At 64.2% G+C, this 113,693-nt stretch carries 104 protein-coding genes, 2 tRNA genes and 1 pseudogene (2 of these 107 running past the window's edge); 66 read left to right on the forward strand and 41 right to left on the reverse strand.

Translation table 11 applies throughout. The features are described 5' to 3' along the window. Positions 1–564, reverse strand: the 5' portion of a protein-coding gene (locus ACYVF5_RS04990; protein WP_460943956.1) for an alpha/beta fold hydrolase. It extends 453 nt beyond the left edge of the window; the window shows 564 of its 1,017 coding nt (coding positions 1–564); its start codon is at positions 562–564; its stop codon lies off the left edge, out of view. Positions 565–721: 157 nt separating this feature from the next. Here ACYVF5_RS04990 and ACYVF5_RS04995 point away from each other — a divergent pair, with 157 nt between their 5' ends. Further along, positions 722–2,101 (forward strand): NAD(P)/FAD-dependent oxidoreductase, encoded by a 1,380-nt coding sequence (locus ACYVF5_RS04995; protein ID WP_460943958.1) that lies wholly within the window; start codon positions 722–724, stop codon positions 2,099–2,101. A 122-nt stretch (positions 2,102–2,223) separates the two neighbouring features. Then, positions 2,224–2,643 carry a DUF1801 domain-containing protein gene (locus ACYVF5_RS05000; protein WP_460943960.1) on the forward strand — a complete coding sequence of 140 codons (420 nt, stop codon included), beginning with the start codon at positions 2,224–2,226 and terminating at the stop codon, positions 2,641–2,643. Position 2,644: 1 nt separating this feature from the next. Here the strand turns inward: ACYVF5_RS05000 and ACYVF5_RS05005 are convergent, their stop codons facing one another. After that, positions 2,645–3,148 (reverse strand): cupin domain-containing protein, encoded by a 504-nt coding sequence (locus ACYVF5_RS05005; protein ID WP_460943962.1) that lies wholly within the window; start codon positions 3,146–3,148, stop codon positions 2,645–2,647. A gap of 241 nt (positions 3,149–3,389) precedes the next feature. Between ACYVF5_RS05005 and ACYVF5_RS05010 the strand changes: the two genes are divergently transcribed. Beyond that, complete coding sequence (locus ACYVF5_RS05010) at positions 3,390–4,199, forward strand: SDR family oxidoreductase (protein ID WP_460943964.1); 810 nt, start codon at positions 3,390–3,392, stop codon at positions 4,197–4,199. 75 nt (positions 4,200–4,274) lie between these two features. After that, complete coding sequence (locus ACYVF5_RS05015) at positions 4,275–4,484, forward strand: hypothetical protein (protein WP_460943966.1); 210 nt, start codon at positions 4,275–4,277, stop codon at positions 4,482–4,484. A gap of 65 nt (positions 4,485–4,549) precedes the next feature. Here the strand turns inward: ACYVF5_RS05015 and ACYVF5_RS05020 are convergent, their stop codons facing one another. Next, positions 4,550–4,831 (reverse strand): hypothetical protein, encoded by a 282-nt coding sequence (locus ACYVF5_RS05020; RefSeq protein ID WP_460943968.1) that lies wholly within the window; start codon positions 4,829–4,831, stop codon positions 4,550–4,552. A 90-nt stretch (positions 4,832–4,921) separates the two neighbouring features. On the opposite strand from ACYVF5_RS05020, the gene ACYVF5_RS05025 reads away from it, so the two are divergent. Then, positions 4,922–5,344, forward strand: a complete 423-nt coding sequence (locus ACYVF5_RS05025) for a pilus assembly protein CpaE (RefSeq protein ID WP_460943970.1) — start codon at positions 4,922–4,924, stop codon at positions 5,342–5,344. A gap of 46 nt (positions 5,345–5,390) precedes the next feature. Here ACYVF5_RS05025 and ACYVF5_RS05030 read toward each other — a convergent pair whose 3' ends face one another. Beyond that, entirely contained in the window at positions 5,391–6,047 is a 657-nt protein-coding gene (locus ACYVF5_RS05030; RefSeq protein WP_460943972.1) for a DedA family protein, read from the reverse strand. A 10-nt stretch (positions 6,048–6,057) separates the two neighbouring features. Next, a complete protein-coding gene (locus tag ACYVF5_RS05035; RefSeq protein ID WP_460943974.1) occupies positions 6,058–7,260 on the reverse strand; it encodes a glycosyltransferase family 4 protein in 1,203 nt (400 codons plus the stop codon). A 108-nt stretch (positions 7,261–7,368) separates the two neighbouring features. On the opposite strand from ACYVF5_RS05035, the gene ACYVF5_RS05040 reads away from it, so the two are divergent. Further along, positions 7,369–7,647, forward strand: a complete 279-nt coding sequence (locus ACYVF5_RS05040) for a metal-sensitive transcriptional regulator (protein WP_460943976.1) — start codon at positions 7,369–7,371, stop codon at positions 7,645–7,647. Positions 7,648–7,696: 49 nt separating this feature from the next. Here ACYVF5_RS05040 and ACYVF5_RS05045 read toward each other — a convergent pair whose 3' ends face one another. Genes ACYVF5_RS05045 through ACYVF5_RS05055 form a run of 3 tightly spaced genes read right to left on the reverse strand, consistent with a single transcriptional unit; the run spans position 7,697 to position 11,142 of the window. Next, complete coding sequence (locus tag ACYVF5_RS05045; RefSeq protein WP_460943978.1) at positions 7,697–8,851, reverse strand: acyl-CoA dehydrogenase family protein; 1,155 nt, start codon at positions 8,849–8,851, stop codon at positions 7,697–7,699. After that, a complete protein-coding gene (locus ACYVF5_RS05050; protein WP_460943980.1) occupies positions 8,848–9,834 on the reverse strand; it encodes a DUF4349 domain-containing protein in 987 nt (328 codons plus the stop codon). The genes ACYVF5_RS05045 and ACYVF5_RS05050 overlap by 4 nt, the downstream gene beginning before the upstream one ends. A 57-nt stretch (positions 9,835–9,891) precedes the next feature. Further along, the gene (locus ACYVF5_RS05055; RefSeq protein WP_460943982.1) at positions 9,892–11,142 is read right to left on the reverse strand and encodes an MFS transporter; all 1,251 of its coding nucleotides are present in this window, start codon (positions 11,140–11,142) and stop codon (positions 9,892–9,894) included. 391 nt (positions 11,143–11,533) lie between these two features. Between ACYVF5_RS05055 and nrdH the strand changes: the two genes are divergently transcribed. From nrdH to nrdF, 4 genes are all read left to right on the forward strand, one after another. Further along, entirely contained in the window at positions 11,534–11,764 is a 231-nt protein-coding gene (gene nrdH / locus ACYVF5_RS05060; protein ID WP_460943984.1) for a glutaredoxin-like protein NrdH, read from the forward strand. A 150-nt stretch (positions 11,765–11,914) separates the two neighbouring features. Beyond that, positions 11,915–12,316, forward strand: a complete 402-nt coding sequence (gene nrdI / locus ACYVF5_RS05065; protein WP_460943986.1) for a class Ib ribonucleoside-diphosphate reductase assembly flavoprotein NrdI — start codon at positions 11,915–11,917, stop codon at positions 12,314–12,316. Next, a complete protein-coding gene (gene nrdE / locus ACYVF5_RS05070; RefSeq protein ID WP_460943988.1) occupies positions 12,301–14,445 on the forward strand; it encodes a class 1b ribonucleoside-diphosphate reductase subunit alpha in 2,145 nt (714 codons plus the stop codon). The genes nrdI and nrdE overlap by 16 nt, the downstream gene beginning before the upstream one ends. A 65-nt stretch (positions 14,446–14,510) precedes the next feature. Continuing rightward, a complete protein-coding gene (gene nrdF, locus ACYVF5_RS05075) occupies positions 14,511–15,485 on the forward strand; it encodes a class 1b ribonucleoside-diphosphate reductase subunit beta (RefSeq protein ID WP_460943990.1) in 975 nt (324 codons plus the stop codon). Between the two features lie 123 nt (positions 15,486–15,608). Here nrdF and ACYVF5_RS05080 read toward each other — a convergent pair whose 3' ends face one another. Both ACYVF5_RS05080 and ACYVF5_RS05085 read right to left on the reverse strand, forming a co-directional pair. Then, complete coding sequence (locus tag ACYVF5_RS05080; RefSeq protein ID WP_460943992.1) at positions 15,609–16,151, reverse strand: MarR family winged helix-turn-helix transcriptional regulator; 543 nt, start codon at positions 16,149–16,151, stop codon at positions 15,609–15,611. 149 nt (positions 16,152–16,300) lie between these two features. Then, the gene (locus ACYVF5_RS05085) at positions 16,301–16,837 is read right to left on the reverse strand and encodes a flavin reductase family protein (protein WP_460943994.1); all 537 of its coding nucleotides are present in this window, start codon (positions 16,835–16,837) and stop codon (positions 16,301–16,303) included. 265 nt (positions 16,838–17,102) lie between these two features. Between ACYVF5_RS05085 and ACYVF5_RS05090 the strand changes: the two genes are divergently transcribed. The 7 genes from ACYVF5_RS05090 (at position 17,103) to ACYVF5_RS05120 (ending at position 28,005) form a co-directional block, all read left to right on the forward strand. After that, entirely contained in the window at positions 17,103–17,636 is a 534-nt protein-coding gene (locus ACYVF5_RS05090) for a nuclear transport factor 2 family protein (RefSeq protein ID WP_460943996.1), read from the forward strand. Positions 17,637–17,694: 58 nt separating this feature from the next. Beyond that, a complete protein-coding gene (locus ACYVF5_RS05095) occupies positions 17,695–19,014 on the forward strand; it encodes an NtaA/DmoA family FMN-dependent monooxygenase (RefSeq protein ID WP_460943998.1) in 1,320 nt (439 codons plus the stop codon). A gap of 38 nt (positions 19,015–19,052) precedes the next feature. Beyond that, positions 19,053–20,732 carry a CocE/NonD family hydrolase gene (locus ACYVF5_RS05100; RefSeq protein WP_460944000.1) on the forward strand — a complete coding sequence of 560 codons (1,680 nt, stop codon included), beginning with the start codon at positions 19,053–19,055 and terminating at the stop codon, positions 20,730–20,732. A 311-nt stretch (positions 20,733–21,043) separates the two neighbouring features. Further along, a complete protein-coding gene (locus ACYVF5_RS05105; protein ID WP_460944002.1) occupies positions 21,044–22,681 on the forward strand; it encodes an ABC transporter substrate-binding protein in 1,638 nt (545 codons plus the stop codon). Positions 22,682–22,734: 53 nt separating this feature from the next. Continuing rightward, the gene (locus ACYVF5_RS05110) at positions 22,735–24,159 is read left to right on the forward strand and encodes an amidase (RefSeq protein WP_460944004.1); all 1,425 of its coding nucleotides are present in this window, start codon (positions 22,735–22,737) and stop codon (positions 24,157–24,159) included. Between the two features lie 38 nt (positions 24,160–24,197). After that, positions 24,198–25,847, forward strand: coding sequence for a CocE/NonD family hydrolase (locus tag ACYVF5_RS05115; RefSeq protein WP_460945277.1), 1,650 nt, complete (start codon positions 24,198–24,200; stop codon positions 25,845–25,847). Positions 25,848–25,911: 64 nt separating this feature from the next. Next, on the forward strand, positions 25,912–28,005 hold the full coding sequence (locus ACYVF5_RS05120) for an oxidoreductase (protein WP_460944006.1): 2,094 nt from the start codon (positions 25,912–25,914) through the stop codon (positions 28,003–28,005). Between the two features lie 278 nt (positions 28,006–28,283). On the opposite strand, the gene ACYVF5_RS05125 is transcribed toward ACYVF5_RS05120, so the two are convergent. Next, positions 28,284–28,673 (reverse strand): MerR family transcriptional regulator, encoded by a 390-nt coding sequence (locus ACYVF5_RS05125; protein WP_460944007.1) that lies wholly within the window; start codon positions 28,671–28,673, stop codon positions 28,284–28,286. A 182-nt stretch (positions 28,674–28,855) separates the two neighbouring features. On the opposite strand from ACYVF5_RS05125, the gene ACYVF5_RS05130 reads away from it, so the two are divergent. After that, positions 28,856–30,376, forward strand: coding sequence for a SulP family inorganic anion transporter (locus ACYVF5_RS05130; RefSeq protein ID WP_460944009.1), 1,521 nt, complete (start codon positions 28,856–28,858; stop codon positions 30,374–30,376). A 129-nt stretch (positions 30,377–30,505) separates the two neighbouring features. Here ACYVF5_RS05130 and ACYVF5_RS05135 read toward each other — a convergent pair whose 3' ends face one another. Together ACYVF5_RS05135 and hrpA are read right to left on the reverse strand one after the other, a co-directional pair. Continuing rightward, positions 30,506–31,291, reverse strand: a complete 786-nt coding sequence (locus ACYVF5_RS05135; protein ID WP_460944011.1) for an MBL fold metallo-hydrolase — start codon at positions 31,289–31,291, stop codon at positions 30,506–30,508. Between the two features lie 137 nt (positions 31,292–31,428). Continuing rightward, the gene (gene hrpA / locus ACYVF5_RS05140; protein WP_460944013.1) at positions 31,429–35,307 is read right to left on the reverse strand and encodes an ATP-dependent RNA helicase HrpA; all 3,879 of its coding nucleotides are present in this window, start codon (positions 35,305–35,307) and stop codon (positions 31,429–31,431) included. Between the two features lie 263 nt (positions 35,308–35,570). Between hrpA and ACYVF5_RS05145 the strand changes: the two genes are divergently transcribed. The 7 genes from ACYVF5_RS05145 (at position 35,571) to ACYVF5_RS05175 (ending at position 41,917) form a co-directional block, all read left to right on the forward strand. Beyond that, a complete protein-coding gene (locus ACYVF5_RS05145; protein ID WP_460944015.1) occupies positions 35,571–36,251 on the forward strand; it encodes a hypothetical protein in 681 nt (226 codons plus the stop codon). After that, positions 36,244–36,543 carry a transcriptional regulator gene (locus ACYVF5_RS05150; RefSeq protein WP_460944017.1) on the forward strand — a complete coding sequence of 100 codons (300 nt, stop codon included), beginning with the start codon at positions 36,244–36,246 and terminating at the stop codon, positions 36,541–36,543. The genes ACYVF5_RS05145 and ACYVF5_RS05150 overlap by 8 nt, the downstream gene beginning before the upstream one ends. Further along, positions 36,540–37,448 (forward strand): ABC transporter ATP-binding protein, encoded by a 909-nt coding sequence (locus ACYVF5_RS05155; protein WP_460944019.1) that lies wholly within the window; start codon positions 36,540–36,542, stop codon positions 37,446–37,448. Before ACYVF5_RS05150 ends, ACYVF5_RS05155 begins: the two co-directional genes overlap by 4 nt. Before the next feature lie 2 nt (positions 37,449–37,450). After that, positions 37,451–38,203 (forward strand): ABC transporter permease, encoded by a 753-nt coding sequence (locus ACYVF5_RS05160; protein ID WP_460944021.1) that lies wholly within the window; start codon positions 37,451–37,453, stop codon positions 38,201–38,203. A 35-nt stretch (positions 38,204–38,238) separates the two neighbouring features. After that, positions 38,239–39,069 (forward strand): aldo/keto reductase, encoded by an 831-nt coding sequence (locus ACYVF5_RS05165; protein ID WP_460944023.1) that lies wholly within the window; start codon positions 38,239–38,241, stop codon positions 39,067–39,069. A gap of 147 nt (positions 39,070–39,216) precedes the next feature. Then, positions 39,217–39,816 (forward strand): FMN reductase, encoded by a 600-nt coding sequence (gene msuE, locus ACYVF5_RS05170; protein WP_460944025.1) that lies wholly within the window; start codon positions 39,217–39,219, stop codon positions 39,814–39,816. 133 nt (positions 39,817–39,949) lie between these two features. Next, positions 39,950–41,917, forward strand: a complete 1,968-nt coding sequence (locus ACYVF5_RS05175; RefSeq protein WP_460944027.1) for a thioredoxin domain-containing protein — start codon at positions 39,950–39,952, stop codon at positions 41,915–41,917. Here the strand turns inward: ACYVF5_RS05175 and ACYVF5_RS05180 are convergent. Both ACYVF5_RS05180 and ACYVF5_RS05185 read right to left on the reverse strand, forming a co-directional pair. Further along, positions 41,914–42,498, reverse strand: coding sequence for a CoA-binding protein (locus ACYVF5_RS05180; RefSeq protein WP_460944029.1), 585 nt, complete (start codon positions 42,496–42,498; stop codon positions 41,914–41,916). The two genes, ACYVF5_RS05175 and ACYVF5_RS05180, sit on opposite strands and share 4 nt — an antisense overlap. Continuing rightward, positions 42,495–43,790 (reverse strand): O-acetylhomoserine aminocarboxypropyltransferase/cysteine synthase family protein, encoded by a 1,296-nt coding sequence (locus tag ACYVF5_RS05185; protein ID WP_460944031.1) that lies wholly within the window; start codon positions 43,788–43,790, stop codon positions 42,495–42,497. The genes ACYVF5_RS05180 and ACYVF5_RS05185 overlap by 4 nt, the downstream gene beginning before the upstream one ends. Before the next feature lie 256 nt (positions 43,791–44,046). Between ACYVF5_RS05185 and ACYVF5_RS05190 the strand changes: the two genes are divergently transcribed. Continuing rightward, entirely contained in the window at positions 44,047–45,612 is a 1,566-nt protein-coding gene (locus ACYVF5_RS05190; RefSeq protein WP_460944033.1) for an HNH endonuclease signature motif containing protein, read from the forward strand. A 202-nt stretch (positions 45,613–45,814) separates the two neighbouring features. Here the strand turns inward: ACYVF5_RS05190 and ACYVF5_RS05195 are convergent, their stop codons facing one another. Beyond that, the gene (locus ACYVF5_RS05195) at positions 45,815–46,813 is read right to left on the reverse strand and encodes a Gfo/Idh/MocA family protein (RefSeq protein ID WP_460944035.1); all 999 of its coding nucleotides are present in this window, start codon (positions 46,811–46,813) and stop codon (positions 45,815–45,817) included. Positions 46,814–46,889: 76 nt separating this feature from the next. Continuing rightward, positions 46,890–48,554, reverse strand: coding sequence for a dolichyl-phosphate-mannose--protein mannosyltransferase (locus ACYVF5_RS05200; protein ID WP_460944037.1), 1,665 nt, complete (start codon positions 48,552–48,554; stop codon positions 46,890–46,892). A gap of 123 nt (positions 48,555–48,677) precedes the next feature. Here ACYVF5_RS05200 and rsmI point away from each other — a divergent pair, with 123 nt between their 5' ends. After that, the gene (rsmI, locus tag ACYVF5_RS05205; protein ID WP_460944039.1) at positions 48,678–49,493 is read left to right on the forward strand and encodes a 16S rRNA (cytidine(1402)-2'-O)-methyltransferase; all 816 of its coding nucleotides are present in this window, start codon (positions 48,678–48,680) and stop codon (positions 49,491–49,493) included. Between the two features lie 8 nt (positions 49,494–49,501). On the opposite strand, the gene ACYVF5_RS05210 is transcribed toward rsmI, so the two are convergent. Both ACYVF5_RS05210 and ACYVF5_RS05215 read right to left on the reverse strand, forming a co-directional pair. Further along, positions 49,502–51,073, reverse strand: coding sequence for a phenylacetate--CoA ligase family protein (locus tag ACYVF5_RS05210; protein ID WP_460944041.1), 1,572 nt, complete (start codon positions 51,071–51,073; stop codon positions 49,502–49,504). Continuing rightward, a complete protein-coding gene (locus tag ACYVF5_RS05215) occupies positions 51,070–52,101 on the reverse strand; it encodes a nitroreductase family protein (protein ID WP_460944043.1) in 1,032 nt (343 codons plus the stop codon). Before ACYVF5_RS05215 ends, ACYVF5_RS05210 begins: the two co-directional genes overlap by 4 nt. Before the next feature lie 101 nt (positions 52,102–52,202). Between ACYVF5_RS05215 and metG the strand changes: the two genes are divergently transcribed. Genes metG through ACYVF5_RS05250 form a run of 7 tightly spaced genes read left to right on the forward strand, consistent with a single transcriptional unit; the run spans position 52,203 to position 60,463 of the window. Next, the gene (gene metG, locus ACYVF5_RS05220) at positions 52,203–53,783 is read left to right on the forward strand and encodes a methionine--tRNA ligase (RefSeq protein WP_460944045.1); all 1,581 of its coding nucleotides are present in this window, start codon (positions 52,203–52,205) and stop codon (positions 53,781–53,783) included. A gap of 55 nt (positions 53,784–53,838) precedes the next feature. Next, complete coding sequence (locus ACYVF5_RS05225) at positions 53,839–54,777, forward strand: TatD family hydrolase (protein ID WP_460944047.1); 939 nt, start codon at positions 53,839–53,841, stop codon at positions 54,775–54,777. Then, positions 54,774–55,613 carry a 16S rRNA (adenine(1518)-N(6)/adenine(1519)-N(6))-dimethyltransferase RsmA gene (gene rsmA, locus ACYVF5_RS05230; RefSeq protein WP_460944049.1) on the forward strand — a complete coding sequence of 280 codons (840 nt, stop codon included), beginning with the start codon at positions 54,774–54,776 and terminating at the stop codon, positions 55,611–55,613. Before ACYVF5_RS05225 ends, rsmA begins: the two co-directional genes overlap by 4 nt. 4 nt (positions 55,614–55,617) lie before the next feature. Continuing rightward, positions 55,618–56,151 (forward strand): hypothetical protein, encoded by a 534-nt coding sequence (locus tag ACYVF5_RS05235; protein ID WP_460944051.1) that lies wholly within the window; start codon positions 55,618–55,620, stop codon positions 56,149–56,151. Between the two features lie 27 nt (positions 56,152–56,178). Next, a complete protein-coding gene (locus tag ACYVF5_RS05240) occupies positions 56,179–57,114 on the forward strand; it encodes a 4-(cytidine 5'-diphospho)-2-C-methyl-D-erythritol kinase (protein ID WP_460944053.1) in 936 nt (311 codons plus the stop codon). A 5-nt stretch (positions 57,115–57,119) separates the two neighbouring features. Beyond that, the gene (locus tag ACYVF5_RS05245) at positions 57,120–58,589 is read left to right on the forward strand and encodes an amidohydrolase (protein ID WP_460944055.1); all 1,470 of its coding nucleotides are present in this window, start codon (positions 57,120–57,122) and stop codon (positions 58,587–58,589) included. Positions 58,590–58,648: 59 nt separating this feature from the next. Beyond that, positions 58,649–60,463: an ABC-F family ATP-binding cassette domain-containing protein gene (locus ACYVF5_RS05250; RefSeq protein ID WP_460944057.1), complete on the forward strand. Its 1,815-nt coding sequence runs from the start codon at positions 58,649–58,651 to the stop codon at positions 60,461–60,463. Positions 60,464–60,780: 317 nt separating this feature from the next. Here the strand turns inward: ACYVF5_RS05250 and ACYVF5_RS05255 are convergent, their stop codons facing one another. Then, positions 60,781–60,984 (reverse strand): cold-shock protein, encoded by a 204-nt coding sequence (locus tag ACYVF5_RS05255; protein ID WP_460944059.1) that lies wholly within the window; start codon positions 60,982–60,984, stop codon positions 60,781–60,783. A gap of 249 nt (positions 60,985–61,233) precedes the next feature. Then, complete coding sequence (locus tag ACYVF5_RS05260; protein WP_460944061.1) at positions 61,234–61,743, reverse strand: MarR family winged helix-turn-helix transcriptional regulator; 510 nt, start codon at positions 61,741–61,743, stop codon at positions 61,234–61,236. A gap of 110 nt (positions 61,744–61,853) precedes the next feature. Here ACYVF5_RS05260 and ACYVF5_RS05265 point away from each other — a divergent pair. From ACYVF5_RS05265 to ACYVF5_RS05275, 3 genes are all read left to right on the forward strand, one after another. Beyond that, positions 61,854–61,925: transfer RNA gene (locus ACYVF5_RS05265), tRNA-Gln, on the forward strand. Between the two features lie 46 nt (positions 61,926–61,971). Continuing rightward, positions 61,972–63,411 carry a bifunctional UDP-N-acetylglucosamine diphosphorylase/glucosamine-1-phosphate N-acetyltransferase GlmU gene (gene glmU, locus ACYVF5_RS05270; protein ID WP_460944063.1) on the forward strand — a complete coding sequence of 480 codons (1,440 nt, stop codon included), beginning with the start codon at positions 61,972–61,974 and terminating at the stop codon, positions 63,409–63,411. 33 nt (positions 63,412–63,444) lie between these two features. Continuing rightward, complete coding sequence (locus ACYVF5_RS05275) at positions 63,445–64,422, forward strand: ribose-phosphate diphosphokinase (RefSeq protein WP_460944065.1); 978 nt, start codon at positions 63,445–63,447, stop codon at positions 64,420–64,422. Between the two features lie 28 nt (positions 64,423–64,450). Here ACYVF5_RS05275 and ACYVF5_RS05280 read toward each other — a convergent pair whose 3' ends face one another. The 4 genes from ACYVF5_RS05280 to ACYVF5_RS05295 all read right to left on the reverse strand — a co-directional run bounded on the left by ACYVF5_RS05280 (position 64,451) and on the right by ACYVF5_RS05295 (position 67,512). Continuing rightward, complete coding sequence (locus tag ACYVF5_RS05280) at positions 64,451–64,714, reverse strand: hypothetical protein (RefSeq protein WP_460944067.1); 264 nt, start codon at positions 64,712–64,714, stop codon at positions 64,451–64,453. 123 nt (positions 64,715–64,837) lie between these two features. Then, a complete protein-coding gene (locus tag ACYVF5_RS05285) occupies positions 64,838–65,650 on the reverse strand; it encodes a CPBP family glutamic-type intramembrane protease (RefSeq protein ID WP_460945279.1) in 813 nt (270 codons plus the stop codon). A 215-nt stretch (positions 65,651–65,865) separates the two neighbouring features. After that, on the reverse strand, positions 65,866–67,320 hold the full coding sequence (gndA, locus tag ACYVF5_RS05290; RefSeq protein ID WP_460944069.1) for an NADP-dependent phosphogluconate dehydrogenase: 1,455 nt from the start codon (positions 67,318–67,320) through the stop codon (positions 65,866–65,868). Between the two features lie 45 nt (positions 67,321–67,365). Next, on the reverse strand, positions 67,366–67,512 hold the full coding sequence (locus ACYVF5_RS05295) for a hypothetical protein (protein WP_460944071.1): 147 nt from the start codon (positions 67,510–67,512) through the stop codon (positions 67,366–67,368). Between the two features lie 19 nt (positions 67,513–67,531). Between ACYVF5_RS05295 and ACYVF5_RS05300 the strand changes: the two genes are divergently transcribed. From ACYVF5_RS05300 to mfd, 5 genes are all read left to right on the forward strand, one after another. Then, positions 67,532–68,059: a gluconokinase gene (locus ACYVF5_RS05300; RefSeq protein ID WP_460944073.1), complete on the forward strand. Its 528-nt coding sequence runs from the start codon at positions 67,532–67,534 to the stop codon at positions 68,057–68,059. A 16-nt stretch (positions 68,060–68,075) separates the two neighbouring features. Continuing rightward, positions 68,076–68,366: a DUF4287 domain-containing protein gene (locus ACYVF5_RS05305; RefSeq protein ID WP_460944075.1), complete on the forward strand. Its 291-nt coding sequence runs from the start codon at positions 68,076–68,078 to the stop codon at positions 68,364–68,366. Positions 68,367–68,583: 217 nt separating this feature from the next. Next, on the forward strand, positions 68,584–69,183 hold the full coding sequence (locus tag ACYVF5_RS05310) for a 50S ribosomal protein L25/general stress protein Ctc (RefSeq protein ID WP_460944077.1): 600 nt from the start codon (positions 68,584–68,586) through the stop codon (positions 69,181–69,183). Between the two features lie 108 nt (positions 69,184–69,291). Then, on the forward strand, positions 69,292–69,876 hold the full coding sequence (gene pth, locus ACYVF5_RS05315; protein ID WP_460945281.1) for an aminoacyl-tRNA hydrolase: 585 nt from the start codon (positions 69,292–69,294) through the stop codon (positions 69,874–69,876). Positions 69,877–69,931: 55 nt separating this feature from the next. Further along, a complete protein-coding gene (gene mfd / locus ACYVF5_RS05320) occupies positions 69,932–73,549 on the forward strand; it encodes a transcription-repair coupling factor (RefSeq protein ID WP_460944079.1) in 3,618 nt (1,205 codons plus the stop codon). Positions 73,550–73,636: 87 nt separating this feature from the next. On the opposite strand, the gene ACYVF5_RS05325 is transcribed toward mfd, so the two are convergent. Both ACYVF5_RS05325 and nhaA read right to left on the reverse strand, forming a co-directional pair. Then, entirely contained in the window at positions 73,637–75,373 is a 1,737-nt protein-coding gene (locus ACYVF5_RS05325; protein ID WP_460944081.1) for a BCCT family transporter, read from the reverse strand. A gap of 50 nt (positions 75,374–75,423) precedes the next feature. Continuing rightward, a complete protein-coding gene (gene nhaA, locus ACYVF5_RS05330; protein WP_460944083.1) occupies positions 75,424–76,770 on the reverse strand; it encodes a Na+/H+ antiporter NhaA in 1,347 nt (448 codons plus the stop codon). Positions 76,771–76,906: 136 nt separating this feature from the next. Here nhaA and ACYVF5_RS05335 point away from each other — a divergent pair, with 136 nt between their 5' ends. From ACYVF5_RS05335 to ACYVF5_RS05370, 8 genes are all read left to right on the forward strand, one after another. Beyond that, positions 76,907–77,659, forward strand: a complete 753-nt coding sequence (locus ACYVF5_RS05335; protein ID WP_460944085.1) for a nucleoside triphosphate pyrophosphohydrolase — start codon at positions 76,907–76,909, stop codon at positions 77,657–77,659. A gap of 36 nt (positions 77,660–77,695) precedes the next feature. Further along, complete coding sequence (gene hisS, locus ACYVF5_RS05340; protein ID WP_460944087.1) at positions 77,696–79,021, forward strand: histidine--tRNA ligase; 1,326 nt, start codon at positions 77,696–77,698, stop codon at positions 79,019–79,021. A 79-nt stretch (positions 79,022–79,100) separates the two neighbouring features. Beyond that, positions 79,101–80,381: a phosphopyruvate hydratase gene (eno, locus tag ACYVF5_RS05345; protein ID WP_460944089.1), complete on the forward strand. Its 1,281-nt coding sequence runs from the start codon at positions 79,101–79,103 to the stop codon at positions 80,379–80,381. A 74-nt stretch (positions 80,382–80,455) separates the two neighbouring features. After that, positions 80,456–81,013 (forward strand): FtsB family cell division protein, encoded by a 558-nt coding sequence (locus ACYVF5_RS05350; protein WP_460944091.1) that lies wholly within the window; start codon positions 80,456–80,458, stop codon positions 81,011–81,013. Positions 81,014–81,059: 46 nt separating this feature from the next. Beyond that, positions 81,060–81,608 carry a DUF501 domain-containing protein gene (locus tag ACYVF5_RS05355; RefSeq protein WP_460944093.1) on the forward strand — a complete coding sequence of 183 codons (549 nt, stop codon included), beginning with the start codon at positions 81,060–81,062 and terminating at the stop codon, positions 81,606–81,608. A gap of 11 nt (positions 81,609–81,619) precedes the next feature. Further along, entirely contained in the window at positions 81,620–82,885 is a 1,266-nt protein-coding gene (locus ACYVF5_RS05360; protein WP_460944095.1) for a S8 family peptidase, read from the forward strand. A gap of 45 nt (positions 82,886–82,930) precedes the next feature. After that, positions 82,931–84,451, forward strand: a complete 1,521-nt coding sequence (locus tag ACYVF5_RS05365) for an NAD(P)/FAD-dependent oxidoreductase (RefSeq protein ID WP_460944097.1) — start codon at positions 82,931–82,933, stop codon at positions 84,449–84,451. A gap of 76 nt (positions 84,452–84,527) precedes the next feature. Then, a tRNA-Leu gene (locus tag ACYVF5_RS05370) sits at positions 84,528–84,600 on the forward strand. Between the two features lie 97 nt (positions 84,601–84,697). Here the strand turns inward: ACYVF5_RS05370 and ACYVF5_RS05375 are convergent. Both ACYVF5_RS05375 and ACYVF5_RS05380 read right to left on the reverse strand, forming a co-directional pair. After that, the gene (locus ACYVF5_RS05375; protein ID WP_460944099.1) at positions 84,698–86,377 is read right to left on the reverse strand and encodes a bifunctional 3'-5' exonuclease/DNA polymerase; all 1,680 of its coding nucleotides are present in this window, start codon (positions 86,375–86,377) and stop codon (positions 84,698–84,700) included. A gap of 56 nt (positions 86,378–86,433) precedes the next feature. Beyond that, positions 86,434–88,701, reverse strand: a complete 2,268-nt coding sequence (locus ACYVF5_RS05380; protein WP_460944101.1) for a hypothetical protein — start codon at positions 88,699–88,701, stop codon at positions 86,434–86,436. A 136-nt stretch (positions 88,702–88,837) separates the two neighbouring features. Here ACYVF5_RS05380 and ACYVF5_RS05385 point away from each other — a divergent pair, with 136 nt between their 5' ends. From ACYVF5_RS05385 to ACYVF5_RS05400, 4 genes are all read left to right on the forward strand, one after another. Continuing rightward, a complete protein-coding gene (locus ACYVF5_RS05385) occupies positions 88,838–89,047 on the forward strand; it encodes a hypothetical protein (protein WP_460944103.1) in 210 nt (69 codons plus the stop codon). Continuing rightward, positions 89,044–90,357: a D-arabinono-1,4-lactone oxidase gene (locus tag ACYVF5_RS05390; protein WP_460944105.1), complete on the forward strand. Its 1,314-nt coding sequence runs from the start codon at positions 89,044–89,046 to the stop codon at positions 90,355–90,357. The genes ACYVF5_RS05385 and ACYVF5_RS05390 overlap by 4 nt, the downstream gene beginning before the upstream one ends. Before the next feature lie 118 nt (positions 90,358–90,475). Beyond that, positions 90,476–91,042, forward strand: a complete 567-nt coding sequence (locus ACYVF5_RS05395; protein ID WP_460944107.1) for a LemA family protein — start codon at positions 90,476–90,478, stop codon at positions 91,040–91,042. Positions 91,043–91,125: 83 nt separating this feature from the next. Then, positions 91,126–92,004 (forward strand): M48 family metalloprotease, encoded by an 879-nt coding sequence (locus ACYVF5_RS05400; protein WP_460944109.1) that lies wholly within the window; start codon positions 91,126–91,128, stop codon positions 92,002–92,004. A 199-nt stretch (positions 92,005–92,203) separates the two neighbouring features. On the opposite strand, the gene ACYVF5_RS05405 is transcribed toward ACYVF5_RS05400, so the two are convergent. Continuing rightward, positions 92,204–93,703 (reverse strand): flagellar basal body-associated FliL family protein, encoded by a 1,500-nt coding sequence (locus tag ACYVF5_RS05405; RefSeq protein ID WP_460944111.1) that lies wholly within the window; start codon positions 93,701–93,703, stop codon positions 92,204–92,206. 115 nt (positions 93,704–93,818) lie between these two features. Next, positions 93,819–95,036: a winged helix-turn-helix domain-containing protein gene (locus tag ACYVF5_RS05410; RefSeq protein ID WP_460944113.1), complete on the reverse strand. Its 1,218-nt coding sequence runs from the start codon at positions 95,034–95,036 to the stop codon at positions 93,819–93,821. Positions 95,037–95,229: 193 nt separating this feature from the next. Between ACYVF5_RS05410 and ACYVF5_RS05415 the strand changes: the two genes are divergently transcribed. The 3 genes from ACYVF5_RS05415 to ilvA all read left to right on the forward strand — a co-directional run bounded on the left by ACYVF5_RS05415 (position 95,230) and on the right by ilvA (position 98,214). Continuing rightward, positions 95,230–95,370, forward strand: coding sequence for a hypothetical protein (locus tag ACYVF5_RS05415; protein WP_460944115.1), 141 nt, complete (start codon positions 95,230–95,232; stop codon positions 95,368–95,370). 326 nt (positions 95,371–95,696) lie between these two features. Continuing rightward, positions 95,697–96,980, forward strand: coding sequence for an AI-2E family transporter (locus ACYVF5_RS05420; protein WP_460944117.1), 1,284 nt, complete (start codon positions 95,697–95,699; stop codon positions 96,978–96,980). After that, positions 96,973–98,214 carry a threonine ammonia-lyase gene (gene ilvA, locus ACYVF5_RS05425; RefSeq protein ID WP_460944119.1) on the forward strand — a complete coding sequence of 414 codons (1,242 nt, stop codon included), beginning with the start codon at positions 96,973–96,975 and terminating at the stop codon, positions 98,212–98,214. Before ACYVF5_RS05420 ends, ilvA begins: the two co-directional genes overlap by 8 nt. A gap of 55 nt (positions 98,215–98,269) precedes the next feature. Here the strand turns inward: ilvA and greA are convergent, their stop codons facing one another. After that, complete coding sequence (gene greA / locus ACYVF5_RS05430) at positions 98,270–98,761, reverse strand: transcription elongation factor GreA (protein ID WP_460944121.1); 492 nt, start codon at positions 98,759–98,761, stop codon at positions 98,270–98,272. A 76-nt stretch (positions 98,762–98,837) separates the two neighbouring features. After that, positions 98,838–99,278, reverse strand: coding sequence for a DUF4307 domain-containing protein (locus tag ACYVF5_RS05435; protein ID WP_460944123.1), 441 nt, complete (start codon positions 99,276–99,278; stop codon positions 98,838–98,840). An 85-nt stretch (positions 99,279–99,363) separates the two neighbouring features. Here ACYVF5_RS05435 and mca point away from each other — a divergent pair, with 85 nt between their 5' ends. Both mca and ACYVF5_RS05445 read left to right on the forward strand, forming a co-directional pair. Beyond that, positions 99,364–100,230 carry a mycothiol conjugate amidase Mca gene (gene mca / locus ACYVF5_RS05440; RefSeq protein ID WP_460944125.1) on the forward strand — a complete coding sequence of 289 codons (867 nt, stop codon included), beginning with the start codon at positions 99,364–99,366 and terminating at the stop codon, positions 100,228–100,230. Next, the gene (locus ACYVF5_RS05445) at positions 100,227–100,532 is read left to right on the forward strand and encodes a hypothetical protein (RefSeq protein ID WP_460944127.1); all 306 of its coding nucleotides are present in this window, start codon (positions 100,227–100,229) and stop codon (positions 100,530–100,532) included. The genes mca and ACYVF5_RS05445 overlap by 4 nt, the downstream gene beginning before the upstream one ends. A gap of 12 nt (positions 100,533–100,544) precedes the next feature. Here ACYVF5_RS05445 and trhA read toward each other — a convergent pair whose 3' ends face one another. Continuing rightward, positions 100,545–101,216: a PAQR family membrane homeostasis protein TrhA gene (trhA, locus tag ACYVF5_RS05450; protein ID WP_460945283.1), complete on the reverse strand. Its 672-nt coding sequence runs from the start codon at positions 101,214–101,216 to the stop codon at positions 100,545–100,547. Positions 101,217–101,422: 206 nt separating this feature from the next. On the opposite strand from trhA, the gene ACYVF5_RS05455 reads away from it, so the two are divergent. The 3 genes from ACYVF5_RS05455 (at position 101,423) to ACYVF5_RS05465 (ending at position 104,548) form a co-directional block, all read left to right on the forward strand. Continuing rightward, a complete protein-coding gene (locus tag ACYVF5_RS05455; RefSeq protein ID WP_460944129.1) occupies positions 101,423–102,208 on the forward strand; it encodes an isoprenyl transferase in 786 nt (261 codons plus the stop codon). 111 nt (positions 102,209–102,319) lie between these two features. Continuing rightward, entirely contained in the window at positions 102,320–103,795 is a 1,476-nt protein-coding gene (locus tag ACYVF5_RS05460; protein WP_460944131.1) for a PhoH family protein, read from the forward strand. Between the two features lie 129 nt (positions 103,796–103,924). Further along, positions 103,925–104,548 carry a prepilin peptidase gene (locus ACYVF5_RS05465; protein ID WP_460944133.1) on the forward strand — a complete coding sequence of 208 codons (624 nt, stop codon included), beginning with the start codon at positions 103,925–103,927 and terminating at the stop codon, positions 104,546–104,548. A 23-nt stretch (positions 104,549–104,571) separates the two neighbouring features. On the opposite strand, the gene ACYVF5_RS05470 is transcribed toward ACYVF5_RS05465, so the two are convergent. The 6 genes from ACYVF5_RS05470 to xseA all read right to left on the reverse strand — a co-directional run bounded on the left by ACYVF5_RS05470 (position 104,572) and on the right by xseA (position 110,072). Beyond that, a complete protein-coding gene (locus tag ACYVF5_RS05470) occupies positions 104,572–105,588 on the reverse strand; it encodes an alpha/beta hydrolase (RefSeq protein WP_460944135.1) in 1,017 nt (338 codons plus the stop codon). A gap of 106 nt (positions 105,589–105,694) precedes the next feature. Next, positions 105,695–107,095: a class II fumarate hydratase gene (locus ACYVF5_RS05475; protein ID WP_460944137.1), complete on the reverse strand. Its 1,401-nt coding sequence runs from the start codon at positions 107,093–107,095 to the stop codon at positions 105,695–105,697. Positions 107,096–107,225: 130 nt separating this feature from the next. Beyond that, complete coding sequence (locus ACYVF5_RS05480) at positions 107,226–107,888, reverse strand: carbonic anhydrase (protein ID WP_460944139.1); 663 nt, start codon at positions 107,886–107,888, stop codon at positions 107,226–107,228. After that, positions 107,888–108,562, reverse strand: coding sequence for a DUF4245 family protein (locus tag ACYVF5_RS05485; RefSeq protein WP_460944141.1), 675 nt, complete (start codon positions 108,560–108,562; stop codon positions 107,888–107,890). Before ACYVF5_RS05485 ends, ACYVF5_RS05480 begins: the two co-directional genes overlap by 1 nt. After that, the gene (locus ACYVF5_RS05490) at positions 108,559–108,816 is read right to left on the reverse strand and encodes an exodeoxyribonuclease VII small subunit (RefSeq protein ID WP_460944143.1); all 258 of its coding nucleotides are present in this window, start codon (positions 108,814–108,816) and stop codon (positions 108,559–108,561) included. The genes ACYVF5_RS05485 and ACYVF5_RS05490 overlap by 4 nt, the downstream gene beginning before the upstream one ends. Further along, positions 108,813–110,072 carry an exodeoxyribonuclease VII large subunit gene (gene xseA / locus ACYVF5_RS05495; protein WP_460944145.1) on the reverse strand — a complete coding sequence of 420 codons (1,260 nt, stop codon included), beginning with the start codon at positions 110,070–110,072 and terminating at the stop codon, positions 108,813–108,815. The genes ACYVF5_RS05490 and xseA overlap by 4 nt, the downstream gene beginning before the upstream one ends. A 77-nt stretch (positions 110,073–110,149) precedes the next feature. Here xseA and ACYVF5_RS05500 point away from each other — a divergent pair, with 77 nt between their 5' ends. The 4 genes from ACYVF5_RS05500 to ACYVF5_RS05515 all read left to right on the forward strand — a co-directional run bounded on the left by ACYVF5_RS05500 (position 110,150) and on the right by ACYVF5_RS05515 (position 112,959). Then, complete coding sequence (locus ACYVF5_RS05500) at positions 110,150–111,181, forward strand: 4-hydroxy-3-methylbut-2-enyl diphosphate reductase (protein WP_460945285.1); 1,032 nt, start codon at positions 110,150–110,152, stop codon at positions 111,179–111,181. Beyond that, the gene (locus ACYVF5_RS05505; protein ID WP_460944147.1) at positions 111,178–111,735 is read left to right on the forward strand and encodes a DUF6264 family protein; all 558 of its coding nucleotides are present in this window, start codon (positions 111,178–111,180) and stop codon (positions 111,733–111,735) included. The genes ACYVF5_RS05500 and ACYVF5_RS05505 overlap by 4 nt, the downstream gene beginning before the upstream one ends. A 77-nt stretch (positions 111,736–111,812) precedes the next feature. Further along, positions 111,813–112,235, forward strand: a complete 423-nt coding sequence (locus ACYVF5_RS05510) for a hypothetical protein (RefSeq protein WP_460944149.1) — start codon at positions 111,813–111,815, stop codon at positions 112,233–112,235. Positions 112,236–112,359: 124 nt separating this feature from the next. Then, on the forward strand, positions 112,360–112,959 hold the full coding sequence (locus ACYVF5_RS05515) for a PadR family transcriptional regulator (RefSeq protein WP_460944151.1): 600 nt from the start codon (positions 112,360–112,362) through the stop codon (positions 112,957–112,959). Between the two features lie 127 nt (positions 112,960–113,086). Here ACYVF5_RS05515 and fbaA read toward each other — a convergent pair. Then, a pseudogene (gene fbaA / locus ACYVF5_RS05520) lies at positions 113,087–113,693 on the reverse strand (class II fructose-bisphosphate aldolase) (its annotated part continues 425 nt past the right edge of the window); the annotation flags it as partial.

The following is a 113,693-nucleotide window of genomic DNA, read 5'->3' on the forward strand; positions in this document are numbered from 1 at the left end:
GGGCTCGTGCACCGCGAGGTTCATCGCGATCCATCCCCCTATCGAATGCCCGAGAACGTGCTTGTGCCCAGGGATCGCGTCCAGCGCCTCTGCGAGCCATGCCGCCTCTTCGCGGGAAGAGGTGATCGGGACCTCTTGCACGCTTCGGCCGGGCTGCCCGAGCAGATCGATGACGTAGACCGGCCTTGTCGCGGCGAGGCTCGCAATGTTGTCGACCCACATCGGTGCGCCCGACTGGGTACCGGGCAGGAGTACGAGGGGTTCTGCCGTCGAGGGCGTGCCGGACGAGGCATCCCACCGCAGCATCCGCACCACACCATAGGTCGTGCGCACGTCGTCCTGAGCGTCCGGGGGCCTGTGGGCCTCGGTGAGGGCCTTCCCGTAGGCCGAGAAATACGCTTCTTGACCCTCGCGGGAGGCGAACTGCCCAACAGATGCCGGCGCGGGCGGGACGAATCTGCCCGCGATGAACGCGACGATGGCGATCGATACAACGAGGAGTGCTCGTTGTGTGCGCCTCGGGCGACGGGGTGAATCCCGCTTCTCGTCTGCAACTGACCTCATGGTTAGTATACTAACCATGAGGTCAGTACCCGTCCAGGGTGGATGTGGCGCCGACCGCGCGGATTTCCAGCCGCTCGGAACACTCGTCAGTGCCTGGCACCGTTCAAGTCGAGCGTACGATCGTCGGTGGACGAACGGTGAGCGGGAACGGAGCGCGATGACAGGCAATGGGGGAGTGTCATGGTGGTGGCAGCAACTCGGGCTTCCGGCGCCTCGGCCGGGACTGCCCGGTGATCTCGACGTGGACGTCGCGATCGTGGGCGGCGGTTACACGGGTCTGTGGACGGCGTACTACCTGAAGGTCTTGCAGCCCGACATCCGGGTCGCCGTGCTGGAGTCGCGGTTCGCCGGCTTCGGTGCGTCCGGTCGCAATGGTGGCTGGCTGACCAACTCCGTCACCGGTGGGCGGGAGCGGTACGATCGTTCGCATGGCCGGCAGGCGGCTGTCGATCTGCAGATGGCGTTGAACGCGACTGTCGACGAGGTGATCCGCGTCGCCTCGTCGGAGGGAATCGATGCGGACCTCGTCAAGGGCGGCGAGTTGAACGTGGCGTGGACCCCCGCGCAGCTGGCGCGTCTGCACGCGTCGGCGGCCGCGGAGGCGGCATGGCCTGGCACGGATCTTGCCGTGTTGTCCGCCGGAGAGGCGGCGGAACGGGTGAATGTGGCCGGCATCCTGGGAGGGACCTGGCACCCGCACTGCGCGCGGGTGCATCCGGCCAAGCTCGTCCGGGGCCTCGCGACGGCGGCCGAGCGGGCGGGTGTGCGGATCTTCGAGGGGACGACGGTGACCGAGATACGGTCCGGCGCCGCGATGACCGACAGGGGGACCGTGCGGGCGCGGCAGGTGATCCGGGCCACAGAGGGGTTTACAGCGAATCTCGCCGGTGAGCATCGGCGGTGGCTGCCCATGAACTCCTCGATGATCGTGACCGACCCGCTCCCGGCACCGGTGTGGGACACGATCGGCTGGTCGGGTCGGGACGCGCTCAGTGACTTCGCACACGTGTACATGTACGCGCAGCGCACCGCGGATGACCGGATCGCGTTCGGCGGTCGGGGATCGCCGTACCGGTACGGGTCGCGGGTGGACAGCGACGGGGCGACAGAGGCGTCGACCATCGAGGGCCTCTCGGCGTTGCTGCGCCGTTTCTTCCCGGCCGTGGCCGGGGTGCCGATCGCGCACGCCTGGTCGGGGGTTCTCGGGGTGCCCAGGGATTGGGCGGCGACCGTCGGGCTGGACCGGGCCAGCGGCCTGGGCTGGGCCGGCGGGTATGTGGGCACGGGGGTGACCGCGACCAACCTCGCCGGTCGCACTCTGGCCGACCTCATCCTCGAACGTGACACGGAGCTGACCAGGCTGCCGTGGGTAGGACATCGCGCGAAACAATGGGAGCGCGAACCACTGCGTTGGCTGGCGGTGCAGGGCATCTACGCTCTCTACCGTGCTGCCGACCGGGCGGAAACCACCTCTTCCCGCTCCTCCTCCACCGCCCTCGCCGCTCGCCTCGCCGATCTCGTCGCCGGCCGCCACTGATCGGCGCCGGGGCACGGAGACGCGTCGAAGCGCCTGAGCCTGGTTCTGACCGGACTGTCTCGACTCCCGCCCGGCACCGATTTCGAGAACAACCGTGTCAACCGTGAAGCTAGGCTGAGGGGGTGACGGGCACAGCAGAGGTCGAGAGCTACCTGGCGGGTATTGCGCACCCCATCCGGCAGCGGGATGCACGCAGGCTCGTCGACCTCATGTCGCGTGTCACTGGCCTCTCCCCGCGGATGTGGGGGACGATCGTGGCGTTCGGCAGCTATCACTACGCGTATGCCACGGGGCGAGAGGGTGACGCGCCGGCCGCCGGCTTCTCGGCGCGCAAGGCGGCCACAACGATCTACCTGCCGAACGGCACGGCCGCATACACAAGCGAGTTGACGACGCTCGGGGCGCACACGACCGGCGTCGGATGCCTGTACATCAAGGATCTCGACGCCGTCGACATAACGATCCTCGAGGCGATCGTCGCCGATTCGTTCAGCGTCGTGACGGCCGGCACATTCGGGTCGCGGGCTTCCGAGTCGCAGTAGATCAGCCGTCGTAGTGCGCCAGGTCGGTGTCTGCGAGCGGCTCGCCCTTTTCGATCACATACGTCACGAGCAGCACGACGTTCTCCGTGCCCTCGTTCTTGCCCTCGTGCACGTACCCGGCTCCTTCGACGAGGGAGTCGCCGGCCGAATAGACGTGAGCCCCACTCGGATAGACGGGCGCATAGTGCGTGAACACCCCCTCGGCGACCACGGCGATCAGCTGCCCCTCATGACAGTGCTTTCCCGTGCCGGCTCCGGGTTTGAGCGTGATCGAGCGAAAGGCGACGTCAACCGGTCCCTCGACAGCGACCTCGAGCGAGGCATCCTGCTGCCCGCTGCCCAGCTCTTCGACGACGACGGGTTCGTCGGATGCCGCGGTTCCGGTCGGTGCGCTCGTGACGGCGGGCGAGGCGGCGGAACAGCCGGCCAGCGCGGCGAGGAGAGCTGCCCCTGCCACGAGTGCGAGAAATCTGTGGGCGAGCGTGCTAACGCTGTGTGCGATCATCGGTGGTCCTCAGCGGTCAGCGGAGCTGAAACTGCTGCCGATCGAGCCGCCCCGGGAAGCCCACTCCCATGCTCGCAGTTGCGCGACTCGATGTGTGCAGAGAGGGCACCCCCAGTTCGGGAAGGTGTCCTCGGGGACTGAGCGGGGTGTGCACACGCATCGCTCCGCGTGTGCACGGGGTTGGGGCATCCTCTCTCCCGCGCTTGAGTGGGTGGTATCGAACGACGAGAGGATACATCCGATGACACCGAGCGAGAGCTTCAACCCGCGATATGCCATCGTCACCGGTGCGGATTCCGGCATCGGGAGGGCGACGGCAGTGGCTCTGGCCGAGGCGGGTATGGATGTCGGCATCACCTGGCACACCGATGGGAGCGGGGCAGAGGAAACCGCGGACGAGGTTCGCGGAGTCGGCCGGAAGGCAGTCGTCGCACAGCTTGACGCCACCGACCTCGGCGGCAGTGGTGAAGTCGTCGACGGGCTGATCGCGAGTCTCGGCGGCCTGCATGTGTTCGTGAACAATGCGGGCACAGGGGCGAGCACACCCATCGTCGACATGCACCTGATGGAGTGGAGACACATCATCGCCGCTGATCTCGACGGCGCATTCGTGTGCATTCAGCGCGCGGCGCGATACCTGTCTGAGAAAGGCGAGGGCGGGCGCATCATCGGTGTGACGAGCGTTCACGAGCATCAGCCGCGCATCGGCTCAGGCGCATATGACGCGGCGAAGCACGGTCTTGGCGGGCTGCTGAAGACGCTCGCCCTCGAGCTCGGGGATCGCGGCATCACCGTCAACGCCGTCGCCCCTGGAGAGATCGCGACACCGATGACCGGCCAGACCGATGTCGACCCGCACACCGAAGACCGGCCGGGTATTCCTCTCGGGCGGCCCGGTGACGCCCGTGAGGTTGCCGCCGTCATCGCTTTTCTGGCGTCGCCGGCGTCGAGCTACGTGACCGGGGCGTCATGGTCGGTCGACGGCGGAATGCTGCAGATGGGGCCGCAGGGCGGTTCACACATCACGAGCAACGAGTGGCGAACGGTCTGAGCGCTTGTCGCCGGCGGCACGCCGGCGTTATGCAGGAACAACAGGGCCGCCGCGCGCGACCAGAGAGGAGCCGACATGGCAGAGACAGACCGGGCACAACCGGACCCGGCGCAGAACAAACCGTCGCAGGCAGAGGGCGACCCCGACGAAGAGGAACGGGAGTCTCCCGTCGATCCGGCCAGCGACAAACCGTCGCAGGCAGAGGGCGACCCCGACGAAGAGGAACGGGAGTCTCCCGTCGATCCGGCCAGCGACAAACCGTCGCAGGCAGAGGGCGGGGGCTGAGCGGAGGGCTGAGACACGGCCGGCCGACACAGTCGGGCGTCGGCGCGTGGCGTCAGGGTGTGGCGTCAGTGCGTGCCGTTCGGGTCTCTCGGCAGATGGATCTCGTTGTCGTCGACATCGACGTCGCCCGTGTCATCGGGACCACCGGTGCCGGGAGCGAGCGTGACATCACTCTCGTCGATGTCGTCTGCGATGGCCCCACCGGGGGCACCGGATTGCCTGGCCGCCGTCTCAGCGTCGCTCGACGGCGAGTAGCTGGTGTCTTTGCGCACCTGTTCGCTGTCGTCGAGCGATGTGTCATCCGTGCCCAGAGCCGCGTCGTCTTTGCCGATCCGATCGTTCGTCATGCTGCCACGGTACGGCGGCCGGTCGTGCTGTGGAACCCCTGACTCGTTGTGGAGAGCGGCGGCACCGGGCGAAGAGGAGATACTGGAACGATGATCTCCACACCACTCGCCCGGCGGCTCAAGTCGGCGGGCCTCAGCTGGGCGCCCGTCTCAGGCGACGCATTCCAAGTCGCCCAAGACGAGTTCGAGGGAGACGTCTTCACCGTGAGCGACATGACCATCGAGGCACACCACCACGCGACCGGCACCGTGCTCGGGTTCAACGGAACAACCGAGTGGGCGCTCGATTCGGTGTCGCTCGACAATGCCCTGTGGCTGCCGCGCGAAGATCAGCTGCGCGATCTGCTCGGCGGCGATTTCCGCTCGCTCGAACGAGTTGACCGGCGGGATGTGACCGAATACGTCGTGACAGTCGAGTTGGAGGGGGAGCGGCTGAGCTTCGCCAGCGACGACGCCTCCGAGTCATATGGCATGGCCGTGCTCGCGCGCCTGGCGCACGCTCCGGCGGTGTGAGCCTCGCACGAGGTCGTGGCGCCGCCGAGCACAGATCACTCTGTTGTCACTCTGGCGCCCCTGATCCCGGTGTTTCTCCGAGACCGGTGAGCCGGCGGGTGATGGCATCGATCACAATGCCGAGGCTGACGGCGACGGCCACCGAAACCACAACGGCGACGAGTGGGTTGTCGCGCAGCCAGGCGCCGAAGAACGCGCCGACGGCGACGTTGTAGATCGCCCAGGAACAGCATGCGATCACGCTGATCTGCCCGTAACGACGAAATGGAAAGCGCGTTGTTCCCGCCGTCACGGCGACCGCTATGCGCCCGAACGGCACGTAGCGTGCTGTCATGATGAGCGCCGCCGCACGTCTGTCGAGGCCGCGTCTCGCCCACTCGAGCGCGCGCACGACCCTCGCTTTGCGAAACAGGGCAAAGCGATCGAGACGGATGCTGCGGCCGACCGCAAACAGAAGCAGGTCACCGGCCAGGGCCGCCACCGCTGCAACCGGAACGATCAGCCAGAGGTTCGGCCCCCCGACGCCCGCTGTCGCCGCGAGGGAGCCGAGAGCGACGACGGCTGTCTCGCTCGGCACGAGCGGAACGAACGCATCGGCGATGATCAGCAGGAACAGGGCTCCGAGCATCCATGATTCACCACTCGCCGTGATCAGGGACGACGTGATGTCGTCGAACAGCGTCGAACCGCGGATTCCGTTCATTCGTTCCTGGTCATTCGTCGTTGGACGTCTGTGCGCGGTGGACGGCGGCACCCGCTCCGGCCCACCGGCGGCCGGTGAGCGGCCATCCGGTGTGCGGTCTCTGTGCCTGAAGCTCGACGGCAGCGCTGTAGTGGCCGACGAGTGCACTGCAGACGCTCTTCCAGCTGCGGTCGGCGACGGATGCCCGTGCGGCGGTCGCGAACGCCGCCCGCTTGGCGTCGTCACCGACGAGATCTTCGACGCGCCCACGCAGTTCGAGCAGATTCCCGGGCGCGTAGAGCCACCCTGTGCGGCTCGACTCGACGAGGTCGAGGGGACCGCCCCTCCCGGTGGCGACGACGGGCACACCGCTCGCCAGCGCCTCCTGGATCGTCTGGCAGAAGGTCTCGAGCTCACCGGGGTGCACGAACACGTCGAACGAGGCGACGGTGCGTGCGAGGTCGGCGCCGTCGAGGAACCCGGTGAACACCGCAGACGGCATCAGCTGTTCGAGTCGTGCCCGCTGTGGTCCGTCGCCGACGATGACGAGCTTGACACCCGGCACCGTGCAGAGCACCCGAAGGTCTTCCACCTGTTTCTCGGCGGCCAGGCGCCCCACATACCCCACAACGCGTTCGCCGTGCGGGGCGAGCCTCGCCTTCCACGCCGCGTCTGAGCGCTCCGGCGAGAAGCGTTCGGCGTCCACACCTCTCACCCACAGCCGCAGACGATCGATGTCGTGGTCACGCAGCTGGGCGAGTGCGTAGCTCGAGGGGGCGAGGTTGAGCGTCGCGCGCTGGTGTATGCGTTGCACGTGCTGCCAGAGGAGAGACTCGACGGCGGGGAACCCGTAGCGCGAAGCGTAGGCGGGCACATCGGTCTGATAGATCGCAACAGTCGGGATGTCCAGGTGCTCGGCGGCCAGCATGGCGCGCCAGCCCAGCACGAACGGCGAGGCCAGGTGCACAACATCCGGAGCAAACCTGCGCAACAGCTGCACGATGCGGGTCGTCGTCGTTGTGACCACGCGCACGTTCGCGTACGAGGGGAGGGCGACAGAGGCGAGCGGGTGAACCGGGAACCCGGAGACCTGTGTCGGCATGGACGAACTCCTCGGCGCGAACACCGTCACCTGGTCGCCCCGTTCGGCGAGGTGGTCGATCACCCGCAGCAGGGAGTGTGTCACTCCGTTCATGTGCGGCAGAAAAGATTCGGCTACGAGCGCGACCTTCATGCTTCTACCGTGGACCGTATCCCTGCCGACTCTGCGCTATTCCGGCAAAGGCCTGATGAACGGTCGGTGAATGTTCCGAGAGATACCCCACCGGAGTATCCTGATGAGGTGATCGCAGACATCAAGAAACGCGCAATGCACCGGGTCAAGATTCTCGAGGGCCAGATGAGGGGACTCGAGAAGATGATCGACAACGAGGATTACTGCATCGACATCATCACGCAGTCGCTCGCGATCCAGAAGTCGCTCGGCTCGCTCAACAAGCTCCTCGTCGAGAACCACCTGCGCACCCACGTCGGCGACATGTTCGAGCGCGGCGGCGACGAGAAAGAGGCCGCCGTCACCGAACTGCTCAAGGTGTTCGAGCTCAGCAACAACAGGGGCTGATCGCCCGCGCTGCCCTCACCCCTGTTCTGTCGTCAGTGCTGTTCTGACGTCACTCCTGCACGGGTCCGAGCCACGCACGGGCGACCGCCGAATGAACGGACTCGGCGTCTGAGGGGTGAAAGATGCCGGCGAGCACATCGCGGTACAGCCGGCCGAGCTCGCTCGACGAGAAGTAGCTCGAGCCGCCAGACACCCTGATCGCCTGGTCCACAACGATACGCGCGGTCTCGGTGGCGCGGTGCTTGAGGCTCGACAGACGAGGGAACCACAGCGACCCGTGGTCAACGAGGTTGTCGACATCGTTTGCGAGAGTGTCGATCTGCGGCCCGATCGCCTCGTGGGCGATCACAGCGTCGGCGACTCGCCAACGGATGTCCGGATCGTTCGCGAGCGTCTGCCCTGTTCGCTTCGACGTGCGTGAACGGGCAGACTCGACGGCGAGGTCGACGGCACGGGCGCCGATGCCGGTGTAGACGCTCGCCAGAAGGATCTCGAAGCACGCGAAGATGCCGAAGATGAACGGGTCGGGGTTCGGTCCAGGCGCAAGTCGCCGCACGACGCGATCGGCGGGGGCATACGAGCCGTCGAGCACCGTCGACCGGCTCTGGCTCGCCCGCATGCCGACGGCGTCCCAGTCGTCTTTCGATGTGGTGTGCTCATCGCGGCCGACAAAGCCGTAGACCACTTTCGGAGCGTCTGCGGACGTGGTGTCGAGTCCCATCGTCCCGAGTGAGGTCCAGGCCGGCGACAGCGAGGTGAAGATCTTTGTGCCGAAGAACCGGTAACCGCCGTGCTCGTCAGGCACAGCCGCGGTGTCGGACCCGAAGAGCACAAGATCGTTGCCGGCCTCGCTGATGCCGAAGGCATAGAGCTGCCCGGCGGCCGCTCCGTCGAGCACGAAGTGGAGGGAGGTGTCACCCCGGTCGAGCAGCACCTTGGCCACACCCGTCCACACGAGGTGCATGTTCACCGCGAGGGCGGTGGCCGGTGCCGCGCCGGCGAGTCTCTGCTGCTGGTTCGCCACATCGCGAAGCGACATTCCGAGCCCGCCGCGGTCGGCGGGAACGAACGCGCGCAGGTAACCGGCGGCGCTCACCTCCTCGAGGTCATCGTCGAAGAAGGCGTTCCGCCTGTCGTAGTCCGCGGCGCGAGAGCGGATGCGTTCGAGCAGCTCCTCTGACAGAGGGTGCGTCTCTGCCGTCATGCCTGCGGTCCCTGAGAGCCGCGCCCGGCATCCGGCTGCGCGCTCGCTGGTTCTCGGTGCGCCACGGGTGGACGATAGGGGAGAGGAGGGCGTGGGGGCAACGACCCCGTCTGGGCACCGGGGCCGCCACGGCCGGTGCGAGCACGGCCGGCACGGCGGCGCACGATCAACCACACAACAGCGGTGACGATGGCGATGACGATCAGCCAGGGAAGCAGAACACCGAGCACAACGAGCAACCCGCTGAAGAAGGTCCCGAGAGCGGTGAACCCGACAACGACACCGCCCCAGAAATCTCCCGGAGCGGCTCCGGCGACCTCGCCCGGGCTCCAGATCTGAACATCGAGTGTGGCGAACTCGACCTGGTCCGCGAGCACATCGCGCTGGGCGGTGAGGCTGTCGAGTTCCGCCTGACGCGTCGACAGGGCAGACTCGATCTCGATCAGGTCGGCTGTTGTCGTCGCCTGCTCCATCAGCGACAGCAGGCGGGTGATCGAGGTCTCGAGGGCTGTGACACGCGCATCGAGGTCTGCGACCTCGCCCGTGACATCCTGCTGACTTATGCTCGATCCCTCGACGGCCGCGAGCTCCTTCAGCTCCTCGATCACCGTGTCGAGCTCGTCTGCCGGAATCCTGGCGAGCAGAGACGCAGACGCCGAGTCGCCCGCCGACTCGGGGGAGTCCGTGCGACTGTCGATGTGCCCACCCGCCTCAGACACGATATCGACCGCCTCATCGGCGACGGCTATCGGATCGGGGTCCGAGAGCGAGAGCGTGCCGGTCGAGACGATCTCGCGCTCCACGCCGATCGCCTCGTCCGTCTGCACACCAGGTTCAGGAGCGGCCATTCCGCTGTCTGCCTCACCACCGGATCGTTCGTTCGCAGAGGGGGCAAGTGAGCACCCGGCGAACAAGAGGGCGGTGAGTGCGAGGGTGATGCCGACGGCCGCATTCCTGGCCGCTCCGCGGGCTGATCGCTTCATAGGAACACTCTAGAAGCGCCGTTCGAGCGAGAGGCTGACCGTGTGCTCACAGCTTGATCACGATCGTGTCTCGTCAGGCCGTGGGGTTTGCACGGCGACCGGCTCTGTGTCTGGTATCGGGCTCGCGTCACGCCCGCGAAGGTCGGGATGCCATCGTTTGCCGAGCGCCGGAACGACGAAGCCCAGAACGGCGAAGCCCGTTGCGGCCCAGAACGCGCCGATCGGGCCGCTGCCGTCGATGAGGAACCCGGCGACGGCCGAACCGATGGCTGCTCCGATGAGCTGCCCGGTGCCTACCCATCCGTAGGCCTCGGCCGTGTCGCTGAACTTGACGCTCGACGAGACCATGGCGAAGATGACGGCGAGGGCGGGGGCGATCCCGACGCCGGCGACGAAGAGCAGGGCCGACAGCCACCAGACGTTGAGAACGAGCATGGCGAGCGACATGCCGACCATCACGATCAGCATCCGCCGGGCGAGCGCCCACGGGCCGATCGGCAGATGTCCGAAGGTGAGCCCGCCGGCGAGGCTGCCCACAGAGAAGATCGCGAGCACGATTCCGGCTTCGAGCCCCTCATGACCGAACGTGGCGACGACCCCGGCCTCGATCGCCGCGCAGGCGCCGACGAGAAGAAATCCGACGACAGTGGCGAGCAGCACCGGCGGCTTCTTCAGCACAACGCCGAGCTTGCGCCTGCTGCGCGGAATGCGCACCTGGCCGACCTCTGGCGAGAGCAGGAACCAGATGCCCCCTGCGATCAGAAAGAAGACGGCGAGCAGGATTCCCCAGACCGTGCCGAGCTGTGTCGACACGAACGTCGTGATCACGGGGCCGAGCACCCAGATGATCTCTTGTGCGGAGGCGTCGAGCGAGAACAACGGTGTGAGCTGGGTGGAGTTGACCAGCTTCGGGTAGATCGTGCGCACGGCGGGCTGGACGGGCGGGGTCGACAGGCCGGCGACCAGGGCGAGAGACATATAGACGAGAATGCTGAACTGCAGCTCGAAGCCGGTGAGGTCGATCGTCGCGATCGTGGTGATGACGCTCACGCAGACGAGCAGCGTGAGCGTGATGACCCTTCGGATGCCCCACACGCCCATCCAGCGGCTCGTCAGGGGGCCGGCGACGGCTTGTCCGATGCTCGTCGCCGCGAGCACGAGCCCGGCGGCTCCATAGGAGCCGGTCGCCCGCTCGACGTGGAGCAGGAACGCGAGCGAGAGCATGCCGTTCGGAAAACGGGCGAGCAGCTGGGCCGAGATGAGCCGCGCGACCCCCGGGGTCGAGAGAATCCTCGAATACGCGCTCACGCGATCCAGTCTAGGTACGCCGCCGACTCTCACGAGGGGGCCCGGCCATCGGATGCTGCGACACGCCGAAGGCCCAGGAGCGTGCAGATTTCGATGTCGGTGGCCGACCGTAATGTTGTGCCTGTGGATGACGCGCTCACGTCGTGCGCGAAAGGTGCGGTAAACCGGGTAATCCGACTCTCGGCGGCGTGTGGAGAGAACAGTGGAGAACGAGTGGATAACGCTCCGAATCGGTGGAGAGAGCGGTGGATAACTACACGTATGTAACTACTAGCTGTGGGGGTTCCACCCAAAGCGACCAACTATATGTAGTATTGAAACCCTGGCAGGGGGAATGCCAGAGAAGTCACAGATGTTGTACCGAGAAGGTACACAGAAAAGGGGTCAGAAGATGACGATCACCGTTTACACCAAGCCGTCATGTGTGCAGTGCACGGCTACCTATCGGGCCCTCGACAACAAGGGCATCGAATACAACATCCTCGACCTTTCTGCTGACGAGAAGGCGCTCGAAGATGTGAAGGCGCTCGGGTACCTCCAGGCCCCCGTCGTCATCACAGACGAAGACCACTGGTCCGGCTTCCGTCCAGACAAGATCGACGAGCTCGCCTCGCGGCTTTAGGTCTCGACAGGCTCGGGTCTCGACAGGCTCGACCACCGTAAGGGTCTCGACAGGCTCGGGTCTCGACAGGCTCGACCACCGAAGGGGTGGGCTGTGCTCGACCACCGAAGGGTCTCGACAAGCTCGACCACCGAAGGGGGAAGGAATCAGGTGACGAAACTCGTCTATTTCTCAAGTGTCTCGGGGAACACACGTCGTTTCGTTGAGAAGCTCGGCCTGCCGGCCAAGCAGATTCCGCTCTATGCCAGGGACGACATTCCCAAGGCAGACGAACCCTACGTTCTCATCACGCCGACCTATGGCGGGGGAGACGGCAAGGGGGCAGTCCCCAAGCAGGTCATCCGGTTTCTCAATGACGAGTACAACCGAGATTTGCTCCGCGGCGTGATCGCCGCGGGTAACACCAACTTCGGCAACGCCTACGGGCTGGCAGCAGACATCATCTCTGCCAAGTGCCAGGTGCCGACGCTCTACCGATTCGAAGTATTTGGTACCCCGGACGACGTTGATCGCGTCCACGAAGGATTGGAATCATTTTGGCAACGACCGTGACAGAGGTGCCCGTGGCTCCGGCGCTCGACTACCACTCGCTGAACGCGATGCTCAACCTCTATGACGACAACGGCAAGATCCAGTTCGACAAGGATCGCGAAGCGGCACGGGAATACTTCCTGCAGCACGTCAACCAGAACACCGTCTTCTTCCACTCGCTCAAAGAGCGGCTCGACTATCTCGTCGAGAAGGAGTACTACGAGAAGGCTGTGCTCGACAAGTACTCCTTCGAGTTCATCCAGAAGCTCAATGACCTGGCGTACTCCAAGAAGTTCCGGTTCCAGACCTTTCTCGGGGCGTTCAAGTACTACACGTCATACACGCTGAGGACCTTCGATGGAAAGCGTTACCTCGAGCGGTTCGAAGACCGTGTTGTGATGACGGCGCTCGGGCTCGCCGAGGGTGACGAACAGCTTGCCACGAACCTCGTTGAAGAGATCATCGGCGGCCGGTTCCAACCGGCAACACCCACGTTCCTCAACACGGGCAAGGCTCAGCGGGGCGAGCTTGTCTCGTGCTTCCTGCTGCGGATCGAAGACAACATGGAGTCGATCTCGCGTGGCATCAACTCGTCGCTGCAGCTCTCGAAGCGTGGTGGCGGTGTCGCCCTGCTGCTCTCGAACATCCGTGAAGCCGGTGCGCCGATCAAGCAGATAGAGAACCAGTCCTCCGGCATCATCCCCGTGATGAAGCTGCTCGAAGACTCCTTCAGCTACGCCAACCAGCTCGGAGCACGCCAGGGCGCCGGTGCTGTGTACCTTTCAGCGCACCACCCCGACATCTTCCGGTTCCTCGACACCAAGCGTGAGAACGCCGACGAGAAGATCCGCATCAAGACGCTGTCGCTCGGTGTGGTGATCCCAGACATCACGTTCGAGCTGGCCAAGAGAGATGAGGACATGTATCTGTTCTCGCCCTACGACGTCGAGCGTGTCTACGGTGTGCCGTTCGGCGACATCTCTGTCACCGAGAAATACCATGAGATGGTTGACGACTCGCGCATCAAGAAGACGAAGATCAAGGCGCGCGAGTTCTTCCAGACCCTCGCCGAGATCCAGTTCGAATCCGGCTACCCGTACATCATGTACGAAGACACCGTGAACAGGGCGAACCCGATCAAGGGGCGCATCAACATGTCGAACCTCTGCTCAGAGATTCTTCAGGTCAACACGCCGACAACCTACAACGCCGACCTGTCGTACGACCAGATCGGCAAAGACATCTCGTGCAACCTGGGATCTCTCAACATCGCACTCACGATGGATTCGCCGGACTTCGGCCGCACTGTCGAGACGGCGATCCGCGGACTCACATCGGTGTCTGACCAGAGCCACATCAACTCGGTGCGTTCCATCGAAGACGGAAACGACAAATCGCACGCCATCGGCCTCGGGCAGATGAACCTGCACGGTTACCTCGCTCGTGAACGGGTGCACTACGGCAGTGAAGAAGGCATCGACTTCACGAACATGTACTTCTACACGGTGCTGTTCCACGCGCTGCGTGCCTCGAACGCCATCGCGATCGAGCGCGGCGAGACGTTCGACGGCTTCAAGGACTCCACGTATGCATCCGGTGAATTCTTCGACAAGTACACCGACCAGGTCTGGGAGCCAGCGACCGCCAGGGTCGCAGAGCTTTTCTCGACCTCGGGTGTGACGATTCCGACGCAAGAGGACTGGAAGGCGCTCAAGGCATCCGTTCAAGAGCACGGCATCTACAACCAGAACCTGCAGGCTGTTCCGCCGACCGGTTCGATCTCGTACATCAACAACTCGACGTCGTCGATTCACCCCGTCGCGTCGAAGATCGAGATTCGCAAAGAGGGCAAGCTCGGCCGCGTCTATTACCCGGCGCCGTTCCTCACGAACGACAACCTGGACTACTACCAGGATGCCTATGAGATCGGCTACGAGAAGATCATCGACACCTACGCCGCGGCGACGCAGCATGTTGACCAGGGGCTGTCGCTGACGCTGTTCTTCAAAGACACGGCGACGACGCGCGACATCAACCGCGCTCAGATCTATGCCTGGCGCAAGGGAATCAAGACGATCTACTACATCCGTCTGCGTCAGCTCGCCCTCGAGGGCACTGAGGTGGATGGCTGCGTCAGCTGCATGCTGTGATCCATGGATCTCGACAGGCTCGATCATGAGATCTCGACAGGCTCGATCAACGAAGGAACAACAGAATGATTGACAAGCTCAAGCTGGTCGACCAGGTGCAGGCGATCAACTGGAACCGCATCGAAGACGACAAAGACGTCGAGGTGTGGAACCGCCTCGTCAACAACTTCTGGTTGCCAGAGAAGGTGCCGCTGTCGAACGACGTGCAGTCGTGGAACACGCTCACACCGGCTGAGCAGCAGCTCACCATGCGTGTGTTCACGGGGCTCACACTGCTCGACACCATCCAGGGCACTGTCGGAGCCGTGTCGCTGATTCCCGATGCGATCACCCCGCATGAAGAAGCGGTGTACACGAACATCGCGTTTATGGAGTCTGTGCACGCCAAGAGCTATTCGTCGATCTTCTCGACGCTGTGCTCGACGAAAGAGATCGACGAGGCGTTCCGCTGGTCCGTTGAGAACGAGAACCTTCAGAAGAAGGCCTCGATCATCATGGAGTACTACCAGGGCGATGAGCCGCTCAAGCGCAAGGTCGCATCGACGCTGCTCGAGTCGTTCCTGTTCTATTCGGGTTTCTACCTGCCGATGTACTGGTCGAGCCGTGCCAAGCTCACCAACACCGCCGACCTCATCCGCCTGATCATTCGTGACGAGGCGGTGCACGGATATTACATCGGGTACAAGTTCCAGAAGGGGCTCGAGAGGCTCGATGAGGCGAAGCGTCAAGACATCAAGGACTACACCTTCAGCCTGCTGTACGAGCTCTATGACAATGAGGTGCAGTACACCCAGGACCTCTATGACGAGGTCGGGCTGACCGAAGACGTCAAGAAGTTCTTGCACTACAACGCCAACAAGGCGCTGATGAACCTGGGTTATGAGCCGATGTTCCCGAAGAGCGTCACCGATGTGAACCCGGCGATCCTCGCGTCGCTGTCACCGAACGCAGACGAGAACCACGACTTCTTCTCTGGATCGGGTTCGTCGTACGTCATCGGCAAGGCCGTGAACACCGAAGACGAGGACTGGGACTTCTAGATCACTGACTTAGACCGGAGTCCGTAAGGGCTGAGGGAGGCCGAGACCTCACACCTGAGACTGTCACCTCGTGGAAGGCTCGCGTTCGGTCGCGTCGTCTGCGAGCGGTGAACGAGAGGTTGCTTACGGCGCCTTGCCATCGAGCTGTTGCTGAGAGTGCCCATCTGCGATCTTTCCGAGTAGACCCATCAGCAGATGTTGCTCATGGACCGAGAGCACCGACAGTTTGCCCTCTGTATTGACCACGTTTTGCCTGTGAACGTTTTCAGTGAGTGCTCTCCCTCGCTCCGTCAGGGAGAGCACAATGGATCTTTGATCCGATGCAGAGTTTTGAGCTTTTACCAGGCCCTGTGACTCCAGCATCTTGCGTGCGGCGGAGACGGCGGCTCGGCTCATCAAGGAAGCCTCCGCAATACGATGCGGTTCCAGCGGTCCAACTGCCCACAGGGTGAAGCAGACACGAAAATTGGCCATGCTGAGGCCTTCAGGCAGAAACTTCTCGGTGTCCGCCGCCAAGCGGCGGTTAGCCCTTCGGATCAAGAGGCTGATTGACGTGGCCAGTCCAGCTCCGTCTGCGCCGAGCTCCGTCTGTGAGCGAATCGATGCCATTCCCACGAATTCGAGAAAGCCACCGGTAGCAAGAGGCGAGTGCGGCGAATAATTCAAGAGGAACCTTCTCTTTGATAAACAAACGGAGCTTTGCGAACGTGACCATATTGTAAACTGACCGGTTCGTACCCTAGCCGAGCATGGGCTTCCGCGAGAACGAGATACGTGCCGTATTCGTCCTCGCGCAACGTTCGAGGTGAAGCGAGCTACTCATCGACCTCGGTTTCGCTCTCGAGTGTTCGTGCTAAGCCGTCCATGCGTCCGCGGTAGTACGCCAGAGGATCGCCGTTTCCTGCCGACGCGTGCACGACCCTTCCAATGAAAATCGTATGGGACCCACCCACTGCGGTGTCTGCGATCTCGCATTCGATTGTTGCCAACGCCCCCTTCAAAAGGGGCAATCTGTGCGTGCTGAAGCTGTAGGGAGTCGTGGCGAACTTGTCACCGCCCTTTCTTCCGAAGTGCGATGCGAGAGAAGCTTGCTCCACAGTGAGGATATTGATCGCGTATCGCTTCGCCTTCACCAGCGCATCGTGAGTTCTGCTAGAGCGATTGAGGCACACGAGCATCATGGGTGGGTCCAGAGATAACGAGCTGACCGCGGAAGCCGTCGTCCCGAAAAGTTGGCCCTCGACTTCGGTCGTAATGACCGTTACGCCGGATGCGAAGTGTCCGACAACGTGTCGAAATTCATCCCGAGGAATGGGTTTCACCTCGTCTCCCGAAATTGGGCTGCAATTCACTTTTGCTCCTGAACTTCTTTCAACTTCAGTAAATAGTTCTTTTCGTCTCTGCCAGGTGGAGTGAATCTAGTTCACTAGTGCAGCATTTTCGAAGTTATCCTTCTTTTAACTAAGGAAGTAGCACCAATAGTAGTTCAGAACTAGACGAATCGTCGAAGTTGATCTAAGGTGATTACACCATTCCAGCGACCGTACAGAAGCTGCCCATCGAGACGAAACCGTTCACCGATGCACGACGTTTACGACGCCAGGCCGAAGGGAAGAAATGCCCGCTTTAGACACGAACCAAGCTGTCGCGGAACTCACGAAGCGGATTGAACGACTTGAGTCAGCGACAGAGATTGCTCGGCTGCAGCAGGAGTACATCCGAAATCTCGCCGCAAGGGATTGGGATGCGGTCGCTTCTGCGTACACGGATGACGCTATTTGCGACATACGACATCATGGTGTGCACGTCGGGCGCGAGGCCGTCCGCGCAATGTTCGCTGCAGAGCTAGAGAACGTGGTCTTGGCAAAAGATGGATACATTCTTTCCTCTCCCGACATCACGGTTTCTGAAGATGGCGAGACAGCTGAAGGCGTCTGGACGTGGCATCGGCTTCAAGCCGACTTCCGCACGTCATGGGGACTCATGCGCGTTTGGGGACCGTGGTCCGAAGGTAAATACGTGACGCAGTATCGCCGGGTCGGCGGGGAGTGGAAGATCTCCAAGCTGTGGTTCCGTGTGCATGCTCCTGATGACGATGGAGAATTCGTCGCTGCGGGACGCGAAGGACGCGTCTTGGGAGGCGCAAAGTAATGATTCACGACGCGGATAAGTGGAACCGTCTTCGGGTCTCACAGGGCTGGAGTTCCTAATGCGAAAGATGGTTCTCACCGCCTTTGTGATGCCGTTGGGTTATCACCGGAACAGCTGGCGCCGCGAAGGAAGCTTCGCGGAAGACGTCCCGAGTCTCTCTTTGGTCAAGAAAATTGCGAGCATGGCAGAGAAAGCCAAACTCGACGCGCTTTTCTTCGGCGATATCGTTCATGCGAACCCCACGCTGAGGGGGGACACAATGATGAATGGGTTTTTCGAGCCGATGACCACTCTGGCTGCGCTCGCTGCGTCGACAAGCAAGATCGGGCTTATCGGGACTCTTTCAACATCATTGTCGGAGCCGTATAACGTTGCCCGGCAACTTGCGTCTTTGGACCATCTGTCAGGAGGACGCGCCGGGTGGAACATCGTCACGTCTTCTGATGGCTTCCGAAACTTCGGCATCGGAGAAGCCCCCGGCCCTGTAGAGCGCTATCGTCGAGCTACGGAATTTGTGAGTGTGGTGGAGGCGCTCTGGGACAGCTGGTCGGATGATGCGGTTATCGTGGACCGCGCTGCTGGTTACTGGCTAGACACGTCCAAGTTGCGCAAGATCGACCATGTTGGTGAGTTCTTTTCCGTTGAAGGACCTCTTAACATCCCTCGTATCCCGCAAGGGCGTCCGGTCTTAGTGCAAGCAGGCTCGTCGGGCCCGGGACTGGAGCTGGGAACCCGTGTCGCAGACGCAATCTATACAGCGCAGCCTGAGCTCGGCCGAGCGATCGAGTTTTATATGAACGCGGAAGCGAAAGCGCTCGAATCCCACACGAAGGGCCTTCGGAAGTGTGCTTCTGCCCCTCTCGTTATTCCAGGGATTGTGCCTGTGGTGGCAGATTCGAAGGAAGAAGCGGATGAGATCGCGCAGGAGCTCGCCGCACTGCTCGACATCGATGAGGGGCGGGCTCAGCTGGGCGGGGACCTGGGTGTTGACCTTTCGGATGTTGATCTTGACGATGTCATCCCGGCGGAGAAATTCGAGCAGGTTGAGCGTATGACCAGCCGTCAGAAGATCTATCAGACGATGTCGCTCCAACACCGCTTACCTTTGCGTGAACTCATTGTTGAAAGAGCACGTTCGACCGGCCATCAGTGGATTTCAGGTACGGCTTCTTTCATCGCGGACGTGATGCAGGAGTGGTTTGAATCACGGGCATGTGACGGCTTCAACCTGAATTCGCCATACAACCTGGAAGGGTTTGAGCGAATTTGCTCGGACCTTGTTCCCGAGCTGCAGAACCGTGGCTTGTTCCGACATGAGTACGAAGGAAGCACACTTCGTGATCATCTCGGAATCCCCAGGCCAGATGTCAATTTCTGAGCTTTCGGAAATCCATGCGGAATACGAGCGGAAATCAGTTGAAGTACAAGGTGACCCGGTTAGGTGTTGACCCGGCCATGGTTGTGGGAAAACCAAAGCCTGGACCGGTCACGACGCAGTCTGAGGAACTGCGAGGCATGATTGTCGATAGAGATATGGCAGTGCCGATGCGTGATGGAATCACAATCTACGCTGATATCTATCGGCCCCGCGAATCCGGAAATGGCGCTCCTCTTCTTCTTGCATGGGGGCCCTACGGAAAGCACTGGGTAACGAACCATATGTATCCGGGCTCTGGTGTTGATCCCCTGTGGATCTCTGATCTCACAGCGTTTGAAGCCCCAGATCCGGTCTATTGGACTGCACATGGCTATGCCGTCGCGGTCGCGGACCCACGTGGACTATGGAACTCCGAGGGCGACTTCTCGCACAACGGGCCGCAGGAGCGCGACGACTTGTACGACGCGATTGAGTGGCTTGCAGCTCAACCGTGGTCCAACGGCAAGATCGGAATGCTGGGTGTGTCTTACTTGGCTGGAAGCCAGTATCAAGCGGCTTCTGTCAACCCACCGTCTCTTAAGGCGATCAGTCCGTGGGAGTGCTTCTCGGATTGGTACCGTGAATTTGCCACTCACGGAGGTATTCCGGAGACCGGGTTTCGACCACGCGTGTCGACGAACGTGTCCTATGGGTTCGGGGGGACAGAAGATCCGGCGGCGAACATGTGGGCTCATCCTTTCGATGACTGGTACTACGCGGAAAAATACGGTGAGCTCGCCAATATCACCATTCCGACGTACATGGTTGCTTCCTGGGGTGATCACGGGTTGCACACCCGGGGAACGCTGAGGGCGTTTGATCAGATCTCCTCCACCGATAAGTGGCTGGAGGTTCACGGCCAAAAGAAATGGGAGTACTTCTATCGCCCGGAAAACGTGGAGCGGCAGAGACGGTTTTTCGACACTTTCCTCAAGGGCGAAGACGTCGGATTCCACAGTTCGCCTCGAGTCCACGCTGAGATCAGGGATACCGGACGACGTTCGGACTCCGTGTGGAAGCAGTTCGAAGACGCGAGTTTCGTGCGCGGAGTCCTGCCACTCTACGTGGACGTGTCGACGAACGAGCTGAATGTAGATCCAACTGAAGCGATCACTTGTCACACGTTTGATCCGGTCGGCGATTCCTGTGAACTGGACTACATCTTCGACTCTCTCGCAGAGCTTGTGGGTCCAGCATCTCTGACTCTCTGGCTAGCTGCTGAACGCGCGACAGACGCAGATGTCTTTGTTGTACTTCAGAAGTTTGACGCGGAGGGCGTGGAGGTGAAGTTTGCAACAGGCTCAATCTTCGATGACGGGCCGGTGGCCCTCGGGTGGCTGCGTGCGAGTCATCGGGAGAAGGATATTTCCCTTTCCACTCCTCTGGTGCCACACCATCCCCACATGAACGAAGAGCCTTTGGAGCCCGGGAAGCCGGAGAAGCTCGAGATTGAGATCTGGCCGGCGGGCACGGTGTTCCATCCGGGAGAGACCCTCAGGGTGACTATCCAGGGCAGGGACTTCCAGAAACGGGTGACGGAGACAGGAGTACCTTCTTTGCAGATACTCCACGAATCCCTGCGAAACGAGGGCGAATGGACAATCTACTCCGGCGGTACCTATAAGAGCTTTCTCAATCTTCCCGTTGCTGCGCCCGACGAGATCGGTTTCCGATCATGAACCTTGCATGGCCATGCGGAAACGAATCATCAAGCTGTGGCGAGAGCTATGCGGCTTCGAAGCGTGCTTGTTTCTTCTACATCAGGTTTGGCTCATGCCGATGAAACAGGTGCGCATCTTTTTCAGAGGGGTTGTTACGCAAGGCAACCTCATTGATTCCGTCCCACGTGCCCGGGTTGGTGCACGCGCGGTGCGAGTCAGCAACGTCGGAGACGAATCAGGGGCACCCGTTCGACTGAGCGCGATTCCCGAACCGTTATGAATAGCAGTCCTCACCCTCCCTGGAAAGATCACCTCAATTAGGAGAACTAATGAACGTTCGCAAGAACCTCAAAGTCGCGGTTCTGATCTCACTTCTCGCGATTGCGCTCACAGCTTGCACATCACCACCTCGGACTGCTCAACCAGATGTGTCCGCAGGGTTGACCCTTATGACGCCGCGTGCCACGGGAAGCGTGCCCACCGTGAAATGGGGACTTTCTGGAAATGAACCCACTACGCTCGACCCAATCTTCGTAGGAACTGTTCCTCAAAACACCGTGGTGAGCAATCTGTGCGAGAGCCTCATGCAGGTTCAGCCGGACTTCTCAGTGGATCTGGGTCTGGCCGCATCGTATGAGCAACCGTCTCCGACAACGTACGTGTTCCAGATTCGTCCGAATGTGCAGTTCTGGAATGGCGGATCGCTGACCGCTGAAGATGTCGTTTACAGCCTGAACCGGAACATTGATCCCTCGATCGGCGCCGTGAACGGGTACCAGTACGCGTCAGTTGCATCGATCGAGGCCTCGGGCCCGCTTGAGGTGACAATTACATTGAATGAACCCAACGTGGACTTCCTCGCGACTCTCGCTGGAATGAGCGGGGCCATTGGCCAGCGGAGCGCTATTGAATCTGCGGGGGCAGATTACGGAACTCCCCCGGGAGGGTTGGAATGCACCGGGCCATACTCCTTAGGTGAGTGGGCGGCTGGTCAAGGTATTGAGATCGTTGCGAATAAGAACTACTGGAACGAGGACTTGACTCCCCTCACAGAGAAGATACATTTCGACGCGATAGTCAACAACAACACTCTTACCAATGCTCTGCTGAGTGGCGATCTCGACGGTGCATATTCGGTGCCTACCTCTGCCGTTAATGCTCTTTCGAATGGAGAGGGGACCTTGTACTTTGGCGATAGCACAGAGTATTTCCTCTTCGGTCCCGTCGACCGCTCGGGTCCTGCCCATGATGAACGGGTGCGAGAGGCCCTGAACTTGGCATTCGACCGCGAGAGTTTTGTCCGAAGCGTCCTCGGGGGCCATGGAGCACCTCTCAAAACGTTCGTCCCGCCCTTCGCATTCTCGGGTGACCCAGCAGGAGACATACTCACCACTGCTTACGAGAACCTCCGGGTAAAAAGTTCCCCCGATCTCGAGGCCGCAAGAAAACTCATAGATGAATCGAATCTCTCAGACACATCCATGACGATTGCTATCACAGCGGGCGATCAAACGTCTCTCGCAGCAGCCACCTTGATGCAATCCGCAGGCACGAGCATCGGGCTCGATATGGAGATCAAGCAACTGCAGGATACCCAGATCTTTGATCTTTTCTTCAACCCTGAATCAAGGAGTGACGTGGATCTCCTCGCGACCTCCGGCTATTACGAAACTCCGATCTTTCGCAGCTACGCAGGAACATTTGTAAATCCGGATGGGTTGGTGAATTTTCTGGGGTATGACAACCCGGCTGCCGCAGCGAAGCTCCGCGACGCGATTTCACAGCCCGATCCTGCCTTGTCCGCTCGAGACTATGTCGATGCGCAGACACTTTGGGCAGAGGACTTTCTGACCATCCCCGTCGCGACCCAGTATGAGCGGCTCTATCTCGGTGACGGGCTTAGCGGGATTCCCGCATCTCAGGCGTATGTCAGCTATCCGTGGGCGGCACTGCTTGGTGCTGTGTGACACACGACCAAGACCGCCAGCAAAATAAACTTCGACTTCGGAATGGAACTGCTATGAGTACCGATGAGCTCTGGCGTCTCGACGCGACTGACCAAGCCACTGCTGTGCGCGAGAAGCAGGTAACTGCGCGTGAATTGGTGGAATCACACCTCCGGCGCATCAAACAGGTAAACCCCGTCACAAACGCCGTCGTGCGTGATCTTGAAGAGGAAGCACTCGAGGCAGCGGCGCGTGCAGATAGAGCGGTGTCCGCGGGCGAAAAGCTCGGGCCGCTGCATGGTGTGCCGGTGACAGTTAAAACAAACCTCGGAGTCAAAGGCCAAGTTGCTGACGAGAGTAGCGCTGCGTTCTTAGATAACGTCTCGGCTGAGGATGCGCCTCCAGTCGCCAATCTTCGCAAAGCAGGAGCGATCTTCCACGGGCGCACGAACATGCCCGACCTCGGAATGCGCTGGAACACGGACAATCCGCTCTATGGGCCCACGAGAAATCCTTGGGACGCGACGAAGACACCCGGGGGTTCGAGCGGGGGTGATGGCGCCGCTGTAGCAACGGGCATGACTCCTCTTGGGCTCGGGAACGACTTCGGTGGCTCCATTAGGGTGCCTGCGGCGTACAACGGCGTTATCGGTCTGCGCCCGACGCCAGGTCGAATACCTTATGTCCCTGAGTCCAAAGAAGACCGCGGCATCGGGGTCATGTTCTTCTACACCGATGGTCCGCTCGCAAGGTCGGTTCGGGACGCCGAACTTGTATTCGATGTGCTGCGACAGGGTGACGTTCGTGATCCGTTCTGGCAGGACGTTCCTTCGGGTCCAGCGGAACCATGCGATGTGGTGTTGCTGCGGGACAGCTTGGGCGTCGCAATCGATCCGGAAGTGGAGAGAGGTCTCCAACTGGCTGCCGATGCGCTGACTGACGCAGGATATACCGTTCGGGAGGGTGAGTTTCCCTACCTTCGCCGGGCCGCGGAGCTTTGGCGAGATCTCATTGCAACCGAATTGAGCTCACTTCTATCCAGTGACTTTCTCTCGTTGTTCGGCCAAGACGCACAGCGCTGGGTTGAAGCAAGTAACAGGACTAGCAACGTACTCAGTCCCGCCGCATATTTGCAGGCGACTGCTGAACGCTCTTGGATAGCTGCTGAATGGTCGCAGCAGATGGCTTCAACTCCACTGATTCTTGGACCCGTGGACACCGGTATTGCGTGGGATTCTGCATATGATCGCACCGGCGATGTGGACACCGCGGTCATCGCTCTCCGAGACCGATATAGGTTGAACCTGGCTGGAAGCTTTCTCGGACTGGCAACTGTTGTTCTCCCGGTGGGCATTGGCTCAAGTGGAATGCCCCAAGCTGTCCAGCTGACCGGTTGGCGATTCCAGGAGCGTCGTGCTTTGGCAGCGGCGTCAGCTGTGGAGCAGCGGCTAGGAAGGTTCACGCCGCGTGACCCGGATCTACCAGGGATTCAGCGATGACAACTGGAAGTGGTATTCCGATCGAGCATAAGGTCCGGATGAGGGACGGTGTGCGACTGGCTGCCGACCTTTACCTTCCAGACGACTGGGATTGCGGGCCCACGGTGCTGGTGCGGCTGCCGTACGGAAGACGCGATCGGTACACGTTCATGCCTCAATGCGCTCCTTTCTTTAATGACCGAGGTTATGCCTTCGTCGTTCAGGATGTTCGAGGTAAGGGAGATTCTGAAGGATCGACTGATCATGTGATTCATGAAGTGCCCGACGGCTACGACACCCTCGAATGGATTGTCCGAGCTGGATGGTCAAACGGCGTCGTCGGCATGTTCGGTGACTCTTACTACGCATATACGCAGTGGGCGGCTCTTTCCAGCGGGCATGACGCACTTCGCGCGATAGTCCCGCGTATGTCGTCGCTTGGGGTGCCGGCTCGAGATGACCGCGCCCATTCACAAGAAACGGGAACCGGGGCCAGCGGACCGAATGCGGACCGAGGTGACGGGACCGGGAGGCCGCCGTCTGCTGCATGGGCTCGGTACTTGGCCGGATATTGGCTAGACAACGGGGAGCATGAGCCCCCCGGCAGCTTGTCAGACCCGCCTATGGCGGCGTTTGAGGAGTTCTTCTCGGAAATGGGCAAGAGGTCCTCCGCGTTTGATGCGGTCTTTCCTCGATCGTCCCCGAGAATTCCTTTTCCGAACGGTCATCCCGTCCGTCGTCGTCCCATCCCGACGCTGCACGAGCTGGGATGGTTCGACCCGGTGGCAAAAGCAGGTATGGAGACGTATCTCCAGCTGACTAAGGATCCGATCTGGGCGCCTTTCCAGTACTTGAACGCCGACGCTACAGACCATGAGAACTACCATGTGACGGACGCTCCTGCCCGGGAGGGGAGTGAGCATGGTTCAGATGACGCAGCGCTGAAACGTCTTCTTCCTCGCTACCTGGGCCCCGCCCTTGATTTTTTTGATGTTTTCCTGAGCGGTAAAGCGTCTGCGGAGAGTGTTCCGCGAGTGCGATGGAACCTGGGACATGTGGGAACGTTCGTATCTGATCAGTGGCCTCCGCGCGACGTGGAGAGATTCCAGTTCTTTCTTCGCGACCTCGAACAAGCACAAGAGCTCGGTGGAGGTTTGGCGGTATCGCCCCCTTCTACGGATTCCGTCGCCGGGTGGGACCATGATCCGGCCAATCCTGTGCCTGACCTCGGAGATCCTCTCGCAATTCTTGAGACGTGGCCTGACGAAGCCGCGGTTGGGCTGAGAACAGATGTTTTGACCTTCGATAGCCCGAGCATGCGACAACACATGGACATTGTCGGGCCAGTTCGGCTTGACGTCACTGTCGGATCTTCTCGTCCCTCGATTGACCTGTTCGTGAAACTCTTTGATATCACGCCCGGTGGACGCGTACGACGGCTATTGGGCGATCAAGTCACAATCTATTGCGAGGCCGAAGGCAGAGTGCGAGCGACTGTCGAGCTTGGTCATTTGGCGTATCGGCTCAAACAGGGCCACCAGCTTCGACTGCAAGTGGCGAGCAGCGAAAGCCCTACGTACATTCATGATCCTGGATCCGAGGGGAATAGGTGGCTTACGAAGGTAAGCGCTCTCAGCCGCCAGAGCATTGCCACATCCGTAGACCATCCGTCCAGGCTCACATTCTTGGTCCGCGCTGAACAGAAGTAAGCGCAAGTTGCGATTCTCCGGCGACGGCTTTCCAACCGAGTGCCAATAACAGAAAGACAGACAGATGCAACGCGACCCTCGTCACGATGTCCTCTTTGAGCCCATCAAAATCGGACCGAAAGTGGCTCCCAACAGGTTCTACGCCGTCCCGCACAGTGCTGGTATGGGATCAGACAAACCTCTCTCTCAGGCTGCCTTTCGCGGAATGAAAGCGGAAGGCGGCTGGGGCGTGGTCTGCACCGAATACGCACCGGTAAGCCCCGATTCTGACGAATCGCCCTCCGCGTCCGCGCGACTCTGGGACGCCGAAGACGGTAAAGCGCTGTCGCTTATGGTCGATTCTGTGCATCAACACGGCTCACTCGCAGGAATCGAGCTCACCCATCTGGGTGGCTACGCTTGGCGGCACGAGTCGAGGTGGCCTGCTATCGCCCCGTCGCAGTACCCAAGTGACTTTGACATTTTGGCGACGGCGAAAGCGATGGAGCTGTCCGACATTCAGCGTGTGCAAGATGATTGGGTCTCATCCGCGCTACACGCACGGGACGCCGGTTTTGACATCGTGTACGTGTATGGCGGTTCCGACCTGACCCTCCAGTTTCTTTCGCCGTTCTACAACCGGCGCACTGATCGGTACGGTGGGACCTTCACCAATCGCGCTCGATTCTGGCTGGAAACGCTCGAACGGGTGAACACCGCAGTCGGAACGGATTGCGCCATTGCGATTCGGCTGAGCATGGAGGCATTGCGAGGACGCGGTCTTGACGACGACGAGATCCAGGAGTTCGTCGAACTAGCGGATCCACTGGTAGATGTCTGGGACGTGAACCTGGAGTCGACCGAAGATGGATCGAAGGACTCTGGCACGTCAAGGTTCTTCAAAGAAGGGTATCAACTCGAGCCAACGGAGCTGATACGTCAAACGACAGATAAGCCAGTCGTAGGCGTAGGGCGATACACGAGCGCTGATCGGATGGCGTCACTCGTCTCGGCTGGCCGTCTTGACTTCATTGGCGGGGCACGTCCGTCCATCGCTGATCCCTTTCTTCCAGCGAAGATCAAGGCCGGCAGGTATGGGGACGTTCGAGAGTGCATCGGCTGTAACGTGTGTGTCTTGAAATCGGAAACTGGCCGCCACCTGGGTTGCACACAAAATGCGACGGCCGGGGAGGAGTATCGGCGCGGCTGGCATCCGGAGAAGATCGAACTCTCGATCCGAAACGGAACGGCGGCATTGGTTGTGGGCGCCGGACCCGCAGGTATGGAGTGCGCCTTGACGCTGGCGAAGCGCGGCTACTTCGTGCATCTTCTCGATGCCGATGAGGAGCTTGGCGGCCATGTCCGGTGGGTATCAGCACTTCCCGGCTTGGCCGAGTGGGGGCGCTTGATCGAGTGGCGTCAAACTCAACTGGAGAAGGAAGATAACGTCGAAGTTCTCCTCAACCGGCCGATCACAGCAGACGAAATCCTCGGTTACGGTGCGGAGATCGTTGTGCTCGCGACTGGTTCGTCGTGGGCTCACGACGGTGTGACCGGGTTCAACCACACTCCGATTCCTGGTAGTTCCTTAGCGCACGTGCTTACTCCGGAGGACATCATGGTCGATGGGAAGAATCCAGCGGGGAGGCGGGTGACCGTTTTCGATGTCGAGGGATACGTTGTTGCCTCAGGGATCGCTGAACGATTGGTTAGGCAAGGCCATGAAGTGCGCATCATTACTCCCTTCCCTCAGGTTGCGGTCGTGAGTGATCAAACGGTCGAAGGTCCTCTTGTGCGACGAAATCTCCACAACCTGGGCGTGGAGATGGTGAGCAACAATGTGCTGACCGCCATTACCGATCACGAGGTCGTTGTGGCGAATGAGTTCGGTGAGGAGAGTTCGTATGAAGCAGACGCCGTCGTTCTTGTCACGAGACGCATTTCCAACGACCAGCTGTATCTCGAGTTGCAAGAACGCCGAGCTGAATGGGCCGAAGCAGAGATATCTGCGGTATATCGGATTGGCGACGCAGTGGCGCCACGGCTTGCCGCAGATTCAATTTTCGATGGACAGCGCCTAGGCCGAGAGATCGATGGCCCAAACCCGAATGTGCCCAGGCCATACCTCAGGGAGCGAATAGCATTGACGCCGAGAACAGTAGACATCGAGCTGAGGTGAGACGCTTTGTCACCGGTCTCATGGTTTTGGGCGGCCTTGAGTCACGTACCTATGGTGCTGATCTGCCGGTGAAGTTTGCTCATTCGCAAGATGGTCCAGGTTGCATATACACCGATGCTGCCGCTGGACCGGCAACAAGCGGGCCACAGTTGTCTCGGCGTCCGAGGGTGGTTGTTGCCGTTGCGCCTCTACAGTTGAACGCATAGGGACGAACACCGTCTCTTCCGGCGGGGAAGGGAGCAAGCACGGGCGGATGCTCCCGCGTTGAGCAGCGCAAACTATTGCGCGCGGAGAAGGCCGAGGAATTCATCGGCCATATCAAGTTGCGTGCGCAATTTCTCGCGGCGTTCGGCGGCGTCGGCGATGAAACGATCGAGCTGCTGCCTGGTCTCGGGTGTGTCAGAGCCCTGTTCCCCGCTCTGGAGGGCATCGATGATGGCGAGCAGCTCTGTCATCTCTTCGAGGGTGAAGCCCAGGGGCTTCATACGACGGATCAGCAGCAGCCGCGACAGGTCGTCTGCCGTATAGAGCCGGAACCCGCCATCTGTGCGCCCCGAGGCCTTGAGGATCCCGACCTCGTCGTAGTGGCGAATCGTGCGAAGAGACAGCCCGGTCTTCTCGGCGAGTTCGCCGATATGCATAGTGGGCGCCACAGTGGTTGCCGCCATCATCGCCTCCTCAATTCGCACTTTACCCTCACGTGAGGGTAGTGTTTCACCGTTCGCTGACATAGTCGTGTGAGTGCCGCCCCCATTCTCGTATGAAACTCGGCGACACCCGCGCAACGAGGCGCCCCCCCACTTTCGATATCGGTTGCGCACCGAGAGCCCACGTCGCATTGGAGACATCCATGGCCATCGCCCAGAAGTCTGGCAAGAACGGCCGTTATAGAGCCGAACCGTCGGTAGTGACGGCACTCCGCACACCGCGGATCCTCACCAAAGAGGTCCTTGCCGGACTCGTGGTCGCGCTGGCGCTCATTCCCGAAGCGATCTCGTTCTCACTCCTCGCGGGTGTCGACCCCCGCGTCGGCCTGTTCTCATCCTTTGTGATGGCGGTCTCGATTGCGTTCCTCGGCGGCCGCCCCGCGATGATCACTGCCGCGACCGGTGCCGTCGCTCTCGTGATCGCGCCCGTGGCGAAAGAGTACGGGATGGACTACTTCATCGCCACGGTGATCCTCGCCGGCGTCTTTCAAGTCGTTCTCGGAGTGCTCGGTGTTGCCAAGCTCATGCGGTTCATCCCGCGCAGCGTCATGGTGGGCTTCGTGAACGCCCTCGCGATCCTGATCTTCACAGCGCAGATCCCCCATCTGATCGGTGTGCCGTGGATGGTGTATCCGCTTGTCGTCATCGGCATAGCGATCATGGTGTTCATGCCCAGGATCACCAGGATGATCCCCGCACCCCTGGTTGCGATAGTGCTCATCACCGTCGCTGTGCTGACACTGGGGATCAACGTGCCGAACGTGGGAGGCGAGGGCGAGCTGCCCGAGAGCCTGCCCGAACTCTTTATTCCCCACGTGCCGCTCACGTGGGAGACGTTCACGATCATCGCCCCCTACGCCCTTGCGATGGCCCTGGTCGGGTTGATGGAATCACTGATGACGGCGAAGCTCGTTGATGACATCACCGACACCCACTCCCAGAAGAGCCGCGAGGCCTGGGGCCAGGGAGTCGCGAACGTGCTTTCGGGTCTCTTCGGCGGCATGGGCGGCTGCGCCATGATCGGCCAGACGATGATCAACGTGAAAGTGTCTGGGGCGCGCACCCGCATCTCGACATTTCTGGCCGGCGTGTTCCTGATCATCCTTGTCGTCGTCCTCGGCGACATCGTCGCCCTGATTCCGATGGCTGCGCTCGTCGCCGTGATGATCATGGTGTCTGTCGGCACATTCGACTGGCACAGCATCCGGCCCGCGACGCTGAAGCGGATGCCGAAGAGCGAGACCATCGTGATGGTCGCGACGGTCGTTGTGGTCGTCATCACCCACAACCTCGCCATCGGCGTCATCGTCGGCGTGATCGTCGCGATGGTGCTCTTCGCGCGTCGCGTCGCCCACTTCGCGACGGTGACCCGCACCCTGCCAGAAGACGAGGTCGTTCCGACGGCGTACTACACGGTCGACGGCGAGCTGTTCTTCGCGTCGAGCAACGATCTCACCACCCAGTTCGAATACGCAGATGATCCCGACCGAGTCGTCATCGACATGTCGGGTTCTCACATCTGGGACGCCTCAACGGTGGCAGCGCTCGACGCCATCGTCAACAAGTACGAGCGTCACGGCAAACGGGTTGTGATCACGGGGCTCAACGAGGCGAGCAGCGAGATCCACCTTCGCCTCGCCGGCACTCTGGGAGCCGGGCACTAGGCCCAGACGTTCCTGAGCCGCGACTCAGCACAGCGAAACAGGTGGGCGCTGCCCGCCCTGTCGATTCTCCGTGCCGCCACGGCCCTCGTAATTCCTCGCCGGAACCGAAATGTACAGGAGCTCCCGTGCTCAGGGTGTGTCGCGAAGATAGTCGAGCTGAGCACGAACGGATGCCTCTGCTGCGAACCGCACGGCGGCATCCGTGTGTGCATAGATGACATCTGTGATCTCTTCGACGCCGGCGTTCGGCCCGAGCTGCTCGAGAGCCCGGCGCACCTCGCCGAGCCGCCGCTCGCGATGGGTGATGTATCCGTCGCATGCTGTGACGAGGTCGGGAAGCACCGGGCCGTGCGCGGGCAGCACCGTCGCCGGCCCGAGGTCGCGGAGCATGTGGAGCGAGTGCAGGTACTCGGCGAGGCTGCCGTCGGGCTGGGCGATGATCGTCGTTCCGCGGCCCAGGATGGTGTCGCCCGTCAGAACCGATCCGTTCCGTCCATCAGCCGGCAGCAGAAAGCACGCCGAGTCTGCCGTGTGCCCCGGCGTTGCGAGCACCTGGATGCGTGTGCCTGCCGCTTCGATCAGCTCGCCGTTGACGAGGCGGTCTCCACCGACGCAGAACGCCGGGTCGATCGCCCGGACGGGAGCTCCCGTCATCTCGGCGAACCGTTCGCTGGCATCCGTGTGATCGACGTGGTGATGGGTGATGAGCACGATGTCCACCCGACCGGCCGCCGCGAGCGTCTCGAGGTGCTCGTCGTCGAGCGGCCCAGGGTCGACGATGACCACACCGTCGCTCGCGGGTCCGCCGATGACATAGCTGTTGGTTCCGTCGAGGGTCATCGGCCCCGGGTTGGGAGCGACCACGCGTCTGGTGAGCTCACTGCTCCACTCGTCAGGTGTCTGTGTGTTGGCCACAGCTGCAGTCTAGAACGCGCCCGCGCGGTGCGGTCGGGGCGGCACCGCTGATCCCGATCCCGGGCTGCCGTGTCGCCACCCGTCCGGGTTCGGGTTCGCTGTTCCGAGCCCGTTTTCGCACTGCTCGGCGCGCGAGCCTATGCCGCGAGCACCTTCGTGATGCGCTGGAGCGACACTGATTCCGTTGTTCCCAGATGCTGGGCGAACAGGCTGATCCGCAGCTCTTCGAGCATCCACCTGGCCTTGACGAGGTGTGACGGGCTGTGCGGAGCGAGAGGGATGCTGCCTCCCGCGGCGACGTATCGTTCGGTGGCCGTCTGTGCCTCGGTCATCCAGACGCGATCGCGGCTGGGGTTGTCTGGCAGCCGTTCGGCACGGTGACGGATGCCCGCGAGGTACCTCGGCAGATCACGCAGCCGGGTCAGACCCGTCGACGAGACGAAGCCCGCGAAGACCAGGCCGTCGAGCTGTGCCCTCGCGTCGGTCAAAGCGGGAAGAAGCGACATGCTCGTCGCGTTCTTCAGCGCCTTCTCGACGGCGCGGTGCTCACCGAGAATGCGGGCGACGAGCGAAACGGTGTCGAACATGGTGTTCATCACTGCCGCCGAGACCCGATCCCGTGCCGCCTCGAACTCTGCGCGCATAAAGAGCATCCCGTCTGGCTTCACACGGTAGAGCACGTCGTTCACACACGCGACCAGACAGTCGTCGAAGAGGGCCTGCGTGGTCTGGTAGGGGCTGGTGGCGAGGGTGAGCTTCTCGGGGCCCGTCAGATGCTGCTGAACGTATGTGACCGGCGAGGCGACCGAGAGCAGAAGCAGTCGGCGCACACCGGCGGGCATCTCGTGCGCCTGGTCGGACTCGGTGGCCATGATCCTGATCGAGACACTGTCGCCGTCGTCGACGAACGCCGGATATCCCCTGATGATGTTTCCCGCCTGCCGCGTGTCGATGTAGCGGGGGAGTTCATCCACATCCCAGCGGGTGATGCCCGATCGCTCGAGCGCGTTCGGCGTCGATTCGGCGACACGCGCCACGCTGTCCCGTGTGCGTGATCTCAGCCGCTGCTGCAGGGCGTGCAGGTTCTTGTCGCTGTCCACGTGCCGGCCGCGCTCGTCGACAGCGCGGAACGTGACCCGCAGATGGGCGGGAACCCGCTCCAGGTCGAAGTCGGATGCCTCGATCGGCATATATGACAGGCGCTTGATCGCCGTCGCCAGGTGAGATGCCAGCGAATCGCTGTTCGTCGCAACCGGGTCGACGGGAGGATCGGGCGGAAGCTCTGCCATCAGCCTGGTCGCCCAGTCGGCGGCGGGAACGACGTTGCGCCTGATCGCCTTCGGCAGCGACTTGATCATCGCCGTCACCAGCTCGTGCCGGAATCCGGGAACCTGCCAGTCGAATCCGGCCGGCGAGACACGAGGCAGCAGCGCGAGCGGGATGGTGACCGTGACGCCGTCGTCTTCGGTGCCGGGCTCGAACCGGTAACCGAGCGAGAGCTTCTGGTCGCCCTGCCGCCAGAACGGCGGGAACTCGGCCTCATCGACGTCTGGCACGTCGTCGGGAAGCAGGTCCTTGTGTGTCATCGTGAGCAGGTCAGGGGTCTCGTGCTTCTGCGCGCGCCACCATCCCTCGAACGTGCGCGTCGAGAACACGTCGGCCGGAATCCTCGCGTCATAGAACTCGAACACCGCTTCGTCGTCGAAGAGGATGTCGCGGCGCCTGGTTCGCTCCTCGAGCTCGGCGAGCTCGCGTCTCAGCTTTTTGTTTGCACGGTCGAACGCCTGCGGGGACTCCCACTCGCCCTCGACCAGCGCGTGGCGGATGAACAGCTCGCGCGAGATCTCTGGGTCGATCCTGGCGTACTGCACACGCCGGCGTGGAATGATGGGAACGCCGAAGAGCGTGACCTTCTCCCAGGCGACCACGGCGCCCTGTTTCTTCTCCCAGTGAGGTTCGGAGTAGGTGCGCTTCGCCAGGTCACCGGCGATCGGCTCTGCCCACGCCGGATCGATCACCGCGTTCGTGCGTGCGAAGAGCCTGCTGGTCTCAACGAGTTCCGCGCTCATCAGCGCGTTCGGCTGCTTCTTCGCGAGCGCTGAACCTGGAAAGATCACGAACCGGGTGCCGCGAGCGCCGATGTAGTCACCCTTCTTGGGTGGACCCTGCCTGCCGGTCTGCGTGCCCCTGGCCTGGCTCGCCGCCGCCGCAGAGGCATCCTTGAGCCCGATGTGCGAGAGCAGGCCCGCGAGCAGCGAGCGGTGCACGGCATCCCCGTGCCGACCGGACTCTGCAGACGACTCGCCCGTCGGCTCTGCGATGGTCAGGCCGAGCGGCTTGGCGAGCTGGCGCAGCTGACGATAGACATCGTGCCATTCGCGAACGCGCAGGTAGTTCAGGAACTCCGCCTTGCACATGCGCCTGAACGCGCTCGACGAGAGTTCTCTCTGCTTGCCCTCGAGGTAGTTCCACAGATTGAGCAGCGTGAGAAAGTCGCTCGTCTGGTCGGTGAAACGAGAGTGCTTCTCATCTGCGGCCTGGCGGCGTTCGAGGGGTCGCTCACGTGGGTCCTGGATGGTCAGGGCCGCGACGATGGCGAGCACCTCGCGCGAGACGCCGTGACGCTTCGATTCGATGACCATACGACCGAACCGCGGATCGATCGGCAGGCGGGCCAGGTCGCGCCCGACCCTGGTCAGGCGCGGCGTCGTCTTCTCACCGTCTCCGGCGCGGCCGGCCTCTATCGCTCCGAGCTCCCTGAGCAGGTCGACGCCGTCTTTGATGCCGCGGGAATCCGGCGGTTGCAGGAACGGGAAGGCCTGGATGTCACCGAGCCCGAGCGACACCATCTGCAGGATCACCGCAGCGAGGTTGGTGCGCAGAATCTCAGGTTCCGTGAACTCCGGTCGCCTGGTGAAATCCTCTTCTGAATAGAGCCTGATCGCTATGCCGTCGCTCGTTCGCCCCGAGCGCCCCGAGCGCTGGTTCGCCGAAGCCTGCGAGATCGCTTCGATCGGCAGCCGCTGAACCTTCGACCTGACGCTGTATCGGGAGATGCGGGCGGTGCCGGCGTCGATCACGTAGCGGATGCCCGGCACCGTGAGGCTGGTCTCGGCCACGTTCGTCGCGAGGATGACACGCCGCCGCACGCCCGGAACCGTCGACGGGCTGAAGACCCGGTGCTGCTCGGCCGAGCTCAGCCGTCCGAAGAGGGGGAGGATCTCGGTCACGCCGGTCTCGGAGCCGTATCGCGCGCGCAGGGCGTCTGCGGCATCCCTGATCTCCGCCTCCCCGCTCAGAAAGACCAGAACGTCGCCGAGCGATTCCCGTGCCAGTTCATCGAGTGCGTCTGTGATGCCGTCGATGTAATTGCGGTCGTCGGCGTGGGTGGACTCGCCCTCGTCGTCGTCCTCGTCGTCGGTGCTCTCTGCGACGAGTGGCCGGTACCGAATCTCGACGGGATAGGTGCGTCCGGACACCTCGACGATCGGCGCATCGTCGAAATGGCGCGAGAAGCTCTGCGGGTCGATCGTCGCCGAGGTGATGATCACCCGCAGATCGGGTCTCTTGGGCAGAAGCTGCTTGAGGTAGCCGAGCAGAAAGTCGATGTTCAGGCTGCGCTCGTGTGCCTCGTCGATGATGATCGTGTCGTATTTGGCGAGCATCCTGTCGCGGTGGATCTCGTTGAGCAGGATGCCGTCGGTCATCAGCTTGATCTTCGTCGCCTTCGACGCCTGGTCCGTGAATCGCACCTGGTATCCGACGAGGCCGCCCAGTTCTTCGCCGAGCTCGTCTGAGATGCGCTCGGCGATGGTCCGCGCGGCGAGGCGGCGGGGCTGTGTGTGCCCGATCGACGTGCGCCCGAGCTCGAGGCAGATCTTGGGGAGCTGAGTGGTTTTTCCCGAACCCGTTGCTCCTGCGACGATGACCACCTGGTGATCGCGGATGGCACGCGCGATGTCATCCCGTTTCTGGCTGACGGGCAGCTCAGGCGGGAAGGTGATCTGCACAGACATAGCCCTCTATCGTACGGCTGACAGACGGTTCTGTGTGACTGGGCCAGAGAAGACGAACCGGGCACGAGGCGGACGTGAACGTCGAAATCAAGCGCAGAGTCATTGCGTTTGAAAACTACTTTGTGCTACAAAGTATCTATGACGTCGCGAGGGATGACGAGGATGACCGCCGAACGCGGTCAGGCCGGGCACTCATGCTGCCGTTCGTCAGTGTCTGACCCCGAACATCATTCCAGAGCATCCGACACAACGAGAGCGGAAACATGACAGATCACTCACACAACGAGGGCGACGACAGGGCGCTCGACCCGGAGGAGATGCTCGCCCTCCTCACCCAGCAGCAACGCAGCGTCGAAGGCCAGATCGCGGGCTTCGTGCCTCTGATCATCACGGCGTGGGGCATTGCCTGGCTCGTCGGTTTCGGGGCGCTCTGGCTCATCGATGGGCTGGGGGATGCCTTCGGGCTTCCTCTGCCCGTCGCCGCCTGGACGTTCGGTGTGCTGATCGGCGGGGCCTCGTTCCTCTCGGCCTGGCTCGGTATCAGGAGCAGCCGTGGTATTCGCTCCACCCCGGCCGCGGCGTTCACCGGAACGGTGTACGGAGTCACGTGGTCAGCGGGAAGCCTCGCGATCTACGTCTTCGGCGTGGGGCTCAGCGTGAACGGGATGCCCTCGGAGCTGATGAGCTTCTTCTTCCCCTCCGCGTTCGTGATCTTCGCCGGTGTGATGTATCTGCTGGCCGGGGCGATCTGGCATGCCGTCCCGTCGGTTGTGCTCGGGGGGTGGACACTTCTCATCGGCGGGGTCGCGCCCTTCTTCGGCTATCCCAACCACTATCTGTTTCTCGCGATCGCCGGGGGGCTCGGGTTTCTCGCGCTCGGGCTCGCGTCGATCGCCCACTTCCGCAGGCTGAAGAACCGTATGGCGGGGCAGCACGATGGATGACCTCGATCCGGTCATCCACGCCCAGGCCCGGCTGCGCATCACGGCGGCTCTCGCGACGCTCGACCCGAAGGGTGAGAGCATCTCGTTCCCCCGGCTGCAGGAGCTTCTCGACATGACGGCAGGAAACCTGTCGACCCACCTGCGCAAACTCGAAGACGCCGAGTACGTCACGGTCACGAAGACCCATCAGGGAAGAACCCCCGTCACCTACCTGCAGCTCTCGAAGAAAGGCCGCCGCGCATTCGAGGACTACATGGACTCGCTGCGCGCACTCCTGGGAGAAACCTCATGACAACACTTGCGCGATTCGACCGTGTCACCCGTCGCTTCGGTGACATCATCGCCCTCGACGACGTCTCACTCGAGATCGGCTCAGGGCGCATCGTCGGCCTGCTCGGGCCGAACGGAGCGGGCAAGACCACAATGCTCTCGCTCCTGCAGGGGCTGCGCCGCCCGACGAGCGGAACCGTCGAGCTCTTCGGCTCGAGCCCGAGCGACTACCGCAATCGTCAGCGTCTGGGAAGCACACCGCAAGAGACGGCGCTTCCGCAGAGCCTCAAGGTCGGCGAAGTCATCGACTTCGTCTCACGGCACTACGAGAACGCCGTTCCGCGGGCAGAGGCGGCAGAGGAGTTCGGGCTCACCGACCTGCTGAACCGTCAGACCGGCTCGCTCTCGGGCGGACAGAAACGGCGCCTCAGCGTTGCGCTCGCGTTCGTCGGACGACCGCGACTGGTGCTGCTCGACGAGCCCACGACGGGGCTCGACGTCGATGCCAGGCGAACGCTGTGGGATGCCGTGAGGCGGCAGCACGAGGCGGGCGCCACGGTGGTGCTCACCAGCCACTACCTCGAAGAGATCGAGGCTCTCGCCGAGCGGGTTGTGGTCGTCGGCAGCGGCCGGGTGCTCGCGGACGACGAGCTCGGCACGGTGCTCGACCGGGTCGGGCTGCGCACGATCAGGCTCAACACTCCCCAGCCGGACGCCGTGACCGCGCTCACCGGTGTCGTCGCGTCACGGCCGGAGAAGGACGGCACGCGCACGTACTACGCCAGGGACTCAGACCGGGTGGTCTCGGAGCTCGTGACGAACGGCATCCCCTTCACCAACCTGACCGTCAGGGGAGCGACCCTCGAAGAAGCGTTCCTCACACTCACCGGCGATGCCGCCACACCCACCCCGGCCGAACAGGAGTGATCATGTCGACGATGTCTCTCGCCCTCGTGCACACCAAATACTCGCTCATCGAGACGATGCGCATTCCGATCGCCGTCATCGGCTCACTCGTCTTTCCCGCTCTCGCGCTTCTGTTCTTCGTGGTGCCGCAGCCCGCTGTCGCGGGCAACGCGCTGTTCGCGACGCAAGCAGTGATCTCGCTCTCGGTGTTCGCGATCATGTCGAACTCGCTCTTCAGCTTCGGGCTCTCGATCTCTGAGGACCGCGAGAAGCCGTGGGATCCCTACCTGCGCACCCTTCCCGTGCCCGGGATCGCACGGGTGCTCAGCTATGTCTTCTCGATCGGGCTGATGGGGCTCGTCGCCATCATCCCCGTGATCGCCATCGGGGCGATCTTCACGGCGGCGGAGGCGTCGCCGGTGCGTGTGCTGTTCGGGTTCGTTGTGCTCGCGGTCTCGGCCCTTCCGTTTATGCTCATCGGGGTCTGCGTCGGCTATTCGATGCCGTCGAAGGCGGCCATCGCCGTTGTGCAGGTGGTCATGTTCGGATTCGCGTTCGCCGGAGGGCTGTTCCTGCCGCCGATGATGTTCGCCCCCTGGCTCGACGCGCTGTCGATGTTCTTTCCGTCTCGGCAGGCGCGTGAGCTCGTGATCTGGGCGGTGCAGGGCGGCGACCTCGCTCCGTGGGCGTGGATCGGAATCATCGTCTGGATCGTCGTGATGCTCGCGCTCGCGCTGGTCCTGTTCCGTCGTGACGAGGGCCGCCGCTACCGCTGAGCTCGTGGTGCCCGGGGATCTTCTAGGCTGAAGGGATGACGATTCCCGCACTCACCCTCAACAACGGAACAACGATCCCCCAGCTCGGATTCGGTGTGTTCCGGGTCGATCCCGATGAGACCACGCGGATCGTCACCGATGCACTCGAGGTCGGGTATCGTCACATCGACACCGCTCGGATCTATGGAAACGAGACAGGCGTCGGCAACGCACTGCGCACCTCGGGAGTGCGCAGGGAAGATCTCTTCGTCACAACCAAGCTCTGGAATTCAGACCAGGGCCGATCGACCACCCAGGCCGCCTTCGATGCCAGCCTCGAGCGGCTGGGGCTCGACTATGTCGACCTCTATCTGATCCACTGGCCGTGCCCGAAGAAGGACCTGTTCGTCGAGACATGGGACGTGATGCAGGAGATCGCCGCGTCAGGGCGCGCGAAGGCGATCGGCGTCTCGAACTTTCTCGTTCCCCACCTGAAGAAGCTGTTGTCCGGGGCCGATGTCGTGCCCGCCGTCAACCAGATCGAACTCCACCCCGCCCATCAGCAGCCCGAGGTCACGGCGTTCGGGCGTGAGCAGGGAATTCTCACCGAGGCATGGGGGCCACTCGGCCAGGGCAAGTACGACCTCTTCGGTCAGCCCGCGGTCGCAGAGTCGGCTCGGCTGCACGGCAAGACGCCGGCTCAGGTGGTCATCCGCTGGCACCTGCAGACCGGCAACATCGTGTTCCCCAAGTCGAACAGGCGCGAGCGGATGGCCGAGAACATCGACGTCTTCGACTTCGAGCTGTCGAAGAGTGAGGTGTCGCGCATCTCGGCCCTCGAGCGTGCGGGGCGCGTCGGGGCTCACCCGAACGACGTCAACGAGTAACGACGTCAGCGACTAACGACATGAGCGGATAACGACGTCAGTGAGTAGACGCCGGGGAGAGGCTGCGTGCAGGCGTCTCATCGTGCGGGCGTTACGCCGTATTTCATCGGATGAGCATTGACGCCGTGCCAGGCGTAGCGTCGAGCCATGTCCGAATCCGAGAACCGAACCCCGTTGCGCATCGTGTCTGTCAACGGGAGCCTTCACGCGCCCTCGAAGACAGGCGCACTGCTCGAGGGAATCCTCGATCAGCTGGAACGAGCCCACCCGATCGATGCGCACCGTATCGACGTGAGCGAGATCGGCCCCGCGTTCGCGGGTGCCCTCAGACGGGACCAGCTGCCTGATTCCGTTGAGCACGAGCTTCGGCAGATCGAACAGGCCGACCTGCTCGTTGTGGGCACACCCGTGTACCGCGCGTCGTTCACCGGGCTGTTCAAACACCTGTTCGACTTCGTCGGACAGTACGAGCTCGTCGACAAGCCGGTGCTGCTCGCGGCAACCGGCGGAGGGGAGCGGCACGCCCTGATCCTCGAGCATCAGTTCCGGCCGCTCTTCGGCTTCTTTCAGGCGCTGACGCTTCCGCTCGGTGTCTATGCGTCTGCGTCGGATTTCAACGGCTACACGATCGGATCAGAGACGCTCGCGCGGCGCATCGACCTGGCCGTTCAGCGCGGGCTCCCGATCGCTCTTTCCGGGCGTGCGAGACGCGACGTCGAGGTGTCGAGCTACGTGGGGGCCTGGTAGCACGAGCAGGGTCCGCTGCGCCGCCGGCGGCTCGTGACGCGCCCTCCGACAGAGGCCGGCGCGTCACAAAAGGTATGGCGGGTCGTGTGATCCTCCCCTCGTGATCGCCGATCGACCCTCCTAGGGTTGAGGCATGGCCCACCGCTTGGAGAACGCGATCAGTCCTTACCTGAGAGCTCACGCCTCAAACCCGGTCGACTGGTGGCCCTGGGGGCCAGAGGCCTTCGCCGAAGCGGCACGCCTCGACGTTCCCGTGTTCATCTCGATCGGTTACGCGACCTGCCACTGGTGCCATGTCATGGCGCGTGAGTCGTTCAGCGACGAGCGTGTCGCGGCATACCTCGCTGAGCACTTCGTGAGCATCAAGGTCGATCGCGAAGAGCATCCCGACGTCGACGCCACCTATCTGGCGCAGGCCAGCGCGTTCACCAGGCAGCTGGGCTGGCCGCTGAGCGTCTTCACCACACCGCAGGGGCGCGCGTTCTATGCGGGAACGTACTTTCCGCCGGTGGCCGCGCAGGGGCATCCGTCGTTCTCGCAGGTGCTCGAAGCGGTGACGGATGCCTGGCAGAACCGGCGGGACGAGGCCATGCACAACGGCGAGGCGATCGCAGAGGCCGTGCTGGCGAGCTCAGCGCCACGTGGCGAGGCCGAGCTGCCCTCTCGCGATGCGCTCGATGAAGCCGCCACGGCTCTGGCGTCGCACGAGGACCCGGTCTTCGGCGGGTTCGGGGGCAGCCCGAAGTTCCCCGTCGCGCCCACGCTGATGTTCCTGCAGGCCATGGGCGGAGACGCAGAGGTGCTCGCGGCACGCACACTGGAACGGATGGCGGATTCTCCGCTGCGTGATCCGGTCGAGGGCGGGTTCTTTCGCTATGCGACGAAGCGAGACTGGTCAGATCCGCACTACGAGCGCATGCTCTATGACAACGCACTGCTGCTCGGCGCCTACACGGCGGCGTGGACCGCCGACGACTCCCGCCACTGGGCGGCTCGAACCGCCGCCGGCATCGCGTCGTTCCTGATCGAGGTGATGCAGCGACCCTCTGGCGGTTATGCGAGCGCGCAGGACTCGGAGAGCATCATCGACGGCCGAAGGTCGGAGGGCGGTTATTACGCACGAGATGCGCTCGGGCGAAGCACGCTCCAGCCGCCGGCGCTCGACGAGAAGATCCTGACCGGCTGGAACGGCATGGCGGTCGAGGCGATGGCGAGGGCCGGACGAGTCTTCGCCCAGCCGGGGTGGATCGACTCAGCCAGGCGCGCTGCCGACTATCTGCTCGAGGTTCATGTCGACGACGAGCGGATGCTCACCCGTGCGTCGATCGCGGCACCAGGCGAGAGCGGTGAGACGGCGCGTCGCTCCGAGGCCGTTGCGACCCTCGAAGACTATGGAATGCTCGCGGGAGCGCTCATCGAACTGGCGCTCGCAACGGGAGAGAGCCGGTACGCGCTCGAGGCGCGACGCTTCATCGATGCGACACTTGTCGCCGGAGAGGCCCAGCGCACCGTCCGCTCTGGTGGCGGCGCCGCGCGCGGTGGTTCCGAGCAGAGCGGTGCCGAACAACCGGAACCTCTCGCCGATGTCTTCGTCGCTCCGGGCGGGGGAGACCCCGTGCTCGTCTCGCACCGTCTTCTGCTCGAGGGCGACCCGTCAGAGGGGGCGTATCCCTCTGGGCAGGCCGCAACCGCCAGTGCGGCGTGGCGTCTCTATCTGCTGATCGGCGAACGGCGGTACCTCGCGGCCGCCGCCGCGGTCGTCGGCTCGATCGCAGAGCTCGCGCTCGCGAATCCCGTCTCGTTCGGGTCAGCCCTCGCGCTCGCCGCGTCACTCGCGCGAGAGCCGCGCCAACTCGTGGTGGTCACTCCCGATGATGCGGCGGGCGCCGGGGAACTCGCCGACGTCGTGAGACGGGCTCAGCAAGACGTGACGGCGGTGGTCACGCAGTCCGAGGCACAGCGGTTCGCCGCGGGAGGCTTCGGCCTCTTCGAGGCGCGTGAGCCGGTGGACGGGCAGGCGACGGCATACGCCTGCACCGCTTTTGTGTGCTCGCTCCCGGTCACCGACGCAGACGGCTTGGAGAATGCGCTCGCGCGCTAGCGAACACCCTTGCGTGAGGTGATGACCCCCGTGTCGAAGCCGAGCAGGTGCAGCCCACCGTGAAAACGAGCGTGCTCCACCTTGATGCAGCGATCCATAACGATCGTGAGGCCCTTGGCCTCTGCGTCGTATGCGGCCTCTTCGTTCCAGATGCCGAGCTGCACCCACATGGTCTTCGCGCCGACGGCGACCACGTCGTCGACGACAGAGGGGATGTCGCTCGCCTTTCGGAAGACATCGACGATGTCCGGCACCTCGGGCAGCGAGGCCAGGTCCGGGTATGCCCTCTGGCCGAGGATCTCGTCGGCGTTGGGGTTGACGAAGTAGACCCGGTAGTCACTCGACTGCTGCAGGTAGGTGCCGACGAAGTAACTCGATCGTGCGGGATTGGGCGATGCGCCGACGATGGCCACCGATTGAGCGGCGCGCAGGATGCCGAGACGCTCTTTCGCGTCCGGTCCCACCCAGGTGCGCTGGGATTTGAGCAGCCGGGCGAGCGGTGAGTCCGCGGGGATCGAGCAGGTGAGCCCGTTCTGCAGCTGCGCTGTGATGACGTCGTCGGTCTTCTCGATCGTGGTCATGACTGTTCCTTCACTGCCAGGGTGAGCGCCTGGTCAAGGTCGTAAACGATGTCGTCCGGGTCTTCTATTCCCACCGAGAGTCGCAGCACACCGGGAAGAACGCCCGCATCGACGAGCTGCTGCTCGGTGAGCTGGGCGTGCGTCGTCGACGCCGGGTGGATGATGAGCGTCTTCGCGTCACCGATGTTGGCGAGGTGGCTGGCGAGGTTCACTGATTCGATGAGCTTCTGCCCGACGGCCCTGCCACCCTTCACAACGAAGCTGAACACCGATCCGGCGCCCTTCGGAAGGTACTTCTCGGCACGACCGTGGTGCGGGTGGTCTGGCAGTCCGGCCCAGAACACACTCTCGACACGCGGGTCCTCTGCCAGCCACTTCGCGACGATCCTGGTGTTGTCGACGTGTGCCTGCATACGGAAGGGAAGCGTCTCGACGCCCTGGGCGAGCTGGAACGCCGACTGGGCCGACAGTGCAGGCCCGATGTCTCGCAGCTGCTCCGCCCTGAGCCGGGTGAGAAAGGCATACTCCCCGAAGTTGCCGGACCACTGCAGGCCGCCGTAGCTCGGAACCGGCTCGCCGAACAGGGGGAAGGTGTCGGTGTTCCAGTCGAAGCGTCCCGATTCGACGACAACACCGCCCATTGTGGTTCCGTGCCCGCCGAGGAACTTCGTGGCGGAGTGCGTCACGACGTCTGCGCCCCACTCGATCGGGCGGTTGAGATAGGGGGTCGGGATGGTGGAGTCGATGATCAGCGGGATGCCGTGCGCGTGTGCCACATCGGCGAGCGCCTCGATGTCAGCGATCTCGCCGGACGGGTTCGCGATCGTCTCGGCGAAGATCAGCTTCGTCGACGGGGTGATCGCGGCCGCGTAGTCTTCGGCGTCTGCCGACTGGACGAATGTCGTCTCGACTCCGAAGCGGCGCAGCGTCACGTCGAGCTGCGTGATGGAGCCGCCGTAGAGGCTGGCCGATGCGACGATGTGGTCGCCCTGGCCGACAAGGCTGGCGAAGGTGATGTACTGCGCGGCGAGACCGCTGGCCGTCGCGACGGCACCGAGGCCGCCCTCGAGGCTGGCGACCCGTTCCTCGAAGCTGGCCACCGTGGGGTTCGAGAGCCGGGAATAGATGTTGCCGTACTTCTGCAGGGCGAAGCGCGCAGCGGCATCCTCTGTGTCGTCGAAGACGAAGGCGGTTGTCTGGTAGATGGGCAATGCCCGTGCACCTGTGACGTCGTCTGGAATGTTGCCCGCGTGGATTGCCCGCGTGCGAAAGCCGTATTCGCGATCTGCCATAGGACAACGCTAATCGACTCGGAGGGCTCGTGTGTGCGCGGAGCGTCACACAAAGACTCACGTGGCAGGCGATGCTCGCCAGGACGAGAGCATCCCGCTGATCTCGTTGTTGTTCTCATTGGGGGACGAGTCCCGTTCTGGGCCGGGTCTGCGACCGAGACAGCTCGCGGTTCGCGGTGACACAGTTCGCGAGATTCTTCAAGAAAACGTGTCGAACATACCTTCGAATGTCGGGTGATTTTTGCTAGAATCAAGCATGGCCCGGATTTCTGAACAGCTTCGAGAACTCGCACTTTCCGTGTGCGACAGGCTCGCCGCTGTGGAAGACGCGGGACGGGGTGATCCGTCGTCGGCTTCGGTGTTGCTCGGCCGAGCTGATGATGCCGAGCTTGAGGTGTTGCTGCGTGAGGCGGCGGCAGTGCGATCCGAAGTCGATGCGGTGATCGCGGCGGGTGCGGGGGTGGTCGCCCGTCGGTCCGACCGTGCGCTGGGGTACGCCGGATTGGCGCAGAGCAAGGGGCATCGGAACCCCGTTGCCATGGTGCAGTCGATCACAGGGTCGACACGGGCTGAAGCAGCCAGGCAGGTGCGTCTGGGGGAGGCGATGACCGAGACGGATGACGCGGCCCGTGCGGGCGACAACGGCTCGCTTCTCGGCGTGACGGGACCGAGTGAGGCGGGCGCGGACGAGAGCGGACCAAACGAGACCACGCCTGCTGACGACGGAGTGGAGGCTGCGGAGCCGGTGCGGGTGTTGCCGTGGCATGAGCCCTTGACGCGTGCGGTGCGCGAGCGTGTGTTGCGGCCGGAGGCGGCGGCGGTGATCATGCGGGGGCTCGGTGAGCCCGATGACCGATGTGATGTCGAAACGCTGCGGGGTGCGGCCGAGCAGCTGGTGCGCGACGCGGGCGATGCTCATGTCGATGAGCTCGGTCGACGTGCTCGATTGCTGCGGGATCTGCTGGATCCGGTTGGCGTCGGGGTGCGGGCGGAGGAACGCTACCAGGGCAGGTCGTGGCGGTTCGGCCGGAACGCGGCGGGGGCGCGGACGGCGTTTGTGGAGTTCGACGACGACTCCGCGGCCTGGATCGATACTCTCGTCGGCGCCGCGATGAGACCACGACGCGGCGGACCGAGATTTGTGGACACAGCCGAAGCGGAACGCGCGAAGAACCTGGCAGAGGACACCAGGTCGAACGATCAGCTGGTGTTCGACCTGATGATCGACACGCTCCGCGCCGGCGTGAACGCGGACCCGATCGCCCCCTTCGGAACCCGTCAGGTCGGTGTGCGTGTGGTGATCACCGAGAAGAACCTCAACACCCGCACCGAAGAAGGGAATGTCATCGGGAACGGATTTCTCGAAGACGGCGGTGACCGTGTTCCCGTGGCTGTGGTGGAGCGGATGATCTGCAACAGCGGAACCGTGCCTGTCACCGTGGACAGTCACGGGAACCCGCTGGACGTGGGCCGGGATCAACGGCTGTTCACAACAAGACAACGCATCGCGTTAGCAATCAGGGACGGTGGATGCCGACATCCGGATTGCGACCGGTCTGCGTCGTATACCGAGGCGCATCACATCAACGGATGGATGGCGGACCACGGGAACACGGACATCGCGGACGGGGTGCTGTTATGCCGATATCACCACATGCTGCTCCACAACAACGGCTGGAAAATCGTCAGGGATGACTCCGACTACTTTCTGATACCGCCTGCGAGCATCGACCCTGACCGTGTCCCGATACCGACGCCGAGCAAATCGCCGCTCCTGTGGAGTCTCCACGGGTTTGGTCTCGACGGGCTCGACCACCGGTGAGGGCCCGGACACCGCGGGGTCTCGACAAGCTCGACCACCGTGGGGTCTCGACGGGCTCGGGGTCTCGACGGGCTCGGGGTCTCGACAAGCTCGACCACCGTGGGGTTTCGACGGGCTCGGGGTCTCGACAGGCTCGACCACCGTGGGGTCTCGACAGGCTCGACCACCGTGGGGTCTCGACAGGCTCGACCACCGTGGGGTCTCAGTCGATGCGCGTCGGCTGCCTCACACCGAGCCCCGACCGTTTATAGGCGGCATCGATCACGCGCATCGTCGCGATCGAATCTGCCGGGTCGGTGAGCACCGGCGATCCGAGCACAACTGCATCCCTGAACGCCTCGAGCTGAAAGCGATACGTCGACAGCGTGGTCGCATTCTCTGTTCGTGTTCCGTCCGCTGTCCGGATGGTGAGTTCATTGCCGAGCTGAGGGAGGAAGGGGTTGGTGACCGTCAGCGTTCCCCGGTCTCCGACGATCGTCACATGCTGTGTCGACGCAGGCGGATCCATCCACATCGAGCCGGTCGCCTGCCCCGTGACCCCGCTCGGGAACTCGAGGTCGACGGTCATGTCGCCGTCGACATCAGGTGTGAAGGTGTGCGCCGCAGCACCCGTGACGACAGGTTCCTCGCGCACAAGCGCCCGAAGCAGACGGATCGGGTAACACCCGACGTCCATCAGCGACCCACCGGCCAGTTCACGCTGCCAGCGCACATTCGCCTCGTCGGCTTCGATCGAGAAACCGAAGAGCGACTCGATCGATCCGATCGTTCCGAGTTCGCCCGAGTCCACGATCTCGATCATGCGCGCGGTGATGGGGTGATAGAGGTTGTGGAACGCCTCCATCACCACCAGCCCAGTCGATTGGGCGACGGCGGCGACCTCTTCGGCTTCTGCGGCGTTCGCCGCGAACGGCTTCTCGCAGAGCACATGTTTTCCCGCCCTCAGCGCCGCTGTCGTCCACACCCCGTGCAGTCCGTTCGGAGACGGCACATAAACGGCCTCGATGTCGGGGTCGGTCAGCAGTTCTTCATATGACCCGTGTGCAGCGGGAATGCCGTGTTCGGCGGCGAAGGCCCGCGCCCGACCGATGCCACGTGCAGCGACAGCGGCGATCTCGACATCGTCGACGCCGGCGGCCGGAGCGATGAGCGCACGAGGGGCGATGTCTGCCGCGCCCAGGATGCCGATGCGAAGGGTCATAGCCTTCCACCCTACCGATCAGCGGGTGTGTCGTCGTTCCACGCAGCGTCGTCACACGCAGTGTCGTCGCGCGTCGTCAGATCCAGCCGGGCAGCCAGTTGTGCAGCATCCAGAACCAGTGGGGCACCGTGGTGGCCGTCCAGAGCGGATACCAGAAGGCGCTGAGCAACACGGCGGACGTCACAAAAACGACGGTGAGCGCGATTCCGCTTGTGCGCCGGTATCGCTCATCGTCGCGACGACCGAGGATGACGCCGAGCGTGAGGACGAGAGCGAGGATCAGGTACGGCTCGAACGCGATCGTGTAGAACTGGTACACCGTGCGGCCCGTGTACATCAGCCACGGCAGGTACCCGGCGACGATCCCCATGAGGACGAGGCCGGGGCGCCATTCGCGATAGCGCACGAGGCGGTAGGCCAGATAGAAGAGGGCAACGGCACCCGCCCACCAGATCAGCGGGTTCGCCACCGACGTGATGGCAGACGAACAGGATTCGGCGAAGCATCCGTCGTCGCCCGCTCCCGTCTGCCGGTACCACATGCTCGTGGGCCTGGCCATCAGCAGCCAGCTCAACGGGTTGGCCGAATACGGGTGCGACTGCGAGAGGCCGACATGAAAACCGTAGATCGACTGGTGATAGTGCACAAAACTCTGCAGGGTGGTCGGCAGCACCGAGAGAACGCCTGAGAGCGCGTTCTCCGGCTGCTCTGCCCAGTGCCTGTTGTATCCGCCGTCGGTGACGAACCAGCCGGTCCAGCTGGCCAGATAGGCGGCGAGAGCGACCGGCACCAGCAGGATGAACGATATCGGCCCCTGTTTCAGAATGGCCGCGCTGATCCAGAACGGCAGCCCGAGCCTGCGTCGGAGCAGGGCGTCAGACAGAACCACATACAGACCGAACGCCGCCAGAAAATAGAGCCCGGACCACTTCACCGCGGTGGCGGCCCCGAACGCCAGACCTGCGGCGACGAGCCACGGTCGCCACCACAGCGCAGGGCCCCATGCCTGGTCAGAGCCGGTTGCACGCGCGGCAGAGACCGCAGAGCTCAACCGCTGCTCGTGCCAGAGCCGATCGAGCAGCACGCAGAGAAAGCCGACGAGTGTGAAGAACATCAGGATGCCGTCGAGCAGCGCGACGCGCGACATCACTATCGCATGGCCATCGATCGCGAAGAGCAGGCCGGCCGTGATCACCAGAGCACGCGATGCGAAGAGACGATGGGCGACCACCATGATCACCGCAACGGCAAGCGTGCCGAGAGCTGCCGTCACCACACGCCAGCCGAAGCTGTCGCCGGCGCCGAAGATGGCGAGGCCGACGGCGATGAGCCACTTGCCCAGGGGCGGATGGACGACATAGGCCGGGTCGTCGGTGAAACCGTCGGTGCGTCCGGCATTGAAATCGTCGTCGGGGTCTGCGGGCCAGCCGGACTCGTAACCGTTGTTCAGGAGTGTGTATGCATCTTTCACATAGAACGTCTCGTCGAACACAAGAGCGTGCGGATGACCGAGATTCCAGAACCGCAGGCATCCGGCGAGAAGAACAACGGCGAGCGGTGCGCCCCACCTCCAGAGCCACAGACGCACGCCGTGCGACATCACACGCGAGAACCACACGTCCAGACGCGACCCGCGTTCGACGGCGGTCGGCGATCCGGCCGTCACATCACCGGTCTTGAACGCACTCCCGTCCGGTGTCGCCAACACCTCGGCGAACGGCGCTCGGCTCTCGTCTGACACGTAGCAATGCTATGCCGTGCACCCGGCCGTCGACTGGGCCCAGTCGATCGGGCCATCGACTGGGCCCGTCGAGCGACACCTGCACCGTGCCGCCTGCACCGTGCCGCCTGGCAGACTGGGACCATGATCACCCTCGCGGCAACACCCATCGGCAATCTCGGTGATGCCTCTGCCCGGCTGGTCGAAGCGCTCGAGAGCGCCCGTGTCGTCGCGGCCGAAGACACACGCACGACCGTGCGCCTGCTGCAGGGGCTGAAGATCGCCAATCGCCCGCGCCTCGTGAGCCTGCACGAGCACAACGAGCGCGAGAGGTCGGCCGAACTGATCGAGCTCGCCAGGGACGAAGACCTTCTGGTGCTGAGCGACGCCGGGATGCCCACGGTCTCAGACCCGGGGTACCACCTGGTCGAGCGGGCGGTCGCCGCCGGCATCCGCGTCACCGCCATCCCCGGCCCGAGCGCCGTCATCACGGCGCTCGCCGTGTCTGGTCTGCCGACGGACAGGTTCAGCTTCGAGGGGTTCCTGCCGCGCAAACGCGGAGACCGCCTGCAGGTGCTCAGGGGGCTCGAGCGCGAGCGACGCACGATGGTGTTCTTCGAGTCGCCGAATCGTCTGGGGGCATCGCTCGTCGACGCGGCCGAGGTCTTCGGCGGCGCCCGACGCGCAGCTGTCTGCCGGGAGCTCACCAAGTTCTTCGAAGAGGTCAGGCGCGGCACCCTGGACGAGCTCGTGGCCTGGGCCGCAGAGGGAGTGCGTGGCGAGATCTGCCTGGTCGTCGCGGGCGCGGAGCCCGTTCAGCTCGATCTCGCCGCCGGCGTCGCCCGGGTGCTCGATCTCGTCGGCCGGGGCGAACGACTGAAGGACGCCGCGGCGTTTGTCGCATCCGAGACGGGCCTGGGCAGACGAGACCTCTACGAGGCAGCTCTCGCCGCGCGGTGACCCCGGGTCTACCTCTCGACGACGTTCCCGAGGTCGAGGCTCGCCGCGGCCGCCGAGGCGGCGTCGAGATGGGCGACATACTCGTTCTTGAGCTTCGCCCCGTCCCCTGAGAACGGGCCGCTGCGGAACCGGTAGAACGCGATCGTCGGGAGCATCCGCTCCGCCGACGTGAGCACGGCGTTGTGGAAGTCGCCGTTGACCCGTCGCAGGTCGGCCGCTATGTGAGCGCGCAGCACCGCCTCGTCGGAGGGGGCGGCCGCCCTCGCTCCGAGCTGGATGGCGATGTGCAGCTGGCGATCTCCGTGTTCGTCCTCGAAGCTGATCAGGCGATGGTTCTCGACGATCGCCATGAGCTCGGGATGCGCGTTCACGACGTCTCGCACGGAGTCGGGGCCGACGACGGCGCCGTTGAAGTCGACCGACAGGTCGCTTCTGCCGTAATGGAAGAGCAGGGGAAGATCGAGGAACTGCTGCTCGCGCACCGCCGTCAGCCCGAACTCGTCGAGGATCGGGTCGAGTTCCCGTATCCGCATCACATGGCCGCGATCGTGGATGTTGTAGCGGATGCGAGGATTGACGTTCTCTTTGCGCGCGATCGAGACCACGAGCTCGCCGCCGTCGTTCGTCTCGATGAGGTAGTCGTATGGGTTGAACTGGAAGATCATCGGGAGCACGCCGTACTCGTGCTGCCGTGACACCCGCCTCGCGAACTCGGGATGTGCGATGAGCGCCCGTCGCAGCTCGACCGTGTAGTCGGTCTCGATCGCGAGGTTGATCTCGAGGTCGGAGGCGCCGTACGAGCCGTAGGCGGAATGCGCGAACCGCAGGATGTGGGAGCGCATGCTCTCGCTGATGCCCTCGCCGCCGAACGCGGCGACGATGTCGTAGTCCGCCCACGGCAGGCTGTCGTCGTCGAAGAGTGCTTTGAGGAAGGGCGGGTAGCTCAGGATGATGTAGGTGTAGCCGGTGCCGAACTCCCGCATCGTCTCGATGATCTTGCGCTTGTCCGGGCCGATGGACTTGATCATCGTGACGTCGGTGAGGGCTGTGGTCACGTTCATGCCGGTCGCCCAGGCACCGAGGGAGAAGGCGTTGAGCACAAACGGCTGCTTCGTCAGCGTCTCGGCCGTGCGGGAGAAGCCCACTTGAAGAAGCTGCCGGGTAGCGAGCCGTTCCGGTCGTCCGCGCACCCAGCTCGTGGGTGATCCCGAGCTGCCAGAGGACTCGTCGACGACAACCCCACGACGCGGCAGCCGCCCGCCGACGCTGCGCTCTGGGATCGGCCAGCGCTTGATGTACCGGTCCTTGTCCATCTCGGGAATGGTCTGCAGCGCCTGGGTGATGCCGCCGCGGGTGGACAGACGGCCCGAGAACCCGTTCTCGCGGAGGAACGCGCGATACGCGGGAACGCGCTTGGCCGCGCGTTCGAAGGTGCGCCAGGTTCTCCACCGTCCGAGCGTCCAGCGAAGCGGCTCGATCCCCGGCATCAGCAGTACGCGATGGGTGGAGACGCGCGGGGTGAACAGCTGCACGAACTTGTCCTGCAGAAAGACGAAGGTGAAGACGAGCATCCGCTTCATGAGGTCTCTCCGACGAGCATGGCCGGGAGCCGGCGCCGGTGCGCGAGGGGAGGGCGTGCGGAGTATCCGAAGCGGAACAGCATCCAGGCCATCTCGCCGTCGCGCTCGTCTGCGCCGACGGCCTCGGCGAACACGGCGTGCGATCGCGGGTTCGTGATCACCGTGCCGAACGGATGCAGGACGACTCCCAGCCGGGTGAGCCCGAGCCAGAGTCGCATGAAGGTGCGCCCCGCCTCGACGTAGTCCGCCGGCCCGTCGAAGGGGCCCTCGATCCAGCCGAGCTGATGGACCCCTCGCATGGTGCGAAGGTAGACCGCGCGGAGGATCGCGCCGAGAACCGGTGCATCCCAGAGGCGGCGATGGCCGAGCGCGAAGCGGAGGATGCGCCCGGGCATGAGCATCGTCTCGGCGCTCAGGCCGTCTGCTCGGAGGGCGGCCTCCTCCTTGCTGAAACGCAGCCAGGCCATGATCTCCGCATAGACGGCGTCGTTGCGCAGGTCGTCGAACAGTGTGGCCTGGTTCACCCGCACGATGCGCCTGACCAGCGCCGGGTCGTCGGTGCTCCGGAAACGATAGCCGGCAGACGCGCAGATCGACTCTGCCTGCCGGAGCACCTCGACGGGAACCGGGCGGGCGTTGTACGGGCGTCGTGACGTGCGGCGGCGGATGAACGCCGTATGCGCCTCACGGTCGGTGTCGTCCGCCTCGTGTGGCGAGAGGCGCACGACGGCCAGGCGGTGCAGCCGTGTGGTCGAGGCGAAATCCATCTCGGCATGGTCGAGGTCCTCCACGGTGCGGAAGCCACGCGCGGCGGCGACCACCCGGAGCGATTCGAGGAAGACGCCTGCGCAGACGTGCGCGAAGGGGATGCCGAAGGACTCGGCCGGCAGGCCGAGGTCGAGATCGTAGAACACGGTCGCCTCGTCGTCGCCATCGACCCTGACCTTGATCGGCTGCGAGTTGTGCGGGCTCGGGTAGCGCCGGGCGTCTTCGAGGATGCCCGCCCACGGAGCGTCGGTCGGTGGCATACGTTGACCCTAGCGTGTCGCTGCCTGCCCCCTCTTGCTTCGATTCGCGGGGGATGTAACGCACGCCGGGAGCCGGGCCGGCACGTCCTAGGATTGACACCATGTCGACCGGCAACTCCTTCTATATCACCACGCCCATCTTCTATGTGAACGATGCACCCCACATCGGCCACGCATACACCGAGGTGGCCGTCGACATGCTCGCGCGCTGGCACCGTCAGGCCGGTGACGACACCTGGTCGCTGACCGGAACGGATGAGCACGGTGAGAAGATCCTCCGCACCGCCACGGCCAACGGCGCCACCCCCCAGGAGTGGGCGGACAAACTCGTCTCGGAGTCGTGGAAGCCGCTGCTCGAGACCATCGACATCGCGAATGACGACTTCATCCGCACCACGGACGCCCGCCACGAGAGCGCTGTGCAGACGTTTCTGCAGAAGCTGTATGACGACGGCTACATCTATTCGGGTGAATACGAGGCGCTGTACTGCGTGGGCTGCGAGGAGTTCAAACCACAGTCGGAGATCCTCGACGGCACCGGCCCGTTCGAGGGCCTGAAGGTCTGTGCGATTCACTCGAAACCGCTCGAACTGCTGCAGGAGAAGAACTACTTCTTTCGTATGAGCGATTTCGCGGAGCGCCTGCTCGCGCTCTATGAGGAACGCCCGGACTTCGTGCAGCCGGAGTCTGCGCGCAACGAGGTGACGCAGTTCGTGCGCCAGGGGCTGAGCGATCTGTCGATCTCGCGCACAACGTTCGACTGGGGCGTCAAGGTGCCGTGGGACGACAGCCATGTCGTCTATGTCTGGTTCGACGCGCTGCTCAACTACATCACGGCGATCGGCTATGGCAACGACGACAAGACATTCGCCAGACACTGGCCGGCGACGCACATCGTCGGCAAGGACATCCTGCGTTTTCACGCGGTCATCTGGCCGGCCATGCTGATGGCTGCAGGGCTCGAGGTACCGAAGCAGGTGTTCGGCCACGGATGGCTTCTCGTCGGCGGCGAGAAGATGTCGAAGTCCAAGCTCACCGGCATCGCTCCGACCGAGATCACCGACACGTTCGGGTCTGACGCATTCCGCTATTACTTCATGAGAGCGATCGCGTTCGGGCAGGACGGCTCGTTCAGCTGGGAAGACCTCTCTGCCCGATACCAGTCCGAACTCGCCAACGGGTTCGGCAACCTGGCGTCGAGGGTCATCGCGATGATCAACCGCTACGACGACGGCGTTGTGTCGCAGGCAGCTACCGAGACCGACGCAGAGCGAGAGATCCAGCGTCTTGTGGCGGAGGCATCCGTCGCCGCGGACGCGGCGATCGAGAAGCTTGCGATCCACGATGCGATCCACGAGATCTGGGCCATCGTCGATGCGCTGAACGGTTACATCACCGAGCAGGAGCCGTGGGCTCTGGCGAAGGATGCCGCGCAGAAGGATCGCCTCTCGACGGTTCTGTACACGGCGGCCGAGGGCTTGCGGGCACTGGCCGTTCTGCTGTCGCCCGTCATCCCGCAGGCGACGCAGAAACTGTGGGTGGCCCTCGGTGCCGAACCGGAACTCGGCGCGCTGGTCGAGCGCCCTCTCCGAGACGCGGGCATCTGGGGCCAGCTGCCCGCCGGGGCCGTCGTCGGCCAGCTCGACGCGCTGTTCCCGCGCATCGAGCAGCCCGCCGCGTAACGCCGCAGCAGGGTGCTCCGTCGTGTTCCCCGGCGAGTGGGGTACCGTCGAGGGTATGACCGACTCCGCTCCTCTCGGCAAGCGCAGGACCGGTGGCCAGGGTTATCCGCCGCTCCCCGAGTCCCTGCTCGTGCCGGTGTATGACAACCACACCCACCTCGACCCCACTGTCGGGTCGACCGGGCCGCATGCCGGCGAAGACGAACTGGACTACCGCGAGCACCTCGACCGAGCGTCGAGTGTCGGCGTGCACGGTGTTGTGCAGGTGGGGACCGATGTCGAATCGTCGACGTGGAGTGCCGAGACGGCAGCCGTCGAACCGCGTATGCTCGCGGCGGTGGCGATCCACCCGAACGAAACGCCTGATCTCGAGGAACGCGGAGAACTCGACGACGCACTGGCGGCGATCGCGGAGCTCGCCACCAGACCGCGTGTGCGTGCGGTGGGCGAAACGGGTCTGGACTTCTATCGCACCGGCGAAGACGGGCGCGGGGCTCAGCAGAGATCCTTTGAGGCGCACATCGAGATCGCGAAGCAGAATGGCCTCGCGTTGCAGATCCACGATCGCGACGCCCATGCAGAGGTGATCGAGACGCTCCTCAGGGTGGGTGCGCCGGAGCGCACGGTGTTCCACTGCTTCTCTGGCGATATGGAGATCGCTCGCACGTGCGCGCGCAATGGCTGGTACATGTCGTTCGCCGGCACCGCGACGTTCAAGAATGCGCAGAACCTGCGAGACGCCCTCGAGGTGGCACCTCGATCGCTGCTGCTCGTCGAGACCGATGCACCGTTCCTCGCCCCTGTTCCCTACCGCGGGCGCCCCAACGCCCCCTACCTGCTGCCGCACACGGTGCGAGGCATCGCCGCGTATCTTGAAACGGATGTCACCATGCTCGCCGCCCAGATCACGTCGAACACCGAGTATGTCTACGGGCGCTGGGACGACGAGCCCGTCGCCTCGCAGCGCGATCCGTTCGAAGACGGCGCCGAGTGAGCCTTCTCGGCCCGGCAGAGGTCCGTGACCTCGCAGACCTGCTCGGTGTGCAGCCCACCAAGAAACTGGGCCAGAACTTCGTCGTCGACGCGAACACCGTGCGCAGGATCGTGCGTGTGGCCCGCGTCGCCGAGGGCGAGCACGTTGTCGAGGTCGGCCCCGGACTGGGCTCGCTGACACTCGGGCTGCTCGAGGTGGGAGCGCGCGTCACGGCCGTCGAGATCGACGGACGCCTCGCCGCACAGCTGCCGAAGACCGTCGAGCTCATGCAGCCGGGTGCGCAGCTGACGGTGAGGGCCGAAGATGCGCTTCGAATCGCGGACCTGCCCGGCGACCCGACGAAGCTTGTCGCGAATCTGCCCTACAACATCTCTGTTCCCGTTCTGCTGCACCTGCTCGAGCACTTCGAGACGATCAGGTCGGGCGTTGTGATGGTGCAGGCCGAGGTGGGTCACCGGCTCGCGGCCTCGCCCGGCTCGAAGGTCTACGGCGGGCCGAGCGTCAAGGCTGCCTGGTACGGCCACTGGAACCTCGCGGGCAACGTCAGCCGTCAGGTCTTCTGGCCCGTGCCGAACGTCGATTCCGTGCTCGTCCGCTTCGAGCGTTCCGAGGTCGCGCCGGGGACAGAGGCCGAGCGCAAGCGCACCTTCGCCCTCGTCGATGCGGCATTCGGGCAGAGGCGCAAGATGATGCGCCAATCGCTCGGCCAGGTTCTCGACGGCACAGAGGCGGCGACAGCGGCCATGGAACGCGCGGGTGTTCCGCCGACGGCACGGGGCGAGTCACTGATGATGCCGGACTTTCTTGCCATAGCGAGGCAGAGCGCGCCAGACTGAGGTCATGGCCGTATCAGCGAGTGACAGGCAGGCCGGTGACGACTCCGTCGAGAAAGCCACGGGCAGAAGCCGCGATCAGTGGCGCTCGCTTCTGGGCAGCAGCGGAGCCGCGACCTGGTCGCATACGGCGACCGCGTCATGGCTCGTCGACGAACACGGGGTTGACGGCTGGTGGGCGCAGAGCATCACCGTCGACTTCGAGCAGCACATCGGGCGCCGCAAGCCCGGGCAGCGCGCAGACGGCACCTTCGAGGTCAGTGTGAGTCGCACCGTTCCACTCGAGCAGAGACCGGCGCTGGATGCCGCCATCGCGTCGGTGACGAGTGGGGTCGGCTCTGATCCCGTGGCCGTGAACACCGGCGGAAAGCACATCAACGCCCGGTGGAACCTCGACGACGGCCGAGCATTGCTCGCCGCCGTGCAACCGAGCAAGAACGGCAGGTCCGCTGTGTCGTTGACGCTGTCGAAGATCACAGACGAGTCGACGCTCGCCGATGCGAAGGCCATGCTGAAGGAGTTCTCGGCGTCATGTGGCTGATGCCTGGCCTGCATTAGGTTTAGAGGTATGTCGCTCTCTCCGTCTGCCCAGGTCGCTCATGCCAGGGCGCCGGGCAAGATCAACGTCTTTCTCGCCGTCGGCAGTGTCGGAGACGACGGTTATCACGATGTGGCGACGGCATACCAGGCGGTGTCGCTCTATGAAGACGTTCGAGCGCGTCTCGCCGATGACTTCACCGTTCGTTTCACCGGGCCGATCGATGCTGCAGACCTCAAGACGGACTCGTCGAACCTCGCGATCAAAGCGGCGAAGCTCCTGGCGCGCAAGACCGGATACAAGGGCGGTGTGCATCTCTCGATCGAGAAGAACGTGCCGATCGCGGGGGGGATGGGCGGTGGATCGGCTGACGCTGCCGCAACGCTCATCGCGTGCGACGCCCTCTGGGGCACGAATCTCAGCCGTGACGACCTCGTGCGCCTCGCCGCGAGCCTCGGGGCCGATGTGCCGTTCGCGCTGGTCGGAGGCACGGCCATCGGAATGGGCAGGGGAGACGAACTGAGCCCTGCCCTCGCGAAGGGCACGTTCCATTGGGTGCTCGCGCTCGCCGAGTTCGGGATGCCGACACCCGCGGTCTATCGACGCCTCGATGAGCACCGCGCACGCCACGTGCTCGACATCTCGCCGGCCACAACGGCACCGCAGGTCGACGCCAATGTGCTGCAGGCACTGCGAGCCGGAGACGCGGCGATGCTCGCCGAATGCCTCTACAACGACCTTCAGGCACCCGCGTTGCAGATGCATCCGAAGCTCACGAAGATCATCGAACTCGGCGAGACCAACGGCGCACTCGCGGGAATCGTCTCTGGTTCCGGCCCGACCGTGGCGCTTCTCGCCGCCGACGTCGACAGTGCTCTCGACCTGCAGATCTCGCTCAACGCCTCTGGCATCAGGGCTGTGCGCGTCACCGGTCCTGTGCACGGTGCCAGGCTGCTGAGCGACTGACGGTCGTGAGCACCCGGGACGAGCCCATGCTGATCACAGGCGCCAGGCTCACATCCGCTTCCGATCCCGTTGACGTCTCTGTGCGTGACGGACGCATCATCGGCATCGGGCCTGCGGCCGGGCCGGCGACAGAGGGGCACGAGGTCGCGCTCGACGGGCGATTCCTGCGCCCTGGCCTCTGGGATTCGCACGTGCATTTTCGCCAGTATGCGGGCGTGCGGCGCCGGCTCGATCTGACGTGGGCACTGTCGGCTCGAGAGGCGGTCGACACCGTCTCAGCCCTGCTGCGCGCGTCGCGTCGCGCGATTCTCGGCTACGGGTTCAGAGACGGCCTCTGGCCGGACGAACCCTCGACGGCGATGCTCGACGCGATAGCGCCCGATGTCGCGGTTGTGCTCGTGAGCGGAGACCTGCACTGCGGCTGGTTGAACAGCGCAGCTCTCGCGCAGTTCGGCCTTCCGCGTGACACAACCGGACTCGTGCGCGAGGGGGACTGGATCCCCGTGCTGAACCGGCTCGACGCGCTGCATCCAGACCCCGGCGACACCGCTCTGCGCGAGGCGGCACAGGCGGCTGCGTCTCGTGGTGTGGTCGGCATCGTCGATTTCGAGACCGACGACAACCTGGCAGAATGGCCGGCGCGGCTCGAGCCCGGATTTCCCCCTCTGCGTGTGGAGGCGGCTATCTGGCCGTGGCACCTCGAGCAGGCGGTCGCGGCAGGGCGCCGAACGGGTGATGCTGTGCAGGGCACAGACGGACTCGTCACGGTCGGGCCCCTGAAGATCGTCGTCGACGGCTCGCTCAACACACGCACCGCATTCTGCGTCGACCCGTACCCTGGCCTCGAGGGCCGTGCGGATGCGTGTGGTGTGCTGAGCGTGCCTGCTGACGAACTGCGCGGGTTGATGCGCGCGGCAGACGATGCCGGGCTCGGACTCGCTGTGCACGCGATCGGCGACCGCGCCAATTCGCTTGTGCTCGACGCCTATGCCGATCTCGGCATAACCGGAACGATCGAGCATGCGCAGCTCGTGACGGCCGAAGACATCCCGCGTTTCGCGCAGCTGGGCGTCACGGCGAGCATTCAGCCGGAGCACGCGATGGACGACAGGGATGTCGCCGATCGCTATTGGGCGGGACGCACCGACCGCGCTTTCGCCTATCGCTCACTCGTCGAATCCGGCGCAGCCATCCGGCTTGGATCCGATGCGCCTGTTGCTCCTCTCGACCCGTGGATCGCGATCGACGCAGCTGTGGGGCGAGCGAGAGACGGGCGCGAGGCGTGGCACCCCGAGCAATCGATCGGGCTCGAGACCGCGCTCGCCGCGTCTGCGAGGGGCCGAACCTCGCTGCGTGAGGGCGACCGTGCCGATCTCATCGTGCTCGACGCCGATCCGTCGACCGCGACAGAGCTGCGAACGATGCCGGTTGCAGGAACCCTCGTCGCGGGGCAGTGGAGCTGGCGGGCCTTCTGACGCCGTTGTGCGAACCGGCTGGTTCGCACAACGGTCTGGCTCGACTACCCTCGGTACACGTGGCACATCTCCTCGGCGCTGAAGCGCTGCACCTCGAATACCCGACCAGGGTCGTCTTCGACTCGGTCACCATCGGCATCAACGAGGGCGATCGCATCGGCGTCGTCGGACGCAACGGCGACGGCAAATCGACTCTGCTCTCATTGCTGGCCGGGCGGCTCGAGCCGGACGACGGGCGCGTGACGAGACGCCGCGGCGTGACGATCGGTGTTCTCGACCAGAGAGACGAGCTCGACGACGACGCACGGGTCGGCGAGACCATCGTGGGCGACATCGATGAACACGAATGGGCAGGCGATGCTCGTGTGCGCGACGTTCTCGCCGGGCTCGTCGCCGACATCGACTGGCACGCGCGGCTCGGCTCGCTTTCGGGAGGTCAACGCCGCCGCGTCGCGCTCGCCGCTCTGCTCGCCGGGGACTGGGACGTGCTCTTTCTCGACGAGCCGACGAACCACCTCGATGTGGAGGGGATCGCCTGGCTCGCCGGTCATCTGAGAACCAGGTGGCCGGCGTCTTCGGGTGGGCTGATGGTGGTCACACACGACAGGTGGTTCCTCGACGAGGTGTGCACGGCGACGTGGGAGGTGCACGACCGCATCATCGAACCGTTCGAGGGCGGATACGCCGCATACATCCTGCAACGGGTGGAGCGCGACCGGATGGCGGCGGCGAGCGAGACGAAGCGTCAGAACCTCATGCGCAAAGAGCTCGCCTGGCTGCGCCGCGGCGCCCCGGCTCGCACGTCCAAGCCGAAGTTCAGGATGGACGCGGCCTTCGAGCTGATCGAGAACGAGCCGCCGCCCCGCGACACGGTGTCACTGACGTCGATGGCCATGCAGCGCCTCGGCAAAGACGTCGTCGACCTGCTGGACGTCTCGGTGACCTACCCGGCACGGGAGGACGGCGAGCGTGGTGAGCACACCGTGCTCCGAGACATCGAATGGAGAATCGCACCGGGGGAGCGGACGGGTGTTCTCGGTGTCAACGGTGCGGGAAAATCCACCCTTCTCGGCCTCGTCGCGGGAACGGTGGAGCCGACCGAGGGCAGGGTCAAGCGAGGAAAGACCGTGAAGATCGCCATCCTCGACCAGCAGCTTCGCGAACTGCACGAGATCGGGAGCGACCCCGTGCGAACGGTCATCGGCCGCGTGAAGACGACGTACGTCGCCGGCGGCAAAGAGGTCACGCCCGGGCAGCTGCTCGAGAGACTCGGGTTCTCGAGCGCCCAGCTGTCGACGCGGGTGAAGGACCTGAGCGGTGGGCAGAAGAGGCGACTGCAGCTGCTGCTGATCCTGCTCGACGAACCGAACGTGCTGATCCTCGACGAGCCGACGAACGATCTCGACACCGACATGCTCGCGGCCATGGAAGACCTTCTCGATTCGTTCGCGGGAACCCTTCTTGTGGTGAGCCACGACAGGTATCTGCTCGAACGCATCACCGACCAGCAATACGCGGTTCTCGACGCGCACCTGCGTCATCTGCCGGGGGGAGTTGACGAATACCTCGCCCTGAGACGTGCTCAACAGAGCGATTCCAACCCGAGTCCTCAGACAGGACAGGTCAAGGCGCCCGGTGCACGGAGTCTGTCCGGCGCTGCGCTGCGCTCTGCGCAGAAAGACCTGGCCTCGGTCGATCGGCGTATCACCAAGGTCCAGGGGCAGATCGTCGACGTGCACGAGAAGCTCGCGACGCACGACCAGAGCGACTACGTCGGCATCGGCGAGCTGAACGACGACCTGCGCCGCCTGCAGGACGAGGTCGCCGAACTCGAAACGAGATGGCTCGAGCTCTCGGAGAGCCTCGAAGGCTGAACGCGTCTCGCCGAACACCCCCTCTGGCCTGCTGACCACCGAGCACGCGTGCTGGCAAGCGACGAGCAGGGGTGCTGGCAAGCGACGAGCAGGGGTGCTGACTTCGACGAGCACGCGTGCTGGCCAACACTCTGTGCGCGTGCGCAGCCCCCTCTGGCACACCCGCGACTCGTGCCAGAGGATGCCGTCTCGGCGTCGCCGCCGCTCAGACGGTCGCTGTTGTGAAAAACGCGATCCCCGCACCGTTCAGGTGCGGGGATCGCGGAGGTTGTTGCGTGCTGTCCTACAGCTGCGCACTCAGATCTGACGAGTCAGATTCAGAGGGGGCGGATGTTCTCAGCCTGCAGGCCCTTGGGGCCCTGAGTGGTCTCGAATTCGACCTTCTGGTTCTCGTCGAGCGAACGGTATCCGCTCGAAGCGATAGCCGAGAAGTGCGCGAAGACATCGGCGCTTCCGTCATCGGGGGTGATGAAGCCGAAGCCTTTTTCTGCGTTAAACCACTTGACGGTTCCTGTTGCCATGGTGTTCTCCTCCGGGGAGTGTTATGTGTGATTCCGACTGTCGGAATCACGCGAGGCGGTGTTCGCTCCCTTTGGAAATACACCGGCTCCGGGTGGAACCAGCGCGTCAAATATCACTGCGTAACACAACTACTGCATGTGCAGCTTAGCGCGTTTATCTCAGTGTCAGGTGAACATTGTGTAACAACTCGTTTCTTGCAGTGTTGTCTCATCGATCTCCCGGGCTGTTTCGTTGTCGAAACCGACGTCTCACGGGGCTGTTTCGTCGTCGAAACTGATGCTGAGTTTGCGCAGCAGACCGGCCAGGCGCTCTTGTTCGCTCGAAGACAGGCTCGCGAGCAGCTCCGCTTCGGCATCGACCAGCCGGGTGATCGCGGCATCGACCCTGGTCAAGCCGCTCGACGTCATCGTCACCAGAATGCCGCGTCCGTCGTTCGGATCCGTTCGCCGCTCAACCAACCCCCGCGACACGAGTCTGTCGATCCGATTCGTCATGGTGCCGCTCGACACCAGAGTTTGCTGCAGCAACTGCTTGGGGCTCAGCGTGTATGGGCTCCCCGCTCGCCTGAGCGCCGAGAGCACGTCGAACTCCCAGGACTCGAGCTGGGATCGTGTGAAAGCCGTGCGCCTGGCCCTCTCGAGATGGCGGGTGAGCCGACCCACTCGCGACAGCACCTGCAGAGGCGCGAAGACGAGATCGGGTCGCTCGCGCTCCCACGCGTCGACGATGCGGTCGACCTCGTCATTGTTCTCCGGCATCCGTTTATTATCGCGCGATGCGGGTCGTTCGGCCGCGCATCGGGCGTTCTCGCACCGAACCGGCCCGTGCATCTGGCAAACTTAACTCTTGCGCGTCGTCAAACACGTGATCCGCCTTGGTGTAACGGCAGCACGGCAGCCTTTGGAGCTGTGAGGTCCAGGTTCGAATCCTGGGGGCGGAGCGGCCACCACGCAGCGGATCGCTGCGGAATCACCGAAGGGCGTTCCGTGACCGATACACACCTCGCGATCGTGATCCTCGCCGCTGGGCAGGGCACTCGCATGAAGTCGAAGACCCCGAAACTGCTTCACCCGATCGCCGGAGTGCCGATCGTCGGCCATGTGCTCGCGACCGCGCGGGCCCTCGACGCCGAGCACGTGATCGCTGTCGTCCGTCACGAGCGAGACCTGCTCGTCGATGTCATCAGGCGCGAACTGCCGCGGAGCATCATCGTCGATCAGGACGACGTTCCTGGCACCGGGCGCGCCGTCGAGCAGGCTGTGGACGCCCTGCCCGCGGGCTTCACGGGGGACGTGCTCGTGATCAACGGCGACGTCCCGTTGCTCGACGCGCAGACGCTACTGAGCCTCATAGAGCGTCACCGATCCGGAGGCGTCTCAGCGACGATCCTCTCCGCCGTCCTCGACGACCCCACCGGATACGGCCGGGTCATTCGCCGTGAGTCAGGCGATCTCGACTACATCGTGGAGCACAAGGACTCGTCAGACGACGAACGGGCCGTCACCGAGGTCAATGCGGGTGTCTACCTCTTCGGGGCGGCTGCGCTCAGAGCACAGCTTTCCGGGCTGACGACGGCCAACGCCCAAGGCGAGAAGTACGTGACGGATGTGATCGGCCTGCTCCGGCGGGCAGGCGACAGCGTCGCGGCGATCCCCGTCGACCGGCCGTGGATCGTCGAGGGCGTCAACGACCGGGCACAGCTGAGCGCCCAGGCGGCACGGCTCAACGCGATGATCATCAGGGGATGGCAGCTCGAGGGGGTGACCGTTCAGGACCCGGCCACGACCTGGATCGACGCGACCGTCAGCATCGCCAGAGACGTGACGATCAAGCCCGGCACACAGATTCTCGGTGCGACGGTGATCGCGGAAGGGGCGGTCGTCGGCCCCGACACAACGCTCGTGGACTGCGAGATCGGCGAGGACGCCGAGGTGAAGCGCACCGACGCGACGCTTGCGGTGATCGGCCCGCGGGCATCCGTCGGCCCGTTCTCGTACCTGAGACCGGGAACCCACCTGTCTGAGGACGGCAAGATCGGCACCTTCGTCGAGACGAAGAACGCGCGCATCGGCGCGGGCAGCAAGGTTCCGCACCTCTCGTATGTGGGCGACGCCGAGATCGGCGAGGGCTCGAACATCGGGGCGGGAAGCATCTTCGCGAACTACGACGGGGTCAAGAAGCACGGTTCGACCATCGGTTCGCACGTGCGCACCGGGTCGCACGGGGTCTTCGTCGCGCCGATTAGGATCGGTGATGGCGCGTATACCGGTGCGGGCACCGTTGTTCGCAAGGATGTCCCAGCCGGGGCGTTGGCGATCACTGTAGCTCCCCAGCGCAATATGGCGGGATGGGTCGAAGAACATCGGCCGGGAACCGCAGCGGCAGGGGCTGCCGCAGCCGCTTCGGCGAACGACGAACAGCAATGAGTGTAGAGCCGGCGACGGCAGAAAGCAGGGCACGTGTCCGGCATTAAAATCACGGGTCAGAAACGATTGGTTCTGGTTTCGGGGCGTGCGCACCCCAAACTGGCCGAGGACATCGCCGAGGACCTCGGTTCGGAGCTTGTGCCGACGGATGCCAGGACGTTCGCCAATGGCGAGATCTACGCTCGATACGACGAGAGCGTCCGCGGATGCGACGCGTTCGTCATTCAGTCCCACTGCTCGCCGATCAACGAGTGGCTGATGGAACAGCTGATCATGGTCGACGCGCTCAAGCGCGCCTCGGCGAAACGGATCACCGTGGTCGCGCCGTTCTATCCCTACGCCCGGCAAGACAAGAAGGGCCGCGGGCGCGAGCCGATCTCTGCGCGCCTCGTCGCAGATCTGTTCAAGGCGGCGGGCGCCGACCGGATCATGTCTGTCGACCTGCATGCGGCCCAGATCCAGGGTTTCTTCGACGGCCCGGTCGATCATCTGTTCGCGATGCCGGTTCTGCTCAAGCACTTCACAGAGAAGCTGGACCCGACATCGCTCACCGTTGTGTCACCGGACATGGGCCGGGTGCGCGTCGCCGACATCTGGAGCGACAAGCTCGGAGCACCGCTCGCGATCATCCACAAGCGTCGTGACCCGCTTGTTCCGAACCAGGTCAGTGTGCATGAGATCGTCGGAGAGGTCGAGGGCAGGGTGTGCCTTCTCGTCGATGACCTCATCGACACCGGGCGCACGATCGTCCGCGCGGCAGAGGCTCTCAAGGCCGCCGGCGCGATCGGCGTCGTCGTCGCGGCCACACACGCTGTCTTCAGCGACCCGGCAACCGAGCTCCTGCAGAGCGATTTCATCGATGAGGTCGTCGTCACGGACACGCTCCCGCTCGCGGAGTCGAAGAGATGGGACCGGCTGACGGTGCTGCCCATCGCCCCGCTCATCGCGCGCGCGATCCACGAGGTCTTCGACGACGGGTCTGTCACGTCGATGTTCGACGGCGCTGCCTGAGGATCGGTGCGACAGGCGGCTCAGGTCTTCAGCCGCTTTTCTCGGCGAACGTGCCCGGGTCCGCCTGGGCGATGCGATGGGCGTGCTCGAGCAGGTCGTCCTCTGAGATCGCGATTCCGGCGTCGTTGAAACGCTGGCGAAGGGCAGACAGGACTTCACTCTCGTCGTGACCGGCGAGGTCTGCCTCTTCCTGCTGCAGGATTCCGCGCACCTTCTCGTCATCGGGCTGAGAATGCTGGTCTTGGACCGGTCCCGTCTGGGACTGGCGGTCGTGTGATGTTTCTTCTGGCATGGGAACTCCCGACGCTGGTTCGTGACGATACGTCCAGTGTGCCGTTCCGAGACGAAACGGCAAGTGGTGTGGGGTTATCGTCTCGACCCCGTCGACCGGACCCGTGTGTCACCGCATGGAAGGTCAGTACACGAAGATGGGCAGCCAGGCGGGATTGTGAGCATGGACGAGCACCAGGAACAAAACGAAATCGAACAGCAGGTGCACACAGACGACATAGGTGAGTGATCGCGTCTGCTTGAAGATCCAGCCCTGCACCAGCGCGAACGGATAGATCAGCAGCGGACCCCACGCGTGAAAGCCCAGCTCCCAGAGAAAGCTCGTGAACAGGACAGCCTGGACGATGTTCGCCTGCCAATCGGCGAGGTGCCGTCTGAGCAGGGCGAAGCAGGTGCAGATGAAGAACAGCTCGTCCCAGATTCCCAGCGCATTCGTGCCGATGAACAGCCGTGTGAGCGTGTTGAGATCGGATGCCGCCGGCCAGTTCGCATACACACCGGATCCGATCATGTACACCGGCAGGATCACCCAGCCGAGCACCACGACAGCGACCAGATAACCCTTCTCGAGCCGCGTCCATCTGTGACCGGCGAGGATGGGAAAGCGCACGGTGTGATCACGATAGCCGAATCGCGAAACCAGGTAGGGCACCACAACGGCCACGGTGAGGGCGGCCCCCATCACGAGCATGTGGTCCCACGAGATATCGGTGTTGACGGGCACCAGGCTGATGGTCACGAGGCCGAATGCGATCAGCGCGAGATCACGTGCGAATCGCCTGTCGACGATGAGAGCCGCAACGAGTGCGGCGGCGAGCACCAGGTATCCGCCAGGGCGCCAGTGCAGTCCGAAGAGAGCGACGGCCGACGCCGCGAGCAGGATCGCCGGCAGCAGATTCCAGCTCAGCGCGGTGGGTCTCACAGCCGGTGCCGCCATCGTCGTCGAACCTCTCACAGGATCAGCTTAACCGCCGGCATCCACTCGTCGGCGCCCACGCGCCAGCCGCCGGGTCGTCGTCGTGAGCTTTGAGGTGTGCGGGGTTTCCCGTCGGGCGCGGCGGGCGCAACTCCCACGCCAGACGGAAACCCCCACACGGCGAAGGCTCAGCGGTGTGAAGGCTCAGCCATGTGGAGGCTCAGCCATGTGAAGGCTCAGTGGCTTGAACCTGCTGACTCGATCTCGGTGCGGTCACCCGACCAGAGCGTGTGGAAGGTGCCTTCCGCATCAACGCGCTTGTAGGTGTGCGCCCCGAAGAAGTCGCGCTGACCCTGCACGAGCGCTGCCGGGAGCCGTTCGGCGCGCAGCCCGTCGTAGTAGGCAAGCGACGACGAGAACGCAGGAGTGGGGATGCCGGACTGGGCAGCACCCGCGACGACTCGGCGCCAGGAGTCCTGTGCGCCGGCAACCGCACTGCGAAAGTACGGCGCCGTCACGAGGGCGACAAGACCGGGGTCTTCTGCATACGCTTCAGTGATGCGGTTGAGGAACTGCGCGCGAATGATGCAGCCGCCACGCCAGATCTTCGCGATATCGCCCTTCTCGATATCCCAGCCGAACTGTTCCGCACCGGCGACGATCGCGTCGAAGCCCTGCGAATAGGCGATGATCTTCGACGCGTACAGGGCGCGCCTGACGTCTTCGACGAAGGCTGCCTTGTCAGAGACGCTCCACGGGGAATCGGGTCCGGGAAGGTTCGTCGCGGCTGCGCGCTGCGCCGGCTTCGACGACAGGCTGCGGGCGAAGACGGCTTCGGCGATACCGGACACCGGAACACCGAGGTCGAGCGCGTTCTGCACGGTCCAGACGCCGGTGCCCTTCGAGCCCGCCTGATCGAGAACGATGTCGACGAAGGGCTTGCCCGTCTTCGCATCGACCTGCCTGAGCACCTCGGCCGTGATCTCGATGAGGTACGACTCGAGTTCTCCCTTGTTCCACTCGGTGAAGACGTCTGCGATCTCTGCCGGGCTCATGCCCGTGGCCTGGCGAAGCAGATCATAAGCCTCGGCGATGAGCTGCATGTCGGCATACTCGATGCCGTTGTGGATCATCTTGACGAAGTGCCCCGCGCCGTCCGTCCCCACGTGCGTGACGCAGGGTTCTCCCTCGGCGACGGCGGCGATGGACTCCAGAATCGGACCCAGAGTCTCGTAGGACTCCGCTGATCCGCCCGGCATGATGCTCGGTCCCTTGAGAGCACCCTCTTCGCCGCCCGAGATGCCGGCGCCGACGAAGTGGATGCCCTTCTCGCGCACGGCCTTCTCGCGGCGGATGGTGTCTGTGAAGAGCGCGTTCCCGCCGTCGACGATGATGTCCCCGGGTTCGAACAGCTCGCTCAGCTGGGTGATGACGGCGTCTGTTCCCGCTCCGGCCTGAACCATGATGATCGCGGTACGCGGGGTGGTGAGCGAGGCGACGAAGTCCTCGATGGCCTCCGACGCCACGAAACCCGCTTCGGGATGAGCGTCGACGACACCTCGGGTGCGTTCGGGGGAGCGATTGTAGATCGCAACCGTGTTTCCCTCTCTGCTCGCCAGGTTTCTCGCGAGGTTCGAGCCCATCACCGCCATACCGACGACGCCGATGTTCGCTTGGGCTTGCTGCGCCACTTCTCCTCCTAGTCGCGCCACTTCCGCACGGCGGCGCATCGGTTGTCAGGGAATGTTCTCAAGCGTAGCGTTCGCACACACGTGCTCCGTTCCCCTCGCCGGCGACGCGAGCCGCCAGCGGATGACCGACGGATCGAACAGGTTCCAGCGCTGCTCCGGAAGCACACGGATGCCGGTGTCCCGGGCGAGCACACTCCGCTAGATTCGTTGTATGCCCGCCACAGCAGACGATGCGCGTTCACCACACCTTGTTGTGATGGGCGTTTCGGGGTCGGGAAAGAGCACGATCGGCGCCCTGATCGCGGCCGAGCTCGACGTTCCGTTCATCGATGGCGATTCGCTTCATCCTCTCGTCAATATCGAGAAGATGGCCGCGGGCGAGGCTCTCGACGACGAAGACCGTGCGCCCTGGCTTGCTGCCGTCGGACGGACGATGGCCGGCGCAGGGGAGCACGGCCTTGTTGTCGCGTGCTCCGCACTCCGGCGTGCCTATCGGGACATCATCCGAGAGAACGACCCGACGTGCGTCTTCATTCACCTCTCCGGCGACGCCGCGGTGCTCTCTGCGCGCCTCGAGGGACGAAGCGGGCATTTTATGCCCGAGAGCCTGCTCGCATCGCAGCTCGACACACTCGAAGGGCTCGAGCCGGACGAGCCCGGCGTCGTCGTCGACATCGGCCGACCGATCAGAGAGATCGTGAGGCGGGCCGTCGAGGCCGTGCGGGCGGGTGTCCTCTGACGACGAAAGGAAGAACATGTCATTTCAGGCCTATCTCGACACCATCGAAGACAAAACGGGGCTCACGCCACGTCAGCTCGTCGACATCGCGAAAAGCAAGGGGTACGACGACCCGTCTGTGAAGGCCGGCGTCATTCTCGAGTGGCTCAGGTCGGATTACGAACTCGGGCGCGGCCATGGAATGGCGCTTGTGCACGTGATCAGAAAAGGCCCGGAGATCGACGCGACGTTCGTCGGGACGACGGGGACGCATCGTGACGAGTCAGACACACTCTGGCTCGACGGGAAGGCGACCAAGCCCGCGTGATCACGGCCGTGAGCCGAGCAGGGCGCACGTGGGGTAGACTCTGTCGTTGAACTTCGGCGAGGGATGACCGGGCAACCGTTGCATCCGTGATCGACGCGGTGGGCGAGCACAGGCTTTTCCTCACGCTGACATGCGTTCGAGTTGAATAACAGATCGTTCGGCTTGCCAATGGGCAACCGAGACCAATCATCGGGCCTGCGCCCGCAGAGGAGACATCATGGCAGACGACAACAAACTTGCAGTGTCACTGCGAGAAAGCTTCGGCAAGGGCGCGGCGCGCAAGCTCCGCGCCAAGGGACTCATCCCCGCCGTGATCTATGGTCACGGCACCGATCCGGTGCATGTGTCGCTTCCCGGCCACCAGACCATGCTCATCATCCGCAAGGCGAACGCCGTGCTCGAGCTCGACATCGAGGGTCGCCGCGAGCTCGCTCTTGTGAAAGACGTGCAGCGTGACCCCGTGCGCCAGATCATCGAGCACATCGACCTGATCGTCGTGACCAAAGGCGAGAAGGTCCAGGTCGAGGTGCCCGTTCACCTCGAGGGCGAATCGTTCAGCGGCACCATCGCGATGCTCGAGACGAACTCACTGCTTCTCGAGGTCGAGGCGACTCACATCCCCGAGAACGTGGTCGTCAACATCGAGGGTGCAGAAGAGGGTGCCCAGGTGCTCGCCAAGGACGTCGCGCTTCCGGCCGGCGCATCGCTCATCAGCGAGGAAGACCTGCTGATCGTGCACGTCGTCGTTCCGTCTGGCCGCGCTGAGGGCGACGAGGCCGCGGGCGAGGAGTCAACAGAAGAAGAATCCGCCGGGTAACACCGATTCATCGCAAGCCTGTCGAGCTCGCATTACCCTGAGGGGATGGCGAGTTCGGCAGGCTTCAATGCGTTCAGGCGGCTCTTCGGCCGCAGAGAGGAGCCCCGGATGGCCGTGGACACCTGGGTCGTGGTCGGGCTCGGCAACCCGGGATCCCGATACGCAGGCAACCGGCACAACGTGGGCCAGATGGTGGTCTCAGACCTCGCACGCCGGCTCGGCGCCTCGTTCAAGAGCCACCGGGCACAGGCGCAGGTTGCCGAAGGATTCCTGAGGCCCGGCGGCCCGAAGCTTGTGCTCGCGAAGCCGAACAGCTATATGAACGTCTCGGGGGGACCGGTCGCGGCGCTGCTGTCGTTCTACTCCGCCGAGCCGTCGCGCCTCATCGTCGTGCATGACGAACTCGACATCCCCTTCGACACCATCAGGCTGAAGCAGGGAGGCGGGCACGGCGGTCACAACGGTCTGCGAGACATCGCCAAGGCGATCGACACACCGGACTTCACGAGGGTACGTGTCGGCATCGGCCGGCCGCCGGGCAGGCAGGACCCGGCGGACTACGTGCTCCATGACTTCGCCACGGGCGAGCGCGAGAACCTTCCGGTTCTCATCGCCGACGCCGCTGAGGCCGTCGAGCTCGTCGCCACCGAAGGGCTCGGCTCGGCGCAGCAGAAGTACCACTCGCCCAGCTGAGTCGTCCCGGCCGCCATCTGGGCAGAGCGTCAGCGGCGTTGCGTAGACTTGTCCGGTGATACTTCAGGGCTTCATCGCCGCGCTTTCGCGCGCCTCCACATTCGATAGGGCCCTTGCATTCGCCGATCGCGATGCGGATTTCTCCGTGACAGACGGCCTCCGGGTTCCCCTGGTCGCCGGGCTCATCGGCGCCAGGCAGGCCGCAGGCCTTCCGGCCGCAGCCGTGATCGTCACCCCGACCGGCCGCGATTCCGAAAGCGTGCTGTCGAGCCTCGCCGGTTTTCTGCCCGATGCCGAGATCGTCGAGTTCCCGGCCTGGGAGACCCTTCCCCACGAGCGATTGAGCCCCAGCGCCGAGATCGTCGGAAAGCGGCTCGCCGCCCTCCGTGCCATGAAACTCTGGAACGGGGAGCGTCCGCTCGTCGTCGTCGCCTCTGTGAGGGCCGCTCTTCAACCGGTCGCAGACAACCTGACCGATATCGAGCCCATCGAACTCATCGCTGGCGCCAGGGGGCACGACCTCTCCAGGATCGCGGACGAGCTGGTCCAGCTGGCGTACACACGCGTCGACATGGTGTCGCGGCGCGGCGAGTTCGCTGTGCGGGGCGGCATCCTCGATGTGTTCCCCCCTGTGGCAGAGCATCCGTTGCGCATCGAGTTCTTCGGCGACGAGGTCGAGCAGATCCGTGTGTTCTCGGTGGCCGACCAGCGTTCGCTTCCCGAACCGCAGGCATCCGTCACCCTGCCGCCGAGCCGCGAACTGCTCCTGAGCGATTCCGTGCGTCAGCGGGCGGCCGAGATGGTGCACGAGTTCCCGAGTCTCAGCGGCATGCTCGAGAAGATCTCGAACGGGATCTCCGTCGAGGGGATGGAGTCGCTCGCGCCGGCCCTGCTCGAACGACTTGTGCCCGTGAGCCACTACTTTCCAGAGGGCGCCGCCGTCGCGGTGATGTCTCCAGAGCGCGTCGCCACACGCGCCGTGAGCCTCGCCGAGACGAACCGCGAGTTTCTGCAGGCGGCCTGGAGTGCGGCGACGGCAGGTGCGCAAGCGCCCATCGACCTCGAGAGCGGCGAGTTCGTCACCCTGCAGAAGCTGCGTGACGCCACACGACTCACGGCACCGGGCGAGAAGGCCTCTGCCCACCCGTGGTGGACTCTGAGCACCTTTCAGCAGGCGCCGGAGGACATCCTGCCGGAGGACCTCGAACTCGACGACCTCGTGACCGTGAGAATAGACGCAGAGCCGGTGCCGAGCTTCCAGGGCAACACCGAAGGCGCGATCGATCACGTCGCCTCGCGGCTGAAAGAGGGGTGGAGCGTCGCCATCGTGGCGCGCGGCTCGGGTCTTGTGGAGCGCGCTCACGACGTGCTCGCCGAGCACGAGGTGCCCGCGAGGGTCGTCGACGAGTTTCCGGAGCATCCGGAGCCGGCCATGGCGTACCTGATGCAGGCGGCGGTCGAGCAGGGGTTCGAGCTGCCGGAGGCGAAGCTCGCCCTCGTCAGCGAGAGCGAGTTCTACGGTCGCACGGTCGGTTACGACTCCCGCCTGGTGAAGAAGCTCGCGTCGCGACGCAAGAACGTCGTCGATCCGCTGCAGCTCAAGGCAGGCGACTACGTGGTGCACCAGACCCACGGGATCGGCAGGTTCATCGAGCTGACTCAGCGCGAGGTGTCGAGCGGGGGGCGCAATGCCGTCAAAACGAAACGCGAATACCTTGTGCTCGAATACGCTCCGTCGAAGAGGGGATACCCGGGAGACAAGCTTCTTGTGCCGACCGATCAGCTCGACCTGCTGAGCAGGTACGTCGGCGGCGAATCCCCTCAGCTCTCCAAGATGGGCGGGAGCGACTGGTCCCAGGCGAAGGGCAGGGCTCGCAAGGCCGTGCGCGACATCGCCGTCGAACTGGTGAAGCTGTATTCCGCGCGCATGGCCTCGAAGGGACACGCATTCGGCCCGGACACCCCCTGGCAGCGTGAGCTCGAAGACGCCTTCCCCTTCGCGGAGACTCCCGACCAGCTGACGACGATCGACGAGGTCAAAGCCGACATGGAGCGGCCGATCCCGATGGACCGCCTGCTGTCTGGAGATGTCGGCTTCGGAAAGACCGAGGTCGCGATCAGGGCGGCGTTCAAGGCCGTGCAGGACGGCAAGCAGGTGGTGATGCTCGTGCCGACCACGCTTCTGGTCAAACAGCACTTCGAGACGTTCCAGGAACGGTTCGCGGGGTTCCCCGTGCACCTGCGCGCCCTCAGCCGGTTCCAGTCAGACAAAGAAGCGCGCGAAACCCTCGACGGCCTCGAACGAGGCACGGTGGACGTTGTCATCGGAACACACCGGCTGCTGACCGGGGGAGTGCGCTTCAAAGATCTCGGCCTCGTGATCGTCGATGAGGAACAGCGTTTCGGCGTCGAGCACAAGGACGCCCTCAAAAAGCTGAAGACGAACGTCGACGTGCTCGCCATGAGCGCGACCCCGATCCCTCGGACGCTCGAGATGGCCGTGACGGGCATCAGGGAGATGTCGACGCTCGCCACACCTCCCGAGGAACGGCATCCGATCCTCAGCTTCGTCGGGCCGTACAACGACAAGCAGGTGGCCGCGGCCATCCGGCGCGAGCTTCTGCGCGAGGGCCAGATCTTCTTTGTGCACAATCGTGTGTCGAGCATCAACCGCATAGCGTCGCAACTCGCCGAACTCGTGCCGGAGGCTCGTGTGGCGATCGCACACGGGCAGCTGTCAGAGGCCGCGCTCGAGCAGGTCGTCGTCGATTTCTGGGAACGCAGATTCGATGTTCTCGTCTGCACAACGATCATCGAGACCGGTCTCGACATCCAGAACGCGAACACCATCATCATCGACCGCGCAGACAAGTACGGTCTCAGCCAGCTGCATCAGCTGCGCGGGCGCGTCGGTCGAGGCCGCGAGCGCGCGTATGCCTATTTTCTGTACGACGGCAACAAGCCGCTTTCAGAGACGGCACACGACCGGCTTGAGACGATCGCCGCGAACAACGAACTCGGCAGCGGTATGCAGGTCGCGCTGAAAGACCTCGAGATCCGTGGCGCGGGAAACCTGCTCGGCGGTGAACAGGCTGGGCACATCGCGGGAGTCGGCTTCGACCTGTACCTGCGGATGATCGGCGAAGCGGTCTCGACCTTCAAGGGAGACGTGGCAGAGGGGCAGACCGAGCTTCGGCTCGAGCTCCCCGTCGACGCCCACATCCCAGACGACTATGTGGACAGTGAGAGGCTGCGTCTCGAGGCATATCAGAAGCTCTCCGCCGCAGCGGCGCCGTCTGCCTCAGACGATCAGGTCGACCTGGTCATCGATGAGCTGACAGATCGCTACGGTGAGCTGCCCGAGCGCGTGAAGAACCTCGTGGCGGTGTCACGCCTCCGCCAGCGAGCCCAGCGAGCCGGCCTTGCCGAGGTCGTCGCCATGGGGAGCAACCTTCGAGTGGCTCCCGCGAACCTGCCTGACTCCCTGCAGGCACGGCTGCGACGGATGTACCCGAACGGCAGATACCTTGCGCAGGCGAACGCCATCGTCATCCCCCTGCCGAGGGCCGACGGAGAGACACCGTCGGATGCCGATCTGATCGCCTGGGTGGGTCAGTTGCTCGATGCGCTCTTTCCGGTGAAACAGGAACAAGCGACGGCGACGGCGGGCTGATCGCATGGCGGGTGTGCAGGCGACAGCAGTGCCCTGCCCGGTCAGCGATTCGGCTCTTCTGATGCATCCGCTGAGCTCCCCGGCGCTTCAGGGGTCCGGCGCTTCAGAGGTCTCTGGCGCCTCGACCGTTCCTGCGGATGTTCCATCCGCCGGTCCTGCGCGGGAGCGGGGCCTGCGCACAAGGCCGAGAGCGGCGCTCAGGGGGTTCTTCACCGTCTGGCGAACGGGGATGTCGTCGGTCTCGAGTCCGTAGTGCTCACCGATGCGGTCCACGAACTGCGCTCGCCGAGCGCGCTCGTATGCACGGTGCTCCCTGCCGAATGCGCGAACCGTCGACCAGCAGATCATCAGCATCACCACGCTGAACGGAAGGGCGATGATGATGGCGGCTGTCTGGAGCGCCTCGAGCCCGCCTGCCAGCAGGAGCGACGTCGCGAGCAGCGCGGTCACGGCGACGAAGAAGACACGGATCCACCTGCGCGGTTCCACGTCGCCGCCCGTGGCGATCATGCTCATCACGAGTGAACCGGAGTCCGCCGAGGTCACGAAGAAGAGGGCGATCAGGATGATCGCCCCGACGGTGAGCACGGCGCCGGCGGGAAGCTGAGCGAGCATCTGGAACAGCGCTCCGGTGACATCGACACTGCCGTCTTGGGCGACAAGCCCCCCTGGCCCGGCGAGCTCAGAGTAGAGAGCTGTTCCGCCGAGCACCGAGAACCAGAGGAACGTCATCATGGTGGGAACGAGGATGACGCCGGCGACGAACTGCCTGACCGTTCGGCCCTTCGAGATCCTCGCGATGAAGATGCCGACGAAGGGCGCCCACGAGATCCACCAGCCCCAATAGAACGTCGTCCAGTCGGCCTGCCAGGCCTCGCCGGCGGCACCCGTGTAGGCGCCGACGGTGAATGAGAGACCGATGAAGTCCTGCAGATAGTTGCCGATCGCCTGCACGAAATCGCGAAGCAGGAACTGCGTCGGGCCGACGATCAGGATGAACAGCACGATTGCGCCGGCCAGTGTCAGGTTGATGTTCGACAGCCACTTGATGCCACGCTCCAGACCGGAGAGCACCGACGCCAGCACGGCAACCGTGATCACGGCGATGATGATGATCTCGCCGACCTGTGTCGCCTCGATGATGCCCGCGCTTTCGAGTCCTGAGCTGATCTGCAGCACACCGAGCCCGAGGCTGGTCGCAACGCCGAACACGGTGCCGACGAGGGCGACGACGTCGATGACGTTGCCCCATCCGCCGATGACGCGACGGCCGAGCAGCGGCTCGAGCGTCCAGCGGATCGAGATCGGGCGCTTGCGCCGGTGGATGGCATAGGCGAGGGCCAGTCCGATGACCACATAGATCGACCAGGCGTGCACCCCCCAGTGCAGGAACGTCTGCGAGAGCGCCCGCTGCGCGAGTTCGTTCTCAGTGCCGGTCACACCGGGGCGCGGGTTGGCGAAGTGACTGAGCGGCTCGCTGACGCCATAGAAGACGAGCCCGATTCCCATACCCGCTGCGAAGAGCAGTGCGAACCAGGATCCAACGGAGAAGTCGGGCTCATCGTCGTCTTTGCCGAGTTTGATGTTGCCGTAGCGGCTGAACCCGAGCCAGAGCGAGAACACCACGAAGAACGCGGCGATGAGCACGTAATACCAGTTGAACGCGCCGACGATTCCGTTCTGAATCTCTTGGAACATCTCTTTGGCGACGTCTGGCATCAGCATGGCGTACGCCACGAACACGACGATGACGACGGCTGCCGGCCAGAAGACCCAACGGTGAACCCCTGTGCGTGCTGCCGACTGCGATTCCGTAGCCTCCATTTTTTCAGAGTAGGCCGCTGACCGCTCTCGATCGACCCCGGATCACGGAGCTACTCGGCGGTTCGGTCCTCATAGACGTCTGGAACGCCGTCTGCATCGCGATCGACGTGTTCTTCTTGCTCGATGCGGCGGTAATGCCGATTCCGCACCCGCAGGATGATCGCGGCGAGCAGCGCCGCGATCACTGACGCGGTGAAGATCGCCACCTTCGCATGGTCCGCATGTGTGCTGCCGTGCTCGAAACTGAGCTCGGCGACCAGCAGAGAGACGGTGAACCCGATTCCGGCCAGGATGCCGACGCCCAGGACATCGATCCATCCGAACGACGAATCGAGGTGGGCATGCCTGAAACGGGTGATGAGCCACGTGGCCAGCAGGATGCCGAGGGGTTTTCCGGCAACCAGGCCGGCAAGGATGCCGATCATCACGGGGTCTGCGATCGCGGACATAAAGCCGTCGACGCCGCCGATCGCGACCCCTGCCGCGAAGAACGCGAAGACCGGCACTGCGAACCCCGTCGACAGAGGGCGGAACCGGTGCTCGAAGATCTCGGCGAGACCAGGCCCGGCGTCGGGACCTCCTGATGCCTGGCTGCGGACGACAGGGATGCAGAATCCGAGCACCACTCCGGCGATCGTGGCGTGGATCCCGGAAGCGTGGAGCAGACCCCAGGCGAGCAGCCCGAGGGGTAGCAGGACGAGCCAGGCGGCGGCGGGGTGTTTTCCGAAGAACCGACGGAACCTCTGCGCGAGCACCGCGTAGATCAGAATCGGGATGAGCGTGAGAAGAAGCGGCACGATCTCGACACCGCTCGCGTAGAAGACGGCGATGATCACGATCGCAATCAGATCGTCCACAACAGCGAGCGTCAGCAGGAAGATCCGCAACGCGCTCGGGAGATGCGATCCGATGATCGCGAGAACGGCAACCGCGAATGCGATATCTGTAGCTGTGGGGATCGCCCACCCGTGCAGGGATTCCGGCGATGCCAGGTTGATCGCGACATAGATGAGAGCGGGGACCAGCACACCGCCGAACGCCGCGGCGACGGGGACTATCGCCTTGCCGGGCTGTCGCAGATCGCCGGCCACGAACTCGCGTTTGAGCTCGAGTCCGACGAGAAAGAAGAAGATCGCGAGAAGACCGTCAGACGCCCACTGCCCGAGGCTCAGCCTGAGATGCCACGGCTCATAACCGATCTCGAAGTCGCGCAGCGCGAAATAACCGTCCGCCCAGGGTGAGTTCGCCCAGAGAATCGCGATGACGGCCGCACCGACGAGGAGCGCGCCCCCGACGGTCTCTTTGCGCAGGATCGCGCCGATGCGCACCGTTTCGCGGTAGCTTCCCCGGCTGAACACCTCGGTCGTCTCGGCGGGCGGGCGTGCGTGTTCGGCCATGCGGCCTCCTCGGAATAGGGCAGAGAACAACGAATGCCGACCAGACTTCCCGGCTCACCGTGTTCCAGTCTATGGTCTTCGTGTTCTGCCGTTCGTCATCGCCTAGTGTGGTCGTACGCTCAGAGGGGGTTGGCCGATGAACGACAAGCAGGTCGAACAGTCCGTTCCGATCGGCGGCATCGATGAGAGGATCACGATGAGCGTCGGCGGACCTGTGCGGCCCGTTCCAGACGGTGACGATGCACTCCCGGCACTCACACAGATGCGGGTGCTGGCGTCGTCGATGAGCGCCGTGCTCGACAGGTGCGTCTGGAGTCAGACGATGAGCCACCGGTCCCTCGTGACCTATCTCGTCGAAGAGTGCTACGAACTGGTCGACGCGATCGAGACCGGTGACATCGCGGTTATGCTCGAGGAGCTCGGCGACGTGCTGCTCCAGGTGGTGTTCCACGCTGAGATAGCGCGACGCACCGCGGGTGAGGACTTCGACCTCGACGACGTGGCACGTGCGACGAACGAGAAGCTGGTGCGCAGGCATCCGCACGTCTTCGATGGAGAAGACGCACCGACGGTCGAAGACGTGCTGAGGCTCTGGAGCGCGGCGAAGGCCTCGGAGAAATCGGAACGGCGCAGTGTGCTCGACGGCGTGCCACAGGGACTGCCCGCGCTTGTGCTCGCAGACAAGATCATCGGCCGTGCGGGGCGCGCGGGCATCGACCTCCGGCCAGATCCCCACGTGGCCGGTCTCGCGGATGTCACAGACGAGGCCGAGCTCGGACGGCACCTCTTTGATCTCGTCGCGGCAGCGAGGCGACGCGGGCTCGATCCGGAGCGCGCGCTTCGTGCTCACCTGAGAGCGGTTCAAGACGACGTCCGCGCCGCGGAGTGAACTCAGCGGCCTGAACGCGCGTGCCAGAATTGGGGTATGGCCTCAGTGACCCCGCCCCGTGGAATGCGTGATTTTCTTCCGGCAGCCAAGGCCAGAAGGGAACATGCCCTCGGCATCATCAGGCGGGTGTACACGTCATATGGTTTCGATGAGATCGAAACGCCTGTCGTCGAGGACTACGACCGCTTGCACGCAGGCATCGGCGGGGACAACGAGAAACTCGCGTTCAACGTGATGAAGCGGGGGCTCGGACCTGATGAGCTGAGGGCGGCGGCAGACGCGAACGACCTCGCCGGCCTCACCGATCTCGGACTCCGATATGACCTCACTGTGCCGCTCGCGCGGTTCTACGCCACTCACCGCGCGGAGCTTCCTCCCGTCTTCCGTTCGATCCAGGTCGCACCGGTCTGGCGGGCGGAGCGCCCGCAGAAGGGCAGGTACCGCCAGTTCATCCAGTGCGACATCGACATCATCGGCGAGGCAGGCCCTCTCGCCGAGATCGAGCTCATCACCGCGACTGCGGCTGTGCTTCGAGAGCTCGGGCTCGACGGAACCCGTGTGCGCATCAATGACCGGCGTCTGCTCATCGGGATGCTCGAGGCGCTCGGTTTTGCGGCTGAGGAGCACGCGGCAGTTCTCATCACCATCGACAAACTCGACAAGATCGGACCGAGGGGTGTCGTCACCGAACTGCGCGAGCGCGGCGCGGCGGCGAGCGCCGTTGACGCCCTCGACACCTATCTCGCGAGCGGAACGGCGGGTGACGTTATGCAGGCCGACCCTCGGATCAGCGCAGAGACCATCGCCGCACGTCTGCCGCCGGGAGCGGACCCGCTGGTGATCGCCGAGCTGGACTCGATCGCGCGGGCAGCGGATGCGGCGGACGCCACGGCGAGCGGTCGGGACGAGGGATCACCGCCCTTCGTTGTCTTCGACCCTTTTCTCGTGCGCGGAATGGGTTACTACACGGGGCCGATCTTCGAAATCGAGCACCCGGATCTCGGCTATTCCCTGGGCGGCGGCGGGCGCTACGACGGCATGATCGGTCGATTCCTCGGGCAGGACGTTCCCGCGACGGGGTTCTCGATCGGCTTCGAGCGCATCGTCGACCTGATCGACATCCCAGCGGATGCCGCGGGTGCAGCGCTCGTGCTGGTCTATGACCGTGACACACCCGTCGAGCGACTGATCTCGCTGAAGGCGGCACTCGTCTCGGGCGGGGCGCGTGTGCGCCTCGAGCCGAGGACGAAGAACATAAAATCCCTTCTCGAGCGCGTCACGTCCGCCGGATTCACCTCGTTCGCCTTTGTCGGACAAGGCACCGAGACCGTTGACGACCTGGACGTCAAGGCGCTCGGATGACCGGTCACCCCTCCTGGCGGCGCGTGACGGCATCGCTAGACTGACAGCAATCCACCCAGCATCCAGAGGAGATAACACAGTGGCACTCATTGAGGCTGTAGGCGCTCGCGAGATTCTCGACTCGCGCGGCAACCCGACCGTTGAGGTCGAGATCCTGCTCGAGGACGGCACGATCAGTCGTGCGGCCGTTCCGTCGGGAGCATCGACCGGCGCGTTCGAGGCATTCGAGTTGAGAGACGGCGATTCCGCCCGCTACCTGGGCAAGGGTGTCGAGAAGGCCGTAGACGCCGTCTTCGACGAGCTCGGCCCGGCCATCGAAGGTCTCGAGGCGGATGACCAGCGCCTCGTCGACTCGACGCTGCGCACCATCGACGGCACACCGAACAAGCAGAGGGTCGGCGCCAACGCCATCCTCGGGGTGAGCCTCGCCGTGGCGAAGGCCGCAGCACTCAGCGCCGACCTTCCCCTGTACCGCTACGTCGGGGGACCGAACGCTCACGTGCTGCCCGTTCCGCTGATGAACATCATCAACGGCGGCGCCCATGCAGACACCGGCGTCGACATCCAGGAGTTCATGATCCTGCCGATCGGCGCTGAGAGCTTCTCAGAGGCGCTCCGGTGGGGGGCGGAGACCTACCACGCGCTCAAGAGCCTTCTGAAGTCGAAGGGCCTGTCGACCGGTCTCGGCGACGAGGGCGGATTCGCTCCCGACCTGCCGAACAACCGCGCAGCGCTCGACCTGATCGTCGAAGCCATCGGCAAGGCGGGATTCACTGCCGGGTCGCAGATCGCGCTCGGGCTCGACGTCGCGTCGACGGAGTTCTTCGAGAACGGGAAGTACACCTTCGAGGGCAAGCAGCTCTCGAGCGAAGAGCTGACGGCATATTTCGGCTCGCTCGTCGCGGACTACCCGCTCGTCACGATCGAAGACCCGCTGGCAGAAGACGACTGGGCCGGATACGCACACCTCACCCCTGAGCTCGGCTCTCGTGTGCAGATCGTGGGAGACGACCTGTTCGTCACGAACCCGACACGTCTTGCGGACGGCATCGCACGGGGCGCGGCGAACTCGCTGCTCGTGAAGGTCAACCAGATCGGCACGCTCACCGAGACCCTCGACGCGGTGTCGATGGCTCAGCGCGCAGGCTACACGGCCATCCTCTCTCACCGTTCGGGAGAGACCGAAGACACCACCATCGCAGATCTGGCGGTCGCGACGAACGCCGGCCAGATCAAGACCGGTGCGCCTGCGCGTTCAGAGCGAGTGGCGAAATACAATCAGTTGCTGAGGATCGAGGAACAGCTCGGCGAGTCCGCTGAATATGCGGGCCGCAGTGCGTTCCCACGGTTCACCGCGTAGAGCAGCTTCCGACGGATCCCCGGCTGCGCCCACGCGTCGCCGGGGATCCGTCGTTGACCCGTGAGGAAGACAACGTGACTCCAGCGAAGAGACCGGACGGGGCAGGCACCCGCCCTCAGCGGAGCCGGGCGGCCGACGCCCGTGCGGCATCCGCCCGTTCGCCTCTCACCTCGCGCGCGTCGTCGAGCGGCGAGCACGGCAACTGGCTGAAGAGCATTCGATTCTCGGGGTTCTCAGCGCTGATGATGGCGATCATGGTGATCGGAGTCATCGTGATCGCCCCCACACTCAAGACCTTCGTCGAACAGCGCCAGCAGATCGCATCGCTTCAGGCCGCCGTCGACGCCGATGCCTCCGAGATCGAGAATCTCGAGGACGAACGGGAACGCTGGAACGACAGCACGTTCGTGATGACGCAGGCACGCGATCGGCTGTACTACGTGAACCCGGGCGAGATCAGCTTCATCGTGATCAATGACATCGATCCGGCACTGCTCGGCGACTATCGAGAACCGGTGAGCGATGAGCTCACCACAACGACGGTGAGCTGGGGCGAGACCATGCTCGCCTCGATCATGAGCGCCGGGCTGGCCGAGACGGTGCCCGCCGGTTCTTCCGGCTCGTCGGAGTAGGCGGCACCAGATTCGCCTCTCAGGGCAGTCGGGGGATAATGGGCGCATGACGACTCCGCCTTTCGAGCCCGTGTCGAAGGACGACATTCGAACGGTCTCCGCACAGCTCGGACGCCCGGCACGCGACGTCGTCGGCATCGCCGCCCGATGCGCTTGCGGTGCTCCGAGCGTTGTGGCGACGGCCCCGAGGCTTGCAGACGGAACCCCGTTCCCGACCTTCTACTACCTGACATTGCCCGCCGCGACCATCGCCATGTCGTCGCTTGAAGCCGAGCATGCGATGAACAGGTACAACGAGATGCTCGCCGATGACGAATTGCTGCGAGACGAATACCTCGCGGCGCATAGGAGTTACCTCAGCGACCGCGAAAGCATCGCCGAGGTTGAGGAGATCGCGGGAATCTCGGCTGGGGGGATGCCGGTGCGGGTCAAATGCCTTCACGCGCTCGCCGGTCATGCGCTGGCCGCGGGACCCGGAATCAACCCGATAGGTGATCTCGCGCTGAGTGAGGCAGACTGGAGCCCGGCTCTCTGCCGATGCGTCGACTACGGGATCGACGGGGACAGCGCGACTCACCAGGTCGGAGGACAATGATGGAGGGGCACATGACACGCCAGCCGACGCGGCGGGGCAGAACATTCGGCGTTGCGATAGCGGCGGTGACGGTGGTCGGCTCTCTGATGGTGGGAGCGATGCCCGCACACGCGGACGCGGTGCGAGACGCCGAGTATTGGCTGGAGTCCTACGGCGTGTCTGCCGCGTGGAACACGACTCGCGGCGAGGGCACGACTATCGCGGTCATCGACACCGGGATCGCTGCGGGGCCTGCTGAGTTCAACGGTGCCGTCGTCGGCGGGTTCGACGCGTCAGGCGTCGGCAGCCCAGACGGCCGGACCCCTGTCGGCAGCGCAAGCGAGAACCCGCACGGCAGCTGGGTCGCATCCCTCGCCGCCGGGCGCGGCAACGGTGAGAGCAACGGGGTGATCGGAACGGCGCCGGCCGCCAACCTGCTGTCGATCTCGGTGGGGTTCGGCTCGAGCGGATCCACTGTGCCGTTTGACGAGCAGGTCGCCGAGGGTGTTCGCTGGGCAGTCGACAACGGCGCAGACGTGATCAACATGTCGCTCACGACCAACACCAAGGACTGGCCGGAGAGCTGGGACGACGCGTTCCTCTACGCCTATGAGAACAACGTCGTCATCGTTGCCGCGGCCGGCAACCGGGGGAGCGGCACGGATGTCGTCGGCGCTCCCGCCACCATCCCCGGCGTTCTCACGGTCGCCGGGGTGAACAAGGACGGCGCCGCAAGCGAGGGCGCGTCGACGCAGGGCATCACTCTCGGTGTCGCCGCCCCGAGCGAAGAACTGGTCGGCGCGTCACCGGACGGGAGCTATGTGCAGTGGGCAGGCACAAGCGGTGCGTCACCGATCGTCGCCGGCATCGCGGCCCTGGTGATCGCGGCCCATCCCGATCTCGACACCGCGAACGTCATCAACCGCATCGTTTCGACCGCGCGGCCGGCTCCGGACGGCAACGCCCTGCTCTATGGCAACGGTTACGTCGACGCGGCCGCGGCTGTGACCGCTGACGTTCCGCACGTCGATGAGAATCCGATGGGCAGCCTCGAGGACTGGGTCACACTCAACCGGCGTCAGGAATCGACGTCGACGCCGATTCCCGTCGATTACGGAGAGGTGCCGCCTGTGCCTCCCGTGAGCGACTCCGCAGCCGCCCACAACCCGTTCCTGCCCACGCGGGACTCCCTGCTCTACGTCAGTCTTCCGCTCGCCGTGTTTCTCGGAACTGCTAGCCTTGCAGTGCTCGGTGCCATCGGCGCCACCCGGCAGTTCAGACGGGCGGCTCGCAAGTAGTACCCTGTCTGAGTACCTTGCGACCTCTATTGGAGAATCTTCACCGTGCCCAAAATCCTCATCGTCGGCGGAGGCTACGCTGGCTTCTATACCGCATGGAAGCTCGAGAAATGGCTTCGCGCAGGCGAAGCCGACGTGACTATCGTCGATCCTCTGCCGTACATGACGTACCAGCCGTTCCTTCCCGAGGTCGCTGCAGGTTCGATCGAGCCACGTCACGCTGTTGTTGCGCAGCGCCGGCACCTCAAGAAGACGAACGTCATCACGGCAAAGGTCACGAATGTCGACCACGCGTCGAAGACCGCGACGATCGAGCCGGCAGACGGTGAGCCGTGGGAATTCGAGTACGACGTCGTTGTGGTGACGGCCGGTGCGGTGTCGCGCACCTTCCCGATTCCCGGTGTTGCCGACAACGCCATCGGGCTGAAGACGATCGAAGAGGCGGTTGCCATCCGCGACCGTGTTCTCACCAACTTCGACCGCGCATCGAACCTTCCGGCGGGTCCTGAGCGCGACCGCCTGCTTACCTTCGTCGTCGTCGGCGGAGGGTTCGCCGGCATCGAGATCTTCGCAGAGCTTCGGTCGTTCGCGAGCGCGTTGCTCAAGTTCTATCCGCAGCTCGAGTTCGCAGACATCAACTTCCACCTCATCGAGGCGATGAGCCGGATCATGCCGGAGGTCAGCCTCAAGACCAGTCACTGGGTGCTCAAGAACCTGGCGGAGCGAGGCGCGCTCGTGCACCTCGACACCCAGCTGAGCTCGGCTGTCGACGGAAAGATCGAGCTCTCGACGGGTGAGTCCTTCGAGTCGGACCTCATCGTCTGGACGGCGGGGGTGATGGCGAATCCTCAGATCGTCCGCCACACAGACCTTCCCATCGAGGAACGCGGTCGGGTGAAGACACGCGCCGATCTTCGTGTCGGCACCGATGACGAGATCGTCGAGGATGCCTGGGCCGCCGGCGATGTGTCCGCGGTGCCAGACCTCACCGGTGGCGGTGTCGGAGGCTTCTGTGTTCCGAACGCACAGCACGCCGTGCGTCAGGGCAAGCTCATGGCGAAGAACGTCGTCGCCGTTCTGCGCGGCGAAGAGCCCAAGCAGTACGTTCACAAGAACATGGGCGCCGTCGCCGGTCTCGGCATCGGGGTCGGTGTGTTCCAGTCGGGCAAGATCGCGATCAAGGGCGTTCTCGCCTGGTTCGCGCACCGTGGTTACCACGGTCTCGCGATGCCGACATGGGAGCGCAAGTGGCGTGTGCTCTGGGGTTGGTGGAACAACTTCTGGCTCGGCCGCGACATCGTGAACCTGCAGGCCGTCCAGCACCCTCGCAGTGCGTTCGAAGAATTCGCCTCGCGTCCGAAGCCGACCGCACAGCCGGCGCCAGAGCCTGCGCAGTCGTCTGATGCTCCTTCGAAGAAGGCGCCTGTCAAGAAGACCGCACCGCAGAGATCGGCGCAGGCCAGAACGACGACGGAGTCGGCGAGCGAACCCGCAGAGGCCAAGCCCGCCGTCGAGAAGCCCGCCGCCGAGAAGACAGGCTCGAAGGCGGCAACCAACGCCGGGTAGCGTTGTTGTCGAGAGTGTGCTGATGCAGAACGCCCGGTCATCGACCGGGCGTTCTGCGTCAGTAAGCTGTTGGCGAGCCCCCGTAGTCCAATGGCAGAGACAGGCGACTTAAAATCGCTCCAGTGTCGGTTCGAGTCCGACCGGGGGTACCCGAACCGACCCGGCACATCGGCACCTGCCGACGCGCCCGAGCCGATAGGGGCGGCGCGACACGCGCCACGGCGGGTTCACGGGCGATCGACGTGCTCATGTGGCGTCGGCGTAGCTCTCGACAGTGCTCACGCTGAGGGCGAAGTCCACCGGGAAGTCACCGAACATCAGCCGGCCGGCCGCCGCAGCGGATGTGCGAATGGCGTCGGAGACGTCGTCGGCGAGGGGTGCAGGCGTGTGAACGATCACCTCGTCGTGCAAGAAGTACGCCAGGTGCGGGCGTCCTGCCGAGTCGTCGAGGGAGCGCAGACGCTGCCGCAGGCCCGCCATCCAGCACAACGCCCACTCAGCGGCGGTGCCCTGCGCCACGAAGTTGCGGGTGAAGCGGCCCCAGTCCCGTGACAGTCTGCTCGAGAGCCGTTCCTCGGCCTCACCCGCTGCAGGCTGTGCGGCCTCACTGCGCACGTCGGACCAGTCCTTGCCGGGCAGGGGCGAGCTCCGCCCGAGCCAGGTGCTCACCTGCTCACCTCGTTCCCCGGCGCGCGCCGCATTCTCGACCAGAGCGATGGCACGAGGAAAGGCACGCGCAAGCCGGGGCATCAGAGCGCCGCTCTCGCCGGTCGTCGCGCCGTACAGCGCGCCGAGCATCGCCACCTTCGCGTGGTCTCTGGTGTCGACGATCCCGGCGTCGACGAACGCCTGATAGAGATCGCCAGAGCGGCCGGCCTCCGCCATCCGCTCGTCGTGCGACATCGCGGCGATAATGCGCGGCTCGAGCTGCGCAGCGTCTGCCACGACGAGAACCCATCCGTCATCTGCGCGTACGGCCCCGCGGATCCGTGCGGGCAGCTGGAGCGCTCCTCCGCCCCTGGTCGCCCATCTGCCCGTGACCACACCTCCGACGACATACTCCGGGTGGAACCTGCCGTCGCGGATCCATTCGTCCATCCACGCCCACCCGTTGGCCGAGAGCAGCCTGGCACGCTTCTTGTATTCCAGCAGCGGGGCGATGACCGGATGTCTTTTGGTCTGCAGCTCCCATTTGCTTGTGCTCGAAACGGCCAGACCGGCGCGGCCGAGCGCCCTCAGAACATCCTGCTGTGAATCGGGGTTCAGGGTCGGCGCATCGAGTGCCATGCGGATCTCGTCGGCGAGCGCCTCGAGTTTGACCGGTCTGCCGCCGAACACCGGTCGGGGGCCGAGCACGTCTTCGAGCACGGCCCTGTGCACGTCCACTCGCCAGGGAAGACCCGTGTGCCGCATCTCTTCGGCGATGAGCGCCCCCGTGGACTCGGCCGCCAGCAGCAACTGCAGACGTGCGGCGGCCGGTTCGTCTCGCCGTGCCAGGTCGTCGAGTGCCGCTCGCTGCATGGCGAACTGCGCGACGGCATCCGGGCCTGCGACGTGTGGCTCGACGTCGTCGAAGAGCGTGGTGTGGTGAGCAGCACCGGGTGCCGGCGGCGCCTCGCCGGGCCACGGCGTCTCTGCCATCCGTGCCAGGGCCGAGTCCGCGGTGACGAGGGCCTGGGCGAGAATGCGGTGGCACAGCCGCAGGTCGGTGCAGCGTTCGACAGTGACCCCGGCGGCGAGCAGAACCGGGTACCACACGCGTGTATCGCCCCAGACCCATCGCACATCGCCGGTGGACTGACGTTGTCGTACTTCTTCGGCCAGGTCTGCGGGAGCGCAGTGCTTCGCGGACTCGACAGTGCCGTTCGCGGCGACTCGCGTGAGTGTGCTCGTGCCCAGCGGTGTTCCGTCGAGCACGATGTACATGCACCCATTCTCGCCCCTGCCGCAGACAGCAGGATGCCGCCGGGTCGCGTCGGGCGTCAGGAGCCGCTGAACTCCGATTGCACAAGACGACGCCACACCCAGGTGGAGGCGCCAACGGCGGCGAAGACCAGGGCCATCACGGCAACCCCGAGCGCAGACGGGCGAGCCTGCAGACTGTCGATCGCGGGCGAGAAGAGGCCGAACAGGAGCGTGAACACAACGAGGGCGGCGGCGAACCACACAGGCTTCGACCAGCCGAGAATCATCCGGCCGCTGAGCTGGCCGAGGGGGATCAGGAGCAATGCCGCCGACGTGATCGCCGTTAATGCGGTGATATTGGCCGTTTCGGCGAGAAGGGTGAGCCACACGCCTGTGGGCGCACCGACAGCCGTCGAGACGAGCCAGCCTGAGACACCGACGGCGAGCAGGGCAGCGATGCGCGTGAGCGCCAGCCTGGCGCGGGGCGCGCGAGCGTCGTCGGCGACGTCAGAGCCGAAACCGACGCTGAAGACCAGCCCGAAGATCAGCGCGGGCTCCAACCCGACGACCCGCGAGAGCACAGCGGTGCCGATGATGGCGACCAGGTAGCGCGGTGCGACCCGCACGACCGGTGGTGTGTGTGGCGAGCGTCTGGCCAGTAACACGGGCAGCAGCGCCGCCCCATTGACCAGGGTCACAGCGATGAGCGATGCCAGGTAGAGCCGAAGGTATGCGAGCTCGCCGTGGATCGGATGGGCGAACATGACCAGCAGCGCGCCGACGCCGGCCGCTGCCATCCCGGCGCCATAGGCGCGCACCGCGGATTCACCGGCCGCGGGATCGGGAGGGGGAACCCGACGATTGCGCCCGGTGAGCTGCACACGAAGCCGAGGCCGCCGATGACTGATCGCTCCCGACACGGTTGTCGCAAGCATCCGCGCGGGAACCAGCAGCAGGGCGACGGCGGCCAGAGCGAGAAGGACTGATCGCAGCCAGAGCGCGTCGCCCGTGGCGAGCGCAGAGGGAACCGACGTCGTGAATGGGGTGCGGGCCGCCCACGGCTCAGCAGAGGGCGGTTGCGCGGGCGTGCCCGGACCCGCCTCTGGCGATTCGCTCGGCGAGGGGCCCGGCGCCGGCTCTGACGGGCCCGGGGTCGGATTCGACTCACTCTGGTTCTCTGGCGATGTCGACGGCCGGTCGCCCGGGGTGGGAGCGGGGGAAGGGGCCGGGCTCGCGTCGCCGACGGTGACGGTGACGGTGTTGCTCGTCGCACTCGGGTTTCCGGCTGCATCCTGCTGGAACGCAGAGATCGAGAACGTTCCGTCTGAGGGCACAGCGCCCGTGCACTGCCAGCGCCCGGCCTGCACCCGCGTCTCGCACGCAACGCGGCTGCCGGCCCCGTCCGCCATCGCATACACGATGAGGGATGCCCCGCTCTCGCCGTTTCCGCTGATGCGGAACTCGCGCTCCGAGAAGCTCTGACCCTGGCTCGGCGCGGTGATCCTTGGCGGCGCAGGAGCGTCCTTGTCGAGGTCTATCGTCACCGGCGTGCTCCGCTGTGAGGTTTCAGGGGCGGAGAAGGCAGTGGATTGGACGGCTGTGAGTGTGTATCGACCGCTCACGAGCTCACGAGGACCACCGTGGCTCCATTGCCCGGACGCCGGCACGGTGACGTCCCAGCTCTCGCCGGACTCCGTCGACAGCCTGAGTGTTGCGCCGGGGTATCCGGTGCCGGACACGAAGCCCGAGCTCAACTGCGGGCTGACGCCGTCGATCGTCGGGGGAGCGAGCACGCTGATGGTGACCGGCGAGGACTCGCGCCTGGCGCCGCTCGCGCCGTCGATCTCGACGGCGGTCAGCGAGAGCGTCTCGGCGCTCGGCACCGTTGCGGTGCAGGTGAAGGTGCCGGCCTGGTCTGCTTCGACGGTGCAGACGTTTTCACGTGGTGCACCCGCGAGAATCTGCACCGACGTGCCCGGGGCTTTGGTGCCGGACACCGTGACGTCGCCCGTGCCGAAGAAGGCGCCGGCTGTCGGTGAGGTGATGGTGACAGGCGCAGGCGCAGGTGGCCGCGACGAGGCCGGAGGCTCTGACGGAGTGGGAGGTGCGCTCCCGTCGGGAGTCGTCTCGGGTGTCGCGTCAGGTGTGTCGGGCGCGGCGAACGAGGCGCCGCTCACGCCCGCAACGAGCATCAATGAAAAAACGGCGACGATGACTGCGCGGAACAGAAGAGACACACCCCGTGGCCGGGTCATCTGGCCGGCCGGGATCGGCGATCCGGACCGCGCCGGCAGCGCCGGCGAGTCATTCTCACTGTTCGCACCGAAGACCCCCACCTCTTCCATTACCGGTGAAAACCGGCGCGGAGTCAATTCCACACAGCCGTTCCGGGGTCATTCCCAGTCCCGCGTTCCGGGGTCATTCCCCGTCCGGCTGCGTGCGATGCGGCCCGCTATCGTGGTCACGAGGGGAAGGACGCGTATGTCGCTCTCGCTGACAGCAAACGGGGTTGCCGATCCCGCCCCGATGTTCTCCGCCGGCGGCATCGGGCAGGAACTCGACACAGCCGCCCGCGGCCTCGACGCTCCATTCGCGCTGAGCGAGCACGTGGACGAGCTCACCGTGGTCGACAGGGGCCGCGTCGCCGCGGCTGTCAGGACGTATCGTGGCGAAGGGCTGGCCTTTCTATGACCGCCACCGGTGACGTCTGGCGCAACTGGGCCCGCACCGAGCAGATTCGGCCGTTGCGGGTCGAGAGGCCGGCATCGACAGCTGCGGTCCAGCGGGCGGTGAAAGCCGCTGCGGGTGCCGGAGTACCCATCAAGGCGGTGGGAGCGGGGCACTCGTTCAGCGGCATCGCCGTCGCTCCCGGCGTGATGCTCGATCTCGACGACCTCAGCGGCATCGTGGACGTCGATCCGCAGCGCGGGTACGTGACGTTCGGCGCGGGAACCCGTATGCACCGGATACCGCGTATGCTCGCACGGCACGGCCTGGCCATGGAGAATCTCGGAGACGTCGACAGGCAGAGTCTCGCGGGCGCCCTCGCGACGGGAACGCACGGGACCGGTTTGAGTTTCGGTGGTCTGTCCACCCAGGTCAGGGGGGTGACCATCGTGACCGCGTCGGGCGAGACGATGCGGATCGACGCGAGTCACCATGCCGAGCTGCTTCCGGCCCTGGCGCTCTCTCTAGGCGCGCTCGGCGTCATCACCGACGTCACACTCGAGTGTGTGCCCCGTTTCGCCCTGCAGGCCGTGGAACGCGCTGAGCCCGTCGAGCACGTGCTGGACTCTGCGCGAGAGCGTGCGACCGGCAGCCATCACTTCGAGTTCTTTTGGTTTCCGCACACGTCTGTGGCCGTGACCAAAACGAACACCCGGCTGCAGGCAGGGCCGGCGCTGAAGCAGCGGGCGCGCGCGGCGAAGATGTTCGACGAGAACGTTCTTCAAGGCGGACTCTTTCTGGCCGCCTGCGCACTGGGGAGCGTTGTGCCCGCTCTTGTGCCGCCCGTGAACAGCGTGGCGGCCCGGCTTATGGCCAATGGCGAGTACAGCGACTGGTCACATCGGGTTCTCACCTCTCGTCGTACCGTTCGTTTTCGCGAGATGGAATACGCGCTGCCGGCCGACCTGGTGGCCGATGCGGTCAGAGAGATCCGGCGGACGATCTCTGCTCACAGATGGCGGATCAGTTTTCCTATCGAGGTGCGGTTCGCACGGGGCGACGATCTGTGGCTGTCGACGGCAACGGGCCGCGAGACCGCCTACATCGCCGTTCATCGTTACCATCGCGAAGACGAGAGCGCCTATTTCGCAGCTGTCGAGGCGGTGATGCGCGGGTATGGTGCTCGTCCGCACTGGGGAAAGCTGCATGGACTCGATGCCACGGAGCTGGCGGGGCTGTATCCGCGATTCAACGAGTTCATCCGACTGCGAAACGAGCTCGACCCGGGAAGGATGTTCGCGAACCCGTATCTTTCCCGTGTGCTCGGCGAATGACCTCAACGGGCTGCCCGTGCGTTTGCTCGGAGTCCCCCCGGTTCGCCCGAACGGCAAGAAGAGGCCGCAGTAGACTGGACGGACCCGCACATCCGCTGCATCCCAAGGAGCACTCGCAATGGAATGGCTCATCCCGCTTCTCATCGTCGTCGGCCTGGCCGTCGTCATCGGCATCTACTTCTGGGTCACGTACAACTCGCTGGTGTCCCTCAACGTCCGCGTTGACGAGGCGTGGAGCGACATCACCGTGCAGCTGAAGCGACGCGCCGACTTGATCCCGAACCTCATCGAATCGGTCAAGGGGTACGCAGCACACGAAAAAGCGGTCTTCGAGAACGTCACCAGGGCACGTGCAGAGACGTTGCAGGCATCCGGCCCGGCTGAGGCCTCCGCGGCAGAGAACCACATGCAACAGGCGCTGAAGTCGATCTTCGCGGTCGCAGAAGCCTACCCGCAGCTTCAGGCGAGCCAGAACTACTTGCAGCTGCAGGGGGAGCTGGTCGACACCGAAGACAAGATCCAGGCATCGCGCCGTTTCTACAACGGCGGCGTTCGTGAGCTCAACACCAAGATCAAGGTGTTCCCGAACAACATGTTTGCCAAGAACCTCGGTTTTCATGAGCGCGAGTTCTTCGAGGTCACAGACAACGCGGCGATCGCCGAGCCGCCACGAGTGCAGTTCTAAGCACTCACTGACTGTGCCGATGGCTCGGGTGCGCGCACACAGCGTGCGCCCGAGCCATCGGCGTCTGCACGAAAGGACTATCGATGTATAGAGCGATCCGCAAGAACAAGGTGAACACCGTGTTGATCATCGTGCTCTTCCTGGGGATCATCGGGGGACTCGGCGCGCTGGCCGGGTATATCTACCAGAACACAACGATCGTGATCATCACGATCGTTGTGGCGACCGCGTACGCGCTGATCCAGTACTTCGCGGCATCCTCTCAGACGCTCGCCGTCAGCGGCGCCCGTGAGATCCAGAAGGCCGACAACCCCCGGCTCTATCGCGTCGTCGAGAACCTCGCGATCACCACGGGCATGCCCATGCCGAAGGTCTATCTCATCGACGACCCGGCCCCGAACGCATTCGCCACCGGACGAGACCCGGAGCACGCCTCCGTCGCCGCGACGACAGGTCTGCTCGACATCATGACCGACTCGGAGCTCGAAGGCGTGATGGCCCACGAGATGGGTCACGTTCGCAACTACGACATTCGGGTGTCGATGATCGTCTTCGGCCTCGTCGTCGCCGTGGGATTCCTGGCGGACATGTTCCTGCGGTTCGCCTGGTTCGGCGGCGGCAACAGGAACAACAACGGAAACCCCGTGGTCCTGATCATCGGACTCGTCGCGATGATCGTGGCGCCTCTTCTCGCGAGCATGGTGCAGTTGGCTGTCTCGCGCCAGCGAGAGTACCTGGCCGACGCGACCGGAGCGTTGACGACGAGGCACCCGGATGCGCTGGCGAGCGCTCTCGAGAAATTGCAGGCGTACGGTCGTCCTCTGAGACGGCAGAACTCCTCTATGGCACACCTGTGGATCGCCGACCCGCTGAAACCCGGTGCCATCGCGCGTCTGTTCGCCACACACCCGCCGATCGCGGAACGTGTGGAACGCCTGCGTCGCATCGGCGGAGGGTTCTGAGCCGGCAGGGCCTCTGATCGAGACCGGCGCCTGTTCTGTGACCGGTGCCGGATGGGGACCGGCGCCGGGTGTGACCGGCGAACGTCACACAAACGGCGTCACACACGAAGAGGGGCGGATCTGAATGAACTGGTCCGCCCCTCTTCGTGTGTCGTCGCCCGGTGCCTGCCGGCTCAGCGACGCCGCTGGATCACGAGGATCAATAGAACTCGAGAGTCACTTCGTCACCCTCGATGAGGACGTCTCCCGAGTAACCCGACCAGTCGTCGTTCGTCACGTACGACACCTCCGTCGGGTCGCCCTCGCTGTACGGCGTTCCTGAGACAACGGCTTCAACCTCGCCGCCCTCGGTCTCGAAGTACCTGCCGCTCTCATCGACGACGACTGTCGGGTATTCCACAACCGTGTACTTAGCCGACGACACGTCGAGGAAGTCGAGGTACCAACTGATGTCGAGGTTGCAGCCCTCCGGGTCGATCTCGGTCATCGCCGCGCAGTCGTCGAGGTGCGCATTGACCTGTTTCTGCGCCTCTTCGGTCAGCGCCTCTGTCGGCGTGAGAGTGATCTCGAGTCCCTCGTAGCTGGCCTTGGAGCCCGTGCCGACGGCGACGGTCTGTGCCTCTGCCTCGAAGAACGTGTTGTCTGGGGCAGCGACCTCGTAGACAGCCGGGTAGGCGTCGAGCGAGTACTCCTCGCCGAAGTCCACATTCACGCCGTTCACCGAGGCTTCGGTGCCCTGATTGAGATAGACGTACAGCGGTGAGACGAGCGGCTCGTCAATCGTCCAGGTGTCGAAGAACAGCCCCTGCTTGCCGGTGTTGCTCAGGCTGAGCTGCCCGTCGTAGGTGATGCCGTCGAGGCTGTAGGTGAACTGCGCATATGCGGAGTCACCGGTGGTGGTCACGTCTGTCACCTTGGGGTTCTTGATGAGCTCCGGAGACTCGCCGAGAATCTCATCGCTCAGCAACGCCGTCGCCGCCTCGTTGTCTCCGGGACTCGCCATCTTGTTCGCCTCTGAGGCCTTGCCCTGAGAGAGCGCCTGCAGGTAGTTCTGCACACTCGCCTGCGGCCCGTATGAGCTCGTGTTGATGACGTTGATGACAACGGCGCCGATGATGAGCAGCAGCACAAGAGCACCCGCGAGCGAGCTGATGAGGATGATCCTCTTCTTCTTGCGGGGGTCACTCGGGGAGGCGCCGCCAGGGGGGACCTGTCCGCCCCCGTAGCCGCCGCTCTGCGGGTAGCCTGCCGGTGTCGGCTGACCGTACACGCCTTGCGAGTAGCCGGATGCCTGACCCGGCTGCTGGCCCTGCCCCGGGTTCGACCCCTGTGTGCCCTGGGTGTACGCGCCCTGGGTGTATGCCCCCTGGGTGTAGGCGCCCTGGGTGTACGAGCCCTGGGCTTGGGCCTGCTGGGCCGGGGGCTGCTGCGCTTGGGGAGAGTGTTGCTCGTATGCCGGGGGCTGCTGCGGGGAGTACGAGGACCGTGGATCACCCGCCTGAGCCTGGTCGCCCTGTGTGTAGGCGGATTGGGCATAGGTCTGCCCCTGTGTGTATGCCTGCTGGGCCGGGTCGCCCGTTGAGGGCGGCGTCGCCTGCGGGTGCTGAGCGTCCTGCGCGAAGGGCGTTGTGCCCGGAGCCCCCTGAGGCACCTCGCCACTACCCCCGTCGGCGTCTGGTGTCTTGTCATCCGTGACCATCGTGAATCACTCCTTCATTATCGGGATGAGAGCAAAGGTATCAGCTTGCAGCCCCCGATGTGGGGCCACGAGGCGCAGAAACACGGGGGTTACATGGGGACTGCTGCCCATCGGGTCAGTGGTTCAACGCCGCGGCCAGTCGCGATGAGAGGTTGCCCGGCCCCATCAGCTGGATATCCGACCGCTGCTGCCACCGTGCGGTGCGACGCAAAAGTCCGGCGAGGCGATCGGCCGTGTCGTCCGGTGCTCCCGGCTCCGCCCAGGCGGACTGCACCCGCAGCACATCGGCCTGCCTGTCGTTCTTGAGGTCGACGCGAGCCGCTATTCGCCCGCCGATGAGAACCGGCAGCACATAGTAGCCGTGCACACGCTTGTGCTTGGGTGTGTAGATCTCGATCCGGTAGTGCAGGTCGAACAGCCGAAGGGCGCGCGGGCGCGCCCAGACCACGGGATCGAAGGGCGAGAGGAGCGCATCGACGTCCATCGATCTCGGCCTTCTCGCCTGTGCGTGCAGCCAGGCCGGCTTTGACCTGCCCGACTGCTCCCAGCCGTCGACGGACACGGGGATGAGCTCGCCGGCATCCGTCAGCTCGGCGACCGCTCTGCGCGTGTCGTCACTGCGCAGGCGGTAGTAATCGGCCAGATCATCCAGAGTGGCCACGCCATGCGCGATGGCGGCGTGTCTGACGAGTTCTCTGATCGCATCGTCTCGGCCGATCTCGTGATTCAGCTCGTCAGCGGTCAGAAGGTGCTCGGCAAGGCCGTAACGCCTCTCGAATCCCGACCGCCCCGCCGACACCACCTCGCCCCAGCGGAAGAGTGTCTCGAGACCGATCTTCACGTCCGACCAGCCCCACCACGGACCGGTCCTGCCCTGGGAGTCGTGCTCGACCTCGCTCGCCGCCATCGGACCTCTGTCTCGCAGCTCATCGCGCAGCCACTGAAGGAAAGCGCGGTGCTGGGCGGCCCAACCGTCTTCTGCGGCGAGACTCCGGTCACGGTACTCGTTCATACGCCAGCGGAACAGCGGCCAGCGTGCGCGCGGCAGGAACGCGGCCTCGTGTGCCCAGTACTCGAGATGCCGGGCGCGGGGGCGCATGGTCACGCGGTCGAGAAGCGCCTTGTCATACTCCCCGAGACGGGCGAAGACGGGCAGATAGTGGCTGCGCTCGAAGACGTTGACGGAGTCGATCTGCAGAACGCCCAGGCGTTCGACGAGGCTGTTGAGCTGCCTGACGCCCATGGGAGACGGCGTGCGTGTCGTCAGAGAGCCGAACCCTTGCGCGGCGAGGGCGATCCTGCGTGCGAGCGCGAGCGATATCCGATCCGTCATTCACCACACGTTAGCGCCGGCCCCAGACATCCCCGGTCGTGGTCCCTGGTCGACCGCTCTGCGCGTGTCGTCACTGCGCAGGCGGTAAGAGGTAATAATCGGCCAGACGCCACGCCATGCGCGATGGCGGCGTATGTGACGAGTTCGGCAGAGGAGGGCAGATTTGAGGGACGTCGTTAGATACTCTGTGGTGATGGATCCGCTTTCAGGGCTCGCGCTCCTTGTTGTTGCAGCAGGTATTTTCTTCTACGCCCTGTATGGGGTCATCCGGCGGGCCGTTTCAGACGGCATCCGCGATGCGGAGAAAGCAATCAAGAAAGAAACCGAGGTGTGATTCCTGCCGGAAGCACGCCTCGGTTTCAAGAACTAGCGCTACATACTGACGTAAATAGATTGGTACTCTTCTTCAGACTCAAAGCGCCTGCGCCGATACCGATCTCAAGAACCCCAACCGATTGAGACCGAAATAATGCTGCCGCCCTCAATCGCCTGGTAGTTGAATGCGGCCACAACCCGCTGTGTGCTGGAGCAACTGGTGTTATCGAGGAACGTCGTCGCACGAGGAAAACACCTGACGCGGAGGATCGGCGATGCTCGCGGTGGCCCGTGCCTGGCGGGCCGGATGCGGGCATGGGCGACAGCACGTCTTAGACTGATCCGGTGGCGCGTTCGAGCGAGAAGCAGAGCTGGTGGAAGCGATTGTTCGCGCCCGAGGGCGCCGCGCACACACGACCGCCAGAGCAGGAACGACCGGTCACCGAAGACGAGATCGTGAACACGGTTCCGCGCAGCGTTCGCGTGGCTGCCGCATGGTCGTGGCGCCTGCTGCTGATCGCGGGGATGCTCTCCGTGCTCGTGTTCATCGTCATCCAGCTGCGCTACATCGTGATTCCGCTGCTCATCGCCGTTCTGGTCTCGTCGCTTCTGGTGCCGCTCGTGACGTTTCTCGTGCGGCATCGCTGGCCGCGCGGCCTCGCCGTCGCGCTGGCGATGGTCGGCACCCTGGCGATCGTCACGGGATTGCTCTGGGTGGCCATCCGACAGATCACCGCTGACTTCGCCGAGGTGCGCGACCGCACGATCGTGTCGTTCGATTCCTTTAAAGACTGGCTGCTCGTCTCACCGCTCGAGGTGACCGAGGCCGAGCTGAACGCGTTCTTCGGCAATGTGATGAACGCGGTGCAGCAGGACAGCGGAGCCCTGGTCTCCGGCGCCCTCTCGGTCGGATCCACCGTCGGACACGTCGTCGCCGGCCTGTTCCTCGCCCTCTTCTCGTTGTTGTTCATTCTGATCGACGGACGCGGGATCTGGAGATGGATCGTCAGGTTGTTCCCGCGGCGCGCTCGGCTCGCCGTCGACGGCGCGGGGCAGGCCGGCTGGTCGACTCTCGCGAACTATGCGAGGACCCAGATCCTCGTCGCCACGATCGACGCGATCGGCATCGGTGCGGGTGCCCTGCTCTTGGGGGTTCCCCTCGCACTCCCCATCGCGGTTCTCGTGTTCCTCGGCGCATTCGTGCCCATCGTCGGCGCCGTCGTCACGGGCGCCGTTGCCGTCTTCGTCGCTCTCGTCTACAACGGATGGGTCGTCGCGCTGCTGATGCTCGGGGTTGTGCTGCTCGTTCAGCAGATAGAAGGCCACGTGCTTCAGCCGCTTCTGATGGGAACCGCCGTGAAGGTGCACCCGCTCGCCATCGTTCTCGTCGTCGCCGCCGGCACGATGCTGGCCGGCATTCCCGGAGCGCTGTTCGCTGTTCCGATCGCCGCTGTGCTCAACGTCATGATCAGGTACATGGTCTCGGGGGTCTGGCGAACGGCGCCCCCCGGAGCCCCTGTGATGATGACGAACGTGCTCTGGCAGACGGTGCCGACACAGCGGACCCGCCGAAACACGCCATCTCCGGCCAACAAGGTGAACGACAACAAGGTGAACACAGATGACTGAAACCCTCACCGGCAGCCCGACTCTCGAGCAGTTCGAAGCGGCACGAGAGCTCGTCTCGAAGGTGGCGGATCCGACCCCTGTCGAAAGCTCGCGTTACCTGGCGGAGCTGCTCGGCGTGCCCGTGCTTATGAAGTGCGAGAACCTGCAGCGCACCGGTTCATACAAGATCAGGGGCGCGTACAACCGCATGGCGAAGCTGACCCCGGAGGAACGGGCGCGCGGTGTCGTCGCCGCCTCGGCTGGCAACCACGCGCAGGGCGTCGCATTCGCCGCCAGGGAACTGGGCATCGCCGCCACCATCTTTATGCCCGTCGGTGTTCCGCTGCCGAAGTTGCAGGCCACGAGGCACTACGGTGCGCAGGTCGTGCTGCGCGGCCATTCGGTCGCTGAGCCTCTGCTCGCGGCGGCTCGGTATGCAGAAGAGACCGGGGCGGTTTTCATCCCTCCGTTCGACCACCTCGACATCATCACCGGGCAGGGCACGCTCGGCCTCGAGATCTATGACGAGGTGCCAGAGGTCGAGACAGTGATCGTCCCCATCGGCGGGGGCGGCCTGATCTCAGGAGTGGCCGCGGCCATCAAGCAACGTGCAGCTCTGGACGGACGCACGGTGAGGGTGATCGGGGTCCAGGCCGCAAACGCCGCCGCCTTCCCCACATCGCTCGCGAAGGGGGTGGCGACCGAGGTCGCCGTTCAGCCCACCATCGCAGACGGCATAGCTGTCGCCAAACCGGGTCTCATCACCTTCGAGCTTGTGAGGGAACTCGTCGACGAGGTCATCACGGTGACGGAGGATGATATCGCGAAGGCCCTCGTTGTGCTGCTCGAGCGGGCGAAGCTCGTCGTTGAACCGGCCGGCTCCGCCGGGGTCGCAGCGATCCTGGCCGGCCTGGTGAACGCATCCGGACCCACGGCCGTCATCCTCTCGGGCGGCAATATCGACCCGCTGCTCATGCAGAACGTGATCAGTCACGGCCTGGCGGCATCGGGTCGGTACCTGACCCTCAGAATCCCGCTGCCCGACCGCCCAGGACAACTGGCCAAGACCAGTGAACTCGTGGCGCAGGCGAACGCGAATGTTCTCGAGGTGCACCACACGAGGCACCGTCACGGGCTCAAGATCGGCGAGGTCGAACTCGAGCTCAGCGTGGAGACCCGAGGAGAGGACCACCGGAACCTGGTGATCAGCACACTTCAGAACGCGGGATACGCCCCGCAGATCGTCGAGGACTGACGGGGGTCAGGAGCGCACGGTCACCGACCCGTACACCCGGTCACTGACCACCTGGTCACTGACCGGTATAGGTCTCGACGTTTGTGATGGTGACGGAGATCTCTTTGCCGTTCGGGGCGGTGTACGTGGTGCTCTCGCCGGTCTTCAGCCCGATGATCGCTTCTCCGAGCGGGCTCATCTCGCTGTAGACATCGAGGTCGGAGTCACCCGCGATCTCTCGGTTTCCGAGCAGGAAGACCTCTTCACTGCCTGCCACCGTCGCGGTGATGACCGTTCCGGACTCGACCACACCCGTGCTCTCGGGCACCGCACCCACTGTTGCATTGCGAAGCATATGGGTGAGCGTCCGGATGCGCGCCTCTTGTTTTCCCTGTTCGTCTTTCGCGGCGTGGTACCCGCCGTTCTCTTTGAGGTCGCCTTCTTCGCGAGCGGCTTCGATCCGCTTGGCGATCTCTTCTCGGCCGACCGTCGACAGGTGTTCGAGTTCTGCAGCCAGCCGGTCGTAGGCCTCCTGGGTGAGGAAGCTAACGTTCGTAGCGTCAACCATGGTGAACTCCTTACAGAAACTCACGCCCTGACGAAGTGTCAGGGCGTGTCGACCCGTGCGTGGGTATCAGAAGATCTTAGGCCAGCCAACAGTGGTTAATCAAACCTGTGTTCGCGGGCGCGCTCGTGCGAACGGTCTCGGTGATCGAGCGGGTGAACGTGTCTGCCGGGGGAATGTCGACGATCTTCCAGCCGACGACGGCGAACTGTTCGTTGAGGGCCTGGACGGCGCAGATCACCCCGGTTCCGGCTTGGACCGACACTTCGAAGGTGACGGTCACCGTGTGGTCGTCGACAACGTTGTGGGCGGTGTCTTGCACATCGAGCGTCGTCCCCGAGCCGCTGAACGTCGCCCAGATCACCCAGCCGACGAGCACGAGCGCAACGAGACCCGCGAGGCCGCCGAGAAGCCATCGATCCATGCGGCGTGCGCGCTTATGCCCGTATCGTGCCTCCAACGCCTCGTCGTCAGCAGACGGGAGACCTGTCGCCAGGACGCGTGTGTTGTTGTGGGCCATCAAACCTCTTCGGGGGAACGTCTAGTCTTATCTCAGGCTAATCGCTTTTGGCCGCCCGTTTCCGCACCCGCTATCAGGAGCCCCCGTGACGCTCAGACTGCTTTCCGTGCATGCGCACCCCGATGACGAATCGAGCAAGGGCGCGGCCACGAACGCGTACTACCGGTCGCGCGGGGTTGACGTGATGGTGGTGTCGTGCACCGGCGGCGAGCGCGGAGATGTGCTGAACCCGGCGCTCGACGGCCTGCCGATGGCCGAGCGCGACCTGCCCGGTCTGCGCCGCATCGAAATGGCAGAGGCGGCGCGTGTGCAGGGGATCGCCCACAGATGGCTCGGCTATCAGGACTCAGGCATGGCCAACGACGACGGCACGGTGCCACCGGGCTCGTTCGCATCGATTCCGCTCGAGATCTCTGCGGCTCCTCTTGTGCGTGTGATTCGCGAGTTCCGTCCGCACGTGCTCGTCACCTATGACGAAGGGGGCGGCTACCCCCATCCGGATCACATCCGTTGCCACGAGGTGTCGATGGCGGCGTTTCACGCCGCCGCAGACGGAACAGCCTACCCAGAGGCGGGAGCACCATGGCAGGTGTTGAAGGTGTATTACGACTGCGTCTTCAACTATGAGCGGCTGAAGGCGAACGCGGATGCCCTCGCGCGCCGGGAGCCCGACTCGCCGCTGGCCGAGGAGCTGGCCGAGATGCTGACCTGGATGAGAGACCGTCCGGCGAGAGCGACGACCCATGTGCCCGTCGGTGATTTCTTCGAGACCAGAGACGCCTCGCTGCTCGCCCATGCCAGTCAGGTCGCCCCGGATTCACGTTTCTTCTTCTGGCCGAATGACCTGCAGAGATCTGCGTGGCCATATGAGGACTTCGAACGTGTGCGGAGTCTTGTGCCCACACCAGAGAACGAAAGCGACCTGTTCGCGGGAATCGAGGACACGGAATGATCCAACGAGCTGCTTCGGCGACGGAGGATGCACTGCTCCGCCTGGCACCGGAGCCGACGCCGTCGCTCCAGATCGATCCGAACTCGGTGACGCCTGGACCTGCCGGCTTCATCGCGATCTTTCTGATCGGGCTCGTTGTGGTGCTGCTGGTCATCGATATGGTGCGGAGGGTGCGCAGAGTGAACTATCGTGCAGAGATCCAGGAGCGCCTGCAGACCGAGAAACGGGAGCAGGATGCCGCGCTGGAGGCATCCGAAGAGCGGGACGACCGGCCGGACACCCGGCGAAACGATTCGCCGTAGTCCTGCTTCTGGTCAGGCCGTGTAGACCGGATCGATCGCGAGGAGCAGGATGCCCGTCCAGTGGCACAGGAACGCCAGGACCGTGCAGGCGTGGAAGATCTCATGGAAGCCGAAGTTTCCCGGCCAGGGGTTCGGCCGCTTGAGCGCGTAGACGATGGCCCCGCCCGTGTAGAGAAGCCCGCCGACGATGATGAGCAGCAGGGTGATGACGTTCGCGGCGGCGATATCGCCGAGATACATCACGGCAGCCCAGCCGAGTGCGACGTAGAGCGGCACATAGAGCCAGCGCGGCGCGTTGATCCAGAACACGCGGAAGCCGATGCCGAGAAGGGCGCCGCTCCAGACGATGCTCAGCAGCACAATGGCTTTGTGCTGCGGAAGGGCGAGGACCGACATCGGAGTGTAGGTGCCGGCGATGAGCAGAAAGATGTTGGAGTGATCAAGGCGTTTCAACAGCACGGCCGTGCCCGGTCTCCAGTGGAATCGGTGGTAGAGCCCCGAGACGCCGAACAGAAGGAGTGAGGTCGCCGCGAAGACCGTCGAGCTCCACTTCGCCGGTGCGCCCTGGGCAACGGAGACGAGCAGTGCGCCCAGGACGATAGCGATCGGGAAGGTGACGGCGTGGATCCATCCTCGCCAGCGCGGTTTCAGCGTTGCGGGGTCTGGAGTCGCCGCATCGACCATCGGGATGTCCGGCAGGTGCGGCCCGGCCGCGTCGTCTGCCGCGACGGCCGCAGCCGCCTCCATATCGTTGCGGCGGTCGTCGTCCACCCGCTCGCTTTCAGCGGTGCCGCGTCGGTGACCATGGCCTCCGCTGCGCTTGTCTGCCATACCGCCAGAATACGTGAGCTCCTCCGAGAGTCCCAGACGAATTGGACTAACGTAACTGTGTGAGCAGGAGTCAGAACAGGTCCGGCCCCGGAGTTCTTTACAACCTGTATCAGAAACGACTGCGCAGGGGGTTGGGCTCCGGCCCGCTTCCCGGGCATATCGCGATGATCATCGACGGCAACCGGCGCTGGGCGAAGCAGCTCGGATACACAACGGCAGCCCACGGGCACCGTGCAGGGGCCGCGAAGATGCGAGAGTTCCTCGAGTGGTGCGATGACCTCGGCATCGAGGTCGTCACGCTCTACCTGCTCTCGAGCGACAATCTCAGTTCGCGGTCGTCTGACGAGCTCGGAGACCTCGTCGAGATCATCGCCGACCTCGCCGAAGAGCTGTCGCATTACCGCGATTGGCGGGTGAAGCATGTCGGTTCGTCCACGGGGCTGCCCCAACCCCTCGTCGACGCGCTCGCCGCGGCCGAGGCCAGGACCGTCGGCAAGAACGGGCTCCACATCAACCTCGCCGTCGGCTACGGTGGGCGTACCGAGATCGTCGACGCCATGCGAAGCATCGTCGAGAAACATCACCTCGAGGGCCGAGACCTCACCGAGCTTGCCGGCCTGCTCACACCGGATCTCATCGGTGAGCATCTCTATACGGGCGGTCAGCCCGACCCCGATCTGGTCATCCGAACCTCCGGCGAACAGCGGCTCAGCGACTTTATGCTGTGGCAGAGCGCGCACAGCGAGTTCTATTTCGTCGAAGCCCTCGGCCCCGACCTGCGAGAGGTCGATTTTTTGCGAGCCCTGCGTGACTATTCCCGTCGGCACCGTCGTTTCGGCGGGTGACAACACCGCGTTCCACGGGTGTCCGCACATCGTTCATCTGCAGGCAACGTTCTGTTCTGGCGTGTCCTCCGTGATTTGCGTTTACACGGCGTAACGTCTCACTCATCAGGTATGGCGCCTGATCGAGACGGCCACATATGTTCGACTCGTAACCGCTTGGTGGCTGATCTCGCTGATAAGCCGGGCCGAAGGCTCGGGGTGGGAGTGGTTGTGGCCGCGAGAGAAACCCAGATATCAGCCATCGAGAACGAAAGGCAGTTGCACACACCGGAATCAGAACCGAGCACGCGGAAGCAGACCGAGCGTACCTATGTATTGGATACCTCGGTTTTGTTGTCTGACCCCAAGGCGTTCTTCAGATTCGCCGAGCACTCTGTGGTCATTCCCGTTGTGGTGATCTCAGAGCTCGAAGGAAAACGTCACGACCCCGAGATCGGGTACTTCGCCCGTCAGGCTCTTCGGTTTCTCGATGAGTTGCGCGTCGAACACGAACGGCTGGACTTTCCGGTCGAGGTCGGTGACGGCGGCACGCTGCGTGTTGAGCTGAATCACTCGAGCATGGCGGCACTTCCAAGCGGGTTGCAACTCGGAGACAACGACTCTCGTATTCTCGCCGTCGCGCAGAATCTCGCGCACGAAGGCCTCGACGTGACAGTCGTCTCCAAGGATCTTCCGCTGCGTGTCAAGGCGGCGTCCATCGGCTTGCCCGCGGAGGAGTATCTTGCGGAACAGGCCATCGACTCCGGGTGGACGGGGATGGCGGACATCACGCTCTCAGCCAATGAGATGAGCGATCTCTATGAGAGCGAAGTCGGTGTCTCGAAGACCGTCGAGAACCTCCCCGTGAACACCGGGCTCGTCGTCACCTCTGAGCGCGGATCCGCGCTCGGCCGCGTGACCGGCAGGCGCGAGTTCAAGCTCGTCAGGGGCGACAGGGAGGTCTTCGGCCTGCACGGACGCAGCGCAGAGCAGAGACTCGCCATCGATCTGCTTCTCGACCCGGAGGTCGGGATCGTCTCGCTGGGGGGCCGAGCAGGAACGGGGAAGTCTGCGCTCGCCCTCTGCGCCGGGTTGGAAGCCGTGCTCGAGAGACAACAGCACAGACGCATCATGGTGTTCCGGCCGCTCTACGCGGTGGGCGGGCAGGAGCTCGGTTATCTTCCCGGGGACCAGGGCGAGAAGATGAACCCCTGGGGTCAGGCGGTCTATGACACGCTCGGGTCGGTCATCTCGCAGAATGTGCTCGACGAGGTGATCGAGCGCGGGCTGATCGAGGTCCTGCCGTTGACGCACATCCGCGGACGTTCGCTGCACGATGCGTTCGTCATCGTGGATGAGGCACAGTCACTCGAGCGAAATGTGCTGCTGACGGTGTTGAGCCGCATCGGTCAGAACTCCCGGGTTGTGCTCACCCACGACGTCGCGCAGCGAGACAACCTGCGAGTCGGCCGGCACGACGGTGTCGCATCCGTGATCGAAGCGCTCAAAGGTCACTCCCTCTTCGGGCATGTGACGCTCACGCGCTCGGAACGGAGCTCGATCGCTGCGCTCGTCACCGAACTCCTCGAGGGCAATGAACTGGGCTGATCGATCGGCTCGGTGCGGGTGACCTGAGCCACTCGGCAGTGACGTCTCGACCACCGCACAGAGGTCGGGACGTCACTGCTGTGGATAACGGGCACGGGCGTCGGCGCGCACTCGCTATCGTGTCTGCACATGACCGCCAGCGAACGCGCCGAACGCATCCGTCACGTTGTTGTCGGTGGCGGGTGGCGGCTCGGGATCACGGCTGGCCTTCTCATCATCGCCGTGGTCGCAGCTCAGACGGCGGGCGGAGCGTATGGACTGCCGTTCCTGGCGTGCACCGGTCATCTGGCGTGCGTGACGCCCGATCTGGTTCGCATCGACGTCTCGGAGCACCGCCTGCCGAACCCCCTCGTTCTGCCCGGCTACGTTGTGCTGTGCATCTCGACAGCCTGGTTCTGGCTGCAGAGCGGTGTGTTCCCGATGGTCGCCGTGTGCGCGGGTGCGCTCTGCGGGCTGTTCTTTCTGATGATGCACCTTCTCGGAGGGCTGGGGATGGGCGACGTGAAGCTGGTCGTCCTGCTGGGCTTCGCCCTCGGTCTCGTCGGTGACATCTCTGGGCGGGTGTCACCGCCGGGACTCGGCGGCACCCCCGCGTTGATCGGGGTGCTCGCGATGTTTCTGATCGGCGGAGCCGCCGGGGTTGTTGTGATGCTTCGTCGCTCAGGCAGCCGCCGCACGAGAATACCGTTCGGGCCGTTTATGCTCGTCGGGTTCTGGACCACGACTGTGCTCGTTGCCACGGGAGCGCTCTGAAGGGCGACCGCGCTCCGCGCGGTTCACGCGGTGTCAGTATGACGAGCGGACGGTTCGCCGACCGCCGTTCTGATGAACGAGAGGGTCCGTGCCAGGGCTGTCTGAGCGGCCTCGGTGTCGAGGTCGAACTGGTACTCGTGACCAAGCGCTGGAGCATAGTCGTCGGGCCAGAACAGCGTGGTCACCTGCACGCCGAGCGAGATGAGCTTCTGAGCCAGCGGTTTGGACTGCCCCCGCGTGAGCGGATCTGCGTTGCCACCGCTGATGTACGTCGGCGGAAACGCCTTCGTCACAGAGTCGAGCGTCGACATCTGCGCGATGGCTTCTGACCTCTCGAAATCGCGGGCGCCGGTGTATGCCCAGAGGGTCTCTCTGTCGCCCCAGCCGAACAAGCCGTCGGCGCGCACGAGCGGCAGGACGTCGTAGATGCCGCAGTTCAGGATGACGCCCTTGAGCTGGCCCGGGGTGAGTGACGGCTTTATCCCAACGCGTTCGGCGTAGGGAGGGTCGGTGACGATGAGCGCGATCTGGCTGGTGAGCTGTGCTCCGGCCGAATCGCCCGCCACGATGATGTTGTGCGGATCGACGTGGAGCCGCGCGGCGTTGTCGGTGATGTAGCGGAGGGCATCGTTCAGCTGGTGGACGGCTGTCGGATACCTGTGCTCGGGGCCGACCGAATAGTCCACGCCCACCACCGTGTACCCGGCAGCAGCGATGAGCTTGAAGTAGGGCACGTCGTCCGCTTTGCCGCCGGAGATCCAGGCGCCGCCGTGAGCCCAGACGATCGTCGGCAGGCTCCCACGAGTGTCGTCGGGGTAATACACATCCAATTCGGCGCGCGCATCATGTGGGCGGTACACCTCATTGAGCAGGGTGGTGACCCCTGCGGGGGAGTGGGGCTGCATCGCCCTGAGCACCTTGGATCCGTTCCTGGTGAAGACTCTCCTGATGATGAACGCGCCCGGCACAGGACTCACGATGAACGCGACGACGACCCCGCCGACCAGAACCCCGACGACGCCGACGGCCCACCAGAACACTGTGTCTCCTTCTCCGGCGTCCCTGCCGCACGGCACCGATTTCCCGACGTCTCTTTGCGCGGCATCCTACGAGACCGCCGAACGATTCACCCGTTCACGACAGCCGTCAGTTCGGGTGGGTCATCGACAGCAGGTCGAGCGCGCTGTCGAGTTGTTCCTCTGTGACCTCACCGTTCTGCACAAAGCCGAGGTCGACAACGGCTTCGCGAACCGTGATGCCGTTCGCGACCGAGTGCTTGGCGATCTTCGCCGCTTTCTCATAGCCGATCAGCTTGTTCAAGGGCGTGACGATCGACGGCGACTTGCCGGCCTGGGCCGCTGCGTGATCGACGTTGGCGACCAAGCCGCTCACGGTCTTGTCTGCGAGCACACGTGTCGCGTTCGACAGCAGGCGGATCGATTCGAGCAGCGCTGTTCCCATCAGGGGGATCTGCACGTTGAGCTCGAACGACCCCGATGCACCGCCCCAGGCGACGGCCGCATCGTTGCCGATCACGCGCGAGCAGACCATGAGCACCGCCTCGGGGATGACCGGGTTCACCTTGCCCGGCATGATCGACGAGCCGGGCTGCAGGTCCGGGATCTGGATCTCACCGAGGCCGGTGTTCGGCCCCGACCCCATCCAGCGCAGGTCGTTGCAGATCTTCGTGAGGCTGACGGCTATCGTGCGGAGTGCGCCGGATGCGTCGACGAGGCCGTCGCGGTTCGCCTGGGCCTCGAAGTGGTCTGCGGCCTCTGTGATGGGCAGTTCCGTCTCGGCGGTGAGAATCTCGATGACCAGTTGCGGAAAGCCGAGAGGGGTGTTGATGCCTGTGCCGACCGCCGTGCCCCCGAGCGGAACCTCGGCGACGCGGGGGAGCGCCGTACGCACCCGTTCGATGCCGAGCCTGACCTGCCTGGCGTAGCCGCCGAACTCCTGCCCGAGCGTGACAGGAGTGGCGTCCATGAGGTGCGTCCTGCCGGGCTTCACCGCATCCTTCCACGCCTCGGCCTTCTCTTCGAGGGCGACGGCGAGGTGATCGAGCGCGGGAATCAGCTCGTCGATGAGAGCACCGGTCACAGCGATGTGCACGGATGTCGGGAACACGTCGTTCGACGATTGGGAGCAGTTCACATGGTCGTTCGGGTGCACAGCGCTGCCGAGGCGGGCGGAGGCCAGGGAGGCGAGCACCTCATTCATGTTCATGTTCGACGATGTGCCCGAACCGGTCTGGTAGACGTCGATCGGGAACTGGTCGTCGTGGCCACCCGCGATCACCTCGTCTGCGGCGCCGGCGATAGCGTCTGCGATAGCGCTGTCGAGAACACCGAGTTGCGCATTGGCGATGGCCGCGGACTTCTTGATGCGGGCGAGCGCAGAGATCTGCGCCGACTCGAGCCCGGCGCCCGAGATCGGAAAGTTCTCGACAGCCCGCTGCGTCTGCGCCCCATACAGGGCAGCGGCCGGCACGCGGACCTCGCCCATGGTGTCGTGCTCGATTCGGTACTGTGCGTCCGTGTCTGACACGTGTGCTCTCCTTAACTCTCGATGCGGTGCGACCCTGCGGCGCATCACGTATGCTGTCGAATTGTCTGGTTGCTGATCTATGCCCGGCAGGCGGTGCGGCCGCCGGTTGTCAAGGCTCGCTCCAGCGGGCTCAGCCCGGCTGTTCGTCGTGGATCCCGAGGATGACGTCGGGCACCGCGGTCCCCTCGACGAGTCTGTAGTTGGCGCCGACGATCCCGAGGACTCCGTGTGCAACAGCCTCTGCAATCATCTCAGAGCGCTGAAGGAGCTCGGTGACCGTGTCTCGCAGGTGTTCTCGGCCGACGAGCGTCGAGTCGATCTCTGCGACGCTTCCGCGTGTGAACTCGCTCAGCCCTGAGCTGCGCGCGACCCGTTTAGCTGCTGGCACGATCTGGCTGATCAGCCGGTCGATGTGCGGTGGCAGCTCTGGGGCGTCCGGGGCGAGTGAATCGATGGCCGCCCTGACCGCGCCGCACCGGTCGTGTCCGAGCACGACGATCAACGGCGCGTGCAGGATTTCAACCGCATACTCGATAGACCCGACCACGGAGTCCGAGATCACCTGTCCCGCATTGCGCACGACGAAGAGGTCGCCGAGTCCCTTGTCGAAGATGATCTCGGCGGCCAGGCGTGAATCGGAGCATCCGAAGAGCACAACGTCCGGGGTCTGCGCCTCGGCCAGTCGTGTGCGATCCTCGACGTCCTGACGCGGATGCCGTGGCGTGCCGGCCACGAATCGCGCATTTCCGCGCATCATCTCCTGCCACGCCTTGCCCGGTCGTTTCTGGGGCATCAGTCCTCCGAATTCGTGTTGTGCCTGGTCTGTTCGTTCGCTGTGATCTGCGGGGTGATGGCTTCTGCGACGTCGATGAACTCGGCGTCGTCGGCGGTGCCGAACACGATGAACGTGCTGGTGCCCGCCTCGGTGACGAGCGCATATCGCGCATTGCCGACGTCTGCGCGGGAGTCGCGGTTGTCGTACACCGTCCACGTCACTCCGTCGATCACCGTGGTGGTCGACGCCGGGGTGTTGGCCAGCTCGCCTGCCACCCAGGCTTCGTCGGCAGAGAAACCCTGCGTGATCCCGATGAACTCGTCGCTCGGTGTGATGAGCCCGATGTTCCAGGTCTCGCCGCCGCCGGCCGCCGGCCGGACTTCGGCATAGTTGGCGCTGTATCCGTCTGGAAGCACCGGGTCGGCGAGTGTCTCGTCATACGCCGGCTGTGCGTTCTGGGCGACCTCGGACCAGGTGATCTCCGGCCCAGAAGACACATCGCCGCGCGGAACCGCCAAGACGATGACAACAACGAGGCCCACCGTCACCATGAGCGAGAAAACCAGGTTGTTCACCGTCTGGCGCATACGGTGATGACGCGAGTTCTCAGCCTTGCGGGCGGCGGTCTCTTCTGCTGTCTCTGGGCGCCCGAGCTCGGCGACCACGCGACCGGTCTTCTCGCGTCTGCTCATCGGGCCGGCGGCGTATGGTCTGCCGGCGCCGCGTCGGCGGATCCGGGCGACTGCGCCGCCCGTGCGGCATCGAGTCGTGCCTTCGCGCCGATCAGCCAGTCTTCGCAACGGCGTGCAAGCGATTCGCCCCGTTCCCAGAGTGTGAGGGACTGCTCAAGAGTCGGCGCGCCCTGCTCGAGTTCAGCCACGACGCGAACCAGTTCGTCTCGTGCCTCTTCGTAGCTGAGCGACTCGACGTCTGCGGGCTGGGTCATTGCTTAATCCTATCGCCGGGTGATGACACTCGTATGGTGTCTTCCGGGATCCTCCCTCGAGACTCTGCTGACACGGTTCCGTCTGCGAGCATCAGTGTGATCGTTGTGCCCGCGGGGGCGTCTTCGGCTGATCTCAGCACCCGGCCGCCGTCGACCTGAGCGATGGTGTATCCGCGGTCGAGTGTGCGCTGGGGCGACAGCGCGCGCAGATGGGAACGAAGCTCTGCCACGGTCGTCGAAGCGCGCTCCAGGTGGCGTTCGATGAGTTCGCTGCCCCGCGCGACGAAACGCGTGAGATCCTGCGCTCGGCTGTCGATGATCCAGTCGGCGGTGCTGAGTGCCGGTCGTGACCTGATCTGCTCGATGCGGTGCGCCTCATTCGACAGATACTCGCTCAGCCGCGTGGTGAGGCGTCCGCGAGCCTGCCTGACCCCCGCCAGCTCTTCGGCGACGTCTGGGACGATCCGCTTCGCGGCATCCGTCGGCGTCGACGCCCGCAGGTCGGCCACGTCATCGAGCAACGGCCGGTCGGCTTCGTGGCCGATGGCGCTCACGAGCGGCGTGGCGCACGCGGCCGCCGCTCGAACGACGCGTTCGTCGCTGAAGCCGAGCAGGTTCTGAAAGTCGCCACCGCCCCTGGCGACGACGATGACGTCGACCCGAGGGTCGCGGTCGAGCGTCTCGATCGCCTGAACGACCTCAGGGGCGGTCCGGTCTCCCTGCACGGCCGCGTGGACGACCGTGAACTCAACCGCGGGCCAGCGCAACTGAGCATTGCGCAGCACGTCTTTCTCTGCGTCTGAGTCCTTGCCGGTGATCAGGCCTATGCAGTGCGGCAGGAACGGCAGCCGCTTTTTGCGCGCCGGATCGAACAACCCCTCGGCGGCGAGCGACGAACGCAACCGCTCGAGGCGCTCGAGCAGGTCTCCCAGCCCGACATGCTTCATCTGGAACACCTGCATCGTGAGGGTTCCGCCCTTGAGCCAGTAGTTCGGCTTGACCAGTGCGACGACCCTGTCGCCCTGTTTCAGATCATCCGGAAGCCGAACCCGCACAGACGACCAGATCGTGAAGCTCACCGTCGCGTCTTGTTCCAGATCGCGAAGCTTGCCGTAGACGTTGCCGCCCGAGACGCCCCACTGGGTGATCTCGCCCTCGACCCAGACCGAGCCGAGCCGGTCGATGTAGTCCCTGACCTTGGTTCCGAGCAGCGCGATCGGCCACGGATTGTCGGCTGTCGCAGCGCCGTCTGGCATCGATTCTCTCTCCCACCTGTCGCTCAGCGCCCGCACCTAGACTGGACCACGTGAGTGACGTGACGATCAGCCTTCCCATGCCCAGGGTTCCCGGGGCGAAGAACAGGCTCAAGAATACCCCGGTGGTCGGACACAAGAAGGTTCTTCTTGCCGCACCGCGCGGATACTGCGCCGGTGTCGACCGGGCCGTGATCGCCGTTGAGAAAGCCCTCGAGCACTACGGTGCACCCGTCTATGTGCGCAAGCAGATCGTGCACAACGTCCACGTCGTCGCCGAACTCGAACAGCAGGGAGCGATCTTCGTCGAAGAAGTCGACGAAGTGCCGCCCGGCGCCCACATCGTCTTCAGCGCCCACGGCGTCTCGCCGGCGGTTGTCAACGCCGCCTCGGATCGCGGACTGCACGCGATCGACGCGACCTGCCCGCTCGTGACGAAGGTGCACCGCGAGGCCGTGCGGTTCGCGCGCGACGACTTCGAGATTCTGCTGATCGGCCACGAAGGGCACGAAGAGGTCGAGGGCACGGCGGGCGAGGCGCCCGATCATGTGACGCTCGTCAACAGTCCGGACGACGTTCCCTTCATCGAGGTGAAGGATCCGGACAAGGTGGTCTGGCTCTCACAGACCACGCTGAGCGTCGACGAGACGATGGAGACGGTCAGGCGCCTGCGTGAGCGTTTTCCGAACCTGCAGGACCCGCCGAGTGACGACATCTGCTATGCGACGCAGAACCGGCAGGTCGCCATCAAGAAGGTGGCCGAGGGAGCCGACCTCGTGATCGTCGTCGGATCGGCCAACTCATCGAACTCGGTGCGTCTCGTCGAAGTGGCGCTGGAATACGGGGCTAAGGCCGCCTACCGCGTTGACTACTCGACCGAGATCAGGCAGGAATGGCTCGACGGTGTGACAACCGTCGGAGTCACGAGCGGCGCATCGGTGCCAGAGGTCCTCGTTCGCGAGGTTCTCGAGGACCTGGCCGGTGCGGGATACGCCGACGTGCACGAGGTGAAGACGGCAGAGGAAGACCTGATGTTCTCACTGCCGAAAGAGCTGCGCAAAGACATCAACGGAACGCGTGATTCTCGCGCGCTCGGAGGGAGGACCCGATGAGCGACGCCCGCCAGCGGCCACAGTATGGGGAGTACGCGAGCCCCGAAGAGCAGCAGGCCAGGATTCGGATGCCCGTCGATCACGATGAGGGTGTGCCGGCGGTTGCCCCTGGTGCACGGGAGACACCCGCTGCACAGGTTCCGGCGCAGGCGCCTTCTGGCGCAGCTGACCAGTCGCAGTCCGCAGCGCGCAACGGTGACCGGATGGCCACGTACGTTCTGCTCGGCGTCGGCCTGGCCGTTCTGCTGCTGTCGCTGCCGTCGATGGTTCAGATGCCCACCGCGTTGGATCTCGCCTTCCGCCAGTTCGGCATGGGAGGCTACACATCAGACGGGATCGCGACGGCGATGGGCTGGACGGCGCTCGTTGTGCACGTGGTGTGCCTGGTGGGTGCCTTTGTGCTCGCTCGCCGGTTCCTGGCCGCGCGAAAGCTCGCCTGGTGGATTCCGCTCGTGGCCGGTGTGATCGCGAACGTGGTCTTTATGGTCTGCCTGTTCGTGGCGATGTCCGCAGATCCCGCCTTCACCGAGTACCTCAACCAGGTGCAGCCGTAAGAGTGTCGTTATGGACAAAACAGGGGAGAGCGGGAGTAGCTGTCGAATTATCATGACGCCTCTGGATGATCCCTCACATGACTTCAGCGCCTGACAACAGGATCGGAACCACGCCACCCCGACAAGGCGTGGTGAAGAAGATCGTTCAGATCATCGCGCTCGTGTTGGCCGTCGGGGCTGGGCTCTATCTGCTCTTCGCCCCGTCCTACCGAACCGAGATGTCTGATTCGGCGGGCGACGTGTACTCAGGAACCACAACGATCCTTGAGAACGCCGGCATCTGGGCTATCGTCCTGGCAGCGATCCCCCTCGCAATCGCCGTGTCACCCCTTGTCGTCCCGCCCCGTGCGTGGCAGGCGGTGACGATCGTTGCCACAGTGCTTCTCGCGATATGGGGCGTTGCCGGAATGTGGAGCATCGGCGGCTATTACGCGCCAGCGGTACTGTGTCTCTTCATCTCGATCTTCATCCCGCATCGAAGAGCGGCTCGATACACCTAGACAGCTGCGTCGTTCGCGGCCGGCGGGGAACACGTTGTGTCACGTTGTCCTGATCTGAATATCGCGTATCTATATACTCGATATTCATAGCCCGCGTAACGGGTCTGCGAGGACGGAGTCGTTGATGACGGTGCGAATGAGCCTGCTGGCCATTCTCGATCAGAGCCCGTGCTACGGGTACCAGCTGCGCGCCGAGTTCGACAGGCGCACAGGGTCCCTCTGGCCGCTGAACGTCGGTCAGATCTACACAACTCTCGATCGGCTCGTGCGCGACGGCCTCGTCGAGAAGCGTGAGAGCGACGAACAGGGCCACGTCTATTTCAGCACCACAGTCGAGGGCAGTGCGCAGGTCAGGGAGTGGCTTGCCGCGCCGGCCGCACAGGCAGCCGGCACCAGGGACGAGCTCGCGATCAAACTCGCGATCGCTGCAACGCTCCCGGGTGCGAACGTATCCACTCTGATCGAGGCTCAGCGCGAGTCGTCGCGTGAGGTGCGTGACCGACTGAACGCTGCCGTCTATACACACGGAGACCCGGGTGGTGCAGAGGAGCTCGCGTGGCAGGTTCTCGTTGACTCGATGATCTGCAGCGCCGATGCACAACTCCGCTGGCTCGACCGCGTGGAGCAGCGGCTCGCTGAACGCGCGCCGTCGTCGACCGTGCTCCCGGTGAGCACCGAGGTGAAAAAACGCGGGCGGCCGTCGAAGGTGTCGACCGACGCCTGAAACGTTCTGTTCTGTTCTGTTCTGTTCTGCTGAGCTGAACTGCTCTCGCGGTCTGGTCGCTCCCGTACAGGCGCAAAACGGCGGATGCCCCGGGTTCTGTATCCGGGGCATCCGCCGTTCTTGTCTGTCAGCTCTTGGAGTGGCCGGCCGAACCGAGCTGCCTCGTCGCTTCGACGACGCGTTCGGCCATCGCGGACTCGGCGACCTTGCCCCAGGCGCGGGGGTCGTAGAGCTTCTTGTTGCCGACCTCACCGTCGATCTTCAGCACGCTGTCGTAGTTCGACAGCATGTAACCGGCGATCGAGCGTGTGAAGGCGTACTGGGTGTCTGTGTCGATGTTCATCTTCACCACGCCGTTCCTGACGGCTTCGGCGATCTCGGCGTCGCTCGAGCCGGAGCCGCCGTGGAAGACGAGGTCGAGGGGCAACGGGTCTGTGCCGTACTTGGCCGCGAGGCCGTCTTGGATCTCTTTCAGCAGCTCGGGGCGCAGCTTGACGTTGCCCGGCTTGTAGACCCCGTGCACGTTGCCGAAGGTGAGCGCGGCCATGTACCGGCCGTTCTCGCCGAGACCGAGCGCGTCGACCATCGCTATCGCGTCGTCGAGGGTGGTGTAGAGGTGCTCGTTGATGTCGTGGCTCACGCCGTCTTCTTCGCCGCCGACGACACCGATCTCGACCTCGAGGATCGAACCGATTCCCTTCATGCGGGGCAGGATGCTCTTCGCGATCTCGACG

The organism is Okibacterium endophyticum, assembly GCF_054780075.1.

What these genes read in the sequence shown, in the direction of transcription:
- ACYVF5_RS05110 (WP_460944004.1), top strand. Translation starts at nt 22,735, where the DNA reads ATGAGTACCGATGAGCTCTGGCGTCTCGACGCGACTGACCAAGCCACT.
- ACYVF5_RS05025 (WP_460943970.1), top strand. Translation starts at nt 4,922, where the DNA reads ATGATCTCCACACCACTCGCCCGGCGGCTCAAGTCGGCGGGCCTCAGC.
- ACYVF5_RS05215 (WP_460944043.1), bottom strand. Translation starts at nt 52,101, where the DNA reads ATGCCACCGACCGACGCTCCGTGGGCGGGCATCCTCGAAGACGCCCGG.
- hisS (WP_460944087.1), top strand. Translation starts at nt 77,696, where the DNA reads ATGGCCTCAGTGACCCCGCCCCGTGGAATGCGTGATTTTCTTCCGGCA.
- ACYVF5_RS05510 (WP_460944149.1), top strand. Translation starts at nt 111,813, where the DNA reads ATGACTTCAGCGCCTGACAACAGGATCGGAACCACGCCACCCCGACAA.
- ACYVF5_RS05005 (WP_460943962.1), bottom strand. Translation starts at nt 3,148, where the DNA reads ATGATCGCACACAGCGTTAGCACGCTCGCCCACAGATTTCTCGCACTC.
- ACYVF5_RS05185 (WP_460944031.1), bottom strand. Translation starts at nt 43,790, where the DNA reads ATGGCAGATCGCGAATACGGCTTTCGCACGCGGGCAATCCACGCGGGC.
- ACYVF5_RS05120 (WP_460944006.1), top strand. Translation starts at nt 25,912, where the DNA reads ATGCAACGCGACCCTCGTCACGATGTCCTCTTTGAGCCCATCAAAATC.
- nrdF (WP_460943990.1), top strand. Translation starts at nt 14,511, where the DNA reads ATGATTGACAAGCTCAAGCTGGTCGACCAGGTGCAGGCGATCAACTGG.
- ACYVF5_RS05445 (WP_460944127.1), top strand. Translation starts at nt 100,227, where the DNA reads ATGATCCAACGAGCTGCTTCGGCGACGGAGGATGCACTGCTCCGCCTG.
- ACYVF5_RS05280 (WP_460944067.1), bottom strand. Translation starts at nt 64,714, where the DNA reads ATGCCAGAAGAAACATCACACGACCGCCAGTCCCAGACGGGACCGGTC.
- ACYVF5_RS05145 (WP_460944015.1), top strand. Translation starts at nt 35,571, where the DNA reads ATGACAGATCACTCACACAACGAGGGCGACGACAGGGCGCTCGACCCG.
- ACYVF5_RS05225 (WP_460944047.1), top strand. Translation starts at nt 53,839, where the DNA reads ATGACCGACTCCGCTCCTCTCGGCAAGCGCAGGACCGGTGGCCAGGGT.
- pth (WP_460945281.1), top strand. Translation starts at nt 69,292, where the DNA reads ATGGCCGTGGACACCTGGGTCGTGGTCGGGCTCGGCAACCCGGGATCC.
- ACYVF5_RS05360 (WP_460944095.1), top strand. Translation starts at nt 81,620, where the DNA reads ATGACACGCCAGCCGACGCGGCGGGGCAGAACATTCGGCGTTGCGATA.
- ACYVF5_RS05395 (WP_460944107.1), top strand. Translation starts at nt 90,476, where the DNA reads ATGGAATGGCTCATCCCGCTTCTCATCGTCGTCGGCCTGGCCGTCGTC.
- ACYVF5_RS05285 (WP_460945279.1), bottom strand. Translation starts at nt 65,650, where the DNA reads ATGGCGGCACCGGCTGTGAGACCCACCGCGCTGAGCTGGAATCTGCTG.
- ACYVF5_RS05035 (WP_460943974.1), bottom strand. Translation starts at nt 7,260, where the DNA reads ATGAAGGTCGCGCTCGTAGCCGAATCTTTTCTGCCGCACATGAACGGA.
- ACYVF5_RS05375 (WP_460944099.1), bottom strand. Translation starts at nt 86,377, where the DNA reads ATGTACATCGTGCTCGACGGAACACCGCTGGGCACGAGCACACTCACG.
- ACYVF5_RS05045 (WP_460943978.1), bottom strand. Translation starts at nt 8,851, where the DNA reads ATGACGGCAGAGACGCACCCTCTGTCAGAGGAGCTGCTCGAACGCATC.
- ACYVF5_RS05165 (WP_460944023.1), top strand. Translation starts at nt 38,239, where the DNA reads ATGACGATTCCCGCACTCACCCTCAACAACGGAACAACGATCCCCCAG.
- ACYVF5_RS05305 (WP_460944075.1), top strand. Translation starts at nt 68,076, where the DNA reads ATGTCATTTCAGGCCTATCTCGACACCATCGAAGACAAAACGGGGCTC.
- ACYVF5_RS05160 (WP_460944021.1), top strand. Translation starts at nt 37,451, where the DNA reads ATGTCGACGATGTCTCTCGCCCTCGTGCACACCAAATACTCGCTCATC.
- ACYVF5_RS05240 (WP_460944053.1), top strand. Translation starts at nt 56,179, where the DNA reads ATGTCGCTCTCTCCGTCTGCCCAGGTCGCTCATGCCAGGGCGCCGGGC.
- ACYVF5_RS05410 (WP_460944113.1), bottom strand. Translation starts at nt 95,036, where the DNA reads ATGACGGATCGGATATCGCTCGCGCTCGCACGCAGGATCGCCCTCGCC.
- nrdH (WP_460943984.1), top strand. Translation starts at nt 11,534, where the DNA reads ATGACGATCACCGTTTACACCAAGCCGTCATGTGTGCAGTGCACGGCT.
- rsmI (WP_460944039.1), top strand. Translation starts at nt 48,678, where the DNA reads ATGATCACCCTCGCGGCAACACCCATCGGCAATCTCGGTGATGCCTCT.
- ACYVF5_RS05390 (WP_460944105.1), top strand. Translation starts at nt 89,044, where the DNA reads ATGACCGCCACCGGTGACGTCTGGCGCAACTGGGCCCGCACCGAGCAG.
- ACYVF5_RS05255 (WP_460944059.1), bottom strand. Translation starts at nt 60,984, where the DNA reads ATGGCAACAGGAACCGTCAAGTGGTTTAACGCAGAAAAAGGCTTCGGC.
- ACYVF5_RS05050 (WP_460943980.1), bottom strand. Translation starts at nt 9,834, where the DNA reads ATGAAGCGATCAGCCCGCGGAGCGGCCAGGAATGCGGCCGTCGGCATC.
- ACYVF5_RS05380 (WP_460944101.1), bottom strand. Translation starts at nt 88,701, where the DNA reads ATGGAAGAGGTGGGGGTCTTCGGTGCGAACAGTGAGAATGACTCGCCG.
- ACYVF5_RS05175 (WP_460944027.1), top strand. Translation starts at nt 39,950, where the DNA reads ATGGCCCACCGCTTGGAGAACGCGATCAGTCCTTACCTGAGAGCTCAC.
- ACYVF5_RS05465 (WP_460944133.1), top strand. Translation starts at nt 103,925, where the DNA reads ATGACCGCCAGCGAACGCGCCGAACGCATCCGTCACGTTGTTGTCGGT.
- ACYVF5_RS05115 (WP_460945277.1), top strand. Translation starts at nt 24,198, where the DNA reads ATGAGGGACGGTGTGCGACTGGCTGCCGACCTTTACCTTCCAGACGAC.
- ACYVF5_RS04995 (WP_460943958.1), top strand. Translation starts at nt 722, where the DNA reads ATGACAGGCAATGGGGGAGTGTCATGGTGGTGGCAGCAACTCGGGCTT.
- ACYVF5_RS05020 (WP_460943968.1), bottom strand. Translation starts at nt 4,831, where the DNA reads ATGACGAACGATCGGATCGGCAAAGACGACGCGGCTCTGGGCACGGAT.
- ACYVF5_RS05515 (WP_460944151.1), top strand. Translation starts at nt 112,360, where the DNA reads ATGACGGTGCGAATGAGCCTGCTGGCCATTCTCGATCAGAGCCCGTGC.
- ACYVF5_RS05355 (WP_460944093.1), top strand. Translation starts at nt 81,060, where the DNA reads ATGACGACTCCGCCTTTCGAGCCCGTGTCGAAGGACGACATTCGAACG.
- ACYVF5_RS05150 (WP_460944017.1), top strand. Translation starts at nt 36,244, where the DNA reads ATGGATGACCTCGATCCGGTCATCCACGCCCAGGCCCGGCTGCGCATC.
- ACYVF5_RS05490 (WP_460944143.1), bottom strand. Translation starts at nt 108,816, where the DNA reads ATGACCCAGCCCGCAGACGTCGAGTCGCTCAGCTACGAAGAGGCACGA.
- hrpA (WP_460944013.1), bottom strand. Translation starts at nt 35,307, where the DNA reads ATGTCTGTGCAGATCACCTTCCCGCCTGAGCTGCCCGTCAGCCAGAAA.
- ACYVF5_RS05195 (WP_460944035.1), bottom strand. Translation starts at nt 46,813, where the DNA reads ATGACCCTTCGCATCGGCATCCTGGGCGCGGCAGACATCGCCCCTCGT.
- ACYVF5_RS05415 (WP_460944115.1), top strand. Translation starts at nt 95,230, where the DNA reads ATGGATCCGCTTTCAGGGCTCGCGCTCCTTGTTGTTGCAGCAGGTATT.
- ACYVF5_RS05010 (WP_460943964.1), top strand. Translation starts at nt 3,390, where the DNA reads ATGACACCGAGCGAGAGCTTCAACCCGCGATATGCCATCGTCACCGGT.
- ACYVF5_RS05235 (WP_460944051.1), top strand. Translation starts at nt 55,618, where the DNA reads ATGGCCGTATCAGCGAGTGACAGGCAGGCCGGTGACGACTCCGTCGAG.
- ACYVF5_RS05300 (WP_460944073.1), top strand. Translation starts at nt 67,532, where the DNA reads ATGCCCGCCACAGCAGACGATGCGCGTTCACCACACCTTGTTGTGATG.
- ACYVF5_RS05500 (WP_460945285.1), top strand. Translation starts at nt 110,150, where the DNA reads ATGCCCAGGGTTCCCGGGGCGAAGAACAGGCTCAAGAATACCCCGGTG.
- ACYVF5_RS05400 (WP_460944109.1), top strand. Translation starts at nt 91,126, where the DNA reads ATGTATAGAGCGATCCGCAAGAACAAGGTGAACACCGTGTTGATCATC.
- ACYVF5_RS05260 (WP_460944061.1), bottom strand. Translation starts at nt 61,743, where the DNA reads ATGCCGGAGAACAATGACGAGGTCGACCGCATCGTCGACGCGTGGGAG.
- trhA (WP_460945283.1), bottom strand. Translation starts at nt 101,216, where the DNA reads ATGGTCGATGCGGCGACTCCAGACCCCGCAACGCTGAAACCGCGCTGG.
- ACYVF5_RS05210 (WP_460944041.1), bottom strand. Translation starts at nt 51,073, where the DNA reads ATGAAGCGGATGCTCGTCTTCACCTTCGTCTTTCTGCAGGACAAGTTC.
- ACYVF5_RS05155 (WP_460944019.1), top strand. Translation starts at nt 36,540, where the DNA reads ATGACAACACTTGCGCGATTCGACCGTGTCACCCGTCGCTTCGGTGAC.
- ACYVF5_RS05485 (WP_460944141.1), bottom strand. Translation starts at nt 108,562, where the DNA reads ATGAGCAGACGCGAGAAGACCGGTCGCGTGGTCGCCGAGCTCGGGCGC.
- ACYVF5_RS05460 (WP_460944131.1), top strand. Translation starts at nt 102,320, where the DNA reads ATGGCGCCTGATCGAGACGGCCACATATGTTCGACTCGTAACCGCTTG.
- metG (WP_460944045.1), top strand. Translation starts at nt 52,203, where the DNA reads ATGTCGACCGGCAACTCCTTCTATATCACCACGCCCATCTTCTATGTG.
- ACYVF5_RS05325 (WP_460944081.1), bottom strand. Translation starts at nt 75,373, where the DNA reads ATGGAGGCTACGGAATCGCAGTCGGCAGCACGCACAGGGGTTCACCGT.
- ACYVF5_RS05435 (WP_460944123.1), bottom strand. Translation starts at nt 99,278, where the DNA reads ATGGCCCACAACAACACACGCGTCCTGGCGACAGGTCTCCCGTCTGCT.
- ACYVF5_RS05310 (WP_460944077.1), top strand. Translation starts at nt 68,584, where the DNA reads ATGGCAGACGACAACAAACTTGCAGTGTCACTGCGAGAAAGCTTCGGC.
- ACYVF5_RS05335 (WP_460944085.1), top strand. Translation starts at nt 76,907, where the DNA reads ATGAACGACAAGCAGGTCGAACAGTCCGTTCCGATCGGCGGCATCGAT.
- ACYVF5_RS05505 (WP_460944147.1), top strand. Translation starts at nt 111,178, where the DNA reads ATGAGCGACGCCCGCCAGCGGCCACAGTATGGGGAGTACGCGAGCCCC.
- ACYVF5_RS05125 (WP_460944007.1), bottom strand. Translation starts at nt 28,673, where the DNA reads ATGGCGGCAACCACTGTGGCGCCCACTATGCATATCGGCGAACTCGCC.
- ACYVF5_RS05095 (WP_460943998.1), top strand. Translation starts at nt 17,695, where the DNA reads ATGCGAAAGATGGTTCTCACCGCCTTTGTGATGCCGTTGGGTTATCAC.
- ACYVF5_RS05180 (WP_460944029.1), bottom strand. Translation starts at nt 42,498, where the DNA reads ATGACCACGATCGAGAAGACCGACGACGTCATCACAGCGCAGCTGCAG.
- ACYVF5_RS05130 (WP_460944009.1), top strand. Translation starts at nt 28,856, where the DNA reads ATGGCCATCGCCCAGAAGTCTGGCAAGAACGGCCGTTATAGAGCCGAA.
- ACYVF5_RS05090 (WP_460943996.1), top strand. Translation starts at nt 17,103, where the DNA reads ATGCCCGCTTTAGACACGAACCAAGCTGTCGCGGAACTCACGAAGCGG.
- ACYVF5_RS05385 (WP_460944103.1), top strand. Translation starts at nt 88,838, where the DNA reads ATGTCGCTCTCGCTGACAGCAAACGGGGTTGCCGATCCCGCCCCGATG.
- ACYVF5_RS05030 (WP_460943972.1), bottom strand. Translation starts at nt 6,047, where the DNA reads ATGAACGGAATCCGCGGTTCGACGCTGTTCGACGACATCACGTCGTCC.
- ACYVF5_RS05015 (WP_460943966.1), top strand. Translation starts at nt 4,275, where the DNA reads ATGGCAGAGACAGACCGGGCACAACCGGACCCGGCGCAGAACAAACCG.
- greA (WP_460944121.1), bottom strand. Translation starts at nt 98,761, where the DNA reads ATGGTTGACGCTACGAACGTTAGCTTCCTCACCCAGGAGGCCTACGAC.
- ACYVF5_RS05480 (WP_460944139.1), bottom strand. Translation starts at nt 107,888, where the DNA reads ATGCCCCAGAAACGACCGGGCAAGGCGTGGCAGGAGATGATGCGCGGA.
- xseA (WP_460944145.1), bottom strand. Translation starts at nt 110,072, where the DNA reads ATGCCAGACGGCGCTGCGACAGCCGACAATCCGTGGCCGATCGCGCTG.
- nhaA (WP_460944083.1), bottom strand. Translation starts at nt 76,770, where the DNA reads ATGGCCGAACACGCACGCCCGCCCGCCGAGACGACCGAGGTGTTCAGC.
- ACYVF5_RS05405 (WP_460944111.1), bottom strand. Translation starts at nt 93,703, where the DNA reads ATGGTCACGGATGACAAGACACCAGACGCCGACGGGGGTAGTGGCGAG.
- ACYVF5_RS05190 (WP_460944033.1), top strand. Translation starts at nt 44,047, where the DNA reads ATGGCCCGGATTTCTGAACAGCTTCGAGAACTCGCACTTTCCGTGTGC.
- msuE (WP_460944025.1), top strand. Translation starts at nt 39,217, where the DNA reads ATGTCCGAATCCGAGAACCGAACCCCGTTGCGCATCGTGTCTGTCAAC.
- ilvA (WP_460944119.1), top strand. Translation starts at nt 96,973, where the DNA reads ATGACTGAAACCCTCACCGGCAGCCCGACTCTCGAGCAGTTCGAAGCG.
- ACYVF5_RS05105 (WP_460944002.1), top strand. Translation starts at nt 21,044, where the DNA reads ATGAACGTTCGCAAGAACCTCAAAGTCGCGGTTCTGATCTCACTTCTC.